The sequence below is a fragment of the Microbispora sp. ATCC PTA-5024 genome (assembly GCF_000511135.2).
GTDB lineage: Bacteria > Actinomycetota > Actinomycetes > Streptosporangiales > Streptosporangiaceae > Microbispora > Microbispora corallina.
This window is the reverse complement of sequence record NZ_KI866524.1, coordinates 389,930-495,535: the sequence shown is the minus strand read 5'-3', so window position 1 is coordinate 495,535 and position 105,606 is coordinate 389,930. Positions and strand designations below refer to the sequence as shown.

Annotated in this window: 90 protein-coding genes and 1 other RNA gene; 53 read left to right on the top strand and 38 right to left on the bottom strand. The window is 72.7% G+C overall.

Annotated elements, in window-relative coordinates:
• Positions 1-77 precede the first annotated feature (77 nt).
• The 5 genes from nagZ (at position 78) to MPTA5024_RS22890 (ending at position 4,362) form a co-directional block, all read left to right on the top strand.
• A complete protein-coding gene (gene nagZ, locus MPTA5024_RS22910; protein WP_232326603.1) occupies positions 78-1,421 on the top strand; it encodes a beta-N-acetylhexosaminidase in 1,344 nt (447 codons plus the stop codon).
• Between the two features lie 61 nt (positions 1,422-1,482).
• A complete protein-coding gene (locus MPTA5024_RS22905) occupies positions 1,483-2,187 on the top strand; it encodes an HAD family hydrolase (RefSeq protein WP_051458533.1) in 705 nt (234 codons plus the stop codon).
• Positions 2,188-2,308: 121 nt separating this feature from the next.
• Entirely contained in the window at positions 2,309-2,815 is a 507-nt protein-coding gene (locus MPTA5024_RS22900) for a DUF6912 family protein (RefSeq protein ID WP_036327876.1), read from the top strand.
• 51 nt (positions 2,816-2,866) lie between these two features.
• The gene (locus MPTA5024_RS22895; protein ID WP_084369924.1) at positions 2,867-3,499 is read left to right on the top strand and encodes an HAD family hydrolase; all 633 of its coding nucleotides are present in this window, start codon (positions 2,867-2,869) and stop codon (positions 3,497-3,499) included.
• A gap of 50 nt (positions 3,500-3,549) precedes the next feature.
• Positions 3,550-4,362, top strand: a complete 813-nt coding sequence (locus MPTA5024_RS22890; protein WP_084369923.1) for an HAD family hydrolase — start codon at positions 3,550-3,552, stop codon at positions 4,360-4,362.
• A gap of 11 nt (positions 4,363-4,373) precedes the next feature.
• Here the strand turns inward: MPTA5024_RS22890 and MPTA5024_RS22885 are convergent, their stop codons facing one another.
• The gene (locus MPTA5024_RS22885) at positions 4,374-5,339 is read right to left on the bottom strand and encodes a sigma-70 family RNA polymerase sigma factor (protein ID WP_036327872.1); all 966 of its coding nucleotides are present in this window, start codon (positions 5,337-5,339) and stop codon (positions 4,374-4,376) included.
• A 130-nt stretch (positions 5,340-5,469) separates the two neighbouring features.
• On the opposite strand from MPTA5024_RS22885, the gene MPTA5024_RS22880 reads away from it, so the two are divergent.
• Positions 5,470-6,915: an MFS transporter gene (locus MPTA5024_RS22880; RefSeq protein ID WP_051458532.1), complete on the top strand. Its 1,446-nt coding sequence runs from the start codon at positions 5,470-5,472 to the stop codon at positions 6,913-6,915.
• A 15-nt stretch (positions 6,916-6,930) separates the two neighbouring features.
• On the opposite strand, the gene MPTA5024_RS22875 is transcribed toward MPTA5024_RS22880, so the two are convergent.
• Entirely contained in the window at positions 6,931-8,496 is a 1,566-nt protein-coding gene (locus tag MPTA5024_RS22875) for a penicillin-binding transpeptidase domain-containing protein (RefSeq protein ID WP_051458531.1), read from the bottom strand.
• A gap of 110 nt (positions 8,497-8,606) precedes the next feature.
• On the opposite strand from MPTA5024_RS22875, the gene MPTA5024_RS22870 reads away from it, so the two are divergent.
• The 3 genes from MPTA5024_RS22870 (at position 8,607) to MPTA5024_RS22860 (ending at position 12,414) form a co-directional block, all read left to right on the top strand.
• A complete protein-coding gene (locus MPTA5024_RS22870; protein ID WP_036327870.1) occupies positions 8,607-9,554 on the top strand; it encodes a LysR family transcriptional regulator in 948 nt (315 codons plus the stop codon).
• Positions 9,551-10,438, top strand: coding sequence for a serine hydrolase (locus tag MPTA5024_RS22865; RefSeq protein ID WP_036327868.1), 888 nt, complete (start codon positions 9,551-9,553; stop codon positions 10,436-10,438). The genes MPTA5024_RS22870 and MPTA5024_RS22865 overlap by 4 nt, the downstream gene beginning before the upstream one ends.
• A 62-nt stretch (positions 10,439-10,500) precedes the next feature.
• Positions 10,501-12,414, top strand: coding sequence for an acetoacetate--CoA ligase (locus MPTA5024_RS22860; RefSeq protein WP_036327866.1), 1,914 nt, complete (start codon positions 10,501-10,503; stop codon positions 12,412-12,414).
• Between the two features lie 362 nt (positions 12,415-12,776).
• Here MPTA5024_RS22860 and MPTA5024_RS41180 read toward each other — a convergent pair whose 3' ends face one another.
• The 6 genes from MPTA5024_RS41180 to MPTA5024_RS22835 form a co-directional block, all read right to left on the bottom strand.
• Entirely contained in the window at positions 12,777-13,025 is a 249-nt protein-coding gene (locus MPTA5024_RS41180; RefSeq protein ID WP_157099656.1) for a hypothetical protein, read from the bottom strand.
• A gap of 45 nt (positions 13,026-13,070) precedes the next feature.
• Positions 13,071-13,331 carry a hypothetical protein gene (locus MPTA5024_RS22855; RefSeq protein WP_036327863.1) on the bottom strand — a complete coding sequence of 87 codons (261 nt, stop codon included), beginning with the start codon at positions 13,329-13,331 and terminating at the stop codon, positions 13,071-13,073.
• A gap of 252 nt (positions 13,332-13,583) precedes the next feature.
• Positions 13,584-13,958, bottom strand: a complete 375-nt coding sequence (locus tag MPTA5024_RS22850) for a type II toxin-antitoxin system VapC family toxin (protein ID WP_036327860.1) — start codon at positions 13,956-13,958, stop codon at positions 13,584-13,586.
• Entirely contained in the window at positions 13,955-14,212 is a 258-nt protein-coding gene (locus MPTA5024_RS22845; RefSeq protein WP_036327856.1) for a type II toxin-antitoxin system Phd/YefM family antitoxin, read from the bottom strand. Before MPTA5024_RS22845 ends, MPTA5024_RS22850 begins: the two co-directional genes overlap by 4 nt.
• 210 nt (positions 14,213-14,422) lie before the next feature.
• Positions 14,423-16,492: a glycoside hydrolase family 6 protein gene (locus tag MPTA5024_RS22840; RefSeq protein ID WP_051458530.1), complete on the bottom strand. Its 2,070-nt coding sequence runs from the start codon at positions 16,490-16,492 to the stop codon at positions 14,423-14,425.
• A 232-nt stretch (positions 16,493-16,724) separates the two neighbouring features.
• The gene (locus MPTA5024_RS22835; RefSeq protein ID WP_036327853.1) at positions 16,725-17,450 is read right to left on the bottom strand and encodes an SDR family NAD(P)-dependent oxidoreductase; all 726 of its coding nucleotides are present in this window, start codon (positions 17,448-17,450) and stop codon (positions 16,725-16,727) included.
• Positions 17,451-17,600: 150 nt separating this feature from the next.
• Here MPTA5024_RS22835 and MPTA5024_RS22830 point away from each other — a divergent pair, with 150 nt between their 5' ends.
• The 3 genes from MPTA5024_RS22830 to MPTA5024_RS22820 are packed head-to-tail and all read left to right on the top strand — an operon-like array spanning position 17,601 to position 19,303.
• Positions 17,601-18,596 carry an RNA polymerase subunit sigma-70 gene (locus MPTA5024_RS22830; RefSeq protein WP_036327850.1) on the top strand — a complete coding sequence of 332 codons (996 nt, stop codon included), beginning with the start codon at positions 17,601-17,603 and terminating at the stop codon, positions 18,594-18,596.
• Positions 18,597-18,632: 36 nt separating this feature from the next.
• On the top strand, positions 18,633-18,872 hold the full coding sequence (locus MPTA5024_RS22825) for a CopG family transcriptional regulator (protein ID WP_036327848.1): 240 nt from the start codon (positions 18,633-18,635) through the stop codon (positions 18,870-18,872).
• Positions 18,869-19,303 (top strand): type II toxin-antitoxin system VapC family toxin, encoded by a 435-nt coding sequence (locus MPTA5024_RS22820; RefSeq protein WP_036327846.1) that lies wholly within the window; start codon positions 18,869-18,871, stop codon positions 19,301-19,303. Before MPTA5024_RS22825 ends, MPTA5024_RS22820 begins: the two co-directional genes overlap by 4 nt.
• Positions 19,304-19,306: 3 nt before the next feature.
• Here the strand turns inward: MPTA5024_RS22820 and MPTA5024_RS22815 are convergent, their stop codons facing one another.
• From MPTA5024_RS22815 to MPTA5024_RS22795, 5 genes are all read right to left on the bottom strand, one after another.
• Entirely contained in the window at positions 19,307-20,767 is a 1,461-nt protein-coding gene (locus MPTA5024_RS22815) for an FAD-binding oxidoreductase (RefSeq protein ID WP_157099654.1), read from the bottom strand.
• A gap of 69 nt (positions 20,768-20,836) precedes the next feature.
• The gene (locus MPTA5024_RS22810) at positions 20,837-22,294 is read right to left on the bottom strand and encodes an NADH-quinone oxidoreductase subunit NuoF family protein (RefSeq protein ID WP_036327842.1); all 1,458 of its coding nucleotides are present in this window, start codon (positions 22,292-22,294) and stop codon (positions 20,837-20,839) included.
• Positions 22,291-23,136: a hypothetical protein gene (locus tag MPTA5024_RS22805; protein ID WP_051458529.1), complete on the bottom strand. Its 846-nt coding sequence runs from the start codon at positions 23,134-23,136 to the stop codon at positions 22,291-22,293. The genes MPTA5024_RS22810 and MPTA5024_RS22805 overlap by 4 nt, the downstream gene beginning before the upstream one ends.
• A gap of 145 nt (positions 23,137-23,281) precedes the next feature.
• Positions 23,282-24,649, bottom strand: a complete 1,368-nt coding sequence (locus tag MPTA5024_RS22800; protein ID WP_157099653.1) for a DUF1996 domain-containing protein — start codon at positions 24,647-24,649, stop codon at positions 23,282-23,284.
• Positions 24,650-24,670: 21 nt separating this feature from the next.
• The gene (locus MPTA5024_RS22795) at positions 24,671-25,261 is read right to left on the bottom strand and encodes a DUF4142 domain-containing protein (protein ID WP_036327840.1); all 591 of its coding nucleotides are present in this window, start codon (positions 25,259-25,261) and stop codon (positions 24,671-24,673) included.
• 124 nt (positions 25,262-25,385) lie between these two features.
• On the opposite strand from MPTA5024_RS22795, the gene MPTA5024_RS22790 reads away from it, so the two are divergent.
• The 4 genes from MPTA5024_RS22790 to MPTA5024_RS22775 all read left to right on the top strand — a co-directional run bounded on the left by MPTA5024_RS22790 (position 25,386) and on the right by MPTA5024_RS22775 (position 32,064).
• Positions 25,386-25,958, top strand: coding sequence for a sigma-70 family RNA polymerase sigma factor (locus MPTA5024_RS22790; protein ID WP_332310631.1), 573 nt, complete (start codon positions 25,386-25,388; stop codon positions 25,956-25,958).
• Positions 25,958-26,155 carry a zf-HC2 domain-containing protein gene (locus MPTA5024_RS22785; protein WP_036327837.1) on the top strand — a complete coding sequence of 66 codons (198 nt, stop codon included), beginning with the start codon at positions 25,958-25,960 and terminating at the stop codon, positions 26,153-26,155. Before MPTA5024_RS22790 ends, MPTA5024_RS22785 begins: the two co-directional genes overlap by 1 nt.
• Positions 26,156-26,265: 110 nt before the next feature.
• Positions 26,266-27,087 (top strand): tryptophan 2,3-dioxygenase, encoded by an 822-nt coding sequence (locus MPTA5024_RS22780; protein WP_051458527.1) that lies wholly within the window; start codon positions 26,266-26,268, stop codon positions 27,085-27,087.
• A 33-nt stretch (positions 27,088-27,120) separates the two neighbouring features.
• Positions 27,121-32,064: an NAD-glutamate dehydrogenase gene (locus tag MPTA5024_RS22775; protein ID WP_051458526.1), complete on the top strand. Its 4,944-nt coding sequence runs from the start codon at positions 27,121-27,123 to the stop codon at positions 32,062-32,064.
• Between the two features lie 18 nt (positions 32,065-32,082).
• Here the strand turns inward: MPTA5024_RS22775 and MPTA5024_RS22770 are convergent, their stop codons facing one another.
• On the bottom strand, positions 32,083-33,153 hold the full coding sequence (locus MPTA5024_RS22770) for a hypothetical protein (RefSeq protein WP_036327831.1): 1,071 nt from the start codon (positions 33,151-33,153) through the stop codon (positions 32,083-32,085).
• 113 nt (positions 33,154-33,266) lie between these two features.
• Between MPTA5024_RS22770 and prfB the strand changes: the two genes are divergently transcribed.
• Positions 33,267-34,385, top strand: a complete 1,119-nt coding sequence (gene prfB / locus MPTA5024_RS22765; protein WP_036327829.1) for a peptide chain release factor 2 — start codon at positions 33,267-33,269, stop codon at positions 34,383-34,385.
• On the opposite strand, the gene MPTA5024_RS22760 is transcribed toward prfB, so the two are convergent.
• Complete coding sequence (locus MPTA5024_RS22760) at positions 34,379-34,567, bottom strand: hypothetical protein (RefSeq protein WP_036327827.1); 189 nt, start codon at positions 34,565-34,567, stop codon at positions 34,379-34,381. The two genes, prfB and MPTA5024_RS22760, sit on opposite strands and share 7 nt — an antisense overlap.
• Positions 34,568-34,746: 179 nt before the next feature.
• On the opposite strand from MPTA5024_RS22760, the gene ftsE reads away from it, so the two are divergent.
• From ftsE to MPTA5024_RS39900, 7 genes are all read left to right on the top strand, one after another.
• Positions 34,747-35,436 (top strand): cell division ATP-binding protein FtsE, encoded by a 690-nt coding sequence (gene ftsE, locus MPTA5024_RS22755; protein WP_036327825.1) that lies wholly within the window; start codon positions 34,747-34,749, stop codon positions 35,434-35,436.
• A gap of 14 nt (positions 35,437-35,450) precedes the next feature.
• Positions 35,451-36,350: a permease-like cell division protein FtsX gene (gene ftsX, locus MPTA5024_RS22750; RefSeq protein WP_036327822.1), complete on the top strand. Its 900-nt coding sequence runs from the start codon at positions 35,451-35,453 to the stop codon at positions 36,348-36,350.
• Positions 36,351-36,430: 80 nt separating this feature from the next.
• Positions 36,431-36,913, top strand: coding sequence for an SsrA-binding protein SmpB (gene smpB, locus MPTA5024_RS22745; protein ID WP_036327819.1), 483 nt, complete (start codon positions 36,431-36,433; stop codon positions 36,911-36,913).
• Between the two features lie 3 nt (positions 36,914-36,916).
• A complete protein-coding gene (locus MPTA5024_RS22740; RefSeq protein ID WP_232326602.1) occupies positions 36,917-38,815 on the top strand; it encodes a penicillin-binding transpeptidase domain-containing protein in 1,899 nt (632 codons plus the stop codon).
• Between the two features lie 301 nt (positions 38,816-39,116).
• Positions 39,117-39,500, top strand: a transfer-messenger RNA (tmRNA) gene (ssrA, locus tag MPTA5024_RS39045).
• 150 nt (positions 39,501-39,650) lie between these two features.
• Positions 39,651-40,382 carry an NYN domain-containing protein gene (locus tag MPTA5024_RS22735; protein WP_036327816.1) on the top strand — a complete coding sequence of 244 codons (732 nt, stop codon included), beginning with the start codon at positions 39,651-39,653 and terminating at the stop codon, positions 40,380-40,382.
• Between the two features lie 176 nt (positions 40,383-40,558).
• Entirely contained in the window at positions 40,559-41,119 is a 561-nt protein-coding gene (locus tag MPTA5024_RS39900; RefSeq protein ID WP_232326601.1) for a GntR family transcriptional regulator, read from the top strand.
• Between the two features lie 61 nt (positions 41,120-41,180).
• On the opposite strand, the gene MPTA5024_RS22725 is transcribed toward MPTA5024_RS39900, so the two are convergent.
• Together MPTA5024_RS22725 and MPTA5024_RS22720 are read right to left on the bottom strand one after the other, a co-directional pair.
• Positions 41,181-42,200: an adenosine deaminase gene (locus MPTA5024_RS22725; RefSeq protein WP_036327813.1), complete on the bottom strand. Its 1,020-nt coding sequence runs from the start codon at positions 42,198-42,200 to the stop codon at positions 41,181-41,183.
• 93 nt (positions 42,201-42,293) lie between these two features.
• Positions 42,294-43,367, bottom strand: coding sequence for a S1C family serine protease (locus MPTA5024_RS22720; RefSeq protein WP_036327811.1), 1,074 nt, complete (start codon positions 43,365-43,367; stop codon positions 42,294-42,296).
• Positions 43,368-43,523: 156 nt separating this feature from the next.
• Between MPTA5024_RS22720 and MPTA5024_RS22715 the strand changes: the two genes are divergently transcribed.
• The 7 genes from MPTA5024_RS22715 to MPTA5024_RS22690 all read left to right on the top strand — a co-directional run bounded on the left by MPTA5024_RS22715 (position 43,524) and on the right by MPTA5024_RS22690 (position 55,556).
• Entirely contained in the window at positions 43,524-44,456 is a 933-nt protein-coding gene (locus tag MPTA5024_RS22715; protein ID WP_036327808.1) for a hypothetical protein, read from the top strand.
• A 91-nt stretch (positions 44,457-44,547) separates the two neighbouring features.
• Positions 44,548-46,782: an acyl-CoA dehydrogenase gene (locus MPTA5024_RS22710; RefSeq protein ID WP_036327806.1), complete on the top strand. Its 2,235-nt coding sequence runs from the start codon at positions 44,548-44,550 to the stop codon at positions 46,780-46,782.
• An 84-nt stretch (positions 46,783-46,866) separates the two neighbouring features.
• Positions 46,867-48,543 (top strand): hypothetical protein, encoded by a 1,677-nt coding sequence (locus MPTA5024_RS22705; RefSeq protein WP_084369920.1) that lies wholly within the window; start codon positions 46,867-46,869, stop codon positions 48,541-48,543.
• A 139-nt stretch (positions 48,544-48,682) separates the two neighbouring features.
• On the top strand, positions 48,683-48,814 hold the full coding sequence (locus MPTA5024_RS44325) for a hypothetical protein (RefSeq protein WP_269750622.1): 132 nt from the start codon (positions 48,683-48,685) through the stop codon (positions 48,812-48,814).
• A 204-nt stretch (positions 48,815-49,018) separates the two neighbouring features.
• On the top strand, positions 49,019-50,272 hold the full coding sequence (locus tag MPTA5024_RS22700; RefSeq protein ID WP_036327803.1) for a glycosyltransferase family 4 protein: 1,254 nt from the start codon (positions 49,019-49,021) through the stop codon (positions 50,270-50,272).
• Between the two features lie 8 nt (positions 50,273-50,280).
• The gene (locus MPTA5024_RS22695; protein WP_036327801.1) at positions 50,281-54,567 is read left to right on the top strand and encodes an alpha-(1->3)-arabinofuranosyltransferase domain-containing protein; all 4,287 of its coding nucleotides are present in this window, start codon (positions 50,281-50,283) and stop codon (positions 54,565-54,567) included.
• Positions 54,564-55,556, top strand: coding sequence for a DUF3068 domain-containing protein (locus tag MPTA5024_RS22690; protein ID WP_036327799.1), 993 nt, complete (start codon positions 54,564-54,566; stop codon positions 55,554-55,556). The genes MPTA5024_RS22695 and MPTA5024_RS22690 overlap by 4 nt, the downstream gene beginning before the upstream one ends.
• Here the strand turns inward: MPTA5024_RS22690 and MPTA5024_RS22685 are convergent.
• Positions 55,497-56,267 (bottom strand): class I SAM-dependent methyltransferase, encoded by a 771-nt coding sequence (locus MPTA5024_RS22685; protein WP_051458525.1) that lies wholly within the window; start codon positions 56,265-56,267, stop codon positions 55,497-55,499. The two genes, MPTA5024_RS22690 and MPTA5024_RS22685, sit on opposite strands and share 60 nt — an antisense overlap.
• A 1,983-nt stretch (positions 56,268-58,250) precedes the next feature.
• Positions 58,251-59,603, bottom strand: coding sequence for an acyltransferase family protein (locus tag MPTA5024_RS22680; RefSeq protein WP_051458524.1), 1,353 nt, complete (start codon positions 59,601-59,603; stop codon positions 58,251-58,253).
• Positions 59,604-59,801: 198 nt separating this feature from the next.
• On the opposite strand from MPTA5024_RS22680, the gene MPTA5024_RS22675 reads away from it, so the two are divergent.
• From MPTA5024_RS22675 to MPTA5024_RS22660, 4 genes are read left to right on the top strand one after another with little or no spacing between them, the layout of a single operon-like run.
• Positions 59,802-60,710, top strand: a complete 909-nt coding sequence (locus MPTA5024_RS22675; RefSeq protein WP_232326600.1) for a DUF3068 domain-containing protein — start codon at positions 59,802-59,804, stop codon at positions 60,708-60,710.
• Complete coding sequence (locus MPTA5024_RS22670; RefSeq protein ID WP_051458523.1) at positions 60,710-61,648, top strand: decaprenyl-phosphate phosphoribosyltransferase; 939 nt, start codon at positions 60,710-60,712, stop codon at positions 61,646-61,648. The genes MPTA5024_RS22675 and MPTA5024_RS22670 overlap by 1 nt, the downstream gene beginning before the upstream one ends.
• Positions 61,645-62,982 carry an FAD-binding oxidoreductase gene (locus tag MPTA5024_RS22665; RefSeq protein ID WP_036327794.1) on the top strand — a complete coding sequence of 446 codons (1,338 nt, stop codon included), beginning with the start codon at positions 61,645-61,647 and terminating at the stop codon, positions 62,980-62,982. Before MPTA5024_RS22670 ends, MPTA5024_RS22665 begins: the two co-directional genes overlap by 4 nt.
• Before the next feature lie 31 nt (positions 62,983-63,013).
• Positions 63,014-63,763: an SDR family NAD(P)-dependent oxidoreductase gene (locus MPTA5024_RS22660; protein WP_036327791.1), complete on the top strand. Its 750-nt coding sequence runs from the start codon at positions 63,014-63,016 to the stop codon at positions 63,761-63,763.
• Positions 63,764-63,856: 93 nt separating this feature from the next.
• On the opposite strand, the gene MPTA5024_RS22655 is transcribed toward MPTA5024_RS22660, so the two are convergent.
• The 3 genes from MPTA5024_RS22655 to MPTA5024_RS22645 all read right to left on the bottom strand — a co-directional run bounded on the left by MPTA5024_RS22655 (position 63,857) and on the right by MPTA5024_RS22645 (position 67,745).
• Positions 63,857-65,008 carry a S1 family peptidase gene (locus MPTA5024_RS22655; RefSeq protein WP_036327787.1) on the bottom strand — a complete coding sequence of 384 codons (1,152 nt, stop codon included), beginning with the start codon at positions 65,006-65,008 and terminating at the stop codon, positions 63,857-63,859.
• 182 nt (positions 65,009-65,190) lie between these two features.
• Positions 65,191-66,699 (bottom strand): S1 family peptidase, encoded by a 1,509-nt coding sequence (locus MPTA5024_RS22650; RefSeq protein WP_036327784.1) that lies wholly within the window; start codon positions 66,697-66,699, stop codon positions 65,191-65,193.
• A gap of 86 nt (positions 66,700-66,785) precedes the next feature.
• The gene (locus tag MPTA5024_RS22645; protein WP_036327781.1) at positions 66,786-67,745 is read right to left on the bottom strand and encodes a LysR family transcriptional regulator; all 960 of its coding nucleotides are present in this window, start codon (positions 67,743-67,745) and stop codon (positions 66,786-66,788) included.
• A gap of 236 nt (positions 67,746-67,981) precedes the next feature.
• On the opposite strand from MPTA5024_RS22645, the gene MPTA5024_RS22640 reads away from it, so the two are divergent.
• Together MPTA5024_RS22640 and MPTA5024_RS22635 are read left to right on the top strand one after the other, a co-directional pair.
• A complete protein-coding gene (locus MPTA5024_RS22640; RefSeq protein ID WP_036327778.1) occupies positions 67,982-69,094 on the top strand; it encodes an NAD(P)H-dependent flavin oxidoreductase in 1,113 nt (370 codons plus the stop codon).
• A gap of 91 nt (positions 69,095-69,185) precedes the next feature.
• On the top strand, positions 69,186-70,367 hold the full coding sequence (locus MPTA5024_RS22635) for a damage-control phosphatase ARMT1 family protein (RefSeq protein WP_036329099.1): 1,182 nt from the start codon (positions 69,186-69,188) through the stop codon (positions 70,365-70,367).
• Positions 70,368-70,379: 12 nt separating this feature from the next.
• Here MPTA5024_RS22635 and MPTA5024_RS22630 read toward each other — a convergent pair whose 3' ends face one another.
• Together MPTA5024_RS22630 and MPTA5024_RS22625 are read right to left on the bottom strand one after the other, a co-directional pair.
• The gene (locus tag MPTA5024_RS22630) at positions 70,380-71,675 is read right to left on the bottom strand and encodes a hypothetical protein (protein ID WP_063794767.1); all 1,296 of its coding nucleotides are present in this window, start codon (positions 71,673-71,675) and stop codon (positions 70,380-70,382) included.
• 99 nt (positions 71,676-71,774) lie between these two features.
• A complete protein-coding gene (locus tag MPTA5024_RS22625; protein WP_036327775.1) occupies positions 71,775-72,590 on the bottom strand; it encodes a crotonase/enoyl-CoA hydratase family protein in 816 nt (271 codons plus the stop codon).
• Between the two features lie 338 nt (positions 72,591-72,928).
• Between MPTA5024_RS22625 and MPTA5024_RS22620 the strand changes: the two genes are divergently transcribed.
• The 8 genes from MPTA5024_RS22620 to MPTA5024_RS22585 all read left to right on the top strand — a co-directional run bounded on the left by MPTA5024_RS22620 (position 72,929) and on the right by MPTA5024_RS22585 (position 81,558).
• On the top strand, positions 72,929-74,479 hold the full coding sequence (locus MPTA5024_RS22620; protein WP_036327772.1) for an acyl-CoA synthetase: 1,551 nt from the start codon (positions 72,929-72,931) through the stop codon (positions 74,477-74,479).
• Positions 74,469-75,386: a Zn-ribbon domain-containing OB-fold protein gene (locus MPTA5024_RS22615; RefSeq protein ID WP_036327762.1), complete on the top strand. Its 918-nt coding sequence runs from the start codon at positions 74,469-74,471 to the stop codon at positions 75,384-75,386. The genes MPTA5024_RS22620 and MPTA5024_RS22615 overlap by 11 nt, the downstream gene beginning before the upstream one ends.
• Positions 75,386-76,432 (top strand): thiolase domain-containing protein, encoded by a 1,047-nt coding sequence (locus MPTA5024_RS22610; protein WP_036327759.1) that lies wholly within the window; start codon positions 75,386-75,388, stop codon positions 76,430-76,432. Before MPTA5024_RS22615 ends, MPTA5024_RS22610 begins: the two co-directional genes overlap by 1 nt.
• A 4-nt stretch (positions 76,433-76,436) precedes the next feature.
• Positions 76,437-77,585: a thiolase domain-containing protein gene (locus tag MPTA5024_RS22605; protein ID WP_036327756.1), complete on the top strand. Its 1,149-nt coding sequence runs from the start codon at positions 76,437-76,439 to the stop codon at positions 77,583-77,585.
• Between the two features lie 18 nt (positions 77,586-77,603).
• Positions 77,604-79,187, top strand: a complete 1,584-nt coding sequence (locus tag MPTA5024_RS22600; RefSeq protein WP_036327754.1) for an acyl-CoA synthetase — start codon at positions 77,604-77,606, stop codon at positions 79,185-79,187.
• Between the two features lie 67 nt (positions 79,188-79,254).
• The gene (locus tag MPTA5024_RS22595) at positions 79,255-80,190 is read left to right on the top strand and encodes a PrsW family intramembrane metalloprotease (RefSeq protein WP_051458521.1); all 936 of its coding nucleotides are present in this window, start codon (positions 79,255-79,257) and stop codon (positions 80,188-80,190) included.
• A gap of 109 nt (positions 80,191-80,299) precedes the next feature.
• Positions 80,300-81,013, top strand: a complete 714-nt coding sequence (locus tag MPTA5024_RS22590; RefSeq protein ID WP_036327751.1) for an SDR family oxidoreductase — start codon at positions 80,300-80,302, stop codon at positions 81,011-81,013.
• A gap of 44 nt (positions 81,014-81,057) precedes the next feature.
• Positions 81,058-81,558, top strand: a complete 501-nt coding sequence (locus tag MPTA5024_RS22585; RefSeq protein WP_051458520.1) for a winged helix-turn-helix transcriptional regulator — start codon at positions 81,058-81,060, stop codon at positions 81,556-81,558.
• Positions 81,559-81,733: 175 nt separating this feature from the next.
• Here MPTA5024_RS22585 and pdxR read toward each other — a convergent pair whose 3' ends face one another.
• A complete protein-coding gene (pdxR, locus tag MPTA5024_RS22580) occupies positions 81,734-83,134 on the bottom strand; it encodes a MocR-like pyridoxine biosynthesis transcription factor PdxR (RefSeq protein WP_198167332.1) in 1,401 nt (466 codons plus the stop codon).
• A gap of 145 nt (positions 83,135-83,279) precedes the next feature.
• On the opposite strand from pdxR, the gene MPTA5024_RS44680 reads away from it, so the two are divergent.
• Genes MPTA5024_RS44680 through MPTA5024_RS22570 form a run of 3 tightly spaced genes read left to right on the top strand, consistent with a single transcriptional unit; the run spans position 83,280 to position 84,993 of the window.
• On the top strand, positions 83,280-83,555 hold the full coding sequence (locus tag MPTA5024_RS44680) for a GNAT family N-acetyltransferase (protein WP_084369917.1): 276 nt from the start codon (positions 83,280-83,282) through the stop codon (positions 83,553-83,555).
• On the top strand, positions 83,552-84,022 hold the full coding sequence (locus tag MPTA5024_RS22575; RefSeq protein ID WP_036327749.1) for a pyridoxamine 5'-phosphate oxidase family protein: 471 nt from the start codon (positions 83,552-83,554) through the stop codon (positions 84,020-84,022). The genes MPTA5024_RS44680 and MPTA5024_RS22575 overlap by 4 nt, the downstream gene beginning before the upstream one ends.
• Positions 84,022-84,993 (top strand): NADP-dependent oxidoreductase, encoded by a 972-nt coding sequence (locus MPTA5024_RS22570; protein WP_063794766.1) that lies wholly within the window; start codon positions 84,022-84,024, stop codon positions 84,991-84,993. Before MPTA5024_RS22575 ends, MPTA5024_RS22570 begins: the two co-directional genes overlap by 1 nt.
• A 50-nt stretch (positions 84,994-85,043) precedes the next feature.
• On the opposite strand, the gene MPTA5024_RS22565 is transcribed toward MPTA5024_RS22570, so the two are convergent.
• A complete protein-coding gene (locus tag MPTA5024_RS22565) occupies positions 85,044-85,766 on the bottom strand; it encodes an HAD family hydrolase (RefSeq protein ID WP_051458517.1) in 723 nt (240 codons plus the stop codon).
• 47 nt (positions 85,767-85,813) lie between these two features.
• Positions 85,814-86,581 carry a type I methionyl aminopeptidase gene (map, locus tag MPTA5024_RS22560; RefSeq protein ID WP_036327746.1) on the bottom strand — a complete coding sequence of 256 codons (768 nt, stop codon included), beginning with the start codon at positions 86,579-86,581 and terminating at the stop codon, positions 85,814-85,816.
• A gap of 52 nt (positions 86,582-86,633) precedes the next feature.
• Here map and MPTA5024_RS22555 point away from each other — a divergent pair, with 52 nt between their 5' ends.
• Complete coding sequence (locus tag MPTA5024_RS22555; RefSeq protein ID WP_036327744.1) at positions 86,634-86,909, top strand: helix-turn-helix domain-containing protein; 276 nt, start codon at positions 86,634-86,636, stop codon at positions 86,907-86,909.
• 3 nt (positions 86,910-86,912) lie between these two features.
• On the opposite strand, the gene MPTA5024_RS42485 is transcribed toward MPTA5024_RS22555, so the two are convergent.
• The 3 genes from MPTA5024_RS42485 to MPTA5024_RS22540 form a co-directional block, all read right to left on the bottom strand.
• Positions 86,913-88,565: a serine/threonine-protein kinase gene (locus MPTA5024_RS42485; protein ID WP_051458516.1), complete on the bottom strand. Its 1,653-nt coding sequence runs from the start codon at positions 88,563-88,565 to the stop codon at positions 86,913-86,915.
• Between the two features lie 81 nt (positions 88,566-88,646).
• A complete protein-coding gene (locus MPTA5024_RS22545) occupies positions 88,647-89,285 on the bottom strand; it encodes a LysE family translocator (RefSeq protein ID WP_036327741.1) in 639 nt (212 codons plus the stop codon).
• A gap of 53 nt (positions 89,286-89,338) precedes the next feature.
• Positions 89,339-90,262 (bottom strand): LysR family transcriptional regulator, encoded by a 924-nt coding sequence (locus MPTA5024_RS22540; RefSeq protein WP_036327739.1) that lies wholly within the window; start codon positions 90,260-90,262, stop codon positions 89,339-89,341.
• Positions 90,263-90,347: 85 nt separating this feature from the next.
• On the opposite strand from MPTA5024_RS22540, the gene MPTA5024_RS22535 reads away from it, so the two are divergent.
• A complete protein-coding gene (locus MPTA5024_RS22535; protein ID WP_036329081.1) occupies positions 90,348-91,292 on the top strand; it encodes a threonine ammonia-lyase in 945 nt (314 codons plus the stop codon).
• Positions 91,293-91,310: 18 nt separating this feature from the next.
• Here MPTA5024_RS22535 and MPTA5024_RS22530 read toward each other — a convergent pair whose 3' ends face one another.
• The 5 genes from MPTA5024_RS22530 to MPTA5024_RS22510 all read right to left on the bottom strand — a co-directional run bounded on the left by MPTA5024_RS22530 (position 91,311) and on the right by MPTA5024_RS22510 (position 97,764).
• On the bottom strand, positions 91,311-92,063 hold the full coding sequence (locus tag MPTA5024_RS22530) for a hypothetical protein (protein WP_036327736.1): 753 nt from the start codon (positions 92,061-92,063) through the stop codon (positions 91,311-91,313).
• A 16-nt stretch (positions 92,064-92,079) separates the two neighbouring features.
• A complete protein-coding gene (locus MPTA5024_RS22525) occupies positions 92,080-93,900 on the bottom strand; it encodes a substrate-binding and VWA domain-containing protein (protein ID WP_036327734.1) in 1,821 nt (606 codons plus the stop codon).
• 83 nt (positions 93,901-93,983) lie between these two features.
• A complete protein-coding gene (locus tag MPTA5024_RS22520) occupies positions 93,984-94,637 on the bottom strand; it encodes a TetR/AcrR family transcriptional regulator (protein WP_232326599.1) in 654 nt (217 codons plus the stop codon).
• Positions 94,634-96,964: a YhgE/Pip domain-containing protein gene (locus MPTA5024_RS22515; protein ID WP_036327729.1), complete on the bottom strand. Its 2,331-nt coding sequence runs from the start codon at positions 96,962-96,964 to the stop codon at positions 94,634-94,636. The genes MPTA5024_RS22520 and MPTA5024_RS22515 overlap by 4 nt, the downstream gene beginning before the upstream one ends.
• Positions 96,961-97,764 (bottom strand): ABC transporter ATP-binding protein, encoded by an 804-nt coding sequence (locus MPTA5024_RS22510; RefSeq protein ID WP_051458515.1) that lies wholly within the window; start codon positions 97,762-97,764, stop codon positions 96,961-96,963. The genes MPTA5024_RS22515 and MPTA5024_RS22510 overlap by 4 nt, the downstream gene beginning before the upstream one ends.
• Positions 97,765-98,100: 336 nt before the next feature.
• On the opposite strand from MPTA5024_RS22510, the gene MPTA5024_RS22505 reads away from it, so the two are divergent.
• On the top strand, positions 98,101-99,399 hold the full coding sequence (locus MPTA5024_RS22505) for a pectate lyase (RefSeq protein ID WP_036327727.1): 1,299 nt from the start codon (positions 98,101-98,103) through the stop codon (positions 99,397-99,399).
• A gap of 62 nt (positions 99,400-99,461) precedes the next feature.
• Here the strand turns inward: MPTA5024_RS22505 and MPTA5024_RS22500 are convergent, their stop codons facing one another.
• On the bottom strand, positions 99,462-100,805 hold the full coding sequence (locus MPTA5024_RS22500; protein ID WP_157099652.1) for a M20/M25/M40 family metallo-hydrolase: 1,344 nt from the start codon (positions 100,803-100,805) through the stop codon (positions 99,462-99,464).
• Positions 100,806-101,093: 288 nt separating this feature from the next.
• Between MPTA5024_RS22500 and MPTA5024_RS22495 the strand changes: the two genes are divergently transcribed.
• Positions 101,094-102,476 (top strand): aspartate aminotransferase family protein, encoded by a 1,383-nt coding sequence (locus MPTA5024_RS22495; RefSeq protein ID WP_036327726.1) that lies wholly within the window; start codon positions 101,094-101,096, stop codon positions 102,474-102,476.
• Between the two features lie 66 nt (positions 102,477-102,542).
• Positions 102,543-103,661 carry an alanine dehydrogenase gene (gene ald, locus MPTA5024_RS22490; protein WP_036327724.1) on the top strand — a complete coding sequence of 373 codons (1,119 nt, stop codon included), beginning with the start codon at positions 102,543-102,545 and terminating at the stop codon, positions 103,659-103,661.
• 58 nt (positions 103,662-103,719) lie between these two features.
• Here ald and MPTA5024_RS22485 read toward each other — a convergent pair whose 3' ends face one another.
• A complete protein-coding gene (locus MPTA5024_RS22485) occupies positions 103,720-105,132 on the bottom strand; it encodes a tetratricopeptide repeat protein (RefSeq protein ID WP_036327722.1) in 1,413 nt (470 codons plus the stop codon).
• A 38-nt stretch (positions 105,133-105,170) separates the two neighbouring features.
• Positions 105,171-105,606, bottom strand: a 436-nt coding sequence (locus MPTA5024_RS22480) for a cupredoxin domain-containing protein (protein WP_198167330.1), incomplete at its 5' end; no start/stop codon positions are given.

The window sequence follows — 105,606 nt, the reverse complement described above, 5'->3', positions numbered from 1 at the left end:
CGGCCGCGGGCGGCGCGCGGAACCGGGTCGGGGGGTTCGGCGGTTTCCACCCGCCCGGCCCGGTTACGGTGAAAGGCGTGTCAGGACTGCGACGAGGTGCTCTCGGGCTGGCCGTGCTTCTCGTGACGGGATGCTCGGCCGGCATCGGGGCCGCCGCCCGCCCCACTACCACGCCTCCGGCCGTGCGCGCCTCGACGGCGAGCCCCGCGCCCGCGGCGTCCCCGAGCCCGAGCCCGGGCCGTACGGCCGACCCCGGGTGGAACGCGCGCGACGCGCTCGCGCGGATGAGCCTGGAGGACAAGGTCGGCCAGCTGTTCGTCACGGTCGTGTACGGCTCGCACGCCGACTCCGCCAGTAAGGAGAACCGGGCCAGGTACGGCGTCGCGACCCCGGCCGAGGTGATCGGGAAGTACCGGCCCGGCGGCGTCATCCTGTTCCCCTGGGCGGGCAACGTGTCCAGCGCGAAGCAGGTGGCCGCCCTCACCACCGGCCTGCGCGAGGCGTCTGACACGCCCCTGCTCATCGGCGTCGACCAGGAGAACGGCATCGTCTCGCGCCTGTCGCCGCTGGTCACCAAGCTGCCGGGCGCGATGGCCATCGGCGCGACCGGCGACCCGGACAACGCCCGCGACGCCGCCCGGGTGACCGGCGAGGAGCTGAAGGACCTCGGCATCGCGCTCGACTTCGCGCCCGTCGCGGACGTGAACGTCAACCCGCGCAACCCCGTCATCGGCCCCCGGGCGTACGGCGCGGACCCGAAGAGGGTCGCGACGATGGTGGGCGCGGCGGTGGAGGGGTTCCACGAGGCGGGCGTCGCGTCGGTGGCCAAGCACTTCCCCGGCCACGGCGACACCTCGGTCGACAGCCACACGGGGCTGCCGGTGATCAAGCACTCGATGGCGCAGTGGCGCAGGCTGGACGCGCCGCCGTTCAAGGCGGCCATCGCGCACGGCGTGGACGCCATCATGTCGGCGCACGTCGTCATGCCCGAGCTCGACCCGTCGGGCGACCCGGCCACGCTGTCCCGTCGCATCCTCACCGGGCTGCTGCGCGACGAGCTCGGCTTCGACGGCGTCATCAGCACCGACGCGCTCGACATGGCGGGCGTGCGGAAGAAGTACGGCGACGCGGAGGTGCCCGTGCGGGCCGTCCTCGCGGGGGCCGACCTGCTGCTCATGCCGCCCGACCTGCCCACGGCGTACGACTCGGTGCTCAAGGCGGTGAGATCCGGCCGCATCTCCGAGAAGCGGCTCGACCAGTCGGTGCTGCGGATCCTCACGCTGAAGCAGGAACGCGGCATGGCCGACCCGCCGGCGACCGACCCGGGCGCGCTGCGGTCGCCCGAGCACCTCAAGGTGGCCAAGCGGGTGGCGGCGGCCGGCGCCGTCCGGGCGCGGTCGCTGCCGCTCGCCCGGAGCTGACCTGCCCCCTGCCGGCCGCCGGGATCGGCCTATATTTGAGGGACGTCCGGCGGGAGGTGCGGTGTACAAGGGAGTCCTGATCGACTGGGGCGGGGTCCTGACGACAGGTCTGCGGGAGGCCGTCCAGGAGTGGATCGTGGCCGATCGGATCGACCCCGGGCACTACCGGGAGGTCATGGGCGAGCTGGTCGTCCACGCGTACGAGGGCGGCCTCGCGCCGGGGGAGAACCCGATCCACGCGCTGGAGCGGGGCGAGCTGCCGGTTGCCGAGTTCGAACGCCGGCTGGCGACCCGGCTGCGCACCCTCGACGGGGAGCCCCCGGAGGCCGACGGCCTGCTGGAGCGGATGTTCACCGGCTTCCGGCCGGTCGAGGAGATGAACGAGATGCTCCGCCTGGCCCGCGCGGCCGGGCTGTCCACATGCCTCCTGTCGAACTCCTGGGGCAACAGCTACCCGCGCGACGGCTGGGACGTCCTGTTCGACGCGGTGGTCATCTCGGGTGAGGTCGGCATGCGCAAGCCCGAGGAGCGCATCTTCCGCCACGCGCTCGGCCTGATCGCCCTCGAACCCGGCCAGTGCGTGTTCATCGACGACATCGAGGCCAACATCCTGGCGGCCCGAACGCTCGGCCTCGTCGGCATCCACCACTTCGACCCGGGGGCCACGATCGCCGAGATGGAGCGGCTGTTCGGCCTGCCCTTCCGGGCGGCTCCCATGACACGCCCGGCGGACGGCCCCTCCGGCGCCCTGCGTCCCCCGCCGTAAGCTGGTCCGCGGACGACGGCGGCGGCGGCGCGGACCGCGGGAACCCCGGACGCGGCGAGCAGGGCCGCCGGCGCCGACCGCCGCGCCCGGAACCGACCGGAACGAACGATTCGAGGAACGCATGCGCGTGTACCTGCCGTGCACGCTCCCCGGGCTGGCCCGCGTGGTCGCCTCGGGCGAGCTGGGACCGGCCCCGCTGACCGGATACGCGGTGACGCCCGCGTTGATCGAATGGTACGTCTCTGGCGACACCGAGGAACTGGAGTACGTCGCGCTGACCGAGGCCGCCCGCGCCTCCCTGCGCATGCTCGCCGCCGACCGCGCGGACGGGGTGAAGGCGGCCGCCCGCCGCGTCGTGATCGCGGCCGAGGTGCCGGACGAGACGGTCAAGGTGGGCACCGACCTGGAGGAGCGCGCGCGGGTGCGGGTGCAGGAGGCGGTCCCCCTGGCGCTGCTGGCCTCCGTCCACGTGGACGACGAGGACGCCGTGGCCGACGTCGAGGCGGCGATCGAGGCGCTGCCCGCCGCCGACGAGGGCGACGACGACGCCCAGTTCACCGTCGACGGCGCGGAGGACCACGAGCTCATGTGGTACGCGACACAGGAGATTTCCGATCTCCTCACCTGACCCGCCGTGTTCACGGTTTTGTCACAGGGCACGTTTATGCTCAGGGGCGATATGACACACATCATCTGGGACTGGAACGGGACGCTCTTCCACGACATCGACGCGGTCATCGGCGCGACCAACGAGCTCTTCCAGCCGTACGGCCTCGGTCCGTACGACGTCGACGGGTTCCGCGAGGTCTACACGCGGCCCATCTGGGTGGCCTACGAGCGGATGCTCGGCCGCCCGCTGCGGGACGGCGAGTGGGAGGTCCTCGACCGGGGCTTCCACGAGCACTACCACCGGCTGATGGAGGCCTGCCAGCTCGCCGAGGGGGCCGTCTCCAGCCTGCGCGCCTGGGAGGAGTCCGGCCGCTCGCAGTCGCTGCTGTCCATGTGGGGTCACGACCGGCTCGTCGGCAAGGTCGGCGACTTCGGCATCTCGGGGCACTTCCTGCGCGTCGACGGGCTCCGCTCCGCCTCCGGCGGCACCAAGGCCGAGCACATGGTCGCCCACCTGCGGGCCCTCGACCTCGACCCGGCGAAGGTGGTCGTCATCGGCGACAGCGTCGACGACGCCGACGCCGCGCGTCATGTCGGCGCCCGGGCCATCCTCTACGCCGGCGGCATGACCAGGCGGTCCGACCTCGACCTCGTCGGCGTCCCCGTCGTCGACTCGCTCGCCGCCGCCCTCGACATGGTCTGACCCCGCCCCCAGCCCCCCGCCCATGACGGCGGGGGTTGCCTGAAGGGGAGATGCGGCTACACGCTCGGCATCGGACGGCGTGGGGGCCGGGCGGTGGCCGTACCCTTGGCACGAGCCCTGCCGCATCCCCCTCGGAGGCCCCGATTAGCCGCCTCGTTCTCTGGAACGTCGACCTCACGCTCGTCGACGTCACCATCGTCACCCGCGACGCCTACGCCGACGCGTTCCGGATGGTGACCGGGCGGCCGCTGGTCAAGCTCGCCCCCGCGATGGGCCGGCCCGACTCCGAGATCATCTTCGAGACCCTGGCCATCAACGGCATCGCGGTGGAGGACCACCACCTGCCGAAGTTCCTCGACGCGCTTGCCGTGTCGTTCGGCGACAAGCACCGGCGGCTGGCCAAGGAGGGGCGGGCGATGCCGGGCGCCGCGGACGCGCTCAAGGCCGTGTCCAGGCTCGACGGCGTCGTGCAGTCCGTGCTCACCGGCACGATCAAGAGCAACGCCGTGCACAAGCTCACCGCCTTCGGGCTCGACCGGTGGGTCGACTTCGAGATCGGCGGGTACGGCGAGGAGGTCTACCCCAAGGCGACCCTGCTGCAGGTCGCCCAGGGGCGGGCCAAGGCGAAGTACGGCGCGTCCTTCACGGCTGGCACCACCGTGCTGGTCGGCGACTCCACCCGCGACGTGCAGGCCGCGAGGATCGGCGGCGCGGCCATGGTCGCGGTGGCCTCCGGCCGGTCCACGGCCGCCGAGCTGCAGGAGGCCGGGGCCGACATCGTGCTGCCCGACCTGTCCAACCCGTCCGAGGTCGTCGCCGCGGTCGCCCGCCTCACCGCCCCCGCCGACCGGGCCGCGGGCTAGGGAGGACCCGGTCACACGTCCTCCGGGGTGTGAACCGGCGGCAGGGAGAACACGGGGAACAGCGACGGGTCGCCGAACACCACGTTCCTGGCGATGCCGGAGCCGGTGACCGTGAACACGTGCAGGGAGTGCGCCCGCAGCACGCCGTCGCCGGTGTCGACGTACGCCGCGAGGGCCGGTTGGCCGTTGGCCCGCGTGTGCCGCATGCGCCAGGGGCCCCGGGTGGCGCAGACCCAGCCGATGAAGCGGGCGTACGCCTCGCGTCCGGCGAACCACGCCAGGTACGGCGGCATCTCGAGCACGGCGTCCTCTCGCAGGAGCTCCTCCAAGGCGGCCACGTCGCGCCGCTCGAAAGCGGAGACGTACCGATCGAGCAGTCCGCGGTCCCGAGGGTCGTCCGGCTCGGCCAGTTCGTCCTCGGCCGGGGCCGCCCGCGCGAGCTGGGCGCGGGCGCGCTGCAGCGCGCTGTTGGCCGCCGCGACCGAGGTGTCCAGCAGCTCGGCCACCTCGCTCGCCCGCCAGGCCAGCACGTCGCGCAGGATCAGAACCGCGCGTTGCCGGGGCGGCAGGTGCTGCAGTGCGGCGACGAACGCCAGCCGCACACCGCCCCGGCTCGCGACGATGGCCGCGGGGTCCACCAGCGCGTCGGGAACGGGCTGCAGCCATGTGACCTCCGGGCGCCGGTGCCGCGGTCCCTCCTCGGGTTCCTCGCCGGGCCCGCTCAGACCGGACGGCAGCGCCCGGCGTCCCCGTTGCTCCAGCGCGGTGAGACAGGCGTTCGTGGCGATGCGGTACAGCCACGTGCGGGGGGAGGCCCGCCCCTCGTCGAACCCCTCCGAGGAGCGCCAGGCACGCAGGAAGACCTCCTGCAGCAGGTCCTCCGCGTCGTGCACCGAGCCGAGCATCCGGTAACAGTGCGCCATCAGCTCCCGCCGATAGGGGCTGACGATCTGCTCGAACTGCTCCTCGCTCCACATGCGCCGCTCCCGTTCGCCACGTCCGTCACCCACTACCTACCGGGCGGAGTCCCCGAACTCATCGGTCACCGATGAGTTCTCGGCGGGCCGCCGGTAGATACCGGCGTCTCCGGCGAAAGGAAGCCATCCGATGACACTCGATCACGCCGTCCGGCCAGAAGGCCGCGTGGCGTCCGGAAAGCCGTGGCCGATGCTCCTGGCCCTCCTGTTCGGCCAGTTCATGGGCCTGCTCGATCTCTACATCGTCAACGTGGCGATGCCGGCGATCGGGGCCGACCTGCACGCGTCAGGGGCCGCCCTGCAACTGGTCCTCGGCGGCTACATCATCGCGTACGCGATGCTGCTCATCACCGGCGCACGGCTGGGGGAGATGTACGGCAGGCGCCGCACGTACGCCCTGGGCGTGATGGGCTTCACGGCCGCCTCGCTGTTGTGCGGTCTCGCCACCGGCGCCCCGATGCTGATCGCCTTCAGGGTCGTCCAGGGAGCCGCGGCGGCGGTCATGGTCCCGCAGATCATCAGCGTCATCCAGACGCGGTTCACCGGCAGGGCCAGGGCCACCGCGCTGAGCGCGTACGCGGCGGTGCTGTCGGCCGGGTCCGTCGCCGGGCTCGCCCTCGGGGGCGTCCTGGTGAGCGCCGACCTGTTCGGCGCGGGTTGGCGGCCGGTGTTCCTGGTCAACGTGCCCATCGGGATCGCGCTGTCGGCTCTGGTGCCCCGCCTGGTGCCGGCGGACGGCGAGGGCGGCGCCGGCCGGCTCGACCTCGCGGGGCTGGCGCTCGCGCTGCCCGCCACGGTGCTGATCGTGCTCCCGCTCGTGCTCGGCAGGGAGGCGGGCTGGCCCGCCTGGGCGTTCGCGTCGATCGCCGTCGGCGCCGTGCTCGCCGTCGCGTTCGTCCTGGTGGAACGGCGCGTGGCCGCGCGGGGCGGGGATCCGCTGCTGAACCTGGACGTGCTGCACGCCGTCGGCATGCCCTCCGGGCTCACCACGCTGTTCACCCTGATGGTCGCCTACGGCGGGTTCCTCTTCACGTTCGCGCTGCACCTGCAGGGCGCTCTGGGGGAGAGCCCTCTGCGGGCGAGCCTCACCTTCCTGCCGATGGCCGCGACGTTCGGCCTGGCGAGCTTCTTCTGGCGCAAGCTGCCCGCCCGGACACATCCACTGCTCCCGCTGACGGGAGTGACCCTGAATGTGGCCGGCACGCTGGCCCTCGCGTCGTCGGCCGAGGGCGGCCCCCTGATGCCGGCCGCCCTCCTGGCCTACGGCACCGGGCTCGGACTGGCGGTCAGCCTGCTCACCCACGCCCTGGTCCACGTGCCCAGGTCGCGGGCCGCGGACGCGAGCGGGCTGCTCACCACCACGATGCAGCTGGGGCAGCTCACAGGGGTGGCCGTCTTCGGCACCGTGTTCCTGGCCTTGGCCGACCCCCCTCGGCCGCACGCCATGGCAACGACGGCCCTCTGGCTGGCGCTCGTCGCGGCGACGGGGTCGGTGGCGGCGTTCCTCCTCGCGCGGGCCGTCTCGCCGAGGGCCGCCGTTCAGGCGACCGGCGTCCGAGCGCCCGCCGGTCGCTGAGGGGGGGCGGCGGGTTCACAACGCGGCGAGGAAGCGGGCGGCCGCGGGGGCCGCGACGGCCGCCCCCGTGCCGCCGCCCTCGACGATGACGGCGAACGCCAGGTCGCCCCGGTAGCCGATGAACCACGAGTGCGTGGGCGGCTCGTCGCCCGAGCCGTACTCGGCCGTGCCCGTCTTGCCCGCCGTACCGGCGGGGAAGGAGACGCCGCTCGCGGTGCCCTCGCTCACCACGGCGGGCATGAGCCGGCGCAGGGCGGACACCACCGCGGGCTCCAGCGGACGCGGGGCCGAGCCGCCGCCGGGGACGAGCGACGCCGGCACCAGCCGCGGCTGGCGCCAGGTGCCCGCGGCGATGGCCGCCGCGACCGCCGCCATGTTCAGCGGGCTGGCCAGCACCCGCCCCTGCCCGATCGCGGCCGACGCGAGGTCGGTGTCGTCGCGCGGCACGGGGAAGGCGGCGTCCACGGCGGGCACGCCGATCCGGATCCGCGCGCCGAACCCGAAGCCGGCGGCCACCGCGGCCAGCCGCTCCGCGCCGAGCCGGTCGACGGCCATGGCCCCGAAGGTCGTGTTGCACGAGTGCGCGAACGCGTCGACGAACCGCAGCGTGCCGTAGTCGTGCAGCTCGGCGTTGTGGAACGGGAAGCCGCCGATCGTCTTCCGCGCGGGGCAGGACACGGTCTGGCCGGGCGTCACGCCGCCCGCGACGAGCGCGGACGCGGTGACGATTTTGAAGGTGGACCCGGGCGGGTAGGCGCCGAGGAGGGCGCGGTCGTACCCGCCCGGCTTGTTCACCACGGCCAGCACCTCGCCGGTGGAGGGGCGCAGCGCGACGAGTGAGGCGGGCTTGTCGACGCCCTCCAGCGCTTGGGCGCCGGCCCGGTGGACCCGCAGGTCGATCGTGGTGCGCAGCGGTGTCCCGGGGGAGGCGTGGCCCGTGGCGACCGTCGTGACCGCGGTCCCGTCGGCGTTCACCAGGTCCACCCGGGCGGACGAGGTGCCGGTCAGCCGGTCGCGGTACTGCTTCTCCAGCTCCCCGACGACCTGCTGCACCGAGCCGGGGGCGTCCGGGGTGTCGATCCGGGTGCCGTCGGCCGCGGTGACGGGAGCCCGCTCGGTCCGCTGCAGGGTGAGCCGCAGCCGCCGTCCTGCGGCGAGCTGCGGGTGGATGGCGGCCGGCGTCCAGGCCACCCGCCAGGCCCGGTCGCGCTCGACGAGGCGCAGCCTGCCGTCGTAGGAGAAGCTCACCGGGCCGCTCAGCGTGGCGTGGAACCGCACGGTGTCCTCGCCGGCCCCCGTCGTCCCCGTCACCCGGAGGCGCAGCGACGACAGGTCGAGGTCGTCGCGGAACCGCCGGTACCTGCTCTCGAAGTCGCGCGGCGGGTCCGCCGTGAGCCCGCGCATCGCCGCGTAGTCCGAGCGCGACCACGCGGCGAGGAAGCTCCGCGCGGTCTCCTCGGGCGAGCCCTGTGTGCGCAGCGCCCAGATCGTCACCGCCGCGGCCGTCACCGGCACGAGCACGCCCGCCGTCACGTACGGCCACCGGCGCCGCCGGCCCGCGTACTCCGTCTGCTCTCGCATGTGTCCCCCTTGTCCCCTGATGCGCGTATCAGGGGACCAGAGGCGGGGCGGGCATGTCCAATACGGATATCGTGCTCGCCATGTTTCGCATTCGGATATCGTTCCTGTTCATGGACCTTGTCCGGCACCTCGCGTACTTCGTCGCGGTCGCGGAGGAACTGCACTTCGGCAACGCCGCGGCCCGGCTGGGAATGGCGCAGCCGCCGCTCAGCCAGCGCGTCAAGCGGCTGGAGGAGGAGCTCGGCGTCCGCCTCTTCGACCGGTCGAGCCGCCAGGTCGCGCTCACCGAGGCGGGACGGCTGCTGCTGCCGGAGGCCCGGGAGATCGTCCTTCGTGTGGAGCGGCTGCGCGACCTGATCGGGGAAGCGGCGGACGGCGCAGGGACCACCGTGCGCGCGGCCGTCCCGTCCGACCTCGGCGGCGCGGTCCTCGCCGCCCTCATCGCCGGCTTCCGCGCCCGCTGCCCCGGCGTACGGCTCTCGCTGGCCGAGATGGGAACCGCCGCCCAGGCGGCAGCGCTGCTGGACGGGGGGCTCGACGTCGGCGTGCTCCGCCACCCCGTGACGGCCTCCGGGCTGGGCTTCGGGCCGGTCCTGGTGCAGCACCCCGGCGTCCTGCTGCCCGAGGGCGACGAGCTGGCGTCCTGGTCGGCCGTCCACCTGGCCGACCTGGCCGGTCGTGCGCTGGTGCTGTTCCCCCGGGACTCGGAGCCCGGCCTGCACGACGAGACACTGGCCACCTGCCGCCGCCACGGGTTCGCCCCCGTCGAGGTCAGCCCGGCCGCGAACGCCGGGTTCGCGCTCGGGCTCGTGCTGTCCGGGACGGCGGTGGCTCTCGGGCCGCCCGCCGGCGTCCCCGGCACGGTCTGGCGCCCCCTGGCCGGGGCGCCGATCGCCTGGCGATGCTCGACGGCCTGGCGCGGCGAGCCGGGGCCCCACGTCGGCGACTTCACCGCGGTGGCGGTGCGGGTGTTGCGGGAGGATGCCGGGATGGCGGACGACGCGGCGGCACCGGCGCGGCGGGTGGCCCCGCGGCCCGCGACGGGTTTCCTGGCATGAACGCGATCGAGCAGGTGTTCCGCTCGGCCGGAGTCTCAGGCCGGCTGCACGTGGCCGACATCGACGGCGGCGCGGAGGTGGCCGTCGGGGCGGACGAGCCCGTGGTGCTCGCGTCCGTCTTCAAGGTGCCGCTGGTGGTGGAACTGCACCGCCAGGCCGACCGCGGGCTCCTCGACCTCGCCGAGCGGGTCCGTGTGCCCGCCGAGGAACGGACGCCGGGCCCCACCGGGCTGTCGGCCATGCTCGACGGGGCCGTCCTGTCCCTGCGCGACCTCGCGTACCTCATGATGGCCGTCAGCGACAACACCGCGGCCGACGTGGTGCTCGCGCGGGTCGGCCTCGACGCGGTCAACGCGATGCTGGCCGGTCTCGGCCTCCCCGGCACCCGGGTGGAGCACGACTGCCGTGGCCTGTTCGCCCGCATGCTCGCCGACGCGGGTACTTCCGACATGGCGGCGCTCGCCCAGGTGTCCACCGACCCCGCCGTCGTCGCGCGGCTGCGGGTGCTGTCGCCCGCCCACACCAACCGCGGCACGCCCCGGGAGATGACCCGGCTCCTCGGCATGATCTGGCGCGACGAGGCCGCCTCGCCCGGCTCGTGCGCCGCGATCCGCCGGCTGATGGGCCTGCAGGTGTGGCCGCACCGGCTGTCGTCCGGATTCCCGTTCGACGACGTGGCGGTGAGCGGCAAGACCGGCACGCTCGCCACGCTGCGCAACGAGGTCGGCGTCGTCGAGTACCCCGACGGCGGCCGGTACGCCGTCGCCGTCTTCACCCGGTCGCACGGCACCGCCCAGAACCAGCCGCGGGCCGACGCCGCCGTCGGCTCGGCGGCCCGGATCGCGATCGACCACCTCAGGGCGCGGACGACGGCCCACATATGACAGGTCCTTTCTGTGTGGGCCGCGAGGGTGACATAGAGGCCGTCGCCCGAAAAGATGGGCACATGGTCGAGGAAGGCGCTCTTCTCTGGGAGCCCGCCGCCGAGGTCGTCCGGGACGCCCGGGTGACCCGTTACACGCAGTGGCTCGGGCGCACAGGGGACTACCAGGACGTGTGGACGTGGTCGGTCGAGTCTCCGGCCGACTTCTGGACCTCCATATGGGACTACTTCGACGTCGTCGGTGAGCGTGGTGACGGGCCCGTCATCAGTGGGACGATGCCCGGCGTCGAATGGTTCGCCGGGTCGACGCTCAACTACGCGGAGAACGCCCTGCGGGGCCACCCCGGCCGTACCGCGGTGATCTTCCGCAACGAGTCGGGCGGCCGCTGGCAGTACTCGCTCGGCGAGCTCCGCGAGGAGGTCGCGCGGGTGCGGGCCGGCCTGGTCCGGCTGGGCGTCGGACGCGGCGACCGGGTCGCGGCCTACGTCCCGAACGTCCCCGAGGCCCTCATCGCCTTCCTGGCCACGGCCTCGCTGGGGGCCGTGTGGTCGTCCTGCTCGCCGGACTTCGGCGCGCCGAGCGTGACCGACCGGTTCGCGCAGATCGAGCCCACGGTGCTCGTCGCCGTGGACGGCTACCGGTACGGCGGCAAGCGGTTCGACCGGTCGGACGTGGTGCGCGAGATCGCCGCGAAGCTGCCCTCGCTCAAGGCGACGGTCTGGATCCCCACCATCGGGCTCGACGTCCCCGAGACCGCGCTGAGCTGGGACGACCTGCGTGCCGAGACCGCGCCCCTGGAGTTCGAGCGGGTGCCGTTCGGCCACCCGCTGTGGGTGCTGTACTCGTCCGGGACCACCGGGCTGCCGAAGCCGATCGTCCACGGCCACGGCGGCATCGTCCTGGAGCACCTCAAGTCGCTGTCCTTCCACCAGGACCTCGGCGAGGGGGATGTGTTCTTCTGGTACACCACCACGGGCTGGATGATGTGGAACTACCTCATCGGCGGCCTGCTGGTGGGCGCGACCGTGCTGCTGTACGACGGCAGCGCCGCCCATCCGGCGACCGACGCCCTGTGGCGCCTGGCGGCCGAGGAGGGCGTCACCTACTTCGGCACCGGCGCGCCGTACATCATGGCGTCGCTCAAGGCCGGGGTGAAGCCGGAGGGCCTCGACCGGCTGCGGGGCATCGGCTCGACAGGCTCGCCGCTGCCACCCGAGGGCTTCGCCTGGGTGTACTCCGACGTGCGGCCCGACGTGCAGCTCGGGTCGTTCTCCGGCGGCACCGACGTGTGCACCGGCTTCGTCGGCGCCGTCCCGCTGCTGCCCATCCGCGCCGGCGTCATCCCGTGCCGGTGCCTGGGCGCCAAGGTCGAGTCGTACGACCCTTCGGGCCGTCCCGTCATCGGCGAGGTGGGCGAACTGGTGGTGACCCAGCCCATGCCGTCCATGCCGGTCATGTTCTGGAACGACCCCTCCGGCGACCGCTACCGCGAGTCGTACTTCGCCGAATATCCCGGGGTGTGGCGCCACGGCGACTGGATCAAAATCCTCCCGGACGGCGGCTGCGTCATCTACGGCCGGTCGGACTCCACGCTCAACCGCGGCGGCGTCCGCATGGGCACGAGCGAGTTCTACCGTGTGGTCGAGCGCTACGACGAGATCGCCGACAGCCTCGTCATCGACACCGGCCGTCTGGGGCAGGAGGGCAGACTGCTGCTGTACGTCACCATGGCCGAGGGAGCCACCCTCACCGACGACCTCATCGCACGCCTCCGGACCGCCCTCCGCACCGAGCTGTCGCCGCGTCACGTCCCCGACGAGATCCACGAGGTGCCCGGCATCCCCCGGACGCTGTCCGGCAAGAAGCTCGAGGTCCCCGTACGGAAGATCCTGCTCGGCACGCCTGTCGAGGAGGCGGCCAACCCCGACGCCATGGCCAACCCCGAAGTCCTCCGCCACTTCCATCCCACGGACTGACTCGCTCCTTGGTCGATATAAGTGCGCTTCTAAGAACCGCGGTTCTTAGAAGCGCACTTATATCGAGCGGACGTTGAGCCGGACCGCGTATGGCATCGGCGGAGGGTGGGGCGTCCGCGTCTCAGATCCGGCTGCGCCACGGCGGCAGGTCCGAGGACGGCCCGCGGATTACGAGGGCACCCTGTTCGCGGCTACACCCCGACCCGGCACTTTTACAGCTGGCCCTCCATCGGTTCACACCTTTGGAAGGTTGACGAGATTCGGCTCGCGGATCTGAACGAGCACCTGGCTAGGGCTGTGAGGCGGCCTCGGCCAACATCAAACCGCTGCGCCACCGGCTGTCAACGGCGCGGATCTTCTCTTCAGTCCAGGGGATGCGCGATCAGGAATTCAACCGCGGCCGCATTGGTGGAGAGCCACTCGTCGCAGGCACCCCACTCCTTGCGTTCCGTTCTTGCGTCCGACAGAGCGACGTAGGCGGTGGCCGGACGGCTGCACGAGTCTTTGCCGTGAGCGCTGCATCTACCTCGCGCGCCGTCTGTGGACGGGTTCCTGAAGAGACGCGCGTCCCATCGCTGGATGTCAAGAATCTTCGAGATCATGAGTGACATGCCGATCAGTTTGAACAGGGCTGGGAGAACGCGGGGAGCCGCAGGCTAAGGGGCCTCCTCCGGAACGCTCCCTTGGAGGTTGGGGAAAGCGGCGATAAGTATCTGGAGGAGCTGAGCGGCGTGCTCATGGTCCAGTTGAAGGGTTTGACTGGTCTTCTTCTGAGTCTGTCGATGGTCCGACCCGTAGGTGCTGAGCTGGAGGAATACGCCCTCACTCGTATGGACCACCTGATATCCGCAGTCCACCACCGTGGGATGCGAGACCGAAGCCTTCTTGTCTTCGAAGAACTCTCTGACCTTCGCCATGGCGGCATTCTGGCCAACGCCGCACCGCTAGGGAAGAGAAGATGCGCACTCTTGATCACATTAGTCACTCAGCGGCAGACGGGATTCTCTGGACCGGGGCCGTCCGGGTGCACTGACCGTTGGACGGCTCGGGGTCCAGTCCGCCGCAGATGGGCGGGTTGACGACCTTTGACCACTTCGCCTCACGACGGACACAGGTGCCATGCCCGGCATTGCCACCCATGCTGCACGGCTGACGCGCCGGGAACGGTTTCAGGCCGTAATCACAGGGACGTCGTACTTGGGAATGTGACCGTCCCTGGTGACCAGGGAGAGCCCCTCGCAACGGGCCTGAGCGACGAGCAGGCGATCAAAGGGGTCGCGGTGGAGGAGAGGGAGCCGTCCCGCTTCGATGGCATGGTCAAATCGGACGGGCAGCTCCCGAAATTCGCTGTCGCGTATGCGTTCCACTAGGTCATCGGGTGCCGCGAGCTTGCCGATGCTCTGTTTGATAGCCACCTCCCACAAGGTGGCGGGGCTGACAAAGACATCCGGCTCCTCGTCGATCATGCTTTTGGTCTCGTCGGCGAGTGTGGGATCGTCGCTCAACCACCACAGGACGACGTGGGTGTCGAGGAGGATTCTCACGGCATCAAACCGAACGTATCGGCGATCGCATCGTTGACCTCAGGCGAGTCCCAGTCGTCAGCGAGACGGAGCACTCCTTTCAAGGAGCCTCTCCCGTGCCGGTTCACCTTCGTGGGAAACGGAATGACTTTGGCAACGGGACGCCCGGCGCGGCTGATGACGATCTCTTCGCCGTGCTCGACCCGCTCGATGATGCGCGACAGGTTCGTCTTCGCCTCGTGGATGTTGTACTGCTCGGAAGCGCCCTCAGACATGCTGACCTCCTTAGCTAAGTTAGCTTAGTCCAGCTTCCCGGCCGTGTCAGTGGTATCTCACGCACGCTGCCGCCCGCGACTACCAGCGGTCCTGATCTCCCAGCCCGATGCCACGGGCACGCCCAACCCATGTCCTCGCGGGCCTTGACAGCCGGGCGGGAAGGAGGTGCGCTCCACGCGGGCTTGATGTCCCGACCTCCCAGGGAAGATTCAGCGCAGTGGCGGGACGGCGTGGCGGGCGCGGTCGAGAGCCAAAACCGGCCACCAGGTGCCGCCGACCGGGTCGATCTGGTGATAGACGGGGTCCTGGGGACCCTTGCCGCCTCGGGTGCACTGGCCGTTCGACTGCTCGGGGGAGCGGAGCCACAGGTACGCGTCGGCCAGGTCGTTGCCGGTGTCGGTGGTGGGGCGGGGGCCGACGCCGCGGCCGGGAGGGTTGCACCAGATCTGCGGGTCGGCGTACTTCCCCTGGGGCGGGGTCCAGCCGCCCTTGCCGTTGCGGCTGGTGTCGACGACGAAGTGGGTCAGGGGCGCACCGGCCGGTATGGCGTCCAGTTCGGCGCCGGTGCAGGCGCTGCCGGCATTGTCCATCTTCAGGTAGAGGCATCGCGAGAGGCTCTCCCCGTACCGGAGGAGCCCGTCGGTCTCCTGGTAGTCCGCGGTGTTCAGGTAGAAGCCGTCGGCTCGCTTCACCCCGGCCTTCACGAGCCTGCCGGCGATCTCGACGAGGCTGGGCCAGCCCTCGATGCCGCCGTCGAGGTACACGGCTGTGTGCGGAAGCCTCTTCAGGCGGTCCACCGCGTAGCCGAGCTCGCGGTAGCGCTCGGCCGCGCCCGCCTCGCCCCCCGACGAACAACTGTCCGAGCCGGGAAGCCTGGTCAGGCTGTTCGGTTCCAGCACGACCACCGCCCGCGCCTGCCCGATCCCCTTCGCCACCCGATCGATCCAGGCGCGGTAGGAGCGCTCGTCCGGCTCCCCCCATTGGGAGCAGTCCTTCATCGGGACGTGATCGGTCACGAACACGGGAACGGCGTGATGGGCGGTGGCCAGCCGCACGGTGGACGCGACCGTGCGCCCGGCCTCGGCGGCCGGCAGGTTCAGGTTCACGGGATGCGGCACCGCGGCCAGGGCGCGCATCAGCGCGGCGTCGGCCTTCCTGCCCCGCGCGTCCCAGACGTCCGCCTGCCGTCGCGCGTCCGGATCCGACGCGTACGCGAACCGGACGCCGGGCTCGCGCAGCGGGTTGCCGCCCCCGCCACCGCCCGCCGGAGCCGGTGACGCGGCCGGAGTAGGTGCCGCCGGAGCCGACCCCCTCGAGACCTCAGGGGCGGTGGGCGTGGGCCTCCCGGAGGCCGCGGTGGCGGAGGAGGTCGCGGACGCCGAGGTGTGCGTGTCGCCGCCGGAGAGCCCCACTATGGCCACCGTCGCGATCACCGCCAGCCCGGCCGCCCCGGCCGCGGCCCCGGCCAGCACCCGGCGGCGGTCTCTCCCGCCGACCGGCGGCTCCGCAACCGGGGACGAACCGGTGATGGCGTCCAGGATCTCCTGAACGGCCGGCCGTTCGGCCGGGTCCTTGGCGAGGGCGCGTTCCACCAGGCGGCGCAGTGGCCCGTCGAGGCCGGACAGGTCCGGCGCCGCGTTGAGGATCCGATGGAGCACGACGGGGAGGGACTCGCCGCCGAACGGCGCGCGGCCGGTGCCCGCGTACGCGATCGTGCCCGCCCAGGCGAAGACGTCCGAGGCGGGCGTGAGCGGGCCGCCCGAGAGCTGCTCGGGCGACATGAACGACGGCGTGCCGACGATCGCGCTGCTCGTCTGGCCGTCCACGTCCGCCAGATGGGCGACGCCGAAGTCGATCACCTTGGGCCCGACGGGGGAGAGCAGGACGTTGCCGGGCTTCAGGTCGCGGTGGATGATCCCGGCCGCGTGGATGGCCTGAAGGGCGACGGCGACGCTGACCGCGAGCCCGTCCAGGCTGGAGCCGCGCAGCGGGCCCTCCCGCTGGACGGCCTCCCGCAGGGTCGGGCCGGGCACGTACTCGGTGACCAGGTAGGCGGTCTCGCCGTCCGTCTCCGCGTCGAGCACGGCGGCCGTGCAGAAGCGGGCGACCCGCTTGGCCGCCTCCACCTCCCGGCGGAACCGGCGGCGGAAGCCGGGGTCGGCCGCGACCGCGGGGTGGAGGAGCTTGACCGCCACGCGCGTCCCGTCGGGTGCTTCGGCCAGATAGACGACGCCCATCCCACCCTGGCCCAGCCTGCGCAGCGGCCGGTACGGCCCCACCTGGGCAGGGTCGCCGGCGGTCAGGCCCTCCCGGCCGGGGGGCGGCGGACCGGGCCGATCCCCGTGGGATAAGCCAGGCCCGCCGTCGTCGTTTCCGGTGTTCCCGTCGCCGCTCACGCCGGTTCGCGACATCGCTCGCCCCCGCTGGGATGTCCTGGAATGGTCAGGTCATCACGATCCTATTGATCACGGCCGAGCGCGCCAGCGGAAAGGCCTCGCGGCGGTTACCGGATCAGTGCGACGCCGCGAGCAGGGCGGCGTTCTCACGCTCCAGCGCCTTGACCCCGCCCGCGGCCCAGCCCGGCGCCAGGGACGCCGACATGGGATCGGGAAAGATCTCCTCCTCCCCGGCGTCCACGCCGTCGAAGATCGCCCGGGCGACCGAGGCCGGAGCGGCCTTCGGTATCGCGAGGTCGCGGGACATGTCGGTGTCCAGCGGACCGGCCAGTACGGCGTGCACCCGCACACCGCGCGGCGCGAGCAGCGCGCGCAGAGACTGGGTGAGCGAGAACGCCGCGGCCTTGGAGATCGAGTACGCCGGCATCACGGGCACGGACGCGAGGGACGCCAGCGACAGCACGTTGACGACGGCGCCGCGCGCCCGGGTCACCTGCGGCAGGAACGCCTGGGTGACGGCGTACGGGCCGAAGAGGTTGACCGCCAGGTGCCTCTCGAGCAACGCGGGGTCCGCGAGGTCGTCGTAGACGGACTGGCCGGCGTTGTTGACCAGGACGTCGAGCGCCTCGACGCTCTTCGCGGCGGCCCGGATCCCCGCCTCGTCGGTCACGTCCAGGTTCAGCGTCGTGACACGTTCGTCGGGGTGCGCCAGCGGCTGCCGCGTCCCGGCGTACACGCGGGCGGCGCCTCTGCGCAGGGCCTCGTCGACCAGCGCGCGTCCGAGGCCCCGGTTGGCGCCGGTCACCAGGACGATCCTGTTGGCGACGCTGTTCTCCGACATCGGCATGGTGTCGTTCTCCGTTCGGTTCCGACTTTCGGGCTTGCACTCGGACAGACAGAGCGGCCGCCCGAAACCGGGCGGTCCCAGGGCGACCGGTTCCGGCGGGCGGCGGTGTCGGTATCGGGGAGACGATGAAAACGGAGGTGACCCATGTCGGCCGAACTGCTCAACCGGGCCCGGGCCGGCGACCGCGACGCGTTCGCGGCGCTGGTCGAACCGCACCGCGCCGAACTGCAGGTGCACTGCTACCGCATGCTCGGATCGCTGCAGGATGCCGAGGACGCGCTGCAGGATGTGCTGCTGTCGGCCTGGGCCGGCCTGAGCGGGTTCGAGGGTCGGTCGTCCGTCCGCACCTGGCTCTACCGCATCGCCACCAACCGGTGCCTCAACATGCTGCGGACGTCGGCCCGCCGCCCGATGGCCGCGACGCCGCTCCCGGCTCCGCCGCCGGAGCCGTCCCGTCTGGGTGACACGCCGTGGCTTCAGCCCTATCCCGATCTCCTGCTCGACGACCTGCCCGACCAGGCGCCGGGGCCCGAGGCCCGGTTCGAATCCCGCGAGGCGGTCTCGCTGGCGTTCGTGACCGCCGTTCAACTGCTGCCGCCGAACCAGCGCGCGGTCCTGCTGCTGCGCGACGTGCTCGGGTACCGGGTGAGGGAGGCCGCCGATCTGCTCGGGCTGACCGAGGACGCCGTGGCGAGCGCCCTCAAGCGCGCCCGGGCGACGATGGACGCGGCTCGCTCGGCCGACCGCCCGCCGCCGCCGGCGGGTGGGCCGGAGGAGCGCGCGCTCGCCGAACGCTTCGCCGCGGCCTTCACCGGGGACGACGTGGAGGCGCTCGTCGCGTTGATGACCGACGACGTGTGGGTGCGGATGCCGCCCCTGCCGTTCGAGTACCGCGGGGCCGAGGCCGCCCACCGGTTCTTCACCGCGATCGGCGCACACCGGCAGGGGATCGCCCGGATGGAGCCGGTTCGGGCGAACGGCCAGCCGGCGTGGGGCCAGTACGTCCCCGATCCGGTGACCGGCGTCCTGCGCTTCACGGGGCTCCTCGTGGCCGGCCTCGCCGGCGACCGCGTGTGCGAGATCACGCACTTCGAGACGACCGTCGGGCCGTACTTCGGCCTCCCCCGCACCCTCGCCTAGATTCGAGGGAAGGTGTACGTGTGTTAGCGTTGGTACATGTCGATGAAGAGAACGAATGTCTACGCCGATCCTGAGGACCTCGCTCTCATCAAGGAGGCCGCCAAGCGCCGGGGCATCGCCGAGGCGGAGATCATTCGCGAGGGGATCCATCTGGCCGCGATGGCGAACCGTGTGTGGGACGAACCGCTGGACTGGCCCACCTTCGAAGGCAGCGGCAAGCCGGTGACCGGCGACGAGGTCACCTCGGTGATGGCCGAGAGAGCCGCCGGCAGGTGATCGTCGTCGCCGACACCTCCGGCGTCATCGCCGCCTCCGATAGGAACGCGGCCGAGAGCGCGGACTGTCAGAGGGTGCTCCGCGAGGCCGGAACCGTCGTCATCTCTCCCTTGGTGCTGGCGGAAGTCGATCACATGGCCAAGGTCCGTTTCGGTTCCGAGGCCCGGCTCCAGATCATCGCGTTCATCCTCTGGAACGCGCGCCGCCTGCGGTTCCAGATCCCGGATGTCTCCACCGAGATCCTGGAGACCGCATCCGCCGTACGGCGTCGCTATGCCGATCTGCACCTCGACCTCGCCGATGCGGTGAACGTCGTGCTGGCCGCGGAGTACCGCACCGACGCCCTCCTGACCCTCGACCGTCGTGACTTCCGCGCCGTGCGCCCCATGACCCCGCACAAGGCGTTCCGGCTGTTGCCCGACGACATGTAGCCGCTACACGCCCTGGGGGAGGCGGAAGAGCCGCCCGGGGTCGTAGGCGGCCTTGACGCGGGCGAGGCGGGCGGCGTTGGCGCCGTAGTACTGCTGCCGCCAGTCCTTCAGTTCGGGGTCGACGTAGTTGACGTACGCGTGGTCGCCGAAGAACGGGCGCATGGCCGCGTGGGCGGCGCGGGTCCAGGCGGCGGCGCCCGACTGGTGGGCGTAGTACTGCACGCTGTAGAGGGCCTTGCGGTGGGGGAAGGCGGTGGCGTCGGGGCGGACCCGTGCGACGGCGCCGCCGAGCGCGTCGAGCAGCACCGAGTGCCGGCCGCCGGCCGCGACCTGGGCGAGCAGGGCCTTCACTCCCGCCGACGACAGCGGCGCGTACGCGAAGTGCGACTTGGCCGAGAAGGAGTCGCGCACGAGGCGGCCGTTCGCGGTCTCGCCGGGCAGGCTGCCGGGGCGGTGGCACTGGCCGACCGACAGCCCCGAGCAGCCCGCCATGATCATCATGGCGTGGTCGTAGGCGGACGCGGTGACGAACCGTGACGTTGGCCCGCTGCCGACCCGGTCCACGAGCCGCTGCAGCAGCCGCTCGCAGCCGGACTTGCTCCCGAGGTACAGGCCGCCCACCATGACGTCCGGCGAGGGGTCGTGGTTGAGGTGGCAGTTGGACCACAGGGCGTCCGGCGCCGCCGGCCCCCACGCCTGCCACGCCCTGAGCACGGCCGCGGCCTTTGCCCAGGGCCAGTGCAGGAAGAAGACCGTGACGTCCCGGGTGGCGTGGGTCCGGAACGTGAACGACGTGGCCACGCCGAAGTTGCCGCCGCCGCCCCCGCGGGAGGCCCAGTAGAGGTCGGGGTGGGAGGTGGGGGAGCAGGTCAGCGTCCGCCCGTCCGCCGTCACGATCTGCACCGACTCCAGCACGTCGCAGGTCAGCCCGTACGCGCGGGACACGACGCCGATGCCGCCGCCCAGCGTCAGGCCGGCCACGCCCACGGTCGGGCAGCTGCCCGCCGGGATGCTCGCGCCGTGCGCGGCCAGCTTCGCGTACACGTCGACCAACCGGGCCCCGGCGCCCACCGTGGCGTGGCCGCCGGAGTAGGACACCTTGGCCATCGGCGACACGTCGATGACCAATCCCTTGCCCGTCGACCAGCCGGCGTAGCTGTGACCCCCCGACCGGGAGGTCACCGGCACGCCGTACCTCCGGGCGAACGCCAGGCACTCCGCCACGTCCGCCGGGGTGGTGCAGTAGGCGATCCCGGCCGGGCGCACGGCGTCGAAACCGGCGTTGAAAAGACGGCGGGCGCCGTCGTACGACGCGTCACCGGGACGGATCAGGCGCCCGTCCAGCCCATGGCCGAGCGCCGCCCAGTCGGGCGTGCGCGGGCCGGCGGCGGCCGCCGCGGTTCCGGACACGGCAAGGGTCCCGGCCATGGCCGAGACGCGGAGGAAGGCTCGTCTGTCAATCATGGTCATCTCCAAGGCGATCAACTACCTCGTGAGACGTGCCGTGATCCGTTTCGGTTGGTTACAGTGACATCACTTCGTCCCGATGCGCAGCGCGAGCGCCGGGCACATCTCGACCGCCTTCTGGGCCTCGCCCCGCAGCCAGGACGGCACGCCGCCGTCCATGAACACCGGGTAACCGTGGTGGTCGAGCTTGACGAGCTCGGGCACCAGGTGCGCGCACAGGCCGTGGCCGGCGCAGCGGGTCCAGTCCACGACGAGCCGGACGTCGGCCTCGTCCACGATCGGCAGCGGGAGGACCTCCGTGACCGGCCGCCCGCACGTGCCGTGCAGCCGGTGCTCCTCCACGTCCTCGGCGAACGCCTCCAGGGCCGACAGGACGAACCGGGCCGAGCCGTCGGGGTGGAAGCACGCCCCCCGCCCCTTCACGGCCGCCGCGGCGCGCCGGACCATGTCGGGGCCGTCGGGCGACCCGTCCTCGACGTCCGCCATCGCGCGGGCGAGGTCGGGCAGGCCGAGCCGGCACGGCCCGCACTGCCCGGCCGACTGGGCGGCCAGGTAGCTCGCCACCCGGGTCGTCTCGCCGAGCGGGCAGGTGTCCCCGCCAAGAGGGACGACGATGCCCGCGCCCAGCTCGCCCCCGGCCTCGGCGGCGCCCCGCCGCGACACGATCGCGCCGTACGCGTCGGCCGCCGACAGCCACCTGCCGTGGTAGCCGCCGAGCAGCACGCCATCGCCCACGCTCGCCTCGCACAGGTCGAGCACGGCGGCGAGCGGGACGCCCGGCGTCACCTCGACGACCGCGGGGACGACCACCGAGCCGCCGACCGTCAGCAGCACGGTGCCGGGCTCCTGCACGGTCCCGACGGAGGCGTACTCCTCCGGGCCCAGCTCCGCCAGGACGGCCAGCTGGGCGTAGGTCTCCGTGTTGGACAGCAGCGTCGGCAGGCCGTACACGCCGCTGTCGCTCGACCGCGTCCTGCGCCCCGGGGGCAGCCCGGCGGCGCCGTTGACGGCCCGCACGAGCGCGCCGCCCTCCCCGGAGATGAACCGCTCCGGGATTCCGGCGATCCGGACGTATCCCTCCAGGCCGCGTTCGGCGACGGCCGCGCTCACCGACGCCTCGGCGAGGTCGCCGGACGCGACGGCGACGACGACCTCCTTCGACCCGAGCGCGCTCGCGGCGAGCAGCGCCCCCTCCAGGACGAGATGCGGGGCGCGGGTGAGCAGCATCTTGTCCTTCATGCTGGCCGGCTCGCCCTCGGCGGCGTTGACCAGCACGATCGTGTCGCTGTCGCGGGCCCGCGCGGCGACCGCCCGCAGCTTGCGGGCGAACGGGAACGCGGCGCCGCCGCGTCCCCGCAGGTCCACCTCCTCGGTCATGCCGATGAGCGCGTCGACCGTCTCCCCGGGAAGCTGGTCGTGGAACGTGTAGTGGGTGTTGAGGTCGAGACGGCGGTGCTGGTCGAGCCCGGCGGTCAGCCGCGCGGGGCCGAGCCGCCTCACCTGGGAGACGCGGTAGGGAATCACACGATCCTCCGAAGCCTGGTGTCCTGGGGCCTGCGCGCCGCCGCGCCCGCGGCGGCGTCGTCGGTGCCGGTACGGCGAAGGACGCTGACCGGCCGGGGTACGGCCTGGGGGGCCTGCCGGGGCAGGGTGGTGCGGGCGGGCCGCTGCTCGCGCTGCTCGGCCTTCGGCGCTCTGGCGGGCCGGGCCGCGGCGACCACCCGCAGCAGCAGCGCCGCGCCGACGGCGACGAGGCAGACCACGTAGCTCCAGCTCACCCAGGCCGCGGGGGCGCGGCCGGCGGCCAGGCCGTGCAGGATCGACAGCGGCCAGGCGAGGTACGCGAGGTCGTGCACGATCCGCCACGCCCAGGGGCGCTCCGCCTGGGCGAACCTTCCGCGCATCACGCCGGTGGTGATCACCACGATCATCAGGTCGGACGCGACCGCGCCCATCCCGACGTACAGGTTCGTGCTCGGGACGACCGAACCGTACGCGGGGACGAGACCCGCGGCGATCTTCATGCCGATGTGCACGACCAGGAAGCCGACGCCGATGAGGGCGGCGGCCCGGTGCACGAGCTGCGCGGCGACGCGGTGCCGGATCGGCAGCACGACGCGGTCGGTCGCGACGAGGCCGAGCGCGACCGTGGTGGTGAGGGCGACGAGGGACACGACGCCCGCGTAGTAGGTGAGGAAGGCCTGCGCCTCGGCCAGGTACTGGGCGCCCGTCTCGCTCCTCGCGGCGAGCAGCCCTCCGCTGAAGACCAGCGTGACCACGGCGCCGAGGCCGATGCGCACGCCGCGGCTGTCGAGGTCGAGGCCGGAGTCCGGCCGGTTGTGCCGGGGAGCCCGTCGTTGGGGCACGTATTCCTCCGTCGGATGAACCGGTGACGAGTTGGTGAGGGTGCTGACTCGGGACCGGTGGGCGCCGCTCCCCGTCCTCAGGCGGGGGTGGTCTGCGAAGGACCGGACGGGGAACGGCACGTCGAAGGCTTCCCTGGTCGTGCCGTCAGCAGCGGAGGCCGCGGTTGATGCAGGACACCACCGCGCTCATCAGCCGGGACGGCATCACGTTCTCGAAGTCCGCGTGGTCGGTGACCGGGCTGTGCTCCTGCTCGGGGAAGCTGTCCACGGCGAACGACGGGCCGCTCGGGACCGAGTACGCGAGCGTCATCCGCAGTTGCGGGATCGCCTTGGTGCCGGCCGGGCAGGCGCCGTTCGCGCCGGGGAACACGACGTGCGTCCGGTGGTTGGCGCTGTCGGTGTTCTGGCCGTCCCAGCAGCTCGGGAAGTCCAGGACCCGCAGCACCTGGCTGCCCCTCGGGCAGAGGGGGTACTTGGCGGTGAACCGGTTGGTGAAGCTGGAGCAGCTCCACTGGGCCCGCGCGTTGGCGCCGCCGTTCGTGGCCGCCTTGGCGTCGCCGGTGATGAGCCGGAGGAAGCGGGGCATCGCCACAACACGGGCGGCCGGGTTGCCGCGGAACTGCAGCGTGACCGAACGGGCCTGCAGGATCGTCCCCACGTTGCCGTCGCCGGCGCCGCCGGGCTCGTCCGCGTGCGCCGCGCCCTCGTCGCCCGCGCCCTGCTGCGCGGAGCCCCGGGACGCCTGCCCCTGGGACGCCTGGCTCTGATCGGCCTGGTCCTGCGCGTTTTGGCCCTGCGCGTTCTGCGCGTTCTGGTCCTGGGTGTTCTGCTGGTCCTGTCCGGTCCCCTGATCCTGGCCGGCGGCCTGGTCCTGCGCGTCCTGGGCGTTGTCGGCGTTCTGACCCTGGCCGTTCTGGGCCTGGCCGTTCTGCGTCTGCCCGTCTTGGGCCTGGCCGTTCTGCGTCTGGCCGTTCTGCGCGTTCTGGTCCTGGCCGCGCCGGCTCTGGCCGTTCTGGCCGTTCCGGCCCTGGCCCGTGGACGGCGAGGGGGACGGGCGCGCGCTCGGCGACGCCGACGCCTGGCCTCCCAGGCCCGCCCTGCTGCGCAGCACCGGCCAGAAGTACGCCGACTTGTCGCCGAACCGGCAGGTCGTCCCGCCGGCGGCGAGGCTCTCGTCGGTCGAGAAGCCGTTGGTCGTCAGGTTGCCGACGTAGTCGTGGGTGTGGTGGGCACCGTTCGACACGCCGGGCGCGACGATGAAGTTGTCGGAGTTGCGGTGGCCGTTCTCGTTGCGCCCGCAGCGCGCGGTGAACGACCCCCGGCCCGCGCGGACGCCCGTGTTGCCCGGCGGGACCTGCCGGATGTCGACGAAGTCCTCCAGGGTGGGCCCCACGTCCTCGCATTCGGCGCCCTGGACGGCCGGGTCGCAGTGGGCGTAGGCAGGCCGGCCGACGCCCACGAGGGCGCCCGCCAGCAGCACGCCCGAGAGGGCGAGCATCAGTCGTTTTCGCATGGTTCCTCCTTGCCGAGACGGCTAGACCGTCGACGGTGTCGGCAGCGTGGAGTAGTCGACGAGTCCCGTGCTCTCGAGCAGGGACATGTGCTTCATGACCACCTGGACCGCTTCCGTCGCGAAGTCCCTGACCAGCGAGTTGCGCGTCCCGGCCCGTACGGCGGACACGACGGTGAAGACCTTGCCGTGCGCGTTGCGCAGCCGGTCCGCGAAGATCTGGTCGAACTGGGGGCCCCGGCTGTGGGACAGCTCGTCGAGCCAGTGCCGCTGGTCCGGGTTGGGGGTGTCCGGCAGCGGGACGCCCAGCTTGGCGGCGAGCGCCCGCACCTCGGCGTCGAGCTTGGTGTGGTCGGTCATGAGGTGCATGCCGACGTCCTTGACCTTCTGGTTCTCTGAGCGATCCTGCGCCCAGCGGCCGGCGGGGATCTCCCAGAGGCCCGCCCACCGGACCCGGACCAGCAGATCCCGGTCGGCGGGTCCCAGGGGCCCGTAGGGGGTCTGCGTCCAGCCGGCCTGGGACGCCTCGCTCCGTGGGACGACCACGACGACCGCCACGGCCGCGGCGAAGAGGAAGACGCCGAACACCAGGAGTTCCCCGAACCGGAACCGCATTGTGCCTCCTTTCGTGACCTTCGGTGGGAGGTACGCGGCGGTCTCGGAGGAGGGTTCACCAAATAGTCAGAAATGACTGGAGTTACGGATGTGGTGTACGTGGGAGTAACCCCGGTGCAAATATGTGCGCGTGCGTCGACAACTCGACAGCCGGTTCGTGCGTCTGGACCCCGATGACTACGACGACCCTGATCGCGATGAACTCCTGATCAGGGAGCTGTACCGCGAGTTCGGCGGTCCGCTGCTGCGGCACGTGCGCAAGACGACCGGCAACGACCTGCAATGGGCAGAGGACGTCGTCCAGGAGACGCTCGTGCGTGCCTGGCGCAACTCGGCGAAGCTGACCTGGGAGCCCGGCCTGCTGTGGGCGTGGCTCCTGACGGTCGCGCGCCGCATCGTGATCGACGGGCGCCGCAGGCGCGGCGTACGGCCCAGGGAGGTGGAGGCTCCCGAGGAGGACAGCATCGCGGTCCCGGACGGTTCCGACCGGACGCTGGCGGCCATAGTGGTCGCCGACGCGCTGCGCGGGCTGTCAAGCGAACACCGGGAAGTTATCGAAGAGACATACTTACGGGACCGTACGGTAAGCCAAGCCGCCGAGGTTCTCGGCATCCCACCGGGTACCGTGAAGTCACGGCTCTTCTACGCCCTGCGCGCGCTCCGCACGGCCCTGAAAGAGAGGGGGGTGGCCAGCTGATGTCCGCGTCGTCGCCTCACTTCGATGTGGCCGCCTATGCCCTGGGAGTGCTCGACGACGACGAGACCGAGGCGTTCGAACGCCACCTCGACGGATGCGCGCAGTGCCGGGCCGAGCTCCTGGAGAACCAGGAGCTGCCCGGCTTGCTCGACGCCCTGAAGTCCGACTCCGTGTCCCCCGAGCGGACCCGCCCCTGAGCAGCGCGTCAAGTTGACGTTTGTGCCGATATGGGGTGATATCGGGTGCGGTGGTGCCGGACCTCCGGTCAATGGGGACCGGAAGCGGCGGGCCACCGGAGGAGTGGGGCATGGCTGCGACGCCGCACAGGCGAGCCGGGACCGGAGACGCCCTGCCCCCGCCACGCAGTTTCGGCGAGGACGGCGGGCGTCTGTCCTACGGTGCCTACCTCCACCTGTCCGACCTGCTCGCCCAGCAGGACCCGCAGTCGGGCTCCGATGACGAGCTGCTGTTCATCACCGTCCACCAGGTCTACGAGCTGTGGTTCAAGCTCCTCCTCCACGAGCTCGAACGCGCCCGGGACGCGATGATGGAAGGCGCCCTGTGGCGCGCCCGGCACCTGTTCCGCCGGATCCACGCCGTCGAGCGGGTCCTGGTCGACCAGGTCCAGGTCCTGGAGACGATGACCCCGCAGGACTTCCTGGAGTTCCGGTCCGTGCTCGCCCCGGCCAGCGGCTTCCAGTCGGTCCAGTTCCGGGAGATCGAGTTCATCTCCGGGATCAAGGACCCGGCGTACCTCGGGCGGGTGAGGGGAGCGAGCGACGCGGAAATCGCGAGGCTCGGACGGCGCCTCGCGGAACCCACGCTGTGGGATGCTTACCTCACCGCTCTTTCCCAGCGTGGCCTGGCCGTCTCCGACGAGGAGATCATGGAATCCCTGCTGGCCGTGGCACGGGATCGCGGATCGCACGACGATCTGTGGGAACTGGCCGAAGACCTCCTCACCCACGACGAGACGGCCGCCCTGTGGCGGATGCGTCACGTCCAGATGGTCGAACGCCAGATCGGCACGAAGTCCGGTACGGGCGGCTCGTCCGGGGCACCGTACCTGAGGGGGCGAACGCGGGTGCATTTCTTTCCCCTGCTCTGGGAACTACGGGCCTGGCTTTGATATCTCAAGGCTCACGAGGGAGTGAGTAGCGACATGCCGCTCGATATGGCGCTAAATCAGGATGAATCGGATGAAGCGCTGGACGAGCTTCTCCGTACGGCGGCGCAGAGATGCGCGAACGCACCGGGGGCGCACCTGGCGGAGGGCGAGGACGTGCCGGCCTTCCTCCGGCGGTACTACAAGCACGTCGCCCCCGAGGACCTGGCCGGCCGGGACCCGGTCGACGTGTTCGGCCCGGCGATGGCCCACCGCAACCTGGCCGAGCACCGCCCTCAGGGCCGGGCCCTGGTGCGCGTCTACACCCCCACGCTGGAGGAGTACGGCTGGGACCCCGGCCACTCCGTCGTCCAGATCGTCACCGACGACATGCCGTTCCTCCTCGACTCGGTGACCACCGAGCTCGACCGGCACGAGCTGGGCACCCACCTGATCGTCCACCCCCAGATGCGGGTCCGCAGGGACATGACGGGCGCGCTCCTCGGCCCCGGCAAGGAGAACGTCACCGGCCAGGTCATCCGCGAGTCGTGGATGCACATCGAGATCGACCGGCAGGCCGACCCGACCGTGCTCAAGGAGCTGGAGGGCGACCTGCAGCGGGTGCTGCTCGACGTCCGCTCCGCCGTCGAGGACTTCGCCAAGATGCGGGCCCTCGCCATGCAGACCGCCGAGGACCTGGCGGTCAACCCGCCGCCGCTCGACCCGGCCGGGGTGGAGGACAGCCTGGAGCTGATGCGCTGGCTGGCCGACGGCCACTTCACGTTCCTCGGCTACCGGGAGTACCGCCTCGAGGACACCGAGGAGGGCGAGAGCCTCCGGGCCGTCCCGGGCACGGGCCTCGGCATCCTGCGGGCCGACAAGGCCGGCTCGGACAGCTTCGCCTCGCTGCCGGCCGAGCTGCGGGCGAAGGCCCGCGAGAAGCAGGTGCTGATCGTCACGAAGGCCAACAGCCGGGCGACCGTCTACCGCCCCCACTACCTCGACTACGTCGGGGTGAAGCTGTTCTCCCCCGAGGGGGAGGTCGTGGGCGAGCGGCGCTTCCTCGGCCTGTTCACCCACGTGGCCTACAACGAGTCGATCTCCCGGATCCCCGTGCTGCGGCGCAAGCTGGCCGAGGTCCTCGACCGGGCCGGCCTTTCGCCGGACAGCCACGACGGCAAGGACCTCATCGAGATCCTGGAGACCTACCCGCGGGCCGAGCTGTTCCAGATCTCGGTCGACGAGCTGCTCCCGATCGCGCTCGGCGTCCTGCGGCTGCGCGAGCGCAAGCAGGTGAAGCTCTTCCTGCGCCGCGACGACTACGGCCGCTACATCTCGTGCCTGATCTTCCTGCCGCGCGACCGCTACACCACCAAGGTCCGGCTGAAGATGCAGGAGATCCTGCTGAAGGCCCTCGGCGGCACCACGCTCGACTACAGCACGATGATCGGCGAGTCCGCGCTGGCCCGGCTGCACGTGGTGATCCGGGGCGAGCGCGGCAGGCCGCTGACGCCGGCCCCGGTGGATCTGGAGGATCTGGAGGCGCGGCTTGCCGCGACCACCCGCTCCTGGGAGGACGACCTCGCGGTCGCCGTCAACGAGCTGTGCACGGAGGAGGAGGCGCCCCGGCTCGTCCGCCGCTACAGCACGGCCTTCCCCGAGGGCTACAAGGCCGACTTCCCCCCGCGTACGGCCGTGGCCGACCTCAGGCGGCTGGAGCAGCTCGGCGAGGACCCGAGCGAGATCGGGATGAACCTCTACGAGCCGTACGGCGCGGCCGAGGGGGAGCGGCGGTTCAAGCTCTACAAGCTCGGCGCGCCGATCTCGCTGTCGCGCGTGCTCCCGCTGCTGCAGCGGATGGGCGTGGAGGTGGTGGACGAGCGGCCGTACGCGATCGACCGCGACCACGACCCCTCCACCCGGGACGCCTGGATCTACGACTTCGGCCTCCGGTACACCCCCTCGGCGGAGGTGGACCGCGACGATTTCAAGCAGCTGTTCCAGGACGCCTTCGCCGTGCTGTGGCGCGACGAGGTGGAAAACGACGGCTTCAACGCGCTCGTGCTGTCCGGCGGCCTCACCTGGGAGCAGGCCGAGATCCTCCGGGCGTACGCCAAGTACCTGCGGCAGGCGGGCAGCACGTTCAGCCAGTCGTACATCGAGCGGGTGCTGCAGGGGAACGTCCGGCTGGCCCGGCTGCTGGTGCGGCTGTTCGAGGCCCGGCTCGACCCCCGCCGCCCCGACGAGGGCAGGTCGGAGGTCTGCGACGCGCTCAACGAGGAGATCCTCGCCTCGCTGGACGAGGTGGCCTCGCTCGACGAGGACCGCATCCTGCGGGCCTACCTGGAGATGATCAAGGCCACGCTGCGGACGAACGTCTTCCAGCCGGCCGAGAGCGGGGGCCGCGACGCCGGGAGCCGCGGCAGCCAGTTCGTCTCCGGCGCGCGCAAGCCGTACATCGCGCTGAAGTTCGACCCCCAGGCGATCAGCGTGCTGCCGCTGCCCCGGCCGCAGTACGAGATCTTCGTCTACTCGCCCCGGGTCGAGGGCGTCCACCTGCGCTTCGGCAAGGTGGCGCGCGGCGGCCTGCGCTGGTCGGACCGGATGGAGGACTTCCGCACGGAGATCCTCGGCCTGGTAAAGGCGCAGATGGTGAAGAACACCGTCATCGTCCCGACCGGGTCGAAGGGCGGGTTCGTGGTGAAGCGCCCGCCGTCGGGCGGCCGCGACGAGATGACGGCCGAGGGAATCGCCTGCTACCGGCAGTTCATCTCGGGGCTGCTCGACCTCACCGACAACCTGGTCGCGGGACAGGTCGTCCCGCCCCCGGACGTCGTCAGGCACGACGGCGACGACACCTACCTCGTCGTCGCGGCCGACAAGGGCACGGCGACCTTCTCCGACATCGCCAACGACGTGGCCAAGGAGTACGGCTTCTGGCTCGGCGACGCGTTCGCCTCGGGCGGCTCGGTCGGCTACGACCACAAGGCGATGGGCATCACCGCGAAGGGCGCCTGGGAGTCGGTGAAGTACCACTTCCGCACGCTCGGCGTGGACGTGCAGACCACCGACTTCACAGTCGCCGGGGTCGGCGACATGTCGGGCGACGTGTTCGGCAACGGCATGCTGCTGTCGGAGCACATCCGGCTGGTGGCCGCCTTCGACCACCGGCACGTGTTCGTCGACCCGTCGCCCGACGCCGCCCGGAGCTTCGCCGAGCGGCAGCGGATGTTCGCGCTCCCCAGGAGCTCGTGGGCCGACTACGACAGGTCCCTCATCTCGGCGGGCGGCGGCGTCTGGCCGCGGACCGCCAAGTCGATCCCCGTCTCCCCGCAGATGCGGGCCGCGCTCGGCGTCCCCGACGGCGTCTCGGCGCTCGCGCCCAACGACCTGATCAGCGCCATCCTGCGGGCGCCCGTCGACCTGCTGTGGAACGGCGGCATCGGCACGTACGTCAAGGCGACGGCCGAGACCCACGCCGACGCGGGCGACAAGGCCAACGACGGCCTGCGGATCAACGCGTCCGAGCTGCGCTGCAAGGTGGTCGGCGAGGGCGGCAACCTCGGCTTCACCCAGCGCGCCCGGATCGAGTACGCCCTCAACGGCGGCCTGATCAACACCGACTTCATCGACAACTCGGCCGGCGTGGACACCTCCGACCACGAGGTCAACATCAAGATCCTGCTCGACCAGGTCGTCCGCGACGGGGAGATGACGGACAAGCAGCGCAACCAACTCTTCCTCGACATGACTGACGAGGTGGGCCGGCTGGTGCTGGAGGACAACTACGCGCAGAACGTCGTGCTCGCCGCGGCGCGCGTGCAGGCCCCCGAGATGCTGCACATCCACTCGCGCTACCTGCGGCGGCTGGAGCGGGCCGGCCTCGTCAACCGGGAGCTGGAGTTCCTGCCGTCCGACAAGGTGCTGGCCGAGCGGCGCCAGGCCGGGCTGGGGCTGACCGGGCCCGAGTTCGCCGTGCTGCTCGCCTACACCAAGCTCGTCGTGGACGCCGAGCTGCTGCGCTCGGACATCCCCGACGACCCGTACCTGGCCTCCTGGCTGGTGTCGTACTTCCCGTCGGCGCTGCGCGAGCGCCTGCGCGGCTACATGGACGCCCATCCGCTGCGCCGCGAGATCATCACGACCCGCGTGGTCAACGACGTGGTGAACTTCGGCGGCACCAGCTTCGTCTTCCGCTTCGGCGAGGAGACGGGCGCCTCGACGGCCGACATCGTGCGGGCCTACCTGGTGGCCCGGGAGGTCTTCGACCTGTCGTCGTTCGTCCGCCAGGTGGAGGAGCTCGACAACCAGGTGGACACGGGCACCAAGCTCGCCATGCTGCTGGAAGGCCGCAAGCTGTCCGAGCGGGGCACCCGCTGGCTGCTCGGCAACCGCCGGCCGCCGCTCGACCTGGCCTCCACGGCCCGCTTCTTCCTGGAGGGCTCCCGGAGCCTCGCGCCGCACCTGCCGAAGCTGCTCACCGGGCCCGACCTCGTGGCCTACGAGGAGCGCAGGGACTCCTTCGTCGCCCGCGGCGTCCCGGACGAGCTGGCCGAGCGGGTCGCCTCGATGGTCCCCGCGTATTCGACGTTCGACCTCGTCGAGATCGCGACCTACACCGGCAGGCCGGTCAACGAGGTGGCCGAGGTCTACTTCGACCTCGCCGACCGCCTCCAGCTGGCCCGGCTGCGGGAGCGGGTCATCGCGCTGCCCCGCGACAACCGGTGGAACTCCATCGCGAGGGCGGCGCTGCGCGACGACCTGTACGCGGCCCACGCCACGCTCACCCGGGACGTGCTGATCCACAGCAAGCCCGGCCTGTCGCCCGAGGAGCGGCTGGCGAGCTGGACCGAGGCCAACCAGGCGGCGGTCAACCGGGCCCGGCAGACGCTGTCGGAGATCTGGGAGAGCGACACCTTCGACCTGGCCACGCTGTCGGTCGCGCTGCGCGCCGTCCGCACGCTCGTGGCCACGAGCAACCTCCCGCACGTGGAGGGATGAGTCCTGCGGGGGAGGTGGTCACCGGTTCGACGCGCCGGTGACCACTCCCTCGTAGCCGATGATCCGCGCCGGCGCGGTGGACGCCTTCGACGGGACCTCGCCCACGTACTGCTGGGTCTCGACGATCTGCCGCCGCTGCTCGATGTGCACGTCGTCCTTGCCCAGCAGCCAGGACGCCGCCGCCGGGATCGGCACGGGACGGCCCTCGCCGCACTTCAGGCCCTGGTCGGTCGACCAGCTCGACGTGCGGGTCAGCGTGTAGAGCACGAGCGCGCCGCCGTCGTCGGTGCGCAGGGCGAACACCGGGTACGTCGGGACGAAGGCGAAGATCGACTCGTACGTCATGCAGTCGGCGCCCTTCACCCGGGCCCGCTCCCGCTTGATCGCGTCGGCGTAGCCGGTCGTCTGCGGGCCGGGGGCGATGAGGCTCGAGGCGTACCCCTCCGCGCCCTCCTCGGCCACCGTGGCGTGCAGCGGGCCCATCAGGGAGGGGGTGATGGCCACCGAGGTGTCGCGGGTGTCCAGGGCCGTCGCGTAGCCCTCCTGGTCGACGACGACCTCGGGAGCCGCCTGTCCCTTGTTGAGCAGCGACTCGAAGCTGTTCTGCCACCGGCCGTCCGGGCCGTTGCGCACGAAGGCCAGCACGGCCGTGCGGACCTCGCCCGAGGAGCCGCGGCGCTCGGCGGTCGCGGCGAACCACTGCGTGGCCCGGTCCGCGGGCTGCCGGGGGACCAGGACGGTCCGCCCGCCCCAGGTGTAGGAGGGCGGCCGGCCGTTCTGGCTGTGGACCTGGGCGATCGTGATCGGCCGCTGGCCGTCCCTCGTCAGGGCGAGCGTCCACCGGTCGGCGCCGGCGGCCCTGACCACGTCGTCGGTCGCGAGGAACGCGTCGAGCGCCTTGCGGGCCTCCTCCGGCGTCACCGCCTGCGCCTGCGGTCCGGCGCTCGGGCTCGCGGGGGCGGAGCCGGAGGCCGCGGCGGCGCTGGGCGAGACGACAGGTGCGGGCGCTTCGGCGCCCCCGCCCGAGCAGGCGGCCAAAGCGGCGCAGGCCAGGGCGGCGGCCAGCGCCTGCCGAACCACCCCGCTCACGCCAGCCCTCCCCGTGCACTCGACCCACATGCTAGTCATGTCCCCCGGCTCGTGGAGCGGCCGGTGGCGGCGCGTACCAGACAGGGTCGTCCGTTCGCGTACCCTTAACAGACGTGGCAGCCATCGATCCCGCCGAAGAGATCAACGAGCTTACCGGCACGCTCAGGAGCATCCAGGACGTGCTCGACGTCGAGTCCCTGCGCAAGCAGATCGGCGAACTGGAGGAGCAGGCCGCCGCGCCCGACCTGTGGAACGACCCGGAGCAGGCCCAGCGGGTGACCAGCAGGCTCAGCCACATCCAGGGCGAGGTCAACCGCGTCGACGGGCTCGCGCGCCGCCTGGAGGACCTGCCGGTCCTGTTCGAGTTGGCCGCCGAGGAGTCCGACGAGGACGCGCTGCGGGAGGCGGAGCGCGAGCTCGCCTCGCTGCGCTCGGACGTCGGCGCCCTCGAGGTGCGCACGCTGCTGTCGGGCGAGTACGACGCCCGCGAGGCGCTCGTCACCATCAACTCGCAGGCGGGCGGCGTCGACGCGGCCGACTGGGCCCAGATGCTGCTGCGCATGTACCTGCGGTGGGCCGAGCGCAAGGGCTACCCGGCCGAGGTCTACGAGACCTCCTACGCCGAGGAGGCCGGCATCAAGTCGGCCACGTTCGCCGTCAAGGCCCCCTACGCGTACGGGACGCTGCGCGGGGAGCACGGCACCCACCGGCTGGTCCGGATCAGCCCCTTCGACAACCAGGGCCGGCGGCAGACCTCGTTCGCCGGCGTGGACGTCGTGCCGGTCGTCGAGCAGACCGACCACATCGACATCAACGAGGACGAGCTGCGGATCGACGTCTACCGGTCGTCGGGCCCGGGCGGCCAGGGCGTGAACACGACCGACTCCGCCGTGCGGATCACCCACCTGCCGACCGGCATCGTGGTGTCCTGCCAGAACGAGCGCTCCCAGATCCAGAACCGGGCCACCGCGATGGCCGTCCTGCAGGCCAAGCTGCTGGAGCGCAAGCGTCAGGAGGAGGCCGCCGCGATGAACGAGCTGCGCGGCGAGACCACCACCTCATGGGGCACGCAGATCCGCAACTACGTGCTCCACCCGTACCAGATCGTGAAGGACCTGCGGACGGGCGTGGAGGCGGGCAACCCGAGCGCGGTCCTGGACGGCGACCTCGACGGGTTCATCGAGGGCGAGATCCGCTGGATGCGCCGCCAGGAGACCGCCGACGCTCAGTAGCCGCCCACGTGCGACAGGGCGACAAGGGCCACCACGAGCAGCACGACGAGTGCGATGATGACCGGGGACAGGTTGCCCAGACCGTGGTGGTGAACCTTGGCGCGGCCCTCCCGGCAGACGGGGCAGCGGCCCTCCACCACGGGGCCCGCGCACGCCGCGCAGATCAGATGTTCGCAGCTCATAGCAGCTTTACCGCCCCATTACCTTAGGCTCAATCGTTTTGTTTCCGTTATGGACGTTCCATGCCAGTGTTACCCCTAGACTGGCCTCTGGCCAAACGGAACGTCGATCCATCGCAAAGTGACCGGCGACCCCCGTGCCGGCCGTCCCAACCCCTAGACTGGCTTGCCGTGATGCGCCCGTGATCCATTTCGATAATGTCACCAAGGTCTACGCGAACCAAAACCGGCCCGCCCTCGACCACGTGAGCGTGGACGTCGACAAGGGCGAGTTCGTGTTCCTGGTCGGTCCGTCAGGCTCGGGGAAGTCGACCTTCCTCCGGCTGGTCCTGAAGGAGGAGCGGCCCAACTCCGGAGCGATCCACGTCGCCGGCAAGGACCTGGCCCGGTTGTCCAACTTCAAGGTGCCGCACCTGCGCCGCCGCATCGGCTGCGTCTTCCAGGACTTCCGGCTCCTGCCCAACAAGAACGTCTACGAGAACGTCGCGTTCGCGCTCGAGGTCATCGGCAAGCCCCGGCGGTTCATCCGCAAGGTGGTGCCCGAGGTCATCGAGCTCGTCGGCCTGGAGGGCAAGGCCCACCGCATGCCGGAGGAGCTGTCCGGCGGCGAGCAGCAGCGGGTCGCGATGGCCCGCGCGTTCGTCAACCGGCCGATGATCCTCCTCGCGGACGAGCCCACCGGCAACATCGACCCCGCGACGAGCATCGGCATCATGAAGGTGCTCGACCGCATCAACAGGACCGGCACGACCGTCCTCATGGCGACGCACGACGCCGCCATCGTCGACTCGATGCGCAAGCGCGTCGTGGAGCTCGAGGACGGAAAGATCGTCCGCGACCAGTCGCGCGGCGTGTACGGCCAGGCGTATTAGGAGTAACTGAGACCATGCGGGCCAACTTCATCTTCTCCGAGGTCTGGATCGGCCTCCGCCGCAACCTCACGATGACCATCGCCGTCATCGTCACCGTGGCGGTCGGCATGGCGCTGCTCGGCATCGGACTGATGATCAACTCCCAGGTCTCGTCCCTGACCGGCTACTGGACCGACAAGGTCGAGCTGTCGGTCTACCTGTGCACCAAGAACTCCTCCTTCCCCGCGTGCCGGAACAGGGGTGCCACCACCGAGCAGGAGCAGGCCACGCTCAAGCAGACGATCCAGCAGATGCCGGACGTCGAGCGCGTGGAGTTCGAGGACCAGGCGCAGGCGTACAAGAACTTCCAGGCCAGCGAGAGCAACCGGCTGCTGCTCTCGGTGACCAAGGTCGAGGACATGCCCGAGTCCTTCCGCGTGAAGCTCAAGGACCCCGACCGCGCCCCCGCCGTCGCCGACAGCCTGCGCGGCCAGCCCGGCGTGTCCAACGTCGTCAACCAGCGCGAGCTGCTGCAGTCGGTCTTCGGCTTCATGGGCAAGCTGCGCAACATGGCGCTCGGCGTCGCGATCCTGATGGTGTTCGCCGCCACCCTGCTGATCGGCAACACCGTCCGGCTGTCGGCCTACAACCGCCGCAGGGAGACCGGCATCATGCGGCTGGTCGGCGCGTCCAACATCTACATCCAGCTGCCGTTCGTCATGGAGGGCCTGATCGCGGGCCTGATCGGCGGCGTCTTCGCGGCCGTCCTGCTGATCATCACGAAGATCCTCATCTTCGAGGGCATCCAGACGTACATGGCCGCTCCGCTCGGCTGGAACACGGTCGCCGGGGTGATCACCTTCACGATGGTCATCGGCGTGGTCATCTGTGTGCTCGCCTCGTTCATCACGCTGCGCCGCTACCTGCGCGTGTGACGACGTGTCCGTGCGGTCCCGGGCCCGGCGCGGCCCCCGGACGTCGTTCCCGCCCGCGGCGCCGACGGTAGGCTCCCTCTATGCCACGTGAGACGGGGCGAAAGCTGATCGCCCAGAACAAGCGTGCCAGGCACGACTACTTCATCGACGACACCTACGAGGCCGGGCTCGTGCTGACCGGCACCGAGGTCAAGTCGCTGCGCGCGGGAAAGGCCAACCTGACCGAGGGCTACGCCTCACTCGACGGCGGCGAGGTCTGGTTGATCAACGTCTACATCCCGGAGTACAGCCAGGGCACCTGGACCAACCACGCGGCTCGGCGCACCCGCAAACTCCTGCTGCACCGCAAGGAGATCGGCAAGATCGAGGCCTCGCTCCGCGAGCGCGGCCTGACCCTCGTCCCGCTGGCGATGTACTTCAAGGACGGCAAGGCCAAGATCGAGATCGGCGTGGCCCGGGGCAAGAAGGACTACGACAAGCGGCAGACCCTGATGGAGAAGCAGGCCAACCGCGAGATGTCCAGGGCCATGTCGAACGCGGTCCGCCGCCGGGGGGGCCGCTAGGCCGTGGCCGTTCACGTGTCCGCCCGCGCGAGGGCCGTACGCGCCGTCCTCGCGCTGGGACTGGCCGCGCCCCTGCTGACGGGCTGCTTCGAGGAGCCGTCCCCCCACGAGGCCGTCCGGGACTTCCTGCTCGGCTGGCAGAGCGGCGACTACGCGGCCGCCGCCAGACGCGCCGACGGCGACCCCGCCACCGTGCGCAGGGCGCTGGAGGACGTACGGCTCCAGCTCGACGCGGCCTCGATCCGCTTCTCGATCAAGGACATCGCCCACGACGGCGACGACGGCCGGGCCGACTTCCACGCCGAGGTCGACCTCGGTGAGAACAACCCGCTCTGGCAGTACGACGGGCTCCTGCCCCTGCACCTGGTCGGCGGCGAGTGGAAGGTCCGGTGGTCGCCGAGCGTGATCCACCCCGACCTGCACGCGGGGCAGCGGCTGGCCGTGGCGACCGTCCCCGTCGGCCGCAAGCCGATCCTCGACCGCGACGGCAACCCGCTGCAGGACGAGACGCCCCTCCAGGTCGCCGGCGTCAAGCCCGCGAAGATCAAGGACCCTGGCCGGCTGTGCGAGGAGCTGTCGCGGGTCACCGGCTTCGCCCAGGACCGCCTGCTGGGCCGGATCCTGTCGTCGCCCCCGCAGGACTTCGTCGCGCTCGCGACGTTCGGGCGCAACAAGTACCAGCAGATCAAGGACAAGCTCGCGGCCATCCCCGGGCTGGAGATCGTCACGGACAACCCGCCGGTGGCCCCCAAGTCGCCCGTCCAGATCGTCGGGCGGGTCACCGCGATCACCGCGGAGGCGGAGCAGCAGCTCGGCGGCCCCCAGCGCGCGGGCGACACCATCGGGAGAGACGGCCTGCAGCGGGCCTACCAGGACCAGCTCACCGGCTCGACCGAGACCCGCATCGTCATCCTCGACAGCAAGACGTGGCAGCAGGTCAAGGAGCTCAAGGCCTGGCCGGGCCGGCAGAACACCGAGGTCCGCACCACGATCGACAGCCGGATGCAGAGCGCGGGGGACGACGCCGTGCGGGGCTCCCGCCCCGCCGCCCTCGTCGCCGTGCAGGCGTCGACCGGGGAGATCCTCGCCGTGTCCACCAGCGAGCTCAACCAGGAGACGGACGCGCTCGCGGGCAGGTTCGCCCCCGGCACCGCGTTCTCGATCATCGCCGCGCACGGGCTGCTCAAGGGCGGCCTCGACCCCGAGCAGAAGGTGCCGTGCAGCGCCGACCGCACGGTGGGCGGCGCCCGGTTCCACCAGCCGGGCATCCTGGGGCTGGTCGCGCCGAGCTTCCAGACCGACTTCGCCCAGGGCTGCGTGACCGCGCTCGCGTCGCTGGCCCGCCGGATCAACGGTCCGGCCCTCGCCTCCAGCGCCGCCGAGTTCGGCATCGGGACGGGTTGGCGGCTGCCGCTCAGGTCGTTCAGCGGCTCGGTGCCGGGCGCCGGCGACGACGCCGCGGTGGCGAAGGTGATCGCCGGTCAGAGCGCGCGGGTGAGCCCGCTGTCCATGGCGCTGGTCGCCGCCGCCGTCGACTCCGGCACCTGGCGGCCGCCGGTGCTCGTGCTCTCGCCGGAGCAGCCGGTCACGACGTCGGAGCCGTCCGCGCGTCCCGCCCCCGGGCCGGTCGCGCTCGACGCCACCGTCACGGGCAGGCTGCGCACGCTGATGCGCGCCGGTGTCTCCTCCGGCTCGGCCCACGCCGCCACCGCCCCCGGCGGGACGGTGTACGGCGTGGCGTCCCAGGTGACCCAGACGGACAAGAAGCAGCGGCGCACGCTGTCGTGGTTCGTCGGGTGGCAGGGCGACGTGGCCGTCGCCGTGATGGCCGAGAGCGGCGACCCGGGGACCGCCGCGACCATGGCCGGGTCGTTCTTCCGGGACTCCAACCTGCAGCCCTGAAAAAAGCCCGGGGCCCGAGCAACCATCGGGGCGCCTCGCGGCGTCTTTCTAGGTGACTGGGACCCGCTTGGGGGGTTGCGGGCTCAGTCACCGTGATGAGACCAGGGCTCCATCTCGGGGGGAGCCCTGCCGTCCGGACCGGCTCGACCCTGCCGGTCGGCCCCCGGGACGCGTGCTTCGGCCGCGTTCCCGGGGGCTTCGCCGTCCCCGGCCGGCGCCGGGAATCCGAGTCGCGCCGGGGGTGTTCTCGTAGGTAAACTGAGGGTGCCCGGCCCGTGAGGCCGTGGTTGACAACTCCACAGGGGGTGACCGGTTTCGACTTCGGCATTGCAAGTCAGGGGAAGCGGGTCGGGGACTGCGGACATAACCCCGTCAACACTGTGACCGCGAACAATAAGTGCCAATAACAAGAGCACTGAGGTCAGCCAGAACACTCTGGCTCTCGCCGCCTAAGCAGCGAGAACCTCTGTCAGCCCGGGAGCGCCTCCGGCCCGGAACTGACATCGCTAGGAGGCTCAACCGAGAGACCCGGTCACGGGGTCGATCGGGAAATCAAACAGTGACTGAGCCCGTCGGCGACTCGCCTGTGAGATCACCGGGGCCGAGAAAAACGTAACAGGCTGCACCCGGAGAAGCCCTTTCTTGGTGTTGAAGGACGCGGGTTCGATTCCCGCCACCTCCACGCTGTGATCGCCCCAGGGGCGGTCCGGTCGGCGACCCCGCCGACCCGGCCGCCCCTGATCCATGTCCGGCCCCCTGCACGACGCCCGAGCGGTAAGCCCCGTCCTCGCTGTACCGACTACGGAGAGCAGGCGGTTCCGATACCGTCGCTCGCATGCGAGTCGGCGTCTACGTGGATGGCTACAACCTTTACTACGGCGCGCGAGGTCTGTGTGGGCGCGGGACGCCGGGTTGGCGGTGGCTGGACATCCGCATGCTGGCGGCCGAACTCGTCGCCAGGAGAACCAACTGGAGCGGCGCCCGCGTGGAGCGCGTTGTGTACTGCACCGTCCGCATCGACGGCGCCGACAATCCCGAGGGCCAGCGCGATCAGAGCGTCTACATCAACGCCCTCCGAGCCGCTGGAAGCGTCGATCACATTGAGTTCGGCTACTACGTCTCCCGGGTGAAGTACGCGCCACTCGCCGTACGGGACCGGGCAGGCAGGCCCGTCGTCGCGCGTCCCGCGTGGCCCGTCCAGGTCTGTGACGCGACGGGCGAGCCCGTCGGCGACGCGAGCTTCATGGTGTCCTACGCCTATCGTGAGGAGAAGGGCTCCGACGTCAACGTGGCCTCACACCTGTTGCTGGACGTCTTCAGGGATGCCGTCGACGGCGCCGTCGTCATCTCCAACGACAGCGACCTGCGTTTCCCCATCGAACAGGCACGGCGGCATGTGCCGCTCGGCCTCGTCAATCCGAGTGGCAAGTACCTGGCGGGAGCCCTGCGCGGTCAGGCCTCGGACGGCGTCGGACGGCACTGGTGGTACCAGCTCACCTCCGCAGACCTGAAGAAGTGCCAGTTGCCGCACACCGTCGAGGCGTACGCGCGGCCCCCGGGCTGGTGACGAGTCCGGCCGCCCTTCCGCCGGAGGTCTGATCTGGTAGCCTGAAGGCATATACCACCCGGCTCCTTGTGGGCCGGGTTTTCTCATGTCCGGGGCCGGGTGCCCCCTGCTCCCGGCGGACGGAGGGCGGCCGGAAGGGCCTAGAGTCGGGGCGTGCCGGAGGGGAGGCGGGTGCGGTGACGGAGCGGAAGCCGAGGGTCGTGGTGCGGCGGGCGCTGCCGACGGAGCCCACCGTACGGGGCTCGGCGTCGCTGTTCATGACCGAGGCGGAGCGGCAGGGGGTGAGCGCCGGCCGGCGGATGCTGTACGTGGGGCCCGAGCCCGCCCCGGTGGACGTCGCGGAGGCGCTGGAGGTGGGGCCGGGCGAGCCGGTGCTGGCGCGGCGCAAGCTGCTGCTGGCCGGCGACGTGCCCGTGCGTATCGCGACGAGCTACCTGCGCCTCGACCTGTTCGGCGGGACGCCGCTGGGCGAGCCGGGCTTCGTGACGCCCAGCCTCCAGGCCGGCATCGAGGCGCTGGGCCACCGGTTCGGGCGGGCCGAGGAGCACCTCGTGGCGCGCGAGCCGAGCCCCCAGGAGGCCGAGACGCTGGACCTCGACCCCGGCGAGTGGGTGGTGCGGATCCTGCGGGCGAGCTACGCGGCCGACGGCACGCCCGTCCACGTGCTGGAGACCGTGTGCGCGGCCTCCCGGCACGTCTTCACGATCACCCAGGTCACCGGCGCCGACGAATTCTGACCTCAGGGCACGAGCCCCCCAGGCGGCTGCCCGACATCGGGCCGGCCTGACCGGACTCCCATCAGGTGGCGTACGCGTCGATCTCCGCGAGCAGCGCCGCCTTGCCGCCGTCGTCGAGGAACGACGCCCGCACGGCGGCCCTGGCCAGGTCGGCGACGCCCTCCCGGTCGAGCGAGAGCAGGTCGGCCGCCACGGCGTACTCCTGGTTGATGGTGGTCCCGAACATCGGCGGGTCGTCGGAGTTGATCGTGACGGGCACGCCCGCCTTGACCAGCTCCGGGAGCGGGTGGTCGGCCAGGGTGGGCACGGCCCTGGTCCGCACATTCGAGGTGGGGCAGACCTCGAGCGTGATCCGGTGCTCGGCCAGGTAGTCGAGCAGCGCCGGGTCCTGGACGCTGTGCACGCCGTGGCCGATGCGCTCGGCGCCGAGGTCGCGGATGGCGGCCCAGACCGTCTCGGGGCCCGTGGTCTCGCCGGCGTGCGGCACCACGTGCAGCCCGGCGGCCCTGGCCGCGGCGAAGTGCGGGGCGAACCGGCCGCGCGGCACGCCGGCCTCCGGGCCGCCGAGCCCGAAGCTGACGAGGCCGTCGGGCCGTTGGTCCAGCGCGACCGCCAGGGTGTTGTCGGCCGCCTCGACGCCGTACTCGCCGGGAATGTCGAAGCACCAGCGCAGCACCGTGCCGAAGTCGGCCTCGACGCTGCGCCGGGCGTCCTCGATGATCTCGCAGAACTCCTCGGGCGCGAAGCCGCGGGCGAAGTGGAGTTGCGGCGTGACGGTCAGCTCGGCGTAGCGGACGCGCTGGTCGGCCAGGTCGCGGCCGATGCCGTGGAACAGCTCCCACAGGTCGCCGGGCTCCCTGATCAGGTCGACGACCAGCAGGTAGACCTCGACGAAGTGGGCGAAGTCGCGGAAGTCGTAGAACGAGTCGAGCAGGGCCGGGTCGGCCGGCAGCGGCGTGGACCCCTCGTAGCGGGCGGCGAGCCCGGCGACGATGCGCGGCGAGGCGGCGCCGACGTGGTGGACGTGGAGTTCGGCCTTGGGCAGCCCGGCGATGAACCGGGTGAGGTCGGGGGAGGTCACGCGACGACCGTAACAAGCCACCGTCCGGCACCTCCAAGCGAATTCGGGCTATCTACCACGACTTTGTCAGGATTTCCGCCTCCGTCGCGGTCGTCAGCCGGTGGACGGCAGCTCGGTGAGCGTCACCGGGACCGTGGCGTTGCCGCCGTCGGGGTGACGCACCTGGACGCGCACCTTGTCGCCGGGCTTGAGGGTGGCGAGCAGCTGGGACAGGGCGTTCGAGGAGGGGGTCGCGGTGCCGTTGACGTTCACGATCACGTCGCCCGCTCGGATGCCGGCCTTCTCGGCCCCGCCGCCGGGGGTGGTCGCCCCCACCACGACGCCGATCGGGTTGCCGTCGGCGTCGACCGCCGTGCCCACCCGTACGCCGAGGGCGGCCCGGTGGCTGTTGACCACCCTGCCGTACCGGACGATCTGCCGGGCCACGTCGGTGGCCGTGTCGCTGGGGATGGCGAAGCCGAGTCCCGGCGCCGCGCCGAGGTCGGGATCGACGGCCGCGAGCGTCGGGATGCCGATGACGGCGCCGGTCAGGTCCACCAGCGCGCCGCCGCTGTTGCCGGGGTTGATCGGGGCCGAGGTCTGGACGGCGTTCGTGATGATGGCGCCGGGCCGGCCGTTGTGGCTCTCCCCCGAGACGGTGCGGCCGAGGGCCGACACGATCCCCTCCGTCACGCTGCCGGAGAAGCCGAGGGGGTTGCCCATCGCCAGCACGATCTGGCCCACCTTCAGCTCGGCGGAGCGGCCGAACGTCGCGGGGGTGAGCCCCCGGGCGTCCTCGACCGCGATGACGGCCAGGTCGCCCGCGGGGAAGGTGTTGACCAGCCGGGCCTTCCTGGCCGGACCGCCGGTGGCCAGCGTGACCTGGAACTCCCGTGCGGTCCCGACCACGTGGGCGTTGGTCAGGATGTGCCCGGCGGTGTCGTAGACGATCCCCGAGCCCAGGGCCTGCGTGGTGGTGATCTGCACGATCGACGGGAGGACCTTCTTGATCACCCGTTCGAACGCGGACTCCAGCACCGCCGGCTGGGTCTGCGCGGTTGCCGGCGGCGCCGCCGTCGCCGTGGCGTTCCCGCCCACCCGTCCGCCGTTCCCCGCCTGGCAGCCGCAGGCGGCGAGCACGACCAGCGCGGCCGCCGCCAGCCGGACGGCCTTCCCCGAAAGGTCCATAGGGACCTGTGTACCCGGGCACGCCCGCCGCGATCGGGCGGCACGCCGGACGAATGCCCAGCTCATCACGTGTGCGGAGCGGGCATTTCCGGCGAGCGGGGCGGAACGTCCGCCGCCGATCCGCTTCTGTTGCCATTTGTGGCGTAATCTGCGGGCATGGCGGAGGGCGGTACGCGTCAGGCCGGGGACGACCGGCCGAAACAGCCGTTCCTCCGTTACTACGACGCCCCCACCACGCCGCTGCCCCGGGTGAGCGCGGAGAACCTCGCGGCGCCGCCGGCCCCCGGCCCGGGCGCGCGTGACGAGGTCCGTGCCGGGCGCGCAACCGGGTCCCGGCCGGGCTCCCAGGCGGGTTCCCGGGTGGGGGAGCTGCCGCTGCGGCTCGTGTACACGCTGGCGGCCGCCCTCGTGGCCGTCGTCGCCGTCGTCGTGGTCTTCCTCGTCTTCTCCGGGGACAAGCCGGAGGTCGCGGACGGCGGGCCCGGGGCGGCCACCGCCGCCGCCTCCTCGGCGAGCCCCACTCCGAGCCCTTCGCCGAGTCCGGCCCCGATCGTGCTGCCGAAGGTCCCCGCGAGCAGGCCCATGCCGGTCTTCCCGGGCACGGGCACCGCCGTCGCGTCGTACGTGCTCGATCGCAAGGCCGGGATCAGCTACGCCAAGCTCGGCCGGCCGTGGACGGGCGACACCCTGCCGCCGTTCGCGTCCGGGCAGCGGGCGGGCGACACCGAGCTTCCGCTCGCGCTGATCGGGTCCGCCCCGCTCCCGGGGGCGGCGCCGGGCGCCCTCACCTCCTACGACGACTACCGCAAGGTCGCGGCGCGGGCGGCCCGGTGGTCGCTGCGCTACCAGCCCGAGGGCGCCAAGGTGACCTGGACCGCCTCCCAGCCCGTACGGCGGGGCATGGGCTGGCTGCTGGGATACAAGGCCACGTACCGGATCGACGGCGAGAAGCACTCCGCGCAGGCCTTCGTCATGGTGGTCGGCACGGGCCGCACGAAGCCGGCCCTGCTGTTCGCCACCGTGCCGGACGACCGCGAGGAGCTGTACCGCGACCTCGACATGCTGTTCTGGACGGTCACCCCGATCTGACGGACTGCTCGCCGGAATCGGCCCCGGCACTGCCACCCGGCGAACTTTCCTCTAGAATATGGTTCTACACAGACTAGCGCTGGAGGATCACATGGCGATCGGGCTGAGCGAGGAGCACGAGGCGCTCCGCGAGTCGGTGGCGGGATGGGCCGAGCGGGCCGTCCCCGCCGACCTGGTGCGGGGCGCGGCCGGAGTCCTCGCCGACTCGGGAACCGAGGAGCGCCCCGCCTTCTGGGCAGGCCTCGCCGACCAGGGACTGCTCGGCCTGCACATCCCCGAGGAGCACGGCGGCTCCGGCTACGGGCTGCTGGAGGCGGCCGTGGCCATCGAGGCGCTGTCCGAGCGGGTCGCCCCCGGTCCGTTCGTGCCGACCGTGCTCGCCGGCGCGGTGATCCTCGCGTCGAGCGCCAAGGCGCAGGCCGCCCTGCTGCCGGGCCTGGCCGACGGCTCGGCGATCGGCGCGGTGGCCCTGAACGGCGCGGTGTCCGGGGTCCGCGAGGGCGGCGTCCTGAGGATCACCGGAACGGCCGAGCCCGTCCTCGGCGGCGCGCTCGCCGACGTGCTCGTGCTGCCCGTGACGACCGACCTCGGCGAGGAGTGGGTGGCGGTCGACGCCTCGCAGGCGACGGTCACCCCCGTCAAGCCGCTCGACCTCACGAGGGGCGTGGCGAAGGTCGAGGTCGACGGGGTGGCCGTGCCGCCGGAGCGGGTCCTGGACGGCCTCGGACGGGCGGAGGTGCTCAACCTCGCCGCGATCGTGTTCGGCGCGGACGCGACCGGCGTCGCCGCCTGGTGCGTCGCCGCGGCGGCCGACTACGCGAAGGTGCGGGTGCAGTTCGGCCGCCCGATCGGCCAGTTCCAGGGCATCAAGCACAAGCTCTCCCGGATGCTGGTCGCGCTGGAGCAGGCCAGGGCCACCGTGTGGGACGCGACCCGCGCGACCGGGGAGGAGCGGGCCTACGCCGCCGCCATCGCGGGCGTGATGGCCCCCGACGCGGCCGTGCAGTGCGCGAAGGACGCCATCCAGACCTTCGGCGGCATCGGGTACACCTTCGAGCACGACGCCCACCTCTACTACCGCCGCGCCCTCACGCTGCGGGCCCTGCTCGGCTCGTCGGCCGAGTGGGCGGAGACGGTCGCGTCGCTCGCCCTGGGCGGCGTGTCCCGCGAGATGGAGATCGACCTGCCGGAGGAGTCCGAGCCGCTGCGGGAGGCGATCCGGGCCGAGCTCGCCGAGATCGCCGGGATCGACGACACGGCCGACGGCGAGGGACGCCGGGGGAGCGCGCGCAAGCGGGCGCTGGCCGCGGCCGGCTTCGTCATGCCCCACCTGCCGCGCCCGTGGGGCAGGGACGCCTCCCCGCTGGAGCAGGTGCTGATCCACCAGGAGATCCGGGCGGCCGGGCTGAAGCTGCCGCAGATGGTCATCGGCGCCTGGGTGGTGCCGTCCATCGTCTCGTACGGGACCCGCGAGCAGCAGGAGCGCTTCCTGCCGCCGACGCTGAGCGGCGAGATGGTGTGGTGCCAGCTGTTCTCCGAGCCGGGCGCGGGCTCCGACCTCGCGTCGCTGCAGATGAAGGCCGAGAAGGTCGAGGGCGGCTGGAAGCTCAACGGCCAGAAGATCTGGACGTCGGTCGCCCACGTGGCGGAGTGGGGCATCTGCATCGCCCGCTCCGACACCTCCAAGCCCAAGCACGACGGCATCACCTACTTCATCGTCGACATGAAGTCGCCGGGGGTCACCGTCCGCCCGCTGACCGAGATGACGGGGGAGAACCTGTTCAACGAGGTCTTCCTCGACGACGTGTTCGTCCCCGACGACCTGGTGGTCGGCGAGGTGAACGACGGCTGGCGGGTCGCCAGGAACACGCTGTCGAACGAGCGGGTCTCGCTGTCGTCCGGCTCGGGCGGCACGGGCTCCTCGCTTCCCGACCTGCTCGGGCTCGCCGGACGGCTCGGCCGCGAGCTCACCCCGGCCGAGCGGCAGGAGCTGGCGGCCGTGGCCTGCGAGGCCCACTCGATCAACGCGCTGTCGCTGCGGGTCACGCTCAAGCAGCTCGCCGGCGCGGAGCCCGGCGCCGACGCGTCGGTGCGCAAGCTGCTGTCCACCTCGCACGCCCAGCACGTGTCCGAGGCGGCGGTGAACCTCCTCGGGGCCGCGGCCGTCACCGCGGCCGACTGGAAGCTGGGCGACGCCGGCTACTGGAACCGGGCCGTGCTCGCGACGCGGGCCATGACGATCTACGGCGGTACGACCGAGGTGCAGCTGAACATCATCGGCGAGCGCATGCTCGGCCTGCCCCGCGACCCCGAGCCCGGCAAGTAGTCCTCTTCCATGGCGGCCACGCGGGCGTTCCGGTGCCCGCGTGGTCGTCACCATCTGACCCACGCGCGCCCTAGCCTGTACGACATGCGGCCGACCATCCCGTTAGTCCGGCTTGCGCCGGCCGGGCTGGGGCTGGTGCTCGGCCTGCTCGCGCTCGGCCCGGCCCTCGGCCCGGGCTTCGTGCTGCGGTACGACATGGTGTTCGTCCCCCATCCGCCGCTGCGGTTCGACGTCGGCGGCTTCCCCCGGGGCGTGCCGAGCGACCAGGTCGTCGCGCTGCTGTCGGCCGTGCTGCCCGCGGAGCTCGTTCAGAAGGCGGTCCTGCTGGGCGTCTTCGTGCTGGCCGCGTCGGGGGCGGCGGCCCTGGCGGACGAGGCCCGCCCGCCGGGCGGTCTCGCGCCCCGGCTCGCCGCCGCTGCCTTCTACGCCTGGAACGCCTACCTGGCCCAGCGCCTGCTCATCGGACAGTGGGCGCTCCTGCTCGGGTACGCCGGGCTGCCCTGGGCGGTGCGGGCGGCGGCCCGGGTCGCGAGATCCGGTGGAACGCGGCGGCTCGTCCCGGCGCTGCTGCCGGCCGCCGTGGGCGGTTTCCAGGCCGTGCTCGTGACCGCGCTCGCCGTCCTCCCGGTGGCCGCCCTGGCCCGGCCTCCGGTCCCCGCCGGCGCCCCGGCCGGCTCCGGCGTTTCCGCGCGAGGCGGGGGGGTGGGAACCGCGCTGGACGGGCGGGTGCGGGCCGTGCTGGGCGGGCGGTGGGCGGCCGTGCTGGGCGTCGCGGCCGTCCTCCTCGTGCTCAGCCTGCCGTGGCTTGTCCCGGCGCTGCGGGCGGACGCGCACACCGACCCCGCCGGGGTGGACGCCTTCGCGGCCCGCGCCGACGGGCCTTTCGGCACGCTCGGCAGCCTGCTCACGCCCGGCGGCATCTGGAACGCGCAGGCCGTGGTCCCGGGCCAGGGCGGCCTCGCGCTCGCCTCCGCCCGCCTCGCGCTCGCGGTCGTCGCGGTCGCGGGCTTCGTCCGGCTGGCCGGGCGGCGGCCGGCGGACGGGCCGGGCCCTCCGCCGTACGCGCGGGGGCTCGCCGTGGCCGCCTGCGCGGGCGTGCTGATCGCGTGCGCCGGGGCGTTCGGGCCGGGCCTGCTGCGCGCGCTCGTCGGATGGTGGCCCGGCTTCGGGCCGTTCCGGGACGGCCAGGTCTACATCGCGCCGTTCGCGCTGCTCCAGGCCGCCGGGTTCGGGTACGCGGCCGGGGCCCTGGCCCGCGCCTGGTCCGCCCGGCCGGCGCTCGCCGCCGCGGCCGTGCCGGTGCTCGTGCTGCCGACCTTCGCTCTCGGCGCGTTCGGACGGCTCGGCGCGGCCGGGTACCCGGACGAGTGGCGCACGGTCCAGGCCGTCGTGAACGCCGATCCGGCGCCGGGGGCGCTGCTGTCGCTGCCCTGGGGGGCGTACCGGGCCTTCGCCTGGAACGACGGCCGGGTGGTGCTCGACCCCGCGACGAAGATGTTCGCCCGGCCCGTGCTGTGGGACGACACCCTCGTGGTCGGGCTGCGCGGCGGGGGACGCATCCGGGTGGCCGCCGAGAACCCCCGCGCCCGCCGCGTCGGCGCGCTCGTCTCCCGTCCGTACGGCCCGCTGACGGCGGCGCTCGCGCGGGAGGGGGTGCGGTACGTCCTCGTGGAGGGTCCTAACGAGAACCGGTTCCTGCCCAGACTGCCCGGAGCCACTCAGATCTGGCGAGGTTCCGAGCTTCTTCTGTTGCGTTTGTGAGCAGGTGAGAGGCCGCCTGGCGGCGCATACTGGACGGTAACTCTTTTTATCACGGTTTGACCAAAGCTATGGTGTATGAGCTGGATCACGTTCTAGTCTCAGCGCACTGCGCGTTCGCACATTGGAGGGAGAAGCATCCGTGTTGAAGGTGCTGGCTGCTCTGGCGGTCGGGGCTGTGCTCGCCGCGGTCGCCTCCGTGGCGGTGGTGAACGTGGCCGCGCCCTCGTCGGAGCCGCCCAACAAGCCGCTGTACAACTACGGCAACAGGTGACCTTCCGGAACCCCGAGATCCATCCCGTAAGGATTCGCGCGAGCCGTAACCGGCGCCCCTGACCCGTCGCCGGCGGCATTCCCCCAGCCCATCCAGGGGCGTGGCTCCGCCATGCCCTCATGCGTCCGTGCCCGGATCGCCCGCGTCCCCGTGCCGGCGGAGGTGGCGCACCCGCAGGACGCCCCCAGAGCCGAAGGAGTGGTCGTGGTCGCACAGGAGGCGAAGGCGACACCCTCGGGCCGCAGGTCTTCCCGCGCGGTGCCGCCCCTCCAGGACCGGCCCCACCTCGACGCGCTGCCCGGCCCGTCCGCCGCCCCCTCCCTCCATGGCGTGCGGGTCGCCGTGCTCAACTTCCGCGAGCCGTGCCAGTCCGTCGCCGGCGGCGCCGAGGAGTACGCCTGGCAGGTCTCCTGCTACCTCGTCGGCCAGGGGGCCTCCGTCCACTTCGCCACCAGCCGGGAGCCGGGCCAGGCCCGCGCCGAGCGGCGCGACGGCATCGAGCTGCGCCGGATGGGCAACCGCTACCTCGTCTACCTGCTGGTCCCGCTCTGGCTGCTGCTGCGCCGCCGGCGGTTCGACGTGGTCGTCGACTGCATGAACGGCATCCCGTTCTTCGCCCCCGTCGTGGCCCGCCGGCGCACCCGGGTCGTCTGCGTGGTCCACCATGTGCACGACCGGCAGTTCTACGCGTTCTTCCCCCGCTGGCTGGCGGCGATCGGATGCTTCATCGAGGGACCGGTCGCCCGGCTGCTCTACCGGCGGTGCACGACGGTCACGGTCTCGGAGTCGTCGCTCGGGGAAATGCGGGAGCGGCTGCGGTGGATCGCGCCGATCCAGGTGATCCCGAACGGCAGCCCGACGGCCCGGCCGGTCGCCCGCGAGGCGGTCGGCGGCGACCCCGCCGTGGTCTACCTGGGCCGGCTGGTCGGCCACAAGCGCGTGGAGCGGGTGGCCGAGCTCGCCGCCGAGCTGGGGGACGCCTATCCCGGCCTGCACGTCCACATCGTCGGCCGGGGTCCCGAGCACGCGCGCCTCGCCGCCCTGGCGGCCCGGCCGGACGTGGCCGGCCGCGTGCACCTGCACGGGTTCCTCCCGGAGGCGGAGAAGAACGCCGTGCTCAGCGGCGCCCGCCTCAACGTGACGGCCTCGGAGTTCGAGGGCTGGGGGCTGACCGTCATCGAGGCCGCCGCGCTCGGCGTGCCCACTGTGGCGTACGACGTGGCGGGGCTGCGCGACTCCGTGCGGCACGGGGTGACCGGCTGGCTCGTCCGCGACGGCGAGCGGCTGGCCGACGTCGTCGCCCTCGCGCTGAAGGAGCTGGACGACCCCCGGACGCGCGCCCGCATGGGCAGCGCCTGCCGGATGTGGGCGCGGGAGTTCACCTGGGGGAACACGGGCGCTAGCATGACCGGACTAATCGTGAGCGAACTACGCGAATCATCCCGTGAGACGTCCTGAGCGAAGCCGTGTCCGCTGACACCCGGGCCCAGCCCTCCCCGCCGTTCCCCTTCCGGCGGGAGCCGTCGCCGCCCGCGCGCCCGGCGGAGCGAGAGCGGGCGCCTGGGCTGCGTCACACGCTGCGGCTGGTGGCCGGGTGCCTGCTGCTGGCGGCGATCGCGTTCAACACCGCGCCGGGCGCCGTCATCGCCGAGACCAAGCTCGACATGGCGGTCAACGCCCAGGGCTTCCTGTCGCGGGCGCTGCACCTGTGGGATCCGGCGTACTTCGGCCACCTGCAGAACCAGGCGTACGGCTACCTGTTCCCGATGGGGCCGTTCTATGTGCTGTTCCACGCGCTCGACATGCCGGCGTGGGACATCCAGCGCCTGTGGATGTCGGGGGTGCTGTGCGCCGCGTTCCTCGGGACGGAACGGCTGGCTGGGGCCATGGGCATCGGCTCGCCCGCCACCCGCCTGGTCGCGGCGCTGTCGTACGCGCTGGCGCCGCACGCGCTCGCGCTGATCGGGATCAACTCCTCGGAGTTCCAGCCCAGCGCGGTGCTGCCGTGGGTGCTGCTGCCGCTCGTGCACGGCACCCGCGAGGGCGCGAGCCCCCGCCGGGCGGCGGCGCTGTCGGCGGCGGCGTTCCTGTTCGCGGGGGGCGTCAACGCCGCCGCGGAGCTCGCCGTGCTGGTGGTCCCGCTGATCTACCTGCTGAGCCGGGGGAGGGGCCCCCGCAAGCGGCGGCTCCTGGCCTGGTGGCTGCTGTTCGCGGGCCTCGTCTCGCTGTGGTGGCTCGTCCCGCTGCTGCTGCTCGGGCGCTACATCTTCTCGTTCCTGCCGTTCATCGAGACGGCGTCGGCGACCACGAGCGTCACGTCGCTGGTCAACGCCCTGCGGGGCACGTCGAGCTGGATCTCGTTCCTGCCGGTGGACGGCCGGCCCTGGCTGCCCGCGGCGTTCGAGCAGGCGACCCTGCCGTGGCTGGTGGTGGCCACCGCGCTCCTGGCCGCGCTCGGCCTGGCCGGCGCGGTCCGCCGGGCCACCCCCGAGCGGACCTTCCTCGTGCTCAGCGTGGTGGCCGGCGTCCTCGTCGTGACGGCCGGGCACGCGGGCGACCTCGCGCACCCCTGGACGTCCCAGGTGCAGGACCTGTTCGACGGGCCGCTCGCGCCCTTCCGCAACCTGCACAAGTTCGACGCGCTGATCCGGCTGCCGCTCGCGCTGGGGCTGGCCGCCCTGCCGGTCGCGGGCCCGGTGCGGGCACGCCGGCCCGTGCTCGCCGTCACGGCGGGGGCGCTCGCGCTCACGCTCGTGCCGGTGGCCACGGCCGGGGTGACGCCGCAGGGGTCGTTCCCCGACCTCCCGTCGTACTGGCGGGACGCGGCCACCTGGCTCAACCGGAACACCGGGGACGGCATGGTGCTCGCCATGCCGGGCTCGGCCCGGGGGGAGTACCTGTGGGGCAGGCCGCTCGACGAGCCCATGCAGTCGCTGCTCACCGTGCGGTGGGCCACCCACGCCAACGTGCCGTGGGGCTCGCCCGGGTTGGCGCGGGTGGTGCAGGCCGTCGACGAGCGGTTCTCCACGGGCAGGGGCTCGCCCGGCCTCACCCAGGCCCTCGCTCGGATGGGCGTGAAGTACCTGCTCATCCGCAACGACCTGGTGCGGGAGACGCTCGGCACGGCCTGGCCCGCGCGGGTGCACCAGACGCTCCAGGACTCCGGTCTCACCCGGACCGCCGAGTTCGGCCCGCTCGTCGGGATGCCGCAGAGCAGCACGGCCTCCGGCTGGTTCGACCAGCCGTACCCGGCCCTGGAGGTGTACGCGGTCCCCGGCGCGGCCCCGGTGGCGGGCACGGTGCCCCGGGCGGGCACCCTGCACGTGGAGGGCGCCCCGGAGGCCGTGCTCGACCTCGCCGAGCAGGGCCTGCTCCCGGACGACCGGCCCGTCCTGGTGGGCGACGAGCCGGGGGCGTCCGCGATCCCCGACAAGGACACGGTCGGCAGCGACACGCTCCGCAAACGGGACATCGTCTTCGGCGACGTCCGGCGGATCGCCTCGGCCACGCTCCCCGACGACCAGAAGCCGGTCACCACCGATCTGACGGACCCGGCCTGGGCCGGGGCCCTGTCCACCGCCCGCTACCTCGACGTCAGGGACGTCACGGCGTCGTCCTCGGAGGCGAGCGTGACGGCGGCCTCCGGCCAGCGCGACCCGGGGCGGCAGCCGTACGCGGCCCTGGACGGGGACGCCCGCACGGGCTGGCGCTCCGACGGCTGGCACGGCGCGGTCGGGGAGTGGCTGAAGGTCCGCTTCACCGGCGAGCTCGACCTGAGCGAGATCGGTGTGGCGTTCGACGAGTCGGCCATCGGGCCGCCGGTCGCCGAGGTCGCGCTGGAGACCGAGCAGGGGGTGACCCGGGCCGCGGTCCAGCGCACCGACCTGCCGCAGACGCTCCGGCCCGTCCGGGGGAAGACCTCGTGGCTGCGGATCCGGGTGACCCGGCTGGCCTACGAGCCGAAGACGCCGCTCGGCAGCCGGGTGGGCATCACCGAGCTGCGGATCCCCGGCGTCCATGCGGTGCGGACGATCTCGGTGCCCGACCCCGCGTCCGGCGATCCCGGGACCATCCTGCTGACGAAGGAGGGGGACGCCCCCGCCTGCATGCGCGGCTCGGCCACCTGGACGTGCTCGCCGCGCCTGCAGATCCTCGGGGAGGACGGCTACGGGCTCGACCGGCTCTTCCCGGTGGCGCGGGACGGCGTCCGCACCGTCAGCGGGAAGGCCGTGCTGACCGACCCCCGGGCGGCCGACCTGCTCACCACGCTCCCGTCGCTCTACCCGCACGTCGGCGCCTCGTCCACGGTGACCGACCACCCGGCCGTGCTGGGCCGCCAGGCCCTCGACGGGGACCCCACCACGCTCTGGTACGCCCAGCCGTTCGACCGGCACCCGACCCTGTACCTCGACCTCGGCACCGCGCACCGCTTCGCGCAGATCCGGGTGCTGTTCCCCGACTCGTTCATGGGGCAGCCGCCGGTGAAGCTCACGCTGCGGACCGAGACCGCGGCCGTGCAGGGCTGGGTGGGCCGCGACGGCCGGTTCACGTTCCCGCCGCTGCGGACGCGGAAGTTCTCCCTGGAGTTCACCGCGCCCGCCTCCCGGGCCATCGAGGTCTCCGAGGTCACCATCCCCGGCGTGAAGCCGCTCGGCGCGCTCGGCGGGTTCCCCCTGCGGCTGCCCTGCGGCTACGGCCCCACCCTTCGCGTGGACGGCAACGAGGTGCCGACCCGGATCGTCGGCGGCACGCTCGACGACGTCCTGAACGGCCGCCCGCTGACGTACTCGGGCTGCGTCCCGGTCCACCTGTCGGAGGGCCGCAGCAGGCTCAGCGTCGCGTCGGGGGACGCGTTCCGGGTGGAGTCGGCCGTGCTGCGGACCGACGAGGCGGAGGAGCGGGCCACGGAGGACCTCGCGCCGGCGACCGTGCTGTCGTGGGGGCCCGAGGAGCGCCGCCTGCGGGTCTCCCCGGCCGCGCCCTCGTACCTGGTCGTGGGCGAGAACTACAACGCGGGCTGGCAGGCCTATCTCGGCGGCGTCCGGCTCCGTCCCGTGCGGCTGGACGGCTGGAAGCAGGCCTGGGAGGTGCCCGCGGGCGGCGGCGAGGTCGTCCTGCGCTACGAGCCCGACCCGGTCTACCGGACGGCGCTGCTGGGCGGGCTGGCCGCCGCCCTGCTCGTCGTCGCGCTCGCCCTCGTGCGGGGCCGGTCGCGGCTGCGCGGAGCCCCGGCGGGACGGCCGTCGACGGCCTGGGTCTGGCCGGCCGCGCCGCTCGCCGGGTTGTGGACCGGCGGCGTGATCGGCGCGCTCCTGGTCACCGGGACGCTGGCGCTGCATCTGTGGGTGCGGCGGCTGGCCGACGCCCAGCACGCCGGTCCGTCGCGGCTGCGGCGCCTGGCGCGGCGCGCGGTGTCGGCGTGGATGGTCGCCGGGCTGCTCGCCGCGGCCGGTATCGCCCAGGCCGCCGGGCAGGGCCTCGTCGCCCAGGTGCTCTGCCTCCTGGTGCTCGCCCGGCTGCTCGGCGCCGTACGGGACCAGGAGCCGGTGGTGCGCCGGCCGCTGTTCGCCGAGCCGGAGGAGCCGCGCGAGCCGGGCGAGCCGGGCGGTCGCGGTGACGGTGGTCGCGGTGACGGTGGTCGCGGAGACGGGGGTCGCGGTGACGGCGGTCACGGAGACGGCGGCGGGCCGGACAGGAGCGGTCCGGCCGGTCCCGGGCCCGCGGGCCCCGAGCTGGAGGAGGCGCGACGGTGATCGACGCGCTGATCCGGCTGCCCAAGACCGTCCTGATCGCCGGGGCGGCGTTCCTCGTCACGGTGGCGGCGCTGTTCCGCTTCTACGTCTACCCGCACACGCTGGTGCTCCCGCTGGAGCAGACCCGGGTCTACCGGATGGCGTCGCCCTCGGCCACCTACCTCGACAGCGCCACCTTCCAGTTGCGCACGGGCGTGCCGGTGGAGAACACGGTCTCGCTGTACGGCGACCCCTCCGCCGGGGACGACCGGACGGCCGTGTGGGTGGAGTTCTCCTCCCTGGAGACGGGGGACGGGCAGCGGCTCGACTACCACGAGCGCCGCACGGCCTTCGACAGGCGGACGGGGGAGGCCGTGAACTGCTGCGGGGAGTACGTCGACGACGACACGGGGGTGAGCCAGACCGGGCTCGCCTTCCGGCTGCCGTTCCACGCCGAGCCGCGGACGTACGAGATGTTCGACCCGGTGCTGAAGCGGCAGGCGCCGCTGCGGTTCGAGCGGGCGGAGACGGTCGAGGGCGTCCCGGTCTACCGGTACACCTACTCGGCCGGACCGGTGAAGGTGGAGGACCTGCCCGACCAGGTGCCGGGGGCGTCGGTCGGGCTGCCGTCCTGGCGCAGGATCAGCGTCTCCCGCTACACGGAGATCACGCGGACGCTGTGGGTGGAGCCGGAGAGCGGCCTGACGGTCAAGGCCGAAGAGCGCCGGCGCGACACGCTGCGCACCCCCGACCAGGTGGAGCGCCAGACGTCCTTCCAGGCGGACCTGGTGATGAACGAGGGCGACGTGCAGGCCCGGGCGGCCGAGGCGGCCCGGTTCCGCCAGTGGATCGTCCTGGTGCGGGACGTCGTGCCGGTGGGCTTCCTCGTGCTGGGCGGCGTCCTGCTCGCGATGTACGCCTGGCAGCGCGCCGCCCGCCTCGCCCGGCGGCTATCGGCGCCGCAGGACGAGCAGCAGGTTCCAGGTCACGATCTCGCGAACGCCGGGTAGATGGATCACCGCGGTCGCCCAGCGGGGGTGATAACGGGGGAGGGCGTCGAGGACCTCGACGTCCGGGTGGCTCCTGGCCCAGGCGAGCGCCCCGGCGACGGACACCGCGTACAGGCTCTCGCCGTACACGTTCTTGGGCGGGCGGCCGTACCGCGCGGCGTAGCGGCGGGCGGCGCGGCGGCCGCCGAGGTAGTGCCAGGGGGAGGTCTCGTGGCCGCCCCACGGCGACAGCCAGTTGGTGAACGACAGGTACACCACGCCGCCCGGCCTGGTCACCCGGACCATCTCGCCGGCCATCCGCCAGGGGTCCGGCACGTGCTCCAGCACGTTGGAGGAGAAGCAGACGTCGATCGTGCCGGTGCCCAGCGGCAGGTCGAGCGCGCTGCCCAGCACGGCGCCGTCCGGGATGACGCCCGCCCGGGCGCTCATCTCCCCGGCGTCGCAGTCGACGCAGACCGGGCGGGCGCCGGCCGCGCGCAGCGCCTCGGTGAAGTAGCCGGGGCCGCCGCCGACGTCAGCGACGAGCGCGCCGTCCAGGTCGGCGTACGTCCCGAGCTGGGCGACCGTGTCCGTGGCCAGCAGGCCGTAGAAGAAGTCCGGGTCGGTCTGCTCCTTGCGGAAGGCGCTGAGCAGCCGGACCGATCGGGCCAGGTCGGCGTGGAACGGCTCGATGTGCACGGCCTCTCCCTCCCTGTGGGTGGGCCGGAGCATAACACTCATTACCCGCCGGTAGGCGGCGGATACGGCACCCAGAACGCTGATATCGCTCGTACGGCGACAATCGCCTCAGGGAGATCGGAATGACCCAGATCACGGGCACCGAACGGCCCAGCCTGAGCATCACCCTTCCGCGCTGGATGGCCGGCGTCGCGAACCCCGTCATGGCCACCGCGGTCCTGCTCGTGGTGGCCGCGCTGGCCGTGCGGATCCCCATCCTGCTCGGCTCGTACTTCGTCGAGGACGACTTCCTCTTCATGGGCGACGCCTACGAGCACGGGCTGACGTTCGACTTCCTGTTCCGCGTGCACAAGGGCCACCTGATGCCCGGGGCGCTCGGGCTGACGTGGGTGCTGGCCCGGATCTCGGCGTACGACTGGCTGCTGGTCTCCGCCGTGACCATGGCCCTGCAGGCCGCCGTGGCGATCGGGCTGCTGCGGCTGCTGGTGCGGCTGTTCGGCGTGCGCCCGGGCATCCTGCTGCCGCTCGCGCTCGCGTTGTTCTCGCCGCTCACCATCCCGGCCTTCGGCTGGTGGTCGGCCGCCATCAACGCCGTGCCGCTTCAGCTCGGCATGGTGATGGCGCTGGACGCCCAGGTGCGGTACGTGCGGGGCGGCGCGGCCAAACACGCCCGCCGGGCCCTCTACTGGGTGCTGTTCGCCATGGCGTTCAGCACGAAGGGCGTCTTCCTCACGTTCCTGCTGTTCGCGGTCACCACGGCCTACCTGCGGCCGTGGGCGGGCGGCTGGATCCCGCTGATGCTGCGGGAGGTGCGACAGCACTGGCGGCTGTGGGCCTCCTACGCGGCCCTCCTCGCCGGGTACACCGCGCTCTACCTCGCCCGCAGGAGCACGGCGCCCGGCGAGGGGGCGGCCGTCCCCGAGCCCGGCGACGTGGCCGACCTGGTGTCCCGCATGCTCGGGCGGACCCTCCCCGCGGGCGCGGTCGGGGGACCCCTCTCGTGGGGGCCGGTGCCGCCCACCGGCGGCATGGCGAACCCCGGGACGTTCCTCGTCGTCACGGCGTGGGTCGTGATCGTCGCGCTGCTGGTCCTGACCATCGCGTGGCGCCGCCACGCGCTGCGCGCCTGGCTGATCCTCGCGGGCTACGTCGTCGGCGTCGACGCCGTCCCCACGGCCATCGCCCGCGGCACCGGCCTCGCCCAGATCGTCGGCGCCGAGACCCGGTACGTCGCCGACGCCGCGATCGTGCTGGCCCTGTGCCTCGCGCTGGCGCTCCTGCCGACGGCGGGCGAGACGCGGCCGTACCGCCGGTCGCTGCCGTCCGGGACCGGCGTGCCGATGGTGGCCGGGCTGGCCGTGGGCGCCTACCTGGTGACGTCCATCGTGTCGATCGCGAACTACCGGGACACGCTGTCCGGCGACCGCGTCCGCGCCTACCTCGGCAACGTGCGGGCCGCCCTCGCCAAGGCGCCCGACACCGCCGTCGTCTACTCCAGCCCGCTTCCCGGCGACATCGTGCTGCCGTGGAACGGCAACCGCAGGCTCAGCCACCACCTGCTCGCGCCGCTCGCCCGGCCGGCGCTGCGCGCGCGGATGCGGGCGCCCGAGCCGTCCGAGCACGCTCTGGTCTTCGACGACAAGGGCCGGCTGGCCCCGGTCAGCGTCCAGGCGCTCGTCGCCCGCGTCCCCCCGCCCGGCCGGACGTGCTTCCCGCTCATCGGGGACGCCGTCTACTTCCCCGACGTGGTCTCGTACGGCGGAATCGGGCCGGTCGGCGGGATCGCGTACTCGGCCGAGCGGCCGGGCACCGGCACCTACGAGATCGGCGGCGTGCGGGGGCAGCTCACGTTCTCCGCCACGCCGGGAGGCCTGCTGCAGTTCCCGGTCCTGACCGCCGGCAAGGGGCTGTTCGTGCGGCTGGACGACCCGTCGGCGCCCATCTGCCTCAGGGGCTTCGCCTACGGGGATCCGGTGCCGATGACGCCTCCCGCCGCGCCGGCCGGGGCCCCGGCTCCTACTCCCGCGCCGTCGCCGAGCGCGTCGCCGGGGCGGACCCCGTCGCCGTCCCCGTCGCCGTCCCGGAAGCCGGCAGGGAAGGCGGCGGAGAAGCCTGCGGAGAAGCCTGCGGGGAAGCAGAAGGCGACGGCGAAGCCGTCCCATCGGGCTTCCTCCTCGGGCTGACGAACCGCGCCAGCCCCCGGGCCGGCTCCTCGACGTACTTGTACGTGAGCGTGGCGAGCAGCAGCGTGAGCCCGCCGACCACGACCAGGTTGCCGGCGAAGTTGCCCGTCCAGGGCTTCTGCTCGGTGAAGTCGTACCAGAGGTAGAGCGCGACGAACTGCCACAGGAAGATGCCGTAGGACACCCGGCCGAGGAAGCGCATGACGCGGCCGCCGAGGAAGCGGGCGAGCGGGGAGCGGCCGTCGCTCATCAGCGCGGCCGGGGCCACCAGGCACGCGGCCACGACGGCGTACAGGAGCAGCTCCGACAGGTCGGCCCACACGCCGTCCACGCCGCTGAACCGCGTGCCGGTCAGCGGCGAGGCCGCCACGGCGTACGCGAGGCCGCCGACGAGCAGGATGCTCCCCGTGGACGCGCCGACGGCGCGGACGAACCGGCGGGGCGGGCCGTCCTCGTCCGGCTCCTCCCGCGCCCACACCGACACCACGGCGAGGGCCATGCCGACGGCGAAGAACACCGACGCCCGGGGCAGCCACGTGTTCAGGTACGGCCGGTAGACGGGGTAGTAGGTGAACAGCGCCCAGGCGAACGACGAGGCGGCCAGTACCCCCACTCCGGTCAGCAGCCGCCGGGCCCGCCGTCCCGGGTCGGTGCCGCCGCGCCGTGCGTAGGCCGTGAGCGCCGCCGCCAGCAGCGGCAGCACGAGGTAGAACGCCACCTCGACGCACAGGCTCCACATCTGGGCCAGGCCGCGCGGCCCGAGGCCGTACCACCAGGGGTGGACGTCGTAGTTCTGCGCCAGCAGGAGCAGCTCCAGCCAGGTCTTCACGTCGCCGAGGTGGGAGCCCGACCACAGCGCCATCGCGGCGATCACGACCAGCCAGTACGCCGGGAGGATGCGCAGGGCGCGCTTGAGCAGGTAGACCCGCGCGGAGGGGGCGGGGTCGCCGCGCAGCGCCGCCCGCGCGTACGGCCGGTAGAGCAGCAGGCCCGACAGTGCGAAGAAGACGGGCACCGCGACGTCGCCCCGGGCGAGCAGGCTGCTGAAGAAGTTGTCCTGGAGCGCCGCCGCCGACTCGATGGCGACGTGGAAGACGAGGACCGCTATCGCCGCGACGGCCCGGACGCCGTCGAGCGCGTCCAGGTGCCCGGTGACGGTGGGGACGGCCGTACGGACAGAGCTCACGGTTTCATCACGAACAGGTTGAGAACCGACGAGTAATATGTCACGACCCGTCGTCGACCTAGAACCTGTTTCGGTCACTTTTCCGCATCCCTCGTGACGTCGGTCACTGCCCTGACTAACATACAGCGAAATAGAAACGTGTTTCAGGACAAACAGGCATCATTCGGCCTGCCCAGGAGGAGCGAAATGCGCCGCGCAATGGGAGTAGTTCTCTTGGGGATCGGGGCCTTCCTCATCGTGCTCGCGCCACTGATCAGGTTCCAGGTGGCGGGCAAACTGGTGCAGGCGCCGGCCAACCAGTACAGCATCACCCGCCTCAGCGCCGAGAACGCCCGCTACTTCAGCGTCGGCGACCTGAAGGTGCTGACGGGGAACCTCGACATCACGGTCACGACCAGGGGCGACGTCGCCGAGGCCAAGGACGACCGGGTGGTGTGGGACCAGTTCACCGCGGTCAACGACGTGACGAACAACCGGCCCGGCATCTCCTACACCGAGTTCCGCAGCGCGTTCAACAAGTACAACGGCCAGGGCGTGACCTGCTGCAACGCCTCGGTCGACAAGAAGCCGGTGCAACTGCAGGGCCAGATCTTCCTGTTCCCCTTCGGCGTCGAGAAGAAGACGTACCAGGTGTGGAGCACCGACGCGCAGAAGGCGTACCCGGCGACCTTCACGGGCGTGGACACGGTCGACGGCCTGTCGGTATACAAGTTCGAGCAGAAGATCCCGCCGACCGTCACACAGACGCTCAGCGCCCCCGCCTCCGTGCTCGGCATGACCGACCCCGGCGACATCCAGGTCAACCGCGTCTACGACGGCGTGAACACGTTCTGGGTGGAGCCCAACACCGGCGTGCCGGTGAAGGAGGAGCAGCAGCGCCACGAGGTGCTGAAGACGGCGGACGGGGTCGAGCGCATGCCGGCCCTCATCGCGACCGCCTCGTTCACCCCCCAGACCGTGAGCGACCTGGTGAACACGGCCAGGGACAACATGGGCCAGATCACGCTCGTCAAGACGACGCTCCCGCTGGCGTCGCTGGTCCTCGGCCTCGTGCTCGTCGTCGCCGGCGTCCTGCTCCTGCGCCGTCCCTCGGACCGCACGGACTGATGAGCCGGGAGACCGCGGCCCTGCGCCCGCCGGCGGCGGCCCCGCCGGCGGGGCCGTCCACCCGGCGGGCGATCGCCGCCGGGCTGGTCCGCGCGTGCCGGCCCCGCCAGTGGCTGAAGAACGCGCTCGTCTTCGCCGCCCCGGCGGCCGCGGGCGTCCTCACCACCGGCGCCGGGCTGCGCGGCGCGCTCGTCGCCTTCGCCGCGTTCTGCCTCGCGGCGAGCGGCACCTACCTGTTCAACGACTCGGCCGACGTCGAGGCCGACCGGCGGCACCCGCGCAAGCGGCTGCGGCCCATCGCGGCCGGCATCGTGTCCGTACGGCTGGCGCGGGCGGCCGGCGCGGTGCTGCTGGCCGCCGGCCTGGCCCTGGCGTTCGCCGCCGGGTGGCCGCTCGCGGCCGTGGTGGCCGCCTACCTCGCGCTCACGTTCTCCTACACGTTCTGGCTCAAGCACCAGCCGGTCGTCGACCTCGTGGCCGTCGCGGGCTGCCACGTCGTCCGCGCGTACGCCGGGGCGGTCGCGGTGGCCGTCCCCGTGACGAGCTGGTTCCTCGTCGTCATCTCGCTCGGGTCGCTGCTGCTCGTGGCGGGCAAGCGGGAGGCGGAGCTGCGCGCGCAGACGGAGGGCGGCGGGGCCGGCACCCGCTCGACGCTCACGACGTACACCGCGAGCTACCTCGCCCACGTCCGGGTGATGTGCTCGGGGGCGATGATCGTGACCTACTGCCTGTGGGCCCTCCAGGAGCACACGGGGACGGAGAAGGCGTTCTTCGCGCTCAGCATCGTCCCGTTCGTCCTCGTGGTGCTGCGGCACGCGCTGCTGGTCGACCGCGGCGTGGGCGAGGAGCCGGAGGAACTGGCGCTGCGCGACCGCCCGCTCCAGGTCTTCATCGTGATGATGCTGGTGCTGCTCGGCCTGGGAATCCACCTGACATGACGCCGCTGACCGGGTGGGGACGCACCGCGCCCACCCCCGCCACCGTCGCGCGTCCCCGTTCAGTGGACGAGGCCGCCGCGCTGCTCAAGGAGGCCGGGCGGCGCGGCGTCGTGGCCCGTGGGCTCGGCCGGGCGTACGGCGACGCGGCGCAGAACGCCGGCGGTCTCGTGCTCGACTGCGCCGCGCTCGCGCCCTCCTGGTCGCTCGACGAGGAGACGGGCCTGGTCACCGCATCGGCCGGGATGAGCCTGCACGACCTCATGATGGCGCTGTTACCGCGCGGCTGGTTCGTCCCGGTGACCCCGGGGACGCGGTACGTCACGGTCGGCGGGGCCGTCGCGGCCGACGTCCACGGCAAGAACCACCACGCCGACTCGTCCTTCGGGGCCCACCTCCGCTCGCTGCGCCTGCTGACCGCCGACGGGACCCTGCGCACCCTCGGGCCCGGCGACGACCTGTTCTGGGCGACGGTCGGCGGCATGGGCCTGACGGGCGTCGTGGTCGAGGCCGCCTTCCGGTGCGTCCCGGTCGAGACCTCCCGCATGCGGGTGGACGTCCGGCGGACGCGCGACCTGGAGGAGACCCTGGAGGTCATGACCGCCGGCGACCACGACTACCGCTACACGGTCGCCTGGATCGACCTGCTGGCCCGGGGCGGCCGGATGGGCAGGAGCGTGCTCACCCGCGGGGACCACGCCCGCCTCGACGAGCTGCCGCCGCGCGCCCGGCGCGACCCCCTCGCCTTCGGCCCGCGGCCCCGGCTGTCCGCGCCGCCCTGGGTGCCGGACGGGCTGCTCAACCGCGCGACGATCGGCGCGTTCAACGCCCTCTGGTACGGCAGGGCCCCGGCCGACCGGCGCGGCCTGATCCAGGGCGTCGCGCCGTTCTTCCACCCGCTCGACGGCGTGGGCGGCTGGAACCGCATGTACGGCTCGCGGGGCTTCGTGCAGTACCAGTTCGTCGTGCCGTTCGGGGCCGAGGACACGCTGCGCAGGGTCGTGGAGCGGCTGTCGCGGGCCGGGGTCGTGTCGTTCCTGACCGTGCTGAAGAGGTTCGGCGAGGGGACCCCCGGCATGCTGTCGTTCCCCATGCCCGGGTGGACGCTGGCCCTGGACATCCCGGTGGGCCAGGACGGGCTCGCGGCGATGCTGACGGAGTTCGACGGCCGGGTGGCCGCGGCCGGGGGCCGGCTCTACCTCGCCAAGGACTCCCGGATGTCGGCGGCCACGATGGCGGCGACGTACCCGCGGCTGGAGGAGTGGCGGGAGATCAGGCGGCGGGCGGACCCGGACGGGTTGTTCGTCTCCGACCTGGCGCGGAGGCTGCGCCTGTGACCCTAGGGTGGGGCCGAGTCGTGGAGGGATCATGAGGAACGCGCTGGGCTCGGTCGACACGGTCCTGCTGCTCGGCGGGCGGAGCGAGATCGGGCTCGCCGTCGTCGAACGGCTGGTGCGGGCCGGCGCGAGCAGGGTCGTGCTGGCCGCGCGCGGGGGCACCGCCCCGGCCGAGCGGCTGCGCGAGCTCGGCGCCGAGGTGCACGTGCTCGACTTCGACGCGTCCCGGCCCGAGACGCATCCCGCGCTGATCGAGGAGGCCGCGGCCAAGCTGGGCGACCTCGACGTGGTGATCCCCGCCTTCGGCGTGCTCGGCAGCCAGGCGGTCTACGACGACGACCCGGTGGCCGCCGCCCGCGACGTCGCCGTCAACTTCGGCGGCCACGTGTCCGCGGGCCTGGCCGCCGCCCGGCGGCTGCGCGAGCAGGGCCACGGCGCGCTCGTCGTGCTGTCGTCGGTGGCGGGCGTCCGCGTCCGGAAGGCCAACTTCGTGTACGGCTCGGCCAAGGCCGGCCTCGACGGCTTCGCCCAGGGGCTGGCCGACTCCCTGCACGGCACCGGCGTCCGGGTGGTGCTGGTGCGGCCCGGGTTCGTGATCGGCCGGATGACCCGGGGGATGACGCCGGCGCCCATGTCCGTCACGGCCGACGTCGTGGCCGACGCCGTGGTGGAGGCCCTCGGGTCGGGAAGGGGGACGGTGTGGGTGCCCGCGCGGCTGCGGCCGGTCTTCGCCGTCATGCGGATCCTGCCGCGGGCCGTCTGGCGCCGCATGCCGCGCTGACGCCTGTGCGGGCCCCGGTGCGCCGCGCCCCGAGAGACGGCGGCGCCGCCGCTCCCCACGGGGAACGGCGGCGCCTCGGCTCACCTGGGATCGTCATCCGGTCACGAGCGTGAGTCCGTAGACCGAAAGGATCTCGTTGACCGGCTGGAAGTACGTCGTGCCGCCGACGCTGCAGTTGCCCGAGCCGCCGGAGGTGACGCCTTGGGCCTGGCTGCCGGAGATGAACGAGCCGCCGGAGTCGCCGGGCTCCGCGCAGACGTTGGTGCGCGTGACCTCGCTCACCGTGCCCTGCGAGTAGCGGACGCTCGTGTTGCGCTGCTGGACGGTGCCGCAGTGCCAGCCGGTGGTGGAGCCGGACCGGCAGATCGACGCGCCCACCACGGCCACGGTGGAGCCGCTGACGGTCACGTTGCCGCCGCTGCCCCTGACCCACGGCCGCGGGGTCCAGTTGCCGTTGACCGCGGCCCAGGAGTAGTCGTTGCCGGGGAAGGAGTAGCCCTGGAACGACCCCATGGAGACTTGGTTGTAGCCGGTGAGGCTGCTGCCGACGGTCGCGCAGTGGCCGGCGCTGACGAAGCCGTTCGTGCTGCCGCGGCGCACCGAGAAGCCGACCGAGCAGCGGGCCTGGTTGGCGATGTAGTACGCGTCGCCGCCGCGGACGTCGTAGAGGGTCTGCGGCTGCTCTGACGACTGGACCACGCGCACCGCGGCCGGGTCGGCGCCGCTGGCCCTGACGAACGCCTCGGCCTCGGCCGGCTGGGACGACTGGACGACGACGCTGTTGCTGGGCACGTCCACGTACCAGGCGGAGACCGACGCGGGCGGCGACACCTTGTCGAGGGCGTCCTTCGCGGCGGTGAGCGCGGCCAGCGAGCGCCCGACGATGCGGGGCTGCGCCCCGGCCGCCAGGATGGCCCCGGCCTTGGTGGAGTCGGTCGTGGCCACGATCTGGACGGCCGAGGTCGGTCCGGTCACCCAGGTGCCGGCGAAGGCGTCGCCGAGCGACGCTTGCACCACGGCCTCGGTGGCGCTCGCGCGCGACTCGTTGGCGATGCGGGCCTCGGCCTGCGCGGCGCTGATCCCCAGGTCGCGCTGCATGGCCTCGAGCATCGCGGGCGGCGGCTTGACGGCGGAGGAGGCGGAGAAACCGGCTGGCGCTGGCGCCGCCATGGCCGGGGTGGCGGCCATGGCGAGGGCGGTCACGGTCAGAGCGCATCCGGCGATCACCGTGCGTCTGTGGAGCATGTGGCTCTCTCCTTCTCTTGGGGGGTGCCGTTACCGTAGCCGAGGCGCGACCGGTTAAGGATCTATCAGTTCGCCCCTACCACGGCGGTATGGAAACGCGGAGCGATGACGGAAAGCCCAGGTCAAGGCATGCGGGAGCCGCCGTCCCCCTGGGGGGTGGGGGACGGCGGCCGCGCCGGGTCCTACGGCTTGGTGATGCCGAGGGTGTAGGAGCCCGAGCCGGAGTAGGCGTTGACGCGGTAGCGGTAGTAGCCGGCCGTGCCGGAGTAGGTCACGGTCTCGTCCGGGTTCGCGGTGGTGCCGCTGGCGACGTTCACCCAGCTCGACCCGTTCCACTTCTGCAGGTAGAGGTCGAAGTCGGTGCCGTCAGGACCGTCGAGACAGGCCTTGTGCGTGCCGGAGACGGTCGACTGGTAGTACGAGTTGTTGGGCTGGTAGGCGTTGCCGCCGCTGGTGAGGCTGCCGGTGTAGGTCTGCTGGTAGCCCGAGCAGCCCGTGGGCGGCGGGTTGCCGCCGCCGGAGGTCACGAGCGTCAGGCCGTACGCCGAGAGGATCTCGTTGACCGGCTGGAAGTACGTGGTGCCGCCGACGCTGCAGTTGCCCGAGCCGCCGGAGGTGACGCCCTGGGCCTGGCTGCCGGAGATGAACGAGCCGCCGGAGTCGCCGGGCTCCGCGCACACGTTGGTGCGCGTGACCTCGTTCACCGTCCCCTCCTGGTAGGTGACGCTGGTGTTGCGCTGCTGGACGGTGCCGCAGTGCCAGCCGGTGGTGGAGCCGGAGCGGCAGATCGACGCGCCCTCGACCGCGACGGTGGAGCCGCTGACGGTCACGTTGCCGCCGCTGCCGTTGTTCACCCAGGGCTGGGCGGTCCAGTTGCTGTTGACGGCGGCCCAGGAGTAGTCGTTGCCGGGGAAGGAATAGCCCTGGAACGACCCCATGGAGACTTGGTTGTAGCCGGTGAGGCTGCTGCCGACGGTCGCGCAGTGGCCGGCGCTGACGAAGCCGTTCGTGCTGCCCTTGGTGACCGAGAAGCCGATGGAGCAGCGGGCCTGGCCGGCGATGTAGTAGGCGTCGCCGCCGCGCACGTCGTACAGCGGGCGGGGCTGCTCGGACGACTGCACGACCCGGACCGCGGCCGGGTCGGCGCCGCTGGCCTTCACGAACGCCTCGGCCTCGGCAGGCTGGGACGACTGGACGACGACACTGTTGCTGCGCACGTCCACGTACCAGATCGGCGTGGAGGAGGGGGCCTTCGCGGAGGCGCGGTCGAGGGCGTCCTTGGCGGCCGTGAGCGCGGCCAGCGAACGGCCGACCACCTGCGGGGTGGCGCCCTGGGCGGCGATGTCGGCCGAGCGGCCGGCGTCGGTGGTGGCGACGACGAGCGTCGAGGAGGTGGGGCCGGAGACCCACGAGCCGGCGAAGGAGGCGTCCAGCCGCTTGCGCAGCTTCGTCTCCGTCGCGGACGCCCGGGACTCGTTGGCGACCCGGGCCTCCGCCTGCGCGGCGGACAGCCCGAGGTCGCGCTGCATGGCCTCGAGCATCGCGGGCGGCGGCTTGAGCGCCGAGGACGCCGCCTGCGCGCCGGACGGGCCGGAGGCGTCGCCGGGAGCGGCCATGGCGGGGGCGGCCAGCAGCGTGGTGACGCCGACGGCCAGGGCGCATGCGGCGGTGGCCGCACGTCTGGGGAGCATGTGTTCTCCTCGGGGATCGGGGGGTGCCGTCACCGTAGCCGAGTTCACCGGGGACGCGGATCTATCAGCTCCCCCCTACCGCCGCGTTATGGAACCGTCCCGAATTGGGGATTGGTCTCCAGCCAATTCGAATAGCGCGCGCTGCGCCGCACCGCGTCCGCGTAGGAGGCGCGGGCGTACGACGCCACGGCCGGCGCCACCCGCGCCGCGATCGACTCCGAATGCCAGCCCAGCAGGTGACGCCAGCGCAGGGGCGCGCCCGCGAGCGGCATCATCACCAGCCCGGCCGTGAGCTGGAACGTGGCCTGGCACAGCGCCACGGCCTTGCCCACCCCCACCAGGTGCAGGCACGTGGCGACGTCGGTCTCGTAGATGGACATCGGGACGAACCCGGCGCGGGCGCAGGCGGCGGCGAAGCAGTCGGAGAAGCACCCGTCCCCCGGGGCGACGGTCCAGCACTCGTCGGCGAGCATGGACAGGTCGAGCTGGCTCTCCCCCGCGAGGGGATGGTCCTCGGCCAGCAGCACGAAGACCGGGTCGGCCCCCACCACGCTCCAGCTCATCGACTCGCCCGGAGGCGGCGGGCTGTCGCCGCAGGTGCCGAGCAGCACGAAGTCGAGCCGCCCGGCCGACACCATGGACGTGAGCTCCCCGGCCGACCAGGACGTGCGCGTGGTGACCGGGACGCCGGGCTGGGCGGCGGTCACACGCTCGACCAGCCCGCCGAGAATGGGCCCGTGGGTCGCCCCCAGCCGGTAGCCGGGGATCTCCACGGGCGTGTTGGCGAACCGTACCGCGTCCTCCTGGAGCTCCCGTACGGCCGGGAGCAGCACCCGGGCGCGGGAGAGCACCATCTCCCCGAGGGGAGTGGGACGGGCGCCGTTGCGGTCACGCTCGAACAGGGGGCCGCCGAGGGAGCGTTCGATGCGTTTCAGCTGCGCGGTGAGCGACGGCTGGGCGAGCCCGAGTCGCGTGGCCGCCTTCGTGACGCTGCCGGCCTCGGCGACGGCGTGCACGATTCTCAGGTGCCGGATCTCCAGATCCATACCGGGAACGTACGGCCCCGGTGGTATGGCCGCAATCCCGCCTTGTCATGAAATTTGACTTTAACTCGTGGGTCATGGTCGCCGGTTTCCGCGCGATCCGGCGCTCGCACTGGAACGTGTTCTCGCCGACGTTTCGGCCGGTCGGAAACGTGCAGGTTACCGGCTGGTAGGAGTGGAAGCACGGGGTTGCTAGAACACGTTGCAGTTCCAGGCGGGCCCGCCGTACAGTCGGGAACATGCGGACACGTGTCACCGACCTGTTCGGTATCGAGTTCCCGATCTTCGCGTTCAGCCACTGCCGGGACGTCGTCGCCGCGGTCAGCCGCGCGGGCGGCATGGGCGTGCTCGGCGCCCTCTACTTCACCCCCGAGGAGCTCGAAATCGAGCTCAAGTGGATCGACGACCACGTGGACGGCCGGCCGTACGGCGTCGACGTGGTGATGCCGGCCTCCTACGCGGGCGCGGACCTCGACGTCGACTCCCCGGCCGACCTGGTGGCAAGGCTCCAGGGCATGATCCCGCAGGCGCACCGCGACTTCGTCGAGAACCTGCTGTCCCGGCACGGCGTCCCGCCGCTGACCGGCTCCGACCCCGGCAGGGTGCTGCTCGGCTGGACCGACGCGACCGCGCGGCCGCAGGTCGAGGTGGCGCTCAGGCACCCCATCGCGCTGCTGGCCAACGCCCTCGGCCCGCCCCCGGCCGACGTCGTCGAGCTCGCGCACGCCAAGGGCGTGAAGGTGGCGGCGCTGGCCTCCACCCCCCGCCACGCCGTCAAGCAGGTCGAGGTGGGGGTGGACGTGGTGGTCGCCCAGGGCACCGAGGCGGGCGGCCACACGGGCGAGATCTCCACGATGGTGCTGATCCCCCAGGTCGTCGACGCGGTCGACGTGCCGGTCCTGGCCGCGGGCGGCGTCGGCACCGGACGTCAGATGGCGGCCGGGATGGCCCTGGGCGCCGAGGGCGTGTGGACCGGCTCGGTCTGGCTGACGGTGGAGGAGGCCGACACCTCCGAGCTCGTCAAGCGGCGCATCCTGGAGGCCACCTCACGAGACACGGTCCGTTCGCGGAGCTGGACGGGCAAGCCCGCCCGGCTGCTGCGCAACGAGTGGACCGAGGCCTGGGAGTCGGCCGAGTCGCCCGGCACGCTGCCGATGCCGCTGCAGTTCATGCTGGTCTCCGGCGCCCTGCGGCGGATCGGCAGCTCGGGGGCCGCCGAGCTGACCACGTTCCCCGCCGGGCAGATCATCGGCGCGATGAACCAGGTCAAGTCGGCCAGGCAGGTCGTCTTCGAGATGGTCGAGGAGTACGTGGAGACCATGGAGCGCCTCGAACGGGTCAACCGCGACTGACGGCGTCCGACCGGCGACCCTCGTCCCGGCCCGGCGGCGCCCCTGCGCTTTACTGGGCAGGAGTCCGACGAGCCGGGGGAGGGTGCCCGACGTGAGCCACGCCCGCGACGAGACGGTGGCGGACGCGCCGCCCATCCTCGGCAACGTCCCCGGCTCGTACGCCCTGACCGTCTTCCGCGAGCGGCACCCGGCCCTGATCCGCCAGGTCCGGGAGGCCCTGCCGTACACGCCGGACCGGCGGCGGGCCCTCGACCGGCTGCTGGACGAGGTCGTCCGCGACGTCATGGAGCCGCTCGGCCCGTCCGCGCACGACGGCGCGGAGTGGTCGGAGTGGGGGCGGGACAAGATCGGGCGGCGCTGGGTCGACGTGCCGTTCCTGTGGGCGGAGAGCTACTTCTACCGCAAGCTCCTTGAGGCGACCGGCTACTACGGCGACGGCCCGTGGCGCGGAGTCGACCCGTTCGGGCCGGTCAAGCAGGCCGAGCTGACCGGCTCGGTCGTGGACGGCGAGCTCGCGGCGCTCGACGAGACGGCCGCGCTGCCGCCCGGCGAGCGGGCCCAGGCCCTCCTGCTCGGCTCTCTGTGGGGCAACCGGGCCGACCTGTCCTTCACCCTCACGCTGAGCGGCGACCGCGAGCGGGTCAGCGGCCTCGTCGTGGACGACAGCGCTCTGCTGTGGTCGCTGCTGCGCGACCGGCCTCCGGGACGGGTGTGCCTCGTCGCCGACAACGCGGGCCGGGAACTGCTGCCCGACCTCGTGCTGGCCGACCACCTCCTGGCCGAGGGGCTGGCGCGGGAGGTCGTGCTGCACGTCAAGCCCGCCCCCTACTTCGTGTCCGACGCCACCCCCGCGGACGTGCTCGCGTGCCTGCGGCGGCTGGCCGTCGCGCCGGGGCGTGCGGGCGAGGCCGGCGGCCGCCTCTGGCACGCCATGGAGGAGGGACGGCTCGCGGTGCGGGCCCACCCCTTCGCCTGCGCCCCCTTGCCGTATTGGGACATGCCGGACGACCTGCGCGAGGAGTTCGCCGCGGCGTCCCTGACCGTCACCAAGGGCGACCTGAACTACCGCAGGCTCGTCGGCGACCGCATGTGGCCGCCCACCACCCCGTTCGCCGCCGTCACCGGCTACTTCCCCAGCCCGGTCGTGGCGCTGCGCACGCTGAAGTCGGACGCCCTGGTCGGCGTGCCCGAGCGCACCCTGGCCGGCCTGGACGCGACCGGCCGCCCCTGGCGCACCGCCGGCACCCACGCCATGATCCAGGGCCGCCCCTGACGCCCGGGCGGCTCAGGCGAACACAGGGCGGCGGTTGCCGTGGTGGTGCGAGCAGGACCCCTGACGCCCACCCGACATGCTGAACGTGCCGTCGTTGCACTGCATCATGTAGCCCCTGCCCTCGGAGAAGTAGGGGATGCAGGAGAAGTAGCTGCAGACGTCCGGCTCGGGGGCGGTGATCAGGGCCCCGCCGCAGAAGTTGTACCCGTACGGATTCCGCGGTGCGCCGCAGAGCGGGACCGCCTTGGCGGTGGGCACCGCCGCCCGGGTGTGCCGTGGCCGGGGCGGCGCGGTGTTCTCCGTCCGCGGGCGCGCAGTGGAGCGCGGAGATGCGGTCGGCTGCTCGCGGGCAGGGGTGGTGGTGACCCGGACCGTCACGGTCACCGTGGGCTCGGCGGCGTCCGGTGTCGAGCCGTCCGTGGCGGCGGGCGGTAGGGTCGGCTGAGCGATCGTGGACAGGCCCCCCGTGCTGGTGGTCCGTACCGGTGCGTCCGGCAACGCGTAACCGATCAGCGCGAGCGTCGCGACGACGGTGACCAGGCCCTGTACGGCACGACGCCCGGGGGATGCGCCGGGCGGACCGAAGTAGACCGTCCTGACCGCGCCGAGAACGGCTCGGGCCGTGTGCGGGGCCTGCGACGGGGTGACGAAGGCGGGCGGCGGCGGGTGAATGCGCCGGTGATGGGCGAGCAGCCCCTCCAGGTGCGCGGCGAGACCGGCACGGTCGCCGGCGGCGTCCGCGAGGCCGAGAGCAAGCGCGAAGCGGAAGCCCGCGACCGCGGCCGGTGGCAGCCACAGGCCCGAGACGTACTTGCGGTTGGTGACGCGCATCAGGGTAGACGGACCGCCGGGGTCGTGCGCGAGCCCGGCCATCTTGGCGAACGCCCACTCCCGCTCGTGCCTGCCGCCATGGAAGATCACCCGTTGGCTCGTCACGGTGACGGCGCCCATGTCCGTCACGTTCGCCTGAGCGGGAGGCGCCTGCCCGGCGGGACCACGCACTACGTGCAGCGACAGGCTCGCGAGAGTCGGAGGAGGAAGCGGCGGCTGGTGCCGTATCTCGAACATCCGGGCGCCGGGAGCGGTCCACAGGACCGTCTCGCCTCTGTGGAGCCTGGTCGAGGGCGGGACGGCGCCGGGCGGGAGCCCCCGGAACGATCGGGCCGTCTCCAGCATCTGCCGCAGTTCGCCCTCGTCACGCCTCCAGGCGGACAGCGCCGCCTCGTACATCCGTCCGCGGCGCTCGTTCTCGCGCCGCGCCCACCGTTCCCGCCTGCCGGCGGTTCTCGAGGGCTCGCCCGTCGTCACGCGGCCTCCCCATCGCTCCGTGACCATCTGCGTGAGCAGCACCCCGAGATGAGTCAGTCAAGCACCGTTGGGCGGGGGACGCCATGAGGTGCGGGCGGTTCACCTGCCCTTGTAGGCGGGGGGGCGCTTCTCGCGGAAGGCGAGGGCGCCCTCCTTGGCGTCCTCCGAGCCGATGACGGGCCAGCCGATGGCGTCGGAGACCTTGAGGGCCTCGTCCTCGGGCATGCCGAGCGTCTCCCGGTAGGTGCGCAGGATCGCCTGGACGGCGAGGGGGCCGCAGGCCGCCACCTGGCCGGCGATCTCGCGCGCGGCGGCGAGGGCCTCGCCGTCCGGAACGACCCGGTTCACCAGGCCCATGGCGAGCGCCTCCCGTGCCGTGATCGCCCGCCCGGTCAGCAGGACGTCCATCGCGAACGCGTACGGGATCTGGCGGGGGAGCCGGACGGCGCTGCCGCCCATGGGGAACAGGGCGCGCCTGGCCTCGAACAGCCCGAGCGTCGCGCTCTCGGCGACGACGCGCAGGTCGGTCCCGACGAGCAGCTCGGTGCCGCCGGCCACGGCGTAGCCCTCGACGGCGCACACGATCGGCTTGGCGGGCAGCGCCTCGCTGTCGCGCAGCAGGCCCTTCCAGTGGTAGTCCGGGATCTCGGCGGCGCGCCGCCGGACGCGCTCGTCGTCCGAGGGCCTGCCCATCGCCTTGAGGTCGGCCCCGGCGCAGAACGTGCCGCCCGCCCCGGTCAGGATCCCGACCCGCACCTCCGGCTCGTCGGAGATGTACCGCCAGGCGTCGGCGAGGCCGACGAGCATGTCGGTCGACAGCGCGTTCCTGGCCTCCTGCCGGTCCATCGTGACGACGACCACGTGGCCGTCACGCTCGACACGGCAGTGCGGGGTGCTGATCGGCAGGAGCTCCACGGGCGTCCCTCCAGTGTTGACCAAACGCTTGTCCGAGCCGGATGATAGCGCGTTCCACCCCGTTGGGAACGGCGGTCCCGGCGCCGTCGGGTGGGGCGGGGACGACGGCGCGACGTGCGTATCAAGCGCTTGTTCGGCTCGGGTCTCCGGGTTAGTCTGCCCGCAAGAACTAGAACCGATTCTCGTCCGAGTCGTCGCGTATTGCCAGGGCTTGTCAGCGAGGTGCCCGCGTGCTTCACTCCGGGCCCGGACACGAACGGCGAGGCGTGGCGGCACCGGTGGACCGGTGATCTCGGCGGCGAGCGGAGATCGCGGTATGCGAACAAGGGAGCTGGCGTATGGGCTCGCTGGGTTTCTGGAGGCTCGCCCAGGCCGACCCGGAGTGGGTCGCCGCGGTCGACCCCGACGGCGCCGAGCACCGGGCGGGAGACCTGCTCGCCCGGGCCAACCGGCTGGTGCACGGGCTGCGTGAGCTGGGCCTGCGGCCCGGCGACGGCATCTGCGGCCTGGTCCCGAACGGCGCCGACGGGCTGGCGCTGTACCTCGCGGCCCTCCAGGCGGGGTGGTACTACACACCGATCAACTGGCACCTGACGGGACCCGAGATCGGCTACGTCGTGGCCGACAGCGAGGCCAGGGCGTACTTCGTCCACGAGCGGTACGCCGTGGAGGGCGCGCGGGGCGCGCGGGAGTCGGGCATCTCCCCGGACCGCCTGTTCTCGTTCGGCTCGATCGAGGGCTTCCGGCCGGTCGCCGAGCTGACGGACGGTCAGCCGGACGACCTGCCGGCGGACCGCACGGCCGGGGCCACCATGCACTACACCTCGGGCACGACCGGACGCCCCAAGGGGGTCAGGCGCCCGCTCACCGGGCTCGACCCGGACGACTCGGCCGAGTTCATGACGGCCCTGCTGGCGATGTTCGGCATCACCCCCGGGCCGCCGAACGCGCACCTCGTCACCTCGCCCTGCTACCACACCGCGGTGACGCAGTTCGGCGGTACGGCCCTGCACATGGGACACACGCTCGTCTACATGGACAAGTGGGACGCCGAGGAGACGCTGCGCCTGTGCGAGCGCCATCGGGTGACCAACTCCCACATGGTGCCCACCCACTTCAAGCGGCTGCTGGCGCTGCCCGAGGACGTCCGGCGGCGGTACGACCTGTCGTCGCTGCGGTGGATGATCCACGCCGCCGCGCCCTGCCCGGTGCCGGTCAAGCAGCAGATGCTCGAGTGGTGGGGCGACGTGATCTACGAGTACTACGCCGCCACCGAGGGCGGCGGCACGATCGCCACCCCCGAGGACTGGAAGAAGCACCCCGGCACGGTGGGCAAGGCGTGGCCCATCAGCGAGCTTCTGATCGTGGACGACGACGCGAACGAGGTGCCGACGGGGACCCCGGGCACGATCTACATGAAGATGGCCGGACTCGGCTTCGAGTACAAGGGCGACCCGGCCAAGACCGCGGCCAACCGGCTGCGCGACCACTTCACCGTCGGCGACGTGGGCTACCTGGACGAGGACGGGTTCCTGTTCCTCTGCGACCGGAAGGCCGACATGATCATCTCGGGCGGGACGAACATCTACCCCGCCGAGATCGAGAACGAGCTGCTCATCCATCCCAAGATCGCGGACGTGGCCGTATTCGGCGTCCCGGACGACGAGTGGGGCGAGCAGATCAAGGCGGTCGTCGAGCCCGCGCCGGGCGTCGCCCCGGGCCCCGCGCTCGCCGAGGAGATCCTCCGCTCACTCCAGGGCCGCCTGTCGAGGATGAAGTGGCCCAAGACCATCGACTTCATCGAGGAGATGCCGCGCGAGCCGAACGGCAAGCTCCTCAAACGCAAGCTCCGCGACCCGTACTGGGAGGGCAGGGACCGTGCCATCTGAGGACCTGGCGGCCACCCACGTTCTGGAGTTCCCCGGCGGCTACACCCGTACGACCGGACCGGTCATCGGCCGGTTCCTGACCGAGCTGCGCGACCGGAGGCTCGTCGGGGTCCGCACGGCCGGCGGCCGGGTGCTGGTCCCGCCGCTGGAGTACGACCCGGACACCGGCGAGCCGGTCACGGACGAGTACGTCGAGGTGGGCCCGGCGGGGACGGTGGAGTCGTGGGCGTGGGTGAGCTCGCCGCGGCCCGACCACCCGCTCGACCGGCCGTTCGCCTGGGCGCTCATCCGGCTGGACGGCGCCGACACGGCTCTGGTGCACGCGGTCGACGCCGGCGATCCCAAGGCCGTGCAGCCGGGCATGCGGGTGCGGCCGCGGTGGAGGGCCGAGACGTCCGGGCACATCACGGACATCGCGTGCTTCCAGCCGGAGGTGACGCGGATCGTCGCCCCGGTGCGCGCCGAGTACCGCGTGACACCGGGCAAGGCGCTCACCCGGTTCCTGGAGGGCGTCCGCGAGGGCGTGTTCCTCGGCGGCCGGTGCTCGCGCTGCGTCAAGGTCTACGTGCCGTACCGGATCTCCTGCCCGTCCTGCGGCACGCTCATCGACGAGGAGGTCCGGGTCGCCGACACCGGGACCATCACCACGTTCGCCATCAACAACCTGCCCGACCCCCGGGCCCCGCAGGTGCCGTTCGTGTCCGCGTACATCCTGCTCGACGGCGCCGACACGCCGATGATCGCGCTGGTGGGGGACGTGCCGGCGCAGGAGGTGCGACAGGGCATGCGGGTGCGGGCCGTGTGGGCGCCGCCGGAGGAGCGGACGCTGTCGATGGACAACGTCCGGTGGTTCGCGCCCACGGGGGAGCCCGACGCGGACCTGTCGGAGCTGGAAGGGGGCGCGTGATGCGGGACGTGGCGGTCGTCGCGTTCGCCCAGACCGTGCACACCGGGCACGACGCCGGGCAGAACGAGCCGGAGATGCTGCGGCCGGTGCTCGACGAGGTCAGGAGGGCGTCGGGCCTCGGCTCCTTCGGGTTCACCTGCTCGGGGTCGTGCGACTACCTCGCCGGGGCGCCGTTCTCGTTCGTGTCGGCCCTCGACGCGCTCGGCGCATGGCCGCCGATCAGCGAGAGCCACGTCGAGATGGACGGCGCGTTCGCGCTGTACGAGGCGTGGGTGCGCCTCCAGCACGGCGACGTCGACTCGGCCCTGGTCTACGGTTTCGGCAAGTCGTCCATGACGGACGTCCGCGAGATCATGACGCTGCAGCTCGACCCGTACTATCTCGCGCCGCTCGGACTCGACCAGGTGTCGTTCGCGGCGCTGCAGGCGAGCGCGGCGCGGTCGCGGGGGTCCGGCGCGGACCGGGCGGCGCTTGACGAGATCGTGCGGCGCAGCAGGGCCGACGGCCGGGCCAACCCGTACGCGCTGGACCTGCCCGACCCGTCGGGAGACGAGGACGAGGCCGGGCCGCTGCGGCCGTACGACGTGGCGCCGCCGACGGACGGCGCGGCGGCCGTGGTGCTGGCGGCGGGCGACCTGGCCAGGGAGCTGGCCGAGCGGCCCGCCTGGATCACCGGGATCGCCCACCGGATCGAGCCCCACTACCTCGGCATGCGCGACCTGTCCCGATCGGTCTCGGCGGCCGACGCCGCCCGGGCAGCCGGGGTCGGCAAAGGCCCGGTCGACGTGGCCGAGTTGCACACGCAGTTCAGCCACGAGGAGTCGATCCTGCGCGAGGCCCTCGGCCTGCCGGACGGCACCGTCGTCAACCCCTCGGGCGGCCCGCTCGCCGCCAACCCGATCATGGCCACCGGGCTGATCCGGGTGGGGGAGGCGGCGCGGCGGATCCTCGACGGGTCCGCGAACCGGGCCGTGGCCCACGCGACGTCCGGGCCGTGCCTCCAGCACAACCTCGTGGCCGTGCTCGAAGCTGTTGAGACGAGGTGACGACGTGGGCAACCGCTGCGCAGTGATCGGCGTCGGCCAGACGCGCTACCAGACCAAGCGGCGCGACGTGTCGATCGCCGGGCTCGTCCGTGAGGCCGCCCTCCGGGCACTCGAGGACGCCGGCCTCACGTTCGCCGACATCGACGCCGTGGTGATCGGCAAGGCCCCCGACCTGTTCGAGGGTGTCATGATGCCCGAGGCGTACCTGGCGGACGCCCTCGGCGCGGCCGGCAAGCCGATGATGCGCGTCCACACGGCCGGCTCGGTCGGCGGGTCGACCGCGCTGGTCGGGGCGTCCCTCGTGCAGGGCGGCGTGCACGGGCGGGTGCTCGTGGTCGCCTTCGAGAAGCAGTCGGAGTCGAACGCCACCTGGGCGCTGTCCACGCACCTGCCGTTCAGCGCCTCGCTGGTCGTCGGGGCCGGCGGCTACTTCGCGCCGCACATCAGGGAGTACATGCGGCGGTCCGGCGCCCCCGACCACATCGGGACGCTCGTCGCGGTCAAGGACCGCCAGAACGCGCTGAAGAACCCCTACGCCCACCTGCGGATCCCCGGCATCAGCCGGGAGATGGTCGAGGCGACGCCGATGCTCTGGGAGCCCATCCGCTACCTGGAGACCTGCCCGTCGTCGGACGGCGCGTGCGCGATCGTGCTCGCCGCCGAGGACAAGGTGACCGGCACGCCCGCCTGGGTGCACGGCACCGCCATGCGGTCGGAGCCGATCTTCCGGGCCGGCCGCGACACCGTCAGCCCCCAGGCCGGCAAGGACTGCGCCGCCGACGTGTACCGCCAGGCCGGGGTCGCCGACCCCCGCAGGGACATCGACGTGGCCGAGGTCTACGTGCCGTTCTCCTGGTACGAGCCGATGTGGCTGGAGAACCTGGGCTTCGCCGCCGAGGGGGAGGGCTGGAAGCTCACCGAGGCCGGCTGCACCGCCCTCGACGGCGACATCCCCTGGAACGCCTCCGGGGGCGTGCTGTCCTCCAACCCCATCGGCGCGTCGGGGCTCATCAGGTTCGCCGAGGCCGCGCTCCAGGTCAGGGGCATGGCGGGCGAGCACCAGGTCGACGGGGCGCGGCTCGCGCTCGGTCACGCGTACGGCGGAGGGGCGCAGTTCTTCGCCATGTGGATCGTCGGAAGCCACAAACCCTGACCGCGGGAGGTCCGCCGGATGGAGTTCAACCACGCCGACCTGTTCGAGGGGCTCGCGGACGCCATCGGGGACCGCGTGGCGGTCGTCTGCGGGGACGGCCGCCTCACCTACGCGGCCCTGGACGCCGAGGCCAACCGCCTCGCCCACCACCTGCAAGACCGGGGGGTGGGCCCCGGGACCCACGTGGGCATCCAGCTCTACAACGGGCTGGAGTACGTCACCGCCCTGCTGGCCGCCCTCAAGCTGCGGGCCGTGCCGATCAACGTGAACTACCGGTACGTCGAGGCGGAGCTCGGCTACCTCTACCGCGACTCCGACATCGCCGTCCTGATGTTCGACGTGGAGTTCGACGAGCGGGTCGCCCATGTCGCGCCGGACGCTCCCGCCCTCCGCCACCTCATCGCCGTCGGCGGCGACTCCGCCGTCCCGGGGGCCGTGCCGTACGGCGAGGCACTGGCGGGCGCGTCCGACGCGAGGGACTTCCCCGAGAGGTCGGGCGACGACGTGTACGTCATCTACACGGGCGGCACCACCGGCATGCCCAAGGGCGTGATGTGGCACTCGGAGGACCTGTTCATGGCCTTCGGCGGCGGCAACCCGTACGGCGACCCGCTGGAGACGCCGCGGGCCGTGATCGACCAGGCGTCCGCCGCGGCGCCGATGATCATGATGACGGCCGCCCCGCTCATGCACGGCGCGGCCCAGATGGGCACGTTCATCGCCTGGTGGATGGGCGGCACCATGGTCTACGTCCGCAAGTTCGGCGCGGCCGACGTGCTCCGGGCGGTCGAGCGGGAGCGGGTCGTCTCGCTCACGATCACCGGCGACGCCATGGCTCGCCCGCTCGCCGACGAGATCGCCACCGGGTCGTACGACCTGTCCTCGCTGGTCGTCGTGGGCTCGACCGGGGCGATCCTCACGGGGTCGGTCCGCGACCGGCTGGAGGAGCTGCTGCCGGGCCGGATGATCCTGGACAACTTCGGCTCGACCGAGTCGGGCTACACGGCCTCCGGGGTGTCGGGGTCGTCCCCGGAGTCGGGGCTGAAGTACCGGCCGCACGCCCACGCGTCGATCGCCGTGCTCGACGACCGGCTCGAACCCGTGAAGCCCGGCTCGGGCGAGCTGGGGACGGTCGCCAAGGCGGGCCGGATCGCGTTCGCCTACTACAACGACCCGGTCAAGACGGCCGAGACGTTCGTCACCGACGCGAAGGGCACCCGCTGGCTGCTCACCGGAGACCTCGCCATGGTCGAGGAGGACGGCACGATCCGGGTCTTCGGGCGCGGCTCGCAGTGCATCAACACCGGCGGGGAGAAGGTGTTCCCCGAGGAGGTCGAGGCCGTGCTCAAGGGCCATCCGGCCGTGTTCGACGCCGTGGTCACGGGCGTGCCGGACGACCGGTGGGGGTTCCGGGTGGCGGCCGTGATCCAGCCGTACGACGGGATCGCGCCCACCCGGGAGGAGCTGGACGCGCACTGCCGGGCCCGGCTGTCGGGCTACAAGGTGCCCCGGACGTACGCGTTCGTGGACGAGATGGTCCGCTCCCCGGCGGGGAAGGCCGACTACCGCTGGGCCAGGGAGGTGGCCGGCTCCGCCCCCTGAGCTCGCGGTTTCGGCCGCGTCCCGGCGGGTAGGCGGCCCGGACGGCGACGCGGGGGAGGGGAGCGTCATGACCACTCCGACTCTCGGGACGAGGGCCCGCCCCCGTCACCCCTGGCGCCGGGTCTTCTCCACCGGCCTCGTGCTGTGGGTGCTGACCGTGGTCATCACGTTCTGGACCGGCAACCCCAATCTGATCCCGACGCTGGTGCTGCTGGGCAGCTTCCTGGTGCCGGTGACGTTCGTGGTGTGGGCCTTCGAGCGCAGCGACACGGGCGAGCTCACCCCGACGCTGGTGTTCTCCACGTTCCTCACCGGCGGCGTGCTCGGCGTGCTGGCCGCCTCGGTCCTGGAGAGCTACCTGCTCCACCCGTCGCCCTGGCTGTTCGTCGGCGTCGGCCTGATCGAGGAGGCGGTGAAGCTGGCCGCCCTGGCCTTCCTCACCCGCCACCTCGCCGACAAGTCCGTGCGGGACGGCATGATCCTCGGCGCGGCGGTCGGGTTCGGGTTCGCCGCCTTCGAGTCCGCGGGCTACGCCTTCACCGCGCTGTTCACCGAGCACGGGCTCTCGCTCATGCAGGTCGTGCAGACCGAGCTGCTGCGCAGCCTCCTGTCGCCCCTCGGGCACGGCCTGTGGACGGCGATCCTGGGCGGCGTGCTCTTCCGCGCGAGCGGCCGCCACCACTTCACGCTGACGTACCGGCTGCTGCTGGCCTACCTCGGCGTCTCGCTGCTGCACGCCCTGTGGGACTCGATGCACTCCATCGCGGTGCTCGTCACCCTCCTGCTCACCGGGACGCCGGCGCAGTTCCGCCTGCTGGAGCTGGGCTGGATGCCCCGCCCGACGGCCGAGCAGGCCGACCTGTTCACGATCCTGTCGTGGGGCGGCCTCGCGGTCGTCTCCGTGGTCGGCCTGCTCTGGCTGCTGGGGCTGTGGCGCTCCGCCAGCCGCCGGCCCTACGTCCCCCCGCCCGGCTGGCGGATCTCCACTCCTCCCGCCCGCTGAGGAACCGCCCGGTTCCGGCCCGGCTCTTCTACGGCCCCTGCTGAGTTGCCATCTCCAACTCAGGTGGTCTAGGTTGTGAATACCTATTCAGGGTTCGAGGGAGTGGAACATGGACATCACGAACGCCGTCGCGCTGGTGACGGGCGCCAACCGTGGCCTGGGCCGGCACCTGGCCGCCGAGCTGCTGAGGCGCGGGGCGAAGAAGGTCTACGCGGGCGTGCGGAACCCGTCGTCGGTCGACCTTGAGGGGGTCGTGCCGCTGCGGCTGGACGTCACCGACCCGGCCGAGGTGGAGGCGGCCGCGCGAGCCGCCTCCGACACCACGCTCCTGATCAACAACGCGGGCGTCAGCACGCACGTGGGGCTGGCCAAGGGCGACCTCGCGGACATCCGGCTCGAGATGGAGACCCACTACTTCGGCTCCCTGGCCGTCACCCGCGCCTTCGCCCCGGTGATCGAGGCCAACGGGGGCGGGGCCGTGCTCAACGTCCTGTCCCTCCTGTCCTGGGCCCACTATCCGGCGTACGGCGGCTACAGCGCGGCGAAGGCCGCCGCGTGGGCCATGACCAACGTCGTCAGGCAGGAACTGGCGCCCGCCGGCATCGATGTGACCGCCCTGCACGTCGGCTACATGGACACCGACATGGCCGACTACGTGGACCCCGCCGACAAGGTCGACCCGGCGTGGGTGGCCGGTCTGGCCCTGGACGGCGTCGAGGCCCGGGCCGCGGAGGTGCTGGCCGACGACAAGAGCCGGAACGTCAGGGCCGCGCTCTCCGGGGGGCTGGACCTGCTCTACCCGAGCGTCCCCGCCGGGAGCTGAGCGCGCCTGGGTAGGAACGGCCTACCCAGTCGTAGGATGGTGGGGTGGGTACGGTCGGCCGGCGCCGCGAGGCGGAAGAGCTCTGTTCGATAGCGCGCACGCTCGAGATCGTGGGCGACATGTGGACGCTGCTGATCATCCGGGAGGCGGCGCTGCGGGGGGTGACCAGGTTCGCCGACTTCCGGGCCGGGCTGGGCATCGCCCCGGACCTGCTCAGCGCCCGGCTGGCCTCCCTCGTCGACGCGGGCGTCATGGAGAAGAGGCCGTACCGCGAGCCGGGCGCGCGGACGCGGGACAGCTACCACCTCACCCCGGCGGGGGAGGACCTCCGCCTCGTCCTCGCCGCGCTGCAGCAGTGGGGCGACGACAACAGGCCGCCGTCGGTGGGGCCGACGATCCTCAGACGGTCGGCCGGCCCCGGTCGGCCGGTGCGCGTGGCCTTCGTCGACGACACCGACGCCGTGGTCGCGCCGGACGACGTCAGATTCACGGACGGCGGCACCGGCGCGTCCCTCCGCCCCCCGGCAGGCTCCTCCCACGGCTAGTGAGCGAGGCTCTCGCCTCCACCCCTTTGTGAGAGATAGAGCTGCGCGAGTCGGTCGACCTGCTCGCCGCCCTGGCCGACGATGTACAGGCCCCCCGCGCTCCGAGCCGCCCGGCGGGCCTACGCGATTCTCGACGAGGTTGAGCGTGTGTCCAGCTCACCGGTCGATGTGCATTTCATCGGGCTGATCCGTGCTGTCCGTTGGTAATGGTGGCTAGGAGGGCGATGGCCTCGTCGATGGCGTGGGGGGTGATGTTGCCGTAGCCGATGACGACGCCGAGGGGGTCCGCGTCAGGGGTGAGCTGGTAGCGGGTGATGGAGTCGAACGCGATCCCGACGGCCCGGGCGCGCGCGGTCAGCTGGTCGGGGTGGGTGCCGTCGAGCTGGGTCGCGAGGGTCTGGACGCCGGCGGGTGTCCCTGCAAGTCGTAGGGGCACGTCATGACGGGTGATGGCCTGCTCGAGGGCTTGCCGGGCGGTTCGGTAGCGGGTTCGGGCGGCGCGGATGTGCCGGTCGTAGTCGCCGGTTTCGATGAGGTGAGCCAGAGCGAGTTGATCGAGGGTCGGGCTGCCATGGTCGGCGAGGAACTTGGAGAGCAGCAGCTCGGTGTGTAGTTCGGCCGGGCTGACCATCCAGCCCAGACGTAGCGCCGGGGCGAGCGTCTTGCTGGTGGATCCAAGGTAGACGACACGGTCAGGCGCACGGCCCTGCAGACAGCCCACAGCGCGTCGGTCAAAGCGGAACTCCCCATCGTAGTCGTCCTCGACGACGATCGCGCCGCAGCGGCCGGCCCAGGCCAGCAGTGCCTCCCGGCGGGCGGGTGCCATGACCGCGCCGGTAGGGAATTGGTGAGCTGGGGTGGTCAGTACTGCGTCAACGCCCTGCTCGGGTAGTTGGTCGACGAGGATGCCGTCGCCGTCGACCGAGATGGGTACGACAGCGAGACCGGCTTGGTGCAGGATCGGTGCGCGGTGAGGCAGCCCCGGGTCCTCGAGCGCGACGGTCCGGGCGCCTCGGGCGCGCAGGGTATGGGCGAGCAGGTGAAGGCCTTGCGTGAAACCGGCACAGATCAGCAGCCGATGCGCGTCGGCGTCCACGCCGCGGACCCGACCGAGGTAGGCGGCCAGCACCTGGCGCAGCCGGGGATGCCCGGCGGAGTCGGGGTACGCCAGATCGGAATCTGCGGCAGCACCCAGCGCGGCCGTCCATGCCCGCCGCCACAGGTGGCGGGGGAACGCCGACAGCGTCGGAATGCCTGGGCGCATGTCCCATCGGGCTGAGGGCTCCGGCGATCGGCGAGCAGCAGGCGCATTGGCGGCCGGCGGCAGGGGCAGATCAGAGACGCAGGTGCCAGAGCCGGGCCGGCTGACCAGATAGCCCTCGGCGGTCAACTGCGTGTAGACCTCGACGACCAGGCGACGAGAGACTCCGAGGTCGCCGGCCAAAACACGACTGGCCGGCAACCGCTGACCGGCCGCGAGCCGACCAGTACGCACCGCGTCGCGCAGGGCGCTCTCAAGCTGAACCCGGCGAGGTCGTCCGCGCTGCGGTGGTTCGATCGGAAGGAGGAGCTCCACTCCAGAAGTGGTACCCATATCTGGCATAGATTTGGACCCTATTACGGGTCCGACTGTTGGCTAGCGTAGTCGCATGCAAGAAACCACAGCGAGCGCCGATACCCCGCTGGTGCACGTGTGGGGTCCGTGAGCTGGAAGAGGGCGGGTGCTCTACGTCGACGACCTCGTGACCGATCCAGGGATGCGACGCATGGGCGCGGGCCGTGCGTCGCTCGCCTGGCTCGAGCGGGCGGGCGTCGCCGCGGGCTGTCCGACGATCGAGCTGGTCTCGGCTGTGACGCGGAGCGACGCATCGGTTCTACGCACGCGCCGGCCTGTCCATAAGCGCTTTTCACTTCGCCAGGACGCTCGCTGCCGGCTACGGACGTACGCGAAACGAGAGGGACCAAGAGAGGGAATAAGAGAGGAGCCAAGAGCATGATCAACGCCGACATGCGGCTGATCGTGGAGGCCGCCAAGCTTACCTTCGTCGCGACGGTGCGGCCGGACGGCTCGCCCAACCTGTCACCGAAGGGATCGGCGCGGGTGTACGACGACGAGCACATCGCTTTCATGAACATCGCCTCCCCCCAGACGATCGCCAATCTCACCGCGGACCCGCGCATCGAGATGAATGCGGTGGATGTCCTCCGACGCCGGGGCTATCGGTTCACCGGCACCGCGACGCTTCATGGTCAGGGAACGCCGGTTTACGAATGGCTACGCAGCTGGCTGCTCGACCTGAACGGACCGGGTTACCCCGCCCACGAAGCTGTCTTGGTCCACGTCGATCAGGCCCGACCGATCACGTCACCCGCTTATGCCTACGGCGACGCCAACGAAACCGCCCTCATCGCCGAGTGGTCTGCCAAGTATCAGGTTGTTCAAAGTGAAGAGGAGGAAGTGTGATGCGTGCTGCTGGAGTGCGTGAGTCCGCTGGTCAGGTCGAGTTGCTCGACCTCCCCGACCCTCATAGCCCCGGTCCGGACGAGGTCCTGATCGAGGTCGAGGCGGCCGGTGTCGGCAACTGGGACGACATCGTCCGAACCGGCGTGTGGAACGTCGGGCCAACACCGCCGATGGCGCTTGGCGTGGAAGTCGCCGGCACGGTGATCGCGATCGGTTCGCAGGTCACAGGCCTTCGGCAGGGCGACGAGGTCCTCGGTCACCCGCTGCCGCTGCGTGACCAGGGTTGCTGGGCGGAGCGCGTCGTTGTGGACGCCGGTCTGGTCGTGCGGAAGCCTCTTGGCGTGTCGTGGGAGGTGGCGGCGGCGTTCCCGGTGCCCGCGCTGACCGCGAAGCAGGTCCTCGCTGAGTCGCTCAAGCTCGCCGAGGGCGAGACGTTGCTCGTCCACGGCGCAGGTGGGACAACCGGTGGGCTGATTGTGCAGCTCGCCGCCCTGCGTGGGGCTCGGGTGATCGCCACCGCTGGACCGTCGAGCGTCGCTCGAGTGGCAAAGGCCGGAGCGGCCGAGGTCGTCGACTACCACGACAGCGGGTGGCCCGATCGCGTCCGCGAACTGACCGGCGGCGCGGGCGTCGACGCTGCTGTCAACGCTGTTCGCGGGGGGAGTGCCGACACCATCCTGGCCGTGCAGGAGGGTGGTCGGATGGCGACCATCACCGGCGACGCGCCGGCAGCCGACCGTGGAATCAGCGTCGCCGACGTCTACGTGCGCCCGGACGCCACCCAGCTCGCGGAGCTCTGCGCGCTACTGGGAGATGGCCGGCTGACCCTGTCGGTCGGCTCCGCACTGCCGCTGGCCGAGGCGGCGACAGCGCTTGAGCGCGCCATCGCGGGCGCCAACGGCGGTCCTGTTGTGCTGCAGGTCAAGCCCGGGCGTTTGTCCGAGTTCGTCAAGTCAGGACTGGAGCGCTGAAGTGTGCGGCGAGGGGGCCGGTTGACATGTCCACTGCTTAATGAGGCGGATCAGTTTCCGGGGATCAGGTCGAGGGCGAGGTCGTCGAGAGAGTGGACGACGGTGACGCCGTCCACGACGGCGGTACCGGTGGCGGCCCGGTCGAGCCAGTAGGGGCGCAGGCCCGCCGCCCGGGCGCCGAGCGCGTCGATGTCGTACCTGTCGCCCACGTACGCGACCTGGTGCGGCGGGAGGCCGAGGAGGGCGCATCCGGCGAGGAAGATGGCCGGGTCCGGCTTGGACGTGCCGTGTTCCAGCGAGCACAGGACGGCCTCGCCGAAGTGGTCGAGCAGGCCGACCATCCGGAGCTTGCGCCGCTGGTGCGACAGGGACGAGTTGGAGACGACGCCCAGTTTGAAGGCCGGGGCGAGCTTCCTGAGCACGGGGCCGGCGTCGGGAAAGGCGGCCCAGGCCGCTTCTCGGTGGCCGCCGTACCGCTCGAACCACACCGCCGCCTCCGCGTCGGACATCCCCCCGTCCGGAAGGCGCCCGGCGTGGGTCAGGAACCGCCGGGTCCGGACCCGCTGCTGCTCCGCGAACGTCAGCTCCCCGGCCAGGCAGCGGGCGTACTCCTCCTCCATGATCTGCCGCCAGACGGCCACCGCCTCCGCGGGGGACGGGAAGGCGTCCAGCAGGCCCTCGGCCGTGAGGTGCCCGATCAGGCCGGTCTCCTCCGAGGACGAGTAGTCGAAGATGGTGTCGTCGACGTCGAACAGCACTCCGCGGATCGTCACCCGTTCACTCTGCCATGCGCCGCCGCCGTCTCTTCGGGCCGCCCGCCTCAGAGCAGCGTGAGAACGCGCGGGCCGTCCTCGGTTATGGCCACGGTGTGCTCCATGTGCGCCGCCCGGCTGCCGTCGGTGGTCCGCAGCGTCCAGCCGTCGCCGTCGGTGCGGTAGCGGGTCCCGCCGCCCGCCATGACCATGGGCTCGATGGCCAGGGCGAGGCCGTGGCGGAGAGGGTAGCCGCGGCCCGGCCGTCCGTCGTTCGGCACCGCGGGGTCCTCGTGCATCCGGCGTCCGATGCCGTGGCCGCCGAAGTCCCGCGGCATCCCGTACCCGGCGGCGCGCGCCACCATGCCGATGGCGTGGGAGATGTCTCCGACGCGGTTCCCGACGGCCGCGGCGGCGATCCCGGCGTCGAGGGCGCGTCTGGCCGTGTCGACGAGTTCGAGGTCGGCGGGGCGCGGCGTGCCGACCGTGAACGTGACGGCGGCGTCGCCCGTCCAGCCGTCCAGCTCCGCGCCGCAGTCGACGCCGAGCAGGTCGCCGTCCCTCAAGCGGTAGTCGCCCGGGATGCCGTGCACGATGGCGTCGTTCACCGAGGTGCAGATGACCCCGGGAAAGGGCGTGGGCGCGAAGGAGGGCCGGTAGCCCAGGAACGGCGAACGGGCGCCGGCCTCGTCCAGCACCGTGCGGGCGGCCTCGTCCAGGTCGCGCAGACGGACGCCCACGGCGGCGGCCTTCCGCACGGCTTCCAGGGCGCGGGCCACCACCCTGCCCGCCTCCCGCATGGCCGCCAGGGCGTCGTCCGACTTGATCTCCACCATGTCCGGGCTCCTCGGTAGACCCAATACTTATACCGGTATTAGTATCACATCCATGGTGAGGCCACCCTTGAGCCCCTGGGAACGGGAGCGCGGAGAGCGGTTCGGCGTCCTGCTCCGGCAGGCGCGCGGCGACCGCAGCATGGTCGAGATCGCGGCCGCCGCCGGGCTGTCCGCGGAGACGCTGCGCAAGATCGAGACCGGGCGCGCCCCGACGCCGGCGTTCTTCACCGTCGCCGCCCTGGCCGCCGCGCTCGGCCTCTCGCTGGACGAGCTCGCCGCCGCGTGTGCCGAGGGCGGGGACGGCGGGAGGACCGCCCTGGCCGGCTGAACGCTACTTCCGGCGAAGCGGGACGGCCGCCAGGGCCAGCACGACGAGGACGACGGCGATCGCCAGCGCGGCGTACCAGCCGTACGCGACGGATGTGGAGAAGCGGGCGCCCAAACTGCGCAGTTCGTCGGGCGAGAGCATGCCCAGGTTCGGGTGCGCGCTGTGCAGGTCCGCCCGCCGGATCCAGAAGGCGGTCAGCGCGCCGACGGCGGCGAGGCCCGGCAGCGCCGCCCACGCGGCGGACACCCGCCGGGTGAACTCGTCGATCATCGCGATGACCATCGCGAGCAGGCCCGTCGCGAGCGTCACCACGCCCCAGACGGTGGCCAGGCCGGCCACCGGGGTGACGTCGATGGGGATCGACATGCCGCCGCTGAGGGTCCCGACGCTCCCCCAGGCCACGAACGTCACCGCCGCGAGCAGGAAGCCCGCCGCGGCGACCAGCCGCGCCATCGCCCGGCGGCCCCTCCGCGGGCCCGCCTCCCCGCCGGGTGCCGCGGCCCCGGACGTGGTACGGAGACGGGCCGTCGCGTCCGGCGTCCCGGCGGAGTCCGCGGAGCCGGGCGGCAGAAGCAGCGTCCCCCCGGACGCGCCGGGTCCTGGGTGGGGCGGTGTGCCTTCGAATGCGCCCGGCCCGGAGCCGGGCGGTGTGCCCTCCGCTGTGGCGGGTCCGGAGCGGGACGGTGTGCCCTCGGCGGTGACGGGCCTGGAGTGGGGCGGCGCGCCCCCGTATGCGCCGGGCCCGGAGCCGGGTGCGGCGCCCTCGGACGCGCCGAGACCCGCGGACCGGCCGGGTGTTCCGGAGGCGGCGTGGACGCCCTCGCTGAGCAGCGCGTCCCCGGGCGCCTCCGCCCCGCCGAGCAGCCGGAGCAGGACCTGGCGGGCGGCCGGGCGGCGGGCCGGGTCCTTGGCGAGGCAGGCCGCCACGATGTCGCGCAGCGGGCCCGACAGCGGCCCGAGATCGGGCTCCTCGTGCAGGATGCGGTGCATCACCACCGGGATCGACGACTGGCCGAAGGGCGCTGCGCCGGTGGCGGCGGCCACGATGGTGCACGCCCAGGCGAAGACGTCGGCGGGCGGCCCGACCTCCGCCCCGCTGATCTGCTCCGGGGCCATGTAGGCGGGCGTGCCGACCACCGCGCTCGACAGCGTCCCGGTGGCGTCGAGGGCCCGCGCGATGCCGAAGTCGATGACCCGCGGGCCGTCGGCGCCCATGATGACGTTGCCGGGCTTGAAGTCCCGGTGCACCACCCCGGCCTGGTGGATCGCGGCGAGCGCCGTCACCGTGGCGATGGCCAGCCGGTCGAGCGCGGGACCCCGGGTGGGGCCGCCCGAGGAGATCACCTCCGACAGGGGAGGGCCGTCCACGTACTCGCTCACGATGTACGGCCGGTCGCCGTCCGCGTCGGCGTCGAGCACCCGCGCCGTGCAGAACGCTGCGACGCGCTTGGCGTGGGCGAGCTCACCCGCGAAGCGCGACCGGGCCCTCGCGTCCCCCGCGAACCGGGCGTGCAGCACCTTGACCGCGACCGGCGCTCCGCCCGGTCCCTCGCCCCGGTAGACGACGCCCTGCCCGCCCTCGCCGAGCACGCCGACGAGCCGGTAGGCGCCGACGTGCGAGGGGTCGCCCTGACCGAGTCCCTGTAAACCCCGCAAACCGACCTCCACAATCGCCCTCGGGTGACGTTAGTGGATGAGATCCCGCGCGGGGTGGGAAACGATCGCCCGGAGGCGCGCCTAAAGCTTCTTGGCTCCCTCGCCCGCGAGCGCGGCGACGGCGCCGAGACCGAGGTAGACGACGCCGCTGCCGACGTCGAGGCGCCTGCGGGCCCGTGCGGACGAGCGCAGACGGCCGGCGAGGGCCGACGAGGCGAGGGCGTAGGTGCCGTCGCTCGCCATGCCGAGCACCACCCAGATCGCCCCCAGCAGCACGATCTGCGGCGCGAGCGGTCCCCGGGCCGGGTCGGCGAACTGCGGGAGGAAGGCCAGGAAGAAGATGGCCGTCTTCGGGTTGAGCACGTTGACCACGAACCCCTCCCCGAACAGCCGCGACCGCGACGCCGGCCTGACCTCCGGCGTCTCCGCCGCCGGCCGGCTCAGGAGCTTCCGTACGCCGAGGTAGACGAGGTAGGCCGCGCCCAGCCACTTGACGACGGTGAACGCGGTGGCCGACGCGGCGAGGACCGCGCTGATCCCCAGCGCGGCGGCGGCGACGTGCACCAGCGACCCGGCGTGCACGCCGAGCACGGACACGAGTCCCGCCGCGCGCCCCTGGGCGACGCTGCGGGTGACGATGTAGACCACGGCGGGTCCGGGGACCAGGAGCAGCGCGAGGGTGGCGGTCGCGAACAGGGCGAGCGTCGGCAGTGCGGGCATGTCGCGATGGTACGAACGCGGCCCGCCGCGCGGCCATCGGATTTTCCGCGGCGTTACACGGCAGGGGCGCCGGTCTCGGGTCCCTCGACGGCGGCGACGAGCGCGGCGACGAGGGCGGCCGTCGCGGGGGGATCGGGCGGCTCGCCGTACGTGGCGGCGGACACCCGCCGCGTCGAGCCGGGCAGCCCCGCGGTCCGTACGCCCGGGTGGCGGTGGGCGGACAGCGCGAGCCGGGGGAGGACGGCGACCCCCAGCCCCGCCGCCACCATGGCCTGGACCGCCACGTAGTCGTCGGTGGTGAACGACACGCGCGGCTCGAAGCCCGCGGCGGCGCACAGGTCGAGCAGGTGCGCCCGGCACCGGTCGCACCCCGCGATCCACCGCGACCCGGCGTGCCCGGCGAGCGTCCCCGCCCGGTCGCCCGTCGGTGCGGGAACGTCCGGGAGGGCGGCCGGGGTGACGAGCAGGCTCGGCTCGTCGAGGAGGCGGGTCAGCCGGACGCCGTCCTCGTCCGGGCCGGTCCCGCCGTAGCGGAACACCACCGCCGCGTCGACCCGGCCGTCGCGGAGCATGCGGAGGGCCTCGGGCGGCTCGGCCTCGATGAGCCGCAGGTCGAGCCCCGGGTGCGCGGACGCGAGCCGGACGGCCGCGGCGGGGACGAACGTGCCGAGGGCCGAGGGGAACGCGGCCAGCCGCACCCGCCCCGACCTCAGCCCGACGTGCGCGGCGAGCTCGGCGGACGCGGAGTCGAGCCGGCCGAGGATCTCCGCGGACCGCTCGGCCAGCAGGCGCCCGGCGTCCGTGAGCCGGATGCCGCGGCCCACCCGCTGGACCAGCTTCGCCCCGGTCTCCGCCTCCAGCCGGGCCAGGTGGTGGCTCACCGACGGCTGCGAGTAGTGCAGCTCGCGGGCGGCCGCCGTGACCGAGCCGGTGCGGGCGACCGCGACCAGCACGCGGAGCCGCACCACGTCGAGCATTCCCGCACCATATCAACGCGGTCTATGAGTCACCGCGAAAAGTCGAGTTGGACCTATGGGCCGTACGGCGAGCAGGCTGAGGTTCATGACCGACATCCGTGACGTGCTGGAGGCCCGCGCGCTGCTGGCCCCGCACCTTCCCGAGACGCCCATGTGGTCCTATCCCGTTCTCGACGCGGCCGTCGGGGCGCGCGTCCACGTCAAGCACGAGAACGTCCAGCCCACCGGGGCGTTCAAGGTCAGGGGCGGCATCACCCTGCTCGCGCGGATGCCCGACGCGCGACGGGGCGTGGTGGCGTACTCGACCGGCAACCACGCCCAGTCCGTCGCGTACGCCGCCCGGCTGCACGGCGTGCCCTGCTCCGTCGTCATGCCGGAGAACCCGAACCCGGCCAAGGTGGCGGCGGTCGAGGCGCTGGGCGCGCGCGTCCGCGTCGCGGGGGCCACGATGGTCGAGGCCGCCCGGCACGCCGGGGACCTGGCGGAGCGGGAGGGCATGCGGCTCGTCAGCCCGGCCGACGAGCCCGGCATCATCGCGGGCGTCGGCACGCTCTACGCCGAGATCCTCACGGCCCGGCCGCGGCTGGACGCGGTGTTCGTGCCCGTCGGCAGCGGGACCGGCGCGGCCGCCGCCTGCATCGTCGCCGAGGCGCTCGCGCCCGCGTGCCGGGTGATCGCCGTCCAGTCGGCCCAGGCGCCCGCCGCCCACGACTCCTGGCGGCTGGGCGAGGCGGTGACCCGGCCGGTGAAGACGGTCGTGGACGGTCTCGCCACCGGCTCGGCGTTCGCGATGACCCAGGCCGTGATGCGCGCCCGCCTGGACGACTTCGTCCTCGTGGACGACGAGGACATCCTGCGGGCGCAGCGGATGCTGCTCACCGAGGCTCACACGCTCGCCGAGGGCGCCGGGGCGGCCGCCCTCGCGGCCCTGCTGGCCCGGCGCGAGGAGTTCGCCGGCGCCGAGGTCGCCGTCGTCTGCACCGGCGGCAACGCCGGCCCCGCCGAGCTCGTCCGCCTCCTCGCCGCCTGAGGAGGGGAACGGGGGTCGTCAGGGGAGGTCGCGGCGGGTGGCCTCCTCGACCTCGTGGAGGCTCTGCCGGGTGAGCTCAAGTTCGGACGTGAGCTCGTCGAGGGCCCTCGTCCCGTCGTCCGCCGCCGAGGACGTGGCGCTCATCGCCCCGACCTCGACGGCCCGGGCGACCAGGCCCTCCAGGCTGATCGCCCCGGACTCGAGACGCGCGAGCACCCGGTCGCGGGCGGCGGTCAGCCGGTCGAGCACCTCCCGCTGCGCCGCCAGGGAGGCGAGGGACCGGTCGAGCTCGCCCGCGACGTCGCCACGCGCCCGCTCCCGGGCGTGGATGAGCCGCAGGCGCTCCTGCTCCAGGAACCCCGGGTCGAACCGGGCGAGCGCCGCGCCCGTCACCGACGCCTGGCCGGCGAGCCGCCGCAAAGTGGCGACGGTGTCGTCCACCTGCGGGCGCATCTCAGCGATCCGGTCGAGCAGGATCTGCCCGCGCATCGACGCGGTGAGGTCCGCGAACGTTTCGGCGGCCCGCTCGGCACGCCGCAGCCACGCCTCCTCGGCGCTGCCCCGCGCGACGCGCGGCGCCTCCGGCTCCTCCGTACGGCTCTCGCCCCCGGTCGACTGCCAGGCCGAGGCGAACGCCTTGACGAGCCAGACGGCGACGCCGACGAAGGCGGCGCCGGCCGGGTGGACGTCGACCGCCCAGGCCGCGCCTCCCGCGGTGGCGCCAAGGAGCAGCCCCCACGGATCGCGCAGTTCCTCGGTGAAGCGGGACACGGGCGGCTCCCGGCGGTCAGAAGTTGGAGATGACGGCCGTGAACACCTGGTCGATGCTTCCCGGCTTGCGCGAATCGTAGGCCGCGGCGTCGGTCGTCTGCGAGATCTTCTTGAGTGTGCCCAGGTCGGCGTCCGCGCCGTACGCGATGGTGAAGACGCGCACGCCGTCCTCGCCGGCCTCGGTGCGCAGGTCGGGGATCAGGTCGTCCAGCGAGATCGAGTTGTTGTCCTCGTTCTTCCCGTCGGTCAGGAAGACGACCGCGTTGATCGCGTCGCCGCTGCGGTGCGCCATGACGTACCGGTACGACGCGAGCGTGGTGTCGTACAGGCCGGTGCCGCCGTTGGGGATCAGGCCCTCGATGCGGTCCTTGAGCCGGCTGCCGGTGTTCTTGTCCATCGGGACGAGCTCGCGGTAGTCCTTGTCGCCGTCCTGCCTGAGCGAGAACATCCACAGGCCGACCCGGTCGTTGGGGCCGAACTGCGGCAGCGCGTTGACGGCCGCCTGCTTGGCCAGGTCGAGCTTGGTCTTGCCGGTGCCGGGGACCTCGGCGCCCATCGAGCCGGAGACGTCCATGACCATGAGGACGTTCGCCGGCTTGCGCAGCTCCGACCAGCTCTTCAGGATCCGGTCGAGCACCTGCGGGGAGGGGGCGCCGAGCGTGGTGGACGGCTGCTTCGGGTCGAGGCCGTTGGCCGCGGTGATGAGGTCGCCCGGCTTGCCGTCGAAGGTCCGGAAGGCGTACTTCTCGAACTCCCGCTGCCGCTCCGGCGCCTGCAGATACTTGAGGAAGTCGGCCGCGGCCGCCTTCCTCGCCGCGTCGGCCCAGGACAGCACGGCGTACGGGTGGTCGGAGAAGAGCGTGCCCTCCTTGGGGTAGATCGCCACGAGCGGCACCTTCGGCTTCGCGTGCTCGCCGAGCGTCTTCGGGTCGCCCGTCGGGTTGCCCTGGTTGTAGTCCCAGACCGACTTCTCCTCCACCGTGACGGCGGAGATGTACGACATGGCCGTGCCCTCGTCGTCCGCGTGCTGGAGGTTGGACAGGAACGTCAGCGTCGTGTCGCCGTAGTGGACGATCGACCGCTCGACCCCCTGCACGAAGTCCCGGGTCTTTGCCGAGGAGACGTCCTTCTCGGTCAGGTCGCCCGACAGCCCGGTGGCGGCGAAGTACGCCCCGACGGTCGCGTTGAGACCGGAGGTGGAGAAGTTCGGGTTCGTCTTGCCCAGGCGGAACGCGCCCCACTCGGGATGCCCGTACTTCGCCCAGCCCTTCGGGTCGTTGGCCAGGTCGAGGATCTCCGACCAGCCGACCTTCTTGGCCGGCCAGCCGAGCGCCTGCGCCATCGGCTTCGGCATCGCGATGACCAGCGGCGACTCGGCGAGGGTGGGGTTGTCCGCGGCCACCGGGGTGGCGCGGTCGCCGCCCTCCGTCCGCTGCCGCAGCAGGGCGACCCAGCCGGCGCTCGCCGGGGTCCAGACGTCGGGGCGGGGGCCGTCCTGCCGCTCGTCCCAGCCGCGGGCCAGCGCCTGCATTGCGCCGCCCGAGGCCTTGGAGTTCACCACCACGTCGACGCAGCGGCCGTCCACCCGGTGCCCGTTGTAGCCGTTCGCCATGCCGCGCAGCAGTTCGGCCTTCTCGCTGGACGCCGCGATCGTGAGCACTATCCCGTCGTCGCCGCAGGCCCGCTTCTGCGCGATGCCGGCGCCGCCGCCGCCCGGGTCGTCGCCCCCGCCGCCGATCAGCGTTCTCAGCCCCACGATCAGCGCGCCGGCGAGGATGACGGCGATGATGAACGGCGCCAAGCCGCGGCGGCGCTTCTGCTGGGGTGGGGGGTACACGCGTCCTCCAGGGCCATTCGAGGAATGCCAGCACTTATCCCGACGAATGACGGCCCACGTTAGTTGCCGATGATCTCGGGGGGCTAACGTCCGGAGATGCGGCCGTGTATCAGCTCGACGAGCGTCGCGTGCACGTCGTCCAGCGGCTGGTCCGGCCGCAGGGCGCGGCGCTCGATCGCGACGGTCAGCACCATGCCGAAGACGGCCGTCGCCGCCGTCCCCGTGTCGAGCCCCTCACGGAGCTCGCCCGCGCGCACCGCCTCCTCCAGGACCCGCTCGTACACGCCGAGCACGCTCGTACGCAGCCGCAGGACGGCCTCCTGCCAGGCCGCCCGCCACATCTCCGCCAGGAGGACCCGCGCGAACGGCCCGTACTCGTCGACGAAGCGGAGCTGGGCCAGCACGAGGGCGTCGAGCGTGGCGACCGGAGAGGCGGACGGCGCCCGGGCGGCCTCCGCGAGGGCGTCCGCGAGCCGCTCGATGCCGTGGTCGAGCAGGCCCGCGAACAGCGCCTCCTTGCTGCCGAAGTTGTAGAAGACCGTGCCCTTGGCGACCCCGGCGCGCTCCGCGATGGCGTCGACCGTCGTGGCGGTGTAGCCCTGCTCGGCGATGAGGTCGACCGCGGCCCGGTAGAGCCGCTGCCGGGTGTCGCCCCGCCGCCCCCGCTCGCCGCGTTCGGTCCGCTCGCCGCGTTCGGTCCGCTCGCCGCGTTCGGTTCGCTCGCCGCGCGTGCTCACAGGGCCAGCTCCGGCTTGAGACGGCGCAGCGACCATGTGCGGCCCCGGTGCACGGCGAGGACGGTCAGCGACAACCCGAGGACGGCGAACGCGGTCAGCACGCCGCAAGCCTGCCACACCACGGTAGGGTCGCCGCCGCTGATCAGCCGGCGCATCGCCGCGACCACCCAGCTCATCGGCAGCCACGGCGAGACGGCCTGGAAGAACCCGGGCGAGGTCTCGATCGGGTACGTCCCGGCCGACGAGGTGAGCTGGAGCATCAGCAGCGCCAGCACCACGATCCGCCCCGGCGTGCCGATCAGCGCGTTCACCGCCTGGATCACCGCGAGGAACGCCGCGGTGGTCAGCAGCAGGAAGCCCGCCACGCCGAGCCAGTGCGCGGCCGACAGCCCGAGCCCGAGGCGCAGCACCGCGAGCAGCACCCCGACCTGCAGCGTGCCCATCGCCACCCCCGGCAGCCACCCGGCGAGCGCGGTCCGCCACGCGGGAGCCGACCCGGCGAGCAGCCGCGGGTTCATCGGGCGGAGCAACATGTAGATCACCATCGCGCCCACCCACAGGGCCAGCGGCACGAAGAACGGCGCGAAGCCGGTGCCGTAGTTGGGCACGTCGTTGTCGATCCGCGAGTCGAGCCGCACCGGGTCGCTCATCATGCCCGTACGGCTGTCGCGCTCGGCCGTGCCGTAGTCGGGGATCTGGGCGGCGCCGTCGCCCAGCCTGTCGGCCAGCTCACCCGAGCCGTTCGCCAGCCGCACCAGGCCGTGGTCGAGCCGCCCCGCCCCCTCGTGCAGCCTGCCGATGCCCGAGTCGAGCCGCCCGGCGCCCGAGGCCAGCGCGCCGACGCCCGCGTCCAGCCGGCTCGCCCCGCTGTCCAGCCGCGCGAGGCCGTCCGACAGCCGGCTCGCGCCGCCGCCCAGGCGACCGAGGCCCGACGACAGCGAGGACGCGCCCTTCAGCGCCTTCCCGCTGCCGTCCCGCAGGCCGTCCGCCCCGTCGGCGAGCCGCCTGAGACCGCGGTCGAGCTGGTTGAACCGGTCACGGGCCCCGTCGAGCGCCGCGCCGAGCCCGGGCGCCGCCGCGGCCAGCTCGCGCGCGTCGCCGGCGACCTGCCGGGCCGTGCGGGCGAGTTCCTCCGTACGGCCCGCCTGCGCGTCGAGGCGGCTCTGCAGCCGGCCCGCCGCGCCCGACAGCTCGCCCGCCGAGCCGGAGGCCCGCTCCACCAGGGCGCGCAGCTCGGGGTCGGCGTCCGGGTGGGCGTCGAGCCAGCGCTCGACCGCGCGCAGGTCCTGCCGGGCGGCGCCCGCAGAGCCGCGGACCTCCTGGGGCAGGCCGTCCAGCGCGCCGGCGACGGCGTCCGCGCCGTCGGCCAGCGTGAGGGCGGCCCGCCTGATCCGGTCGCCGTCGCCGGTCAGCACGGGCGCGTACCTGTCGGCGGCCCCGTTCACCACCGGCGACAGCGCGTGCACCTGCCGGTACGCCTGCCGGTTGCCCTCGGCCAGCTTCGCCGCGCCCGCGTCGAGGGCGGCGAGCCCGGACCGCAGACCGGCCGCGCCCTTCGCCGCCGTCGACAGACCGGCCTCCAGTGACCTCGAACCCGCGTAGGCGGTGTGCGCGCCGCTCGCGAGGGCCCGGGACCCCGCCCGCAGCGTCCCCGCGCCGGCCGACAGCCTGCCGGTGGCGTCCTGCGCCGTGCCGAGCCCGGCGTCCAGCGACGCGGCGCCCCGGCGGGCCTGCGCCGTCCCGTCGTGCAGCCGGTCCGCCCCCTGCGCCGCCCGGAGCGTCTGGCCGTGCAGGTCGGCGAACGACAGGAAGATCTGGTCCAGGTAACCGCGCACCGCGCTGCGGCCGGACGCCTCCTTCACCTCGCGGAAGACGGAGTCGGAGATCGTCCGCATGATGTAGCTGCGGCCGGTGTCCACGCGGACCCCGAGCCGCGCGGGGCGCGGTGCGCCGTCACCGGAGGGGGAGGCGAGGTCGGCGCTGAAGTCCCGGGGGATCGTGAGGGACAGGTAGTACCTGCCGTCGCGCACGCCCCGGTCGGCCTCCGCCGCGTCCACCCGGTGCCAGTCGAAGACCCGGCGCCTCACGAGCTCGTCCGCCAGTTCGCCGCCCGCCCGCAGCGTCGTGCCGTTCGCCGCGGCCGGCTGGTCCTCCACGACCAGCGCCACCGGCACGCGCTCCAGGTTCCCCTGCGGGTCCCAGAACGACCACAGGTACAGCCCCGCGTAGAGCAGGGGCAGCATGACCACGGCCACGAGCGCTGCCCTGGTCAGCCGTGAGCGCGTGAACCGGCGCAGCTCCAGCCGCCCCGGGTGCGGAAACCTCATCGGAGCCCGCCCTCCTCGTCGCCGTCCCGTCCGTCCTCGTCCCGGTCCCGTGGGTCGTCCCCGTCCCGGTCCCGTGGGTCGTCCCCGTCCCGGTCCTGTGGGTCGTCCCCGTGTGCGTCCCCGTCCCGGCCGGTCAGGGGCAGCACGAGGGACGCGGCCTCGGCGGCCTCCCGCGCGTCCGTGCAGGCGGCCACGACCGTCAGCCCCGCGTCCGCGAGCCCCCGCAGGGTCGCCCACAGCGCGTGGCGCCCGTCCGCCGGGATCCCGTCGTCGAAGTCGTCCACCAGCAGCAGGCCCGGCCCGTCGAGCAGGGCCAGCGCGATCCCGAGCCGCACCGCCTGGTCGCGGGTGAGGTCCCGGGCGAGCGTCCGGTCGCCCTCGGGCAGGGCGGCCGGGTCGAGGCCCGCGCGCGCGAGCGCCGGCGTCACGACGTCGCCGTTCCCGCGGCGCCACAGCAGGCCGTGCGGCCGCATCCGCTCGTGCAGGTGCTCCCGTACGGACAGGGCGTCGTCGAGCGGGTTCACGTCGGGGAACAGGCCGAGCGCGGCCACCCGCCGGATGGCCCGCGGGCTGGTGTGGCCGCCGACTGCGAGCGTCCCCTCGCCGTGCCGCATCCGCCCGGCGAGCGTGAGCAGCAGGCTCGTCCGGCCGCTGCCCGCCTCGCCCTGGACGGCGGTGAGCGTGCCGGGCCCGGCGTCGAGGGTCACGTCCCGGTAGACCCAGCCGTGCCGTCCCCGCAGGCCGAGGCCGCGTGCCCGCACCTCGGCGCCGGCGAACGCGGCCCGTGCCTCCTCCGCCATGGCCCCTCCTTTTTGAACTGACCAGTCGGTACAAAAGAGCGTAACGCCGGATGGCGGGGAGAGCTGCCGGACGGCCTGTGATCTGCGCTACTTCCTGAAATTTTCACGGCCGGGACGCCGCCCCGCCGGCCGCGGATCAGGCGAAACACCGAACGCGTTCACATGACCGGACGGGGGAGCGGCGGGGCGTTGACCGGTGTTCCGGGGGTCCGTACGTTCGAGCACGTTCTTCCTCATGAATGCCATACACATTCATGAACACGCCTGCGGGACCAGGAGCGGCTACCCGCCGCGTCCCCGGTCAGGGGTCCTGCCTCACCTGCGAGGAGCGCTGCTTTGACACGGAGAAGGAGAACCTGGGCGGGGGTGGCCGGCGTCGTCGCGGGCGTCGTCACCCTGGCCGCCGGGGTCGTCGCGGGGACGTCGGCCGCGGCCGCGCCCGCGGCGGGAGCCTACCGGCTGGTGAACGGCAACAGCGGGCTCTGCATGGAGGTCCCCGGCGGCAGCACGTCGGACGGCGTCCAGCTCGACCAGCGGGGCTGCGCGAGCGTGGCCGACCAGACCTGGAACCTGACGGCGCAGGGCGGCGGGTTCCGCCTCGCCGCCGCCCACAGCGGCAAGTGCGCGGGCGTCAGGGACGCCTCGACCTCGGCCGGCAAGGCCGTCCAGCAGGAGTCGTGCACGGGCGCGGCCTCCCAGACCTGGCAGCTCACGCTGGTGAGCGGCTCGACCTACCAGGTGGTCAACGCCAACGGCGGCAAGTGCCTGAACGTCATGGACAGCTCGACCGCGGCGGGCGCGCCGGTACAGCAGAACTCCTGCGACTCGGTCACCAGCAAGCGGTGGACGCTGCAGCCCGCCGGGTCGACCCCGACCGGGACGCCCACCCCCACCCCGACGCGTACGCCGACCCCCACGCCCACGCCCACGTCGCCCCCGCCGTCCGGCGGCTGGCCCGGCGCGAACGGCTCCCAGGCGGTGAGCAGCACGATCAGCGTCTCCGGGACCGTGGACGGCGGCCTCAAGCGCTACTACGCGACCGGGAACATGGGCGACGGCGGCCAGAGCGAGAGCCAGAAGCCCATCTTCGAGCTCGCGAACGGGGCCACGCTGAAGAACGTGATCATCGGCGCGCCCGCCGCGGACGGCATCCACTGCCTCGGCACGTGCACGTTGCAGAACGTCTGGTGGGAGGACGTCGGCGAGGACGCCGCCACGTTCATGGGCACCTCGGCGTCGCAGACGATGACCATCGACGGCGGCGGCGCCCGGAGCGCGTCGGACAAGGTGTTCCAGCACAACGGCCCCGGCACGATGTACATCAGGAACTTCCAGGTCCAGGACTTCGGCAAGCTCTACCGCGCCTGCGGCAACTGCACGAACTCCTACCAGCGGAACGTCGTCATCTCCAACGTAACCGCGACCTCGCCCGGCAAGGCCTTGGCCGGCATCAACACCAACTGGGGCGACACGGCGCGCTTCTCGAACATCACGATCGTGAACGACCCGAGCCACAAGATCTCGATCTGCGACAAGTACAAGGGCGTGCCGAAGGGCAGCGAGCCGACGAAGATCGGCAGCGGCGCGGACGGCGTCAACTGCATCTACTCGGCGTCCGACATCACCTACCGGTGACGCCCCGCCGATGAGGGAGGGCCCGGCGGTCACCAGGCCGCCGGGCCCTCTCCCGTGGACGCCTAACGGCCCGCGCCGTACTCCGCGAGGAAGAGCGCCTCGGCCGTGATGATCCGGCGGAGCTCCTCGAGGTCGACCCGCTCGTTGGGGGCGTGGATGGCGGCGCCCTCGTCCTCGGCGCCGTACAGCAGGATCTCGGCCGCCGGGAAGCGGCGGGCGAGGGTGGCGACCAGCGGGATCGACCCGCCCTGGCCGACCTGGCGCGGCGCCCGGCCGAACGCGCGCTCCAGCGCCCGCTCGACCGCGTCGCGCGCCGGGCCCTCCGCCCCCGCCTGGAAGCCCGAGCCGGTGACGAAGTCGCTGAAGCTCACCTTGACGCCCCAGGGCGCGACCTTCTCCAGGAAACCGGTCACGTCGTCGAGCGCGGTCTTGGCGTCGCCCGAGGCCGGGATGCGGACGGTGACCCGCGCCCGGGCGACCGCCTGGACCGCGTTGATCGCGCCCGTCACGGTCGGCACGTCGAGCCCCGTGACGGTGATCGCGTACGACGCCCAGAGGCGGTCGGCGAGCGAGCCGCCGCCGACGAGGGAGACCCCGTCGAGGACCCCCGCCGTCGCGCGGAACTCGTCCTCGGAGTCGCTCGCGCCCGGGAACACGCCGCGCGGCAGGCCCGGCACCCGGACGTCGCCGTTGTCGTCGTGCATCGCGGTCAGCATGCGCATCAGCGCCGACAGCGCGTCGGGGGCGGCGCCGCCGAACGCGCCGCTGTGCACGGCCTCGGCCAGCGTGCGGACCTCGACGGTGAACGCCGCCATCCCGCGCAGCGACGTGGTGAGCGCCGGCTCCCCGACCCTGGGGTTGCCGCAGTCTGCGATGACCATGGCGTCGGCCCGCACGAGCTCGGGGTTGGCCTCGACGAAATCCTCCAGGCGCTCCCCGGCGTACTCCTCCTGGCCCTCCACGATGACCTTGATCCCCACGGGGAACCGGCCCTGGAAGGCGCGCAGCGCCGCCACGTGGGTCATCACGCCGCTCTTGTCGTCGGCCGCGCCCCTGCCGTACATCGCGCCGTCGACCACGGTGGGCTCGAACGGCGGCGTGCGCCACAGGGCGGTGTCGCCCGCGGGCTGCACGTCGTAGTGCGCGTAGAGGAGGACGGTGGGCGCGCCGGGCGGCGCGGGGGCCTCGCCGTACACGGCCGGGTAGCTGCCCTCGACCGGGATCTGCCGGACCTCGGGAAGGCCGGCGCTGCGCAGCAGCCGCTCGGTGAGGGCCGCGGCCTCCAGGACGGGCGCCTCCGCGTGGCCGGGGAAGGCCACCGACGGAATGGTCACCAGCCTCGTGAGGTCCTCGACCGTCTGCGGCATCCCCGCCTCGACGGCGCTCTCGATCTCCTCGGGTGTCACGGCGTTTTCTCCCGGATATGCGTTGTTCACGACGTTGTGAGCTGCTGGTCGGACCCCATTGCACCACACGGCGGGACGAGGCCGCCGGGGACGCATGGCGGACCGGCCGCACGCGGGCCTTCGCGGGGTCTGGACGCTCCCAATGTACGGTCACGGATTTCGTTGCTGTTACAACCCGATATCGCGGATTCCGAACTTCTTGCAGAGTGACACCACGTAATCACTTGGCAAAACGCAGAAGTGGCATGCACACTGTCCACAGCACGGATCACCTGAGGGAAGGTTGCGATGACGCGCCCCGACGTTCTCAAGGCCGCACAGGACAATCTCTGGATGCACTTCACCCGGCACAGCTCCTACGAGGAAGCCGAGGTGCCGATGATCGTGCGGGGCGAGGGGGCCTACGTCTACGACATCCACGGCAAGCGGTACCTCGACGGCCTGGCCGGGCTGTTCGTGGTCCAGGTGGGCCACGGCCGCGCCGAGCTCGCGGAGGCCGCGGCGAAGCAGGCCCAGGAGCTCGCGTTCTTCCCGCTCTGGTCGTACGCCCACCCGAAGGCCGCGGAGCTGGCCGCCCGGCTCGCGGACCTCACCCCCGGCGACCTCAACCGGGTCTTCTTCACCACGGGCGGCGGCGAGGCCGTCGAGTCGGCGTGGAAGCTCGCCAAGCAGTACTTCAAGACCCAGGGCAAGCCGATGAAGACCAAGGTCGTCAGCCGGTCCATCGCCTACCATGGCACTCCCCAGGGCGCCCTGTCGATCACCGGCATCCCCGCGCTCAAGCAGATGTTCGAGCCGCTCGTCCCCGGCGCGCTCAAGGCCCCCAACACGAACCTGTACCGCGCCGACGAGATCACCGGCTTCCCCGGCATGGAGAAGGACGCCGAGGCGTTCGGGCGGTGGGCCGCCGACCAGGTCGGCAAGGCCATCGAGATGGAGGGCCCGGAGACCGTGGCCGCCGTCTTCGTCGAGCCGGTGCAGAACGCCGGGGGCTGCTTCCCGCCGCCGCCCGGATACTTCCGGCGCCTGCGGGAGATCTGCGACGCCTACGACGTGCTGCTGGTGTCGGACGAGGTCATCTGCGCCTTCGGCCGCCTCGGCACGATGTTCGGCGGGCAGAAGTTCGACTACGTGCCGGACATCATCACCTGTGCGAAGGGCCTGACCAGCGGGTACTCACCCATCGGCGCCATGATCGCCTCTGAGCGGCTGTTCGAGCCGTTCAAGAGCGGCACGGAGTCGTTCGCGCACGGGTACACCTTCGGCGGCCACCCGGTGTCGGCCGCCGTGGCCCTCGCCAACCTCGACATCTTCGAGCGCGAGGACCTGCTCGGCCACGTCACCGCCAACGAGCCGGTCTTCCGGGCCACCCTGGACAAGCTCCTCGACCTGCCGATCGTCGGCGACGTGCGCGGGTCGGGCTACTTCTACGGGATCGAGCTCGTCAAGGACAAGTCGACCAAGCAGACCTTCAACGACGAGGAGTCGGAGCGGCTGCTGCGCGGCTTCCTGTCGAAGGCCCTGTACGACGCCGGGCTGTACTGCCGGGCCGACGACCGAGGGGACCCGGTCGTCCAGCTCGCGCCGCCGCTCATCTGCGGCCCCAAGGAGTTCGACGAGATCGAGTCGATCCTCCGTTCGGTGCTCACCGAGGCGTGGGCCCGTCTCTGACCGAATGCGCCCGGCGGCCGGCCCCGCCTCGGCCCGGCCGCCGGGAAACCTGAAAGGACCTGTTCCATGAAGATCGGCGTGCCTGCCGAGGTCAAGAACCACGAATACCGCGTCGCCGCGACCCCCGCGGGCGTGCACGAGCTCGTCCGCCACGGCCACGAGGTCACCGTCCAGCAGGGGGCGGGCCTCGGCTCGCACATCACGGACGAGGAGTACCTCGCCGCCGGCGCCAAGATCGTAGAGCGCGCCGACGACGTCTGGGGCGAGTCGGAGATGATCCTCAAGGTCAAGGAGCCGATCGCCGAGGAGTACCACCGGCTCCGCGCGGACCAGGTCCTGTTCACCTACCTCCACCTGGCCGCCTCGCGGCCCTGCACCGACGCCCTGCTCCAGGCCGGGACGACCGCCGTCGCGTACGAGACGGTCCAGGCCGGCGGCGCCCTGCCGCTGCTCGCGCCGATGTCGGAGGTCGCGGGCCGCCTCGCCCCGCAGGTCGGCGCCTACAACCTGATGCGCTTCAACGGCGGGCGCGGCGTGCTGCCCGGCGGCGTCCCCGGCGTCGCGCCGGCCAAGGTCGTCGTCATCGGCGGCGGCGTCTCCGGCCTCAACGCGGCGCAGATCGCCGTCGGCATGGGCGCGGACGTGTCGATCCTCGACGTGAACATCGACCGGCTGCGCTTCATCGACGCCGTCTACCAGGGCCGCCTGAAGACGATCGTGTCGACCTCGTACGCCATCGAGCGCGCCGTGCTGGAGGCCGACCTGGTCATCGGCGCCGTGCTCATCCCCGGCGCCAAGGCCCCGACGCTCGTGTCCAACGAGCTGGTCTCCCGCATGCGGCCGGGCTCGGTGCTCGTGGACATCGCGATCGACCAGGGCGGCTGCTTCGAGGACTCCCGCCCGACCACGCACGCCGACCCGACGTTCCGGGTGCACAACTCGATCTTCTACTGCGTGGCCAACATGCCGGGGTCGGTGGCGAACACGTCCACGTACGCGCTGACGAACGCCACCCTGCCGTACGCGGTGAAGCTGGCCGACAAGGGGTGGCGGGACGCGCTGCGCGCCGACGACGCCCTGCGGCTCGGCCTGAACACCCATGCCGGCGTGCTCACCAACGAGCCCGTCGCGGTGGCGCACGACCTGCCGTACACCCCGGCCGCCGAGGTCCTCGCCGCGGCCTGATCCGACGCGGAGACCGCCGTCGTGCCCTTCGGCGCGGCGGCGGTCTCGCTTTCGCGCGTCAGCGGACGTCGAGCCGTCTGCGCAGATCGCGCGCGGTGCCCAGGAGGTGTTCGACCTCGGCGGCCGTGGGCCACGGGCCCGTGCCGGGGGTGAGGAGGGCCGCCCGCACCGAGCCGAGGTGGCCGACGGCGGACGCGTGCAGGCCGCTCGCCTCCGCCACCCAGGCGACGGCGTCGGCCCCCTCCGGCATGTCGCGGGTGACCGCGTCCCAGGTGCCGAGGATCTCCGCCAGATCGGCCGGGTCCGGCGCCGCGTCGCCCCGCCGTCCCGCCGCGGCGGCGGCCAGCTCCGCCCGCGCCGCCGTCTCGGGGTCCGCGGGACGGTCCCAGTACGGCGGGGGGGAGTCGAGCAGGCACGGCTCCGCGTCCGGCGACCGGCCGATGAGGGACAGCAGCGTCCGCAGCTCCATGGCGGCCCGGTAGTGGCCGCGCGCCGCCGCCTGGCGGAACCAGTGCACCCCGCCCTTGAGGTCGTTGTGCTCGGCGACCAGCAGCAGCCCCAGGTGGTAGGCGCCCTCGGGGTCGTCCGCCTCCGCGGCCCGGCCGAACCAGTGGGCCGCGGCCAGGCGGTCGCCGAGCTCCAGGCACGTCACCCCGGCCATCCGCCGGGCCTCCCGGTGGCCGCCGCACGCGGCGCGCTCGAAGCAGGCGCGGGCGGTGCGCACGTCCTGGCCGGCCAGGGCCATGCCGCCGAGCCGGTACGCCGCGCCCGGGTGCTCGGCCCGGAAGGCCAGCCGGTAGAAGGTCTCCGCGCCCTCGGCGTCTCCGGTGGCCTCCAGCAGCAGACCCAGGTGGTGGGCCGCGGCGGCGTCGCCGCCCCGGGCCGCGTACTCCCACCAGTGCCGGGCCTCCTCCGCGTCGCCCGCGGCGTACCCGAGGAAGCCGAGGTCGCCGGCCGACCTCAGGTCGCCGTCGAGGGCCGCCCGGCGGTGCCAGCGTCGGGCGCCCGTGCCGTCTCCGGCGTCCTCGCACAGCAGCGCGAGCCGGTGGGCGGCGTGGCGGGAGCCGTCCTCCGCGGCCCGCTCGAACCAGTGCCGCGCTCCCGCCACGTCGCCCCAGCGGTCGAGCAGCAGGGTGGCGAGGTGGGTGGCGGCGTCGGCGTCGCCGGTCCTTGCGGCCCGCTCGAACCAGGCGACGGCCTCCTCCGAGGTGCCGTGCCGCTCGTGCCAGACACCGAGGTTGTAGGCGCTGTCGACGTGGCCCGCTCCCGCGGCCCGCTCCCACCACTGCCGGGCCGCCGCCCGGTCGCCGCGCTCCGCGTACAGGCGGCCGAGGAGGTGGGCCGCGCCCGCGTCGCCCTCCGTGGCCGTGGCGAGCAGCCGCGCCTCCGTGGGGTCCCCGGGCTCGGGGACGCGCGGGACCGGGAACCCGGGCCACGCCGGTGCCGCCTCCGTTGCTCCCACTAATGTCATGCGCACAGACTCGCATGTGACCATGCCGTCACGGAGGGTTATTGCGAAGACCTTTGGCCGAGTGATGACCCTTCGAAGCTGATGAAACCCACGTACATTCCCATGCCGCACGCATAGCGCAACCGCCCCGCCGGGCGGGCCGGCAGCCGTACGGACCGCTCGCCGGTCACGGGCAGGACGACGTCGCGGTCCTCTATCGAGAGCGTGCGGGTGCAGCCGCGGTTGTCCGCGGTCCGGAACAGGATCTCGACGGGACGGCCGGCCGCGGCGCTCACCACGCCCGGCCGGAAGCCGTCGCCGGTCGCCCAGACCGTTACGCGCTGTGTGCCGTCCGGACCGGCGACGGCGCGCCCCACGGACGCGGGGGAGCCGAGGTCCGGCAGCCAGCCGCCGAGACGCAGGCCCGACGCGACCGTGACGAGCCCGGCGACGAGCGCGGCGGCGCCGGCCAGGGCCGCCAGCCGGGCCGAGGCG

Bases quoted from the DNA above. Each gene is read 5' to 3' on its own strand.
- MPTA5024_RS22640 (WP_036327778.1), top strand. From the start codon at position 67,982: ATGCGGACACGTGTCACCGACCTGTTCGGTATCGAGTTCCCGATCTTC.
- MPTA5024_RS22485 (WP_036327722.1), bottom strand. From the start codon at position 105,132: ATGACATTAGTGGGAGCAACGGAGGCGGCACCGGCGTGGCCCGGGTTC.
- MPTA5024_RS22720 (WP_036327811.1), bottom strand. From the start codon at position 43,367: ATGGACCTTTCGGGGAAGGCCGTCCGGCTGGCGGCGGCCGCGCTGGTC.
- MPTA5024_RS22895 (WP_084369924.1), top strand. From the start codon at position 2,867: ATGACACACATCATCTGGGACTGGAACGGGACGCTCTTCCACGACATC.
- MPTA5024_RS22660 (WP_036327791.1), top strand. From the start codon at position 63,014: ATGAGGAACGCGCTGGGCTCGGTCGACACGGTCCTGCTGCTCGGCGGG.
- MPTA5024_RS22645 (WP_036327781.1), bottom strand. From the start codon at position 67,745: ATGGATCTGGAGATCCGGCACCTGAGAATCGTGCACGCCGTCGCCGAG.
- MPTA5024_RS22830 (WP_036327850.1), top strand. From the start codon at position 17,601: ATGTCGGCCGAACTGCTCAACCGGGCCCGGGCCGGCGACCGCGACGCG.
- MPTA5024_RS22545 (WP_036327741.1), bottom strand. From the start codon at position 89,285: ATGCCCGCACTGCCGACGCTCGCCCTGTTCGCGACCGCCACCCTCGCG.
- MPTA5024_RS22795 (WP_036327840.1), bottom strand. From the start codon at position 25,261: ATGCGGTTCCGGTTCGGGGAACTCCTGGTGTTCGGCGTCTTCCTCTTC.
- MPTA5024_RS22735 (WP_036327816.1), top strand. From the start codon at position 39,651: ATGCGAGTCGGCGTCTACGTGGATGGCTACAACCTTTACTACGGCGCG.
- MPTA5024_RS22825 (WP_036327848.1), top strand. From the start codon at position 18,633: ATGTCGATGAAGAGAACGAATGTCTACGCCGATCCTGAGGACCTCGCT.
- MPTA5024_RS22845 (WP_036327856.1), bottom strand. From the start codon at position 14,212: ATGTCTGAGGGCGCTTCCGAGCAGTACAACATCCACGAGGCGAAGACG.
- MPTA5024_RS22600 (WP_036327754.1), top strand. From the start codon at position 77,604: ATGGAGTTCAACCACGCCGACCTGTTCGAGGGGCTCGCGGACGCCATC.
- MPTA5024_RS22650 (WP_036327784.1), bottom strand. From the start codon at position 66,699: ATGCTCCCCAGACGTGCGGCCACCGCCGCATGCGCCCTGGCCGTCGGC.
- MPTA5024_RS22865 (WP_036327868.1), top strand. From the start codon at position 9,551: ATGAACGCGATCGAGCAGGTGTTCCGCTCGGCCGGAGTCTCAGGCCGG.
- MPTA5024_RS22855 (WP_036327863.1), bottom strand. From the start codon at position 13,331: ATGGCGAAGGTCAGAGAGTTCTTCGAAGACAAGAAGGCTTCGGTCTCG.
- MPTA5024_RS22570 (WP_063794766.1), top strand. From the start codon at position 84,022: ATGCGTGCTGCTGGAGTGCGTGAGTCCGCTGGTCAGGTCGAGTTGCTC.
- MPTA5024_RS22620 (WP_036327772.1), top strand. From the start codon at position 72,929: ATGGGCTCGCTGGGTTTCTGGAGGCTCGCCCAGGCCGACCCGGAGTGG.
- MPTA5024_RS22575 (WP_036327749.1), top strand. From the start codon at position 83,552: ATGATCAACGCCGACATGCGGCTGATCGTGGAGGCCGCCAAGCTTACC.
- MPTA5024_RS22535 (WP_036329081.1), top strand. From the start codon at position 90,348: ATGACCGACATCCGTGACGTGCTGGAGGCCCGCGCGCTGCTGGCCCCG.
- MPTA5024_RS22610 (WP_036327759.1), top strand. From the start codon at position 75,386: ATGCGGGACGTGGCGGTCGTCGCGTTCGCCCAGACCGTGCACACCGGG.
- MPTA5024_RS22775 (WP_051458526.1), top strand. From the start codon at position 27,121: ATGCCGCTCGATATGGCGCTAAATCAGGATGAATCGGATGAAGCGCTG.
- MPTA5024_RS22715 (WP_036327808.1), top strand. From the start codon at position 43,524: ATGGCGGAGGGCGGTACGCGTCAGGCCGGGGACGACCGGCCGAAACAG.
- MPTA5024_RS22670 (WP_051458523.1), top strand. From the start codon at position 60,710: ATGAGCCGGGAGACCGCGGCCCTGCGCCCGCCGGCGGCGGCCCCGCCG.
- MPTA5024_RS22900 (WP_036327876.1), top strand. From the start codon at position 2,309: ATGCGCGTGTACCTGCCGTGCACGCTCCCCGGGCTGGCCCGCGTGGTC.
- MPTA5024_RS22510 (WP_051458515.1), bottom strand. From the start codon at position 97,764: ATGGCGGAGGAGGCACGGGCCGCGTTCGCCGGCGCCGAGGTGCGGGCA.
- MPTA5024_RS22785 (WP_036327837.1), top strand. From the start codon at position 25,958: ATGTCCGCGTCGTCGCCTCACTTCGATGTGGCCGCCTATGCCCTGGGA.
- MPTA5024_RS22875 (WP_051458531.1), bottom strand. From the start codon at position 8,496: ATGCGAGAGCAGACGGAGTACGCGGGCCGGCGGCGCCGGTGGCCGTAC.
- MPTA5024_RS22870 (WP_036327870.1), top strand. From the start codon at position 8,607: ATGGACCTTGTCCGGCACCTCGCGTACTTCGTCGCGGTCGCGGAGGAA.
- MPTA5024_RS22860 (WP_036327866.1), top strand. From the start codon at position 10,501: ATGGTCGAGGAAGGCGCTCTTCTCTGGGAGCCCGCCGCCGAGGTCGTC.
- MPTA5024_RS22705 (WP_084369920.1), top strand. From the start codon at position 46,867: ATGCGGCCGACCATCCCGTTAGTCCGGCTTGCGCCGGCCGGGCTGGGG.
- MPTA5024_RS22835 (WP_036327853.1), bottom strand. From the start codon at position 17,450: ATGTCGGAGAACAGCGTCGCCAACAGGATCGTCCTGGTGACCGGCGCC.
- MPTA5024_RS22880 (WP_051458532.1), top strand. From the start codon at position 5,470: ATGACACTCGATCACGCCGTCCGGCCAGAAGGCCGCGTGGCGTCCGGA.
- MPTA5024_RS22495 (WP_036327726.1), top strand. From the start codon at position 101,094: ATGACGCGCCCCGACGTTCTCAAGGCCGCACAGGACAATCTCTGGATG.
- MPTA5024_RS22665 (WP_036327794.1), top strand. From the start codon at position 61,645: ATGACGCCGCTGACCGGGTGGGGACGCACCGCGCCCACCCCCGCCACC.
- MPTA5024_RS22780 (WP_051458527.1), top strand. From the start codon at position 26,266: ATGGCTGCGACGCCGCACAGGCGAGCCGGGACCGGAGACGCCCTGCCC.
- MPTA5024_RS22655 (WP_036327787.1), bottom strand. From the start codon at position 65,008: ATGCTCCACAGACGCACGGTGATCGCCGGATGCGCTCTGACCGTGACC.
- MPTA5024_RS22885 (WP_036327872.1), bottom strand. From the start codon at position 5,339: ATGTGGAGCGAGGAGCAGTTCGAGCAGATCGTCAGCCCCTATCGGCGG.
- map (WP_036327746.1), bottom strand. From the start codon at position 86,581: ATGGTGGAGATCAAGTCGGACGACGCCCTGGCGGCCATGCGGGAGGCG.
- ald (WP_036327724.1), top strand. From the start codon at position 102,543: ATGAAGATCGGCGTGCCTGCCGAGGTCAAGAACCACGAATACCGCGTC.
- MPTA5024_RS22675 (WP_232326600.1), top strand. From the start codon at position 59,802: ATGGGAGTAGTTCTCTTGGGGATCGGGGCCTTCCTCATCGTGCTCGCG.
- MPTA5024_RS22595 (WP_051458521.1), top strand. From the start codon at position 79,255: ATGACCACTCCGACTCTCGGGACGAGGGCCCGCCCCCGTCACCCCTGG.
- ftsX (WP_036327822.1), top strand. From the start codon at position 35,451: ATGCGGGCCAACTTCATCTTCTCCGAGGTCTGGATCGGCCTCCGCCGC.
- MPTA5024_RS22540 (WP_036327739.1), bottom strand. From the start codon at position 90,262: ATGCTCGACGTGGTGCGGCTCCGCGTGCTGGTCGCGGTCGCCCGCACC.
- MPTA5024_RS22760 (WP_036327827.1), bottom strand. From the start codon at position 34,567: ATGAGCTGCGAACATCTGATCTGCGCGGCGTGCGCGGGCCCCGTGGTG.
- MPTA5024_RS22710 (WP_036327806.1), top strand. From the start codon at position 44,548: ATGGCGATCGGGCTGAGCGAGGAGCACGAGGCGCTCCGCGAGTCGGTG.
- MPTA5024_RS22590 (WP_036327751.1), top strand. From the start codon at position 80,300: ATGGACATCACGAACGCCGTCGCGCTGGTGACGGGCGCCAACCGTGGC.
- MPTA5024_RS22685 (WP_051458525.1), bottom strand. From the start codon at position 56,267: ATGCTCCGGCCCACCCACAGGGAGGGAGAGGCCGTGCACATCGAGCCG.
- MPTA5024_RS41180 (WP_157099656.1), bottom strand. From the start codon at position 13,025: ATGTCACTCATGATCTCGAAGATTCTTGACATCCAGCGATGGGACGCG.
- smpB (WP_036327819.1), top strand. From the start codon at position 36,431: ATGCCACGTGAGACGGGGCGAAAGCTGATCGCCCAGAACAAGCGTGCC.
- MPTA5024_RS22555 (WP_036327744.1), top strand. From the start codon at position 86,634: ATGGTGAGGCCACCCTTGAGCCCCTGGGAACGGGAGCGCGGAGAGCGG.
- MPTA5024_RS22890 (WP_084369923.1), top strand. From the start codon at position 3,550: ATGCGGCTACACGCTCGGCATCGGACGGCGTGGGGGCCGGGCGGTGGC.
- MPTA5024_RS22800 (WP_157099653.1), bottom strand. From the start codon at position 24,649: ATGCGAAAACGACTGATGCTCGCCCTCTCGGGCGTGCTGCTGGCGGGC.
- MPTA5024_RS22815 (WP_157099654.1), bottom strand. From the start codon at position 20,767: ATGATTGACAGACGAGCCTTCCTCCGCGTCTCGGCCATGGCCGGGACC.
- MPTA5024_RS22515 (WP_036327729.1), bottom strand. From the start codon at position 96,964: ATGAGGTTTCCGCACCCGGGGCGGCTGGAGCTGCGCCGGTTCACGCGC.